We start from the raw sequence: 95,799 nt of genomic DNA, 5'->3' as shown, positions 1-95,799 counted from the left end.
ATGAGCATGAACACGGTATCAACAACGATGACCCTGTAGGCCCCGTTTACACAGGGGAGAAATTCAACAGCCTGCTAAGGCGTCTTGCCGGCGGCCACCAGCTCGGCCAGAAGCTCAGCGAAAGGCCGGATGTCCCGGCCGACGCTCGCCGCCTCGAGCGCGGCCATGTAACGGGACCGTTGCGCCAGCGGAATGATGGCCCATGGATACCCGCCCGATGCCAGCATCGCATTCATGAGGAAGCGGCCCATGCGTCCATTGCCGTCGAAGTACGGATGGATGTTCACGAAGAAGAAGTGGCCGAGCACGACCCGCACCGAAGCTTCCGGCTCCTCGCGCAGGAGATCGAAGAAGGCGGGCATCAACGCCCGCACGGCTTCGCTGCGCGGCGGCACATGCATGGACTGGCGAATGAACACGGGCCCGCTGCGATAGCCCGCGAGATCCGCAGGCTTCAGGATGCCTGCCGCGACGCTGGGGCCGAACATCTCCCTGTACCAGGTGCCGTGGTCGGCTCGCGCGGCCTCCCCTGCGTTCAGCCCTTGCAGAATCCGGCCCAGCGTTTCCTTGATCTTCTGGAAGGCCTGCCAGTAGCCACGGGCCGCCAGTGCGTCCCGATGCGCGCGGTCTGCCGCGGTATCGGGGTTCCAGCTGCCGGAACGCACGCGCTCGATCAGTTCGGCGCTGACCCGGTAGCCCTCGATGGAGAGGGAGTTGTAGGCGTCGGCCACGTAGACGTCTTCCACCTGGCGCAGATACGCCGCGGCGTCGACGGGCAGGCCGGGCGCACGCGGAAAGCGCTCCAGCACGGGCCCGCGCATTTCTGCCCAGGACATGCGCAGCCGGTTGACGGAGGGAGATGTTTCCCGCTGTCCGATCGCGACCGACGGGCGGTCGTTGAAGGGATCGGTTTCGTTGACGGTGTAGCCAGCCGTGCGCATCGTCGCGGTGATCGTCTCCGCAATCGGGTCGCGGCCGATGTTGCGGAAGGCGCCGGCGAGCCGTCCGGCGATGCTGCTGTGTCCCCCGTCGAGCAGGCGCGCCAGAACGTCGGAGGCATCGGCAATCATGGCGAGTGCTGCCCGCATCTCGACCGCGTGCGCCGCGAAGTGCCCGGGCGCGCAGGCCACCAGCGCCGTGGGCAGGCGCATGAGACGCAGGCCGTCCACCACCTCGATGTCTCGGGCAGCGGGAACTTCGAGGCGCAGGTCGAAGATCGACGTGTCGTGCAGCAGCCCGGTCGGCTTGTTGCCGCCGCGTGTCGCGCGCACGAGGAGCTGACGCGGCACGTCCCAGTTGCCGGTATGCAGCGCGACGGAATGCTCTGCGCCGAGGCACCAGTCCTCCCCGAACCGCTCCGTCAGGTAGGCTGCGCAGAAGGGCCAGAACGAGGCATACCAGTCGGTGCTCTCGCCGGCCGCGCCGTCAGGCCTGGCCGGGACATACCAGCCCTTCATCACTTCACGGATGAAGCCATTCCTGAGCAGGCGCTCCCGATGAACGCGCGTCAGGTCGGAGGCTCGAATGGCGACCGCCCGCGTGTCCTGTAGTGCCTTCAAGGCAGCGAGGGACTGGGCGAGCTTGTCTGCGGGCGTTGCCATTGTTAGGGAATTCTGCTTCGTGATAATTAGGTTTTATTGTTGCACGAATTCTAGGTTTTGATGTCAAGTAATTTTTAGGTTATTATGCTGCATTGCTCCCCTGGAGCAGCTTTGAAAACGCGCACAACTGTGTGCACACAGACAAGAGAGTGATCAATGGCTCACGGCCCATTCACTGATGAAGTCAGGCGCAGACGGACGTTTGCCATCATTTCCCACCCCGACGCCGGCAAGACCACGCTGACCGAGAAGCTGCTGCTGTTCTCGGGCGCGATCCAGATCGCCGGTTCGGTGAAGGCGCGCAAGGCCTCGCGCCACGCCACCTCCGACTGGATGGAAATCGAGAAGCAGCGCGGCATCTCGGTGGCCTCGTCGGTCATGCAGATGCTGTACCGCGACCACGTGATCAACCTGCTCGACACGCCCGGCCACAAGGACTTCTCCGAAGACACCTACCGCGTGCTCACGGCCGTCGACTCCGCGCTCATGGTGATCGACGCGGCCAACGGCGTGGAGGCGCAGACGCGGCGGCTGATCGAGGTCTGCCGCCAGCGCGACACGCCGATCATCACTTTCGTCAACAAGATGGACCGCGAGGTGCGCGAGCCGCTCGACATCCTCGACGAGGTGGAGCGCGAGCTCGGCATGCCCTGCGTGCCGATGACCTGGCCCGTGGGCCAGGGCAAGAGCTTCCGCGGCATCATGAACCTGCGCACGCAGGCGATGACGGTGTTCGAATCGGGCAGCGAGCGGCTGCCGCACGACTTCGAAACCATCCCTTTGAGTGAACGCGACACGCTCACCAAGCGCTTCGGCGCCGATTTCGAGTCGGCGATGGAAAGCATGGAGCTCGCCACCGGCGCCTCCCCCACCTGGGACCGCGAGGCTTTCCTGGCAGGCAAGCAGACACCGGTGTTCTTCGGCTCCGGCGTCAACAACTTCGGCGTGATGGAAGTGCTCGAGGCGCTGGTCGACCTCGCGCCCTCGCCGCAGTCGCGCACCAGCACCACGCTGGTCAACCGGCAGCCGGTCGTCAAGGAGATCCAGCCCGAGGACCGCGACTTCGCGGGCGTGGTCTTCAAGGTGCAGGCCAACATGGACGCCAACCACCGCGACCGCATCGCCTTCGTGCGCATGGCCTCGGGCAAGTACACGCCGGGCATGAAGCTCAAGGTGCAGCGCACCGCCAAGGAGCTGCGGCCGACCAGCGTCGTCACCTTCATGAGCCAGCGCCGCGAGGCGGTGGAAGAAGCCTACGCGGGCGACATCGTCGGCTTCACCACGCACGGCGGCGTGCAGCTCGGCGACACCATCACCGACGGCGCGTCGCTCCAGTTCACCGGCCTGCCGTTCTTCGCGCCCGAGCTCTTCATGACCGTGATCCTGAAGAACCCGCTGCGCACCAAGCAGCTGCAGCAGGGCCTGGCCCAGCTCGGCGAGGAAGGCGCGATCCAGGTGTTCCGCCCCGAGATCGGCGGACCGATGCTGCTCGGCGCCGTGGGCCAGCTGCAGTTCGAAGTGGTGCAGCACCGCCTGAAGGCCGAGTACGACGCCGACGTGCGGCTCGAAGGCTGCCAGTACACCGGCGCGCGCTGGATCACGGCCGACGCGCCGCCCGAGCTGCGCGAGTTCGTCAACGCGTACCCGCAGCGCATGGCGAAGGACGCGGCCGACACGCTGGCCTTCCTGTGCACCTCGCCCTACGACGTGCGGCTGGCGCAGGAGCGCTTTCCGAAGATCCACTTCCATCCGCTGCGCGAGCATGCGGGGTTGGCGCTGCAGAACGCCGGGTAGCCTGCTCTTTGTTCAGCTGCCGGTGGAAGCGTAGCGGCGCAGGCCCACGCGCCACGCGCCGAACGCCGCCGCAAGGAACACGAAGCCCGCGAGCGGCGAGACCCAGCCCAGCCACGGCGGCGCGCCGAGCGGATCGGGCTTGCCGAGGATCGCGAGCACCGGGTAGTAGGCGACGCAGGCCAGCGGCACGATGAAGGTCAGCACGCGGCGGAACCACTGCGCATAGAGCGCCAACGGATATTGCGCCGCCTGCACACCGCCATAGGTCAGCACGTTGGCGAGCTCCAGGCTTTCGACGGTCCAGAACGACAGCGTGCCCTGCAGCACGAGGATGCCGAGGAACAGCGCCACGCCGCCGGCCAGCGCAAACAGCGCCACCGCCACCGCATCGGGCGTCCAGCCGATGCCCGTCTGCGCGGTGCCGAGACCCAGCACCAGCACGCCCTGCAGCAGGCGTCCCAGGCGGCTGATGCGGAAGTCGTGGCCCATCAGTTGCAGCACCAGCGGCCGCGGGCGCAGCAGCAGCCGGTCGAAGGCGCCGGTGCGCAAGAACTCGGTGCCCAGCACGTCGAAGCCGCGCCCCAGCGCATCGGCCACGGCGAACATGCAGTTGACCAAGCCGTAGAACACGGCGACTTCGCCGAGGGTCCAGCCCTGCACGTCGCCGAAGCGGTGGAACAGCGCCCAGACCGCGACCACCTCGATGCCGGTCGCGAGGAACTGCCCCAGCGTCAGCATCAGCGCCGACGCCGGATAGCGGGCCTGCCCGGCGAGCGAGGCGCGCACGAGGCGCAGGAAGAGCGCGGTCGATCCCATCGCTTCAACGCCCCTCAGCCGCCCTGCACTTCAAGGCTGCGCATCGTGCGGTGCATCGCCCGGTGGCCGATCGCGACCACCGCCGCGATCCAGAAGCACTGCAGGCCGAGCGCGGCCAACGCCTGCGGCCCTTGCACCATACCGAAATACAGCCGCGCGGGAATGTCGACGATGCCCGCAAAGGGCTGCAGCAGCAATGCCAGCTGCCACGCATCGGGCAGCAGCGCCAGCGGCAGCAGGTTGCCCGAGAACACGATGACCACCGGTGCCGCCAGCGCATTGATGCCGCGTTCGTTGAGCGCCGCCGCTGCCGCGATGTTGAGCAGCATCACCATCGACGTCGACAGCAGCAGCGCCAGCACCGCCGACGCGAGGAACGCGGCCGCGGCGGCCAGGCTCGCGGGCGGCTGCCAGGCCCAGTTGTCAAACCCGGCCAGAGGCAGCGCGACGGCCGCGAAGGCGGCCATCAGCGCCACGCGCGGCAGCACGCGCGCGGCGATCCAGCCAGCGCTGCGCGCGAACCACAGCGCCTAGGCATCGACCGGGCGCAACCGGTCATAGGCCACGGCGCCGGTGCGCACCGCCTGCGCCACTTCGGGGTCGCCGAGCCACGGCAGCAGCGCGAGCAGGCCCTGCGCGAGCCAGGTGTAGGTCACGGCCTGGGCCAGCGACATCGGCGAGCCTGCGACTGCCGCGCCGCCATAGAACGCAGCGAGCACCATCACCTTGATGCCGCCCCACCAGCACTGCGTGGCAAAGCCCGCGAGCGCGGCGGTGCGGTACTGCAGCATCTGCAGGAAGCGCGACGCAAAAGCGGCCGCGTAGGGACGCGCGCGGGTCCGGAGGTTCACGCTTCGGCCGCTCCGTGCATGGCATAGAAGCGCGCGATCACGGCCTCGATCGGCAGGCCCTCGAGGCGGATGTCTTCCACGGCATGCGCGGCCGCGATGCGCGAAATCAGCGCGGGCGCGGCGGTCTTGGCCGGATCGAAGTCGAGCACCAGCGTCTGGCCGTCGCGCGAATGCACCCGCGCGCCGTCCACTTGCGCGGGCAGTTCCGCACCTGGCGCGAAATCGACCACCAGGCGCCGCTCGGCCAGTACCTGCGCGCGCAGCGCCTCCACCGGGCTGTCGGCCAGCACGCGGCCATGGCCGATCACGATCACGCGCCGCGCCAGCGCCTCGATGTCGTGCATGTCGTGCATGTCGTGCGTGGTCAGGAGCACCGTGGTGCCGCGCTCGCGGTTGGCGCGGCGCACGAAGTCGCGCACCGCGAGCTTCGAGGGCGCGTCGAGGCCGATGGTGGGCTCGTCGAGGAACAGGATCTCGGGCTCGTGCAGCAGCGCCGCCGCGATCTCCGCGCGCATGCGCTGGCCGAGCGACAGCTGCCGCACCGGCTGGTCGAGCACGCGCTCGAGCTGCAGCAGTGCAACCAGTTCGTCGCGCGTGCGGCGGTAGCGCGCGGCGTCCACGCGGTAGATGTCGCGCAGCAGGTCGAAGCCGTCGCCCACGGGCAGGTCCCACCAGAGTTGGGTGCGCTGGCCGAACACCACGCCGATGCGCGCCACGTGGCGTTCGCGGTCGGCAAAAGGATCGCGCCCGTCGACCGTCACGCTGCCCCCGTCGGGCCGGAGGATGCCGGCGAGGATCTTGATGGTGGTCGACTTGCCCGCGCCGTTCGGTCCGATGAAGCCCAGCAGCTCTCCGCGCTCCAGCGAGAACGACACGCCCGAGAGCGCCTCGACCGTGCGGTACCGGCGCTGCACCAGCCCGCGCAACGCGCCCATCACGCCCGGGTCGCGCTCGGAGATGCGGTAGGTCTTGCGGAGTCGGTCGACGGCGATGTGGGACATGGAAGCAGGCGGCGCACCGCCCGATGGCGCTGCGGGGGCGGGATGCTACACCACGAAAGCGCCGTAGGATCACGGCTCCCCACCGATTCACCGCCATGCAACCGTCGCCTCCCCTGCCCCCTTCGCCCCATCACCTGCTGTCGCTCAGGCAGTGGCCGACCGCCGCGCGCGCCAACCTGATGGGCGTGTTCACCGACATCGACGACACGCTGACAACCGACGGTGCGATCACGCCCGACGCGCTGCAGGCGCTTGCCGACCTCAAGGCCGCCGGGCTGCACGTGGTGGCCATCACCGGCCGCCCCGTGGGCTGGAGCGAGCCCTTCGTCTCGGCCTGGCCCGTGGATTCGATCGTGGCCGAGAACGGCGCGGTGGCGCTGCTGCCGCTTCCGGGCGGCAAGCTGCAGAAGCGCTACCAGCAGGACGCGGCGACCCGCGCCGCCAACTTCGCGCGCATGCAGGCCGTGCTCGCACGCATCGAGCGCGAGATCCCCGGCGCCCGGCGCGCCACCGACTCGGCCGGCCGCGAGACCGACATCGCCATCGACCACAGCGAGTTCGTGCAGCTCGGCGACGACACCATCGCGCAGGTGGTCGCCCTGATGCGCAGCGAAGGGATGCACGCCACCGTGAGCAGCATCCACGTCAATGGCTGGTACGGCGACAACGACAAGCTCGAGGGCGCCCGCTGGATCACGCGCGAGCTCTGGGGCCGCACGCTCGACGACGAGATCGACCGCTGGGCCTACGTGGGCGATTCGACGAACGACCAGCTGATGTTCCGCAGCTTCGCGCACAGCATCGGCGTGGCGAACGTGGCGCGCTTCGTGCCGCAGCTGGAGCACCTGCCGCGCTATGTGACGCAGGGCGAGAGGGGGGCGGGGTTTGCGGAGGCGGTGCGGGCGGTGCTGGCCGCGCGCAACCAGCCGCCCGTTTCCTCTTCCAATTGATCTTCGGTTTCAACCCGTCAGCAGTGCGATGTACCGCTGATAGCTGAATCTGCGGTTCGTCTTTTGGCCGGTCAGCTCCGCCACGATGCCCAGATCTTCGAGCGTCTTCACGGCCGCAGTGGCCGTCGGAAAAGTGGTATCGAGCTTCTGGCGCACCCGCTCGATGGTGAAGCGCGGCATCAGGGGCAACAGCTCGAACAGACGGTACCCTCTCAGTCGCCGTCCGCAGGACCCCGTCTGCGCATGGATGAAAGCGTTCTTGAACGGCGGACCGGGGCACTAAAGCATTCTTTAATTGATCGGTCAGCCAGTAAAACGCCCCGCCGGAGCCGGCGCGACACCGAGGAAAAAGTCCTCAGGAATTTTCCCCAGCCTCAGTCTTCCACCAACGCCAGCACCCGCAGCGGACTCCCCGACCCGCCCTGGATCTTCAGCGGTGCCGACACGATCAGCGCGCCGGTCGGCGGCAGCTGGTCGAGGTTCCGGAGACATTGCAGCCCGTACTTGTTGGCGCCGTGCATCAGCGTGTGGCACGGATACGCGATCGGCCAGCCATAGGACTGGCCCGCATCGGTGTTGATGGTCTCGACGCCGAAGCCGTGCACCCGTCGCTCGCCGATCAGCCATTCGACAGCCTGCTGCGTGGGCCCCGGCGTGTGCGCGCCGTCCTCGCGCATATTGACGAAGGCCGCCGGGTCGCCGACGCGGCGGGACCAATCGGTGCGAAGAAGCACCCATGCGCCTTCGGGGATGTGGCCATGCCGCGATTCCCAGGCCTGCAGGAACGGGACATCGAGCAGCCAGTCGTCGTTCTGCGCCACCTCGGCGCTGGCGTCGATCACCACCGCGGGCGCGATGAAGGCGCCCGGCTCGATGGTGTCGACCGTGTTGTGCGGATGGTCCTTGCCGGTGATCCAGTGCGCGGGCGCATCAAAGTGGGTGCCGGTGTGCTCGCCGCACGAAAAGTTGTTCCAGTACCAGCCCGGTCCCGCCTCGTCGTAATGGGAGATACGCTCCATCTTGAAGCCTGCCACCTGGCCGAACTGCGGCGGCAGCTGCAGCGCGGGGAAATCCTCGCTCAGGGTGTGCGTGAGGTCGATGGTGCGGACCGAACGGTTGCCCATGGCCTGGGCGAGTTGCGTGAGAAGGCTCATCGAAGGATCCTTGGCAAGAACAGTGAACAAGAACAACAAATGGATCGCCTGACCGCCGCTTCAGGCGGAATCCGGCGCGCCTCGGCGCCGCCGCGCAGTCACCTCGAGCTCGACCTTCGCCTGCGCCACCGCGAGCGGGCAGCACACGGTGGTGTTGGCGGGACGGTTCGCGCCGAGCCGGCGGCGCAGCACCTGGCTGACGGCCACCACGTCGCCGCGGTCGGGCACGTAGACGCGCACGCGCAGCACGTCGCCGAGATCGGACTGCGCCTCGGCCAGCGCCGCTTCGATGGTGTCGAGTGCCAACTCGCATTGCGCTTCGGCCGAGTCCGGAAATTCGCCGCTCGCGAAGTCCTGCCCGATGGTGCCGGACACCATGATCCAGTCGCCGTCGACCACGGCGCGCGAATAGCCGGCGAGTTCCTCGTACGGCGATCCGCTCTGGATGAAACGGCGGCCGGTGCCGGGTTCGTCGATGCTTTTCATACCGGCTTGAATCCGGTCTCGCGGATCACGCGGCCCCAGTGCGCCGTGGCATCGACCACCCATTGCTGCACCTCGCGCGCGGGCGCGGCCATTACTTCGTTGCCCATGCGGGCCAGCTTCTCCTGCAGATCAGGCTGCGCGAGCACCGCCTTCACCGCGCCGTCGAACTGCAGCACGAATTCCTGCGGCAGCCCCTTCGGACCGAAGAAGGCCAGCCAGGGATTCTTGTCGACCCCCTTGAAGCCGAGCTCCAGAAAAGTGGGGATGTCCGGCGCGGTACGGCTGCGCTCAGTGCCGGAGCTGGCGAGGATGCGCACCTTGCCCGCGCGGTGGTGTTCGATCAGCTCGGTCATGGACGCGATGCCGATCGGCACCTGGCCGGCCAGCAGATCCTGCACCATCGGTGCGCCGCCCTTGTAAGGCACGGGGTTCACCGCCACGCCGAAGGAGCGGCCGACGATCTGGCCGATGAACTGCGGCACGCTGCCGGCAGCGGGGATGCCGTAGTTGGCCTCCTTCGGGTTGGCCTTCATCCAGGCGCCGAGTTCGGGCAGCGTCTTGACGCCGATGCGCGAGCTCACAGCGATCACGTTGTAGTAGGTGGCCACGCCGGCCATCGCGGTGAAGTCGGCCCCGGGGTCGTAGCCCGCCGCGGCGATGGTGAGCGGCACGATCACCTGGGTGTGGTCGATCGACAGCATGATCGTGCCACCGTCGGGCGGTGCCGCCTTCAGCAGCTGCGCCGCGATCTGTCCGCCAGCGCCGGGCCGGTTTTCGACGATGAAGAGCTGCCCGTCCATGGCCTTGCCAAGGCGCTCGATCAGCGCACGCGCCACCACGTCGGTGGCGCCGCCAGGCGAGAAGCCCACGAGCACGCGGATCGGTCCGCCCGGGCGCTTCGCACGCGCCGGCAGCGGCGCCGACAACCAGGGCGCCAGCAGGGTGGCCGCGAGGGCCGGACCGAATGTTCGTCGTTGCATGATGTCTTCTCCAGGGTTGTCAAAGAGGAGCGGCGGGAGGTGGCAAAGCCTGCAGCGCCATCAATTGCGCTTCGATCAGCAAGACCTCCACCTCGTGGCAGCGCACCAGCCGCAGCCAGCGTGCATCGTCCATGCCAGGTGTGCGCTCCGCGTGCAGGCCGATGTGGCAGGCGGTTCCGTTGGAGGTGGGCTCGACCGTGGCGCGGATGCGCGGGACCAGCGTGGCCGCCGAATCGCCGACGTGGTAGGTCACGCCGAAGCCCTGCGCATCGGCCACGGGCCGGACCCACGCGGGCTGCCCATCGAACAGCGAATGGCCGCGCACCACGCCGTCGCCGACCGGCTCCGCCTGCCAGCAGCCCAGCGCCCAGCGGCCGAGCCGCAGCCCGTCGGCGAGGTACGCCTGCGCGCGCCCTGCCGTCACGCTGCACCGTACCGACGCGCAATGGGCCGTGGTCGTCATCGGGTCAGCTGCGCCAGCGCGCGCAGTGCGCCGACCACTTCGTCGGCCGTGTTGTAGAAGTGCGGCGCGATGCGCACCACGTCGTTGCGCGCCGAGACCACGTAGCCGGCCTTCAGCATCTGCGCTTCGAGCGCGGCCGAGTTGCCGGGCACGCGAATGGCCGTGTTGGCGCCCTTCACGGCCGGCAGCGCCGGGCTCGCGACCGACAGCCCGAGCTGCGCGGCTTCCTCGAGCGCCACGGCCGAGAGCCCGGCCAGATAGGACTCGATGGCCGGAATGCCGATCTCGTTGAGCAACGCCATGCTCGCGCGCGCCACGCTGGCGCACATCATGGGCGGCGTGCCGGTGTTGAAGCGCGCCGCGCCGTCGGCAAAGTCGAGCCCCGCGGGATCGAAGGCGAACGGGTCCACGCGGCCGAACCAGCCCGTGACCGTCGGCGTGAGCTGCCGCGCGAGTGCGGGCCGCACGTAGAGAAAAGCGATGCCGGGAATGCCGAGCAGGTACTTCTGCGCACCGGCGGCGAGCACGTCGACGTCTTGCGCGCGGACATCGATGTCGATAGCTCCCGCCGACTGGTACGCATCCACGAACTGGATGGCGCCGGCGGCGCGCGCGGCGCGGCCGGTGGCGGCGATGTCGACGATCTGCCCGTCGTAGTAGCAGGCCTGCGATACCGAGACCAGCGCGGTCCGCGCATCGATCGCCTCGACGATCCGGTCGGCGGCGCGAGCCTCGCCGGCCTGCGCCTGCACGAGGCGCACCTGCGCGCCGCGCGGCTGCTGCGCGAGCCACACGTGGCACAGCGACGGAAAGTCCAGCGTGGTGGTCACAACGGTGTCGCGCCCCGGTTCAAAACGCAGCGTCGAAGCAATGCTCGAGGCCGCATCCGAGACGCTGCCGAGCACCGCCACGTCGTTCGCGTCCGCGCCGATCATCCGCGCGAACTCGGCGCGCGCCAGCGCCACCTGCTCCATCCAGTAGCCCCAGTCCGCGCCGCGGCGGACCCAGACATCGAGATAGTCGTCGATCGCCTGGCGCACCGGCAGGCTCAAGGCGCTCTGCGAGCAACTGGAGAGCTGGGCCGTGTGCGCCAGGATGGGAAAGAGCTTTCGGTAGGACGAGAATGGATGTTTCATGAATCTGCCTTGCATGACGACAAGGCGTTGGAGCGATGAACAAGACTGCCGACCCCGCCGGGTTTCCCTCTGCGTGGATCGAACTGCCGCATTTCTGCTGGGACGCGCTGCTGGCCACCGACGACGCGCCGGTCGTGCGCTTCGGCAAGGGCGAGACGCTGTTCTTCCAGGGCGACGCCGTGCGCCACGTCTACGTGGTGGAAGAAGGCCGCGTGCGGCTGGTGCTGTTGTCGGCCGCGGGGCATGAGAAGCACATGGCGATCGTGGGAACGCACGGCATGGTGGGCGAATGCAGTGCCTTCCTGGACGGCAGGCATTCGGTGACGGCCGTGGCCTCGTCGGACGTGGTGGCGCGCCAGGTCGGGCGAGCGCAGTTGCTCCAATGCATGGAACGCGACGCTGCCTGCCTGCGCCAGGTGCTGTGGCTGGCCAACGTCAAGCTGCGCATACTCGCCAACCAGAACCTGCTGCTGAGCCAGGCCACTGCCGCGCAGCGCGTGATCCATCACCTGGTGCAGCTTGCCGACACCTACGGCGAGCCGTCGACGGTCGGCACGGTGATCGGCATCGCCTTCACCCACCAGGAAATGGCCAACATCACCGGCCTGAGCCGCGTCATGGTCTCGAACGTGCTGATCCAGCTTCAGGAGCAGGGTCTGACCGACAGAATCAATGCGCATTGCGTCATCCGTGACATCGAGGGGCTGCGACGGCGCGCCACCTGATGTGATGGCGTGCGCGCGTCGAACTGCGGGCGAGTCTAGGAAGACCGCGCAGTGCCGTATGTCAACGGGTTTACAAGCGGCGGAATTTCGGCATTCCGCGCGCCGCGTGGATCACTTCTCCTTCGCGAGCCCCAGCTTGTCGATCACCGCCTTCTCGCGCTTCACCGTGTCCCGCGCGAACTGGGTGTAGTCCGCCGAGCTCTTGTAGTCGGGCAGCATGTCGTAGCGGGCGAGCGCGGCCACGTAGCTCGGCTCTTCCATTGCCTGCTTGAAGGCATCGTGCAGCTTCTTCACCACCTCGGGCGGTGTGCCCTTGGGGGCGCCGATGCCGAACGGCGAGGTCTGCACGATGTTGTAGCCCAGCTCCTTCAGCGTGGGTGCATTCGGGAACTTGTCGAGGCGCTTCTCGCCCCAGGTGTTCAGCACGCGCAGCTTGCCCGACTCCACGTGCGGTGCAAAGCCCGTGCTGTCGGACACCGCCATGATCTGACCGCTGAGGATGGCGAACATCGCCTCGGAATTGCCTTTGTACGGCACGTGCTGCAGCTCGATGCCGGCCTGCTGCGCAAGGATCTCGGTCGTGAGGTGCGGGCTCGTGAGGTTGCCGGTGGAACCGTAGGTGAGCTTGCCGGGGTTGGCCTTGGCGTAGGCGACGAAATCGGCCCAGGTCTTGAGCGGACTGTCGGTCGGCACCACGATGCCGAAGGCATAGCCGGTGACGTTGAGCACGTAGCTGATGTCCTGGAGCGGGTCCCAGTTGATCTTGGTGGTGTAGCCAATGCGGAACACGCCGAGCGGGATCTGCGCCAGGGTGTAGCCGTCGGGCTGCGCGATCTGCAGCGTCTGCGCCGGCAGGGTGCCACCAGCGCCGGGCTTGTTCTCGATGAGGACCGGCTGACCGAGGATCTTGCTCGCGTTGTCGGCGAGCTGGCGCATCGTGACGTCGGTCGGACCGCCGGCCGAGAAGGCGATGATCAGCTTGATGGGCTTGGCGGGAAAGTTCTGCGCCAGCGCTGACAAAGGCGAGGCGATCCCGCAAAGCGCGAGCGCTGCGGCACACAGAAGAGACGTTCGGCGAGACATGGCTTCCTCCTGAAGTATGAGAAAGCGCATTGGGCTCGCCTGCCACTGCCGCGGCAATCAGGGCTCGCCCTTGCCCTGTCGCGCATGCAACTCCAAAACGTTAGCAAGAAGGCTCCACGGCCTTCTTGCCCGTCTTCTTACTTCTGCTTCGCCAGCCCCAGCTTGTCGATCACCGCCTTCTCGCGCACGACCGTGTCCTGCGCGAACTTGGTGTACGTGGCCGAGCTCATGTAGTTGGGCAGCATGTCGTAGCGGTCCAGCGACGCGACGTAGCTTGGCTCTTCCATCGCCTGCTTGAACGCATCATGCAGCTTCTTCACCACCTCGGGCGGTGTGCCCTTGGGGGCGCCGATGCCGAACGGCGAGTTCTGCACGATGTTGTAGCCCAGCTCCTTCAGCGTGGGCGCATCTGGGAACTTGGCCAGGCGCTTCTCGCCCCAGGTGTTGAGCACGCGCAGCTTGCCGGCCTCGACCTGCGGCGCGAAGCCGGTGCTGTCGGCGGCGGCCATGAGCTGGCCGCTGAGCACGGCGAGCATCAGGTCGGCGCTGCCCTTGTAGGGCACGTGCTGCAGTTCGATGCCGGCCTGCTGCGCAAGGATCTCGGTCGTGAGGTGCGGGCTCGTGAGGTTGCCGGTGGAGCCGTAGGTGAGCTTGCCGGGGTTGGCCTTGGCGTAGGCGACGAAGTCAGCCCACTTCTTGAACGGACTGTCGGTCGGCACCACGATGCCGAAGGCATAGCCGGTGACGTTGAGCACGTAGCTGATGTCCTTGAGCGGGTCCCAGGTCAGCTTGGTGGTGTAGCCGAGGCGGAACACGCCGAGCGGGATCTGCGCGACGGTGTAGCCGTCGGGCTGCGCGGTCTGCAGCGCCTGCGCGGGCAGGGTGCCGCCGGCGCCGGGCTTGTTGTCGATGATGACGGGCTGGCCGAGGATCTTGCTGGCGTTCTCGGCGAGCTGGCGCATCGTGATGTCGGTGGGGCCACCGGCGGGGAAAGCGATCACCAGCTTGATCGGCTTGGCGGGAAAAGCCTGCGCCAGCGCCGACAGCGGCGAAAGGATTCCGCAAGCGGCGAGCGTTGCGGCACAACAGAGAAGGGAGCGGCGGGACATGGCAGATTCCTGAAGAAGAAACGGATGAAAATAAAACGAAAGCGCGCATTGGGCCCTGCGCCGGGGCCGGAGGCAATCGGGGCAACCCGATGACTGTCGCGTGCGCGGCAGGGGGCCTATTTTCTCGCGGCCTGCGCGAAGCCCTGCAGCACGTTGACCGCATTCACGCCGACCTCGTCCACCGCATAGCCGCCTTCGAAGACGAAGACCGTCGGCAGGCCGGCGCGCGCGAGGTCTTCGCCCATGCGCAGGTAGTCGTCGCTTCGAAGGCGAAAGCCCGCGACGGGATCGCCTTCGAAGGTGTCGACGCCGAGCGAGACCACGAGCGCGCCGGCCTTCACTGCGGCGATCCGTTCGAGCGCGGATTTGAGCGCCGCACGCCAGCCCGCGAAGTCGGTGCCTCGCGGCAGCGGCAGGTTGTGGTTGAAGCCCTCGCCCGCACCGGCGCCGCGCTCGTCGGCATGGCCCAGGTAGTACGGGTAGTCGGTCAGCGGGTCACCGTGCAGGCTGGCGAAATGCACGTCGCCGCGTTCGTAGAAGATGGCCTGCGTGCCGTTGCCATGGTGGTAGTCGACGTCGAGCACGGCCACGCGCTCCACGCCCGCATCGCGCAGCGCCTGCGCCGCAACCGCGGCATTGTTGAGAAAGCAGTAGCCGCCGAAGAAGTCGGCGCCCGCATGGTGACCCGGCGGCCGCGTGAGCGCGAAGGACGCGCCCGCGCCGGCGCCCACCCGCTGCGCCGCGGTCCAGGCGCAGGCGACGCCGTGGCGCGCGGCGGCCCAGCTTCCGGCCATGAGCGGCGTGCCCGCGTCGAAGGCGAACAGGCCCATGCGCGCCGGAAAGCTCTTTGGCAGCACGTCGGTGCGCATGCCACGCGTGGGCCAGTACGAAGGCAGCGCATCGCGCGCGGCGTTCGACGGATCGAGCGCCACCCACTCGTCCCACGCATGGGCGATGAAGTCGAGGTAGCGCGGCGCATGCACGCGGGCCAGCAGCGCTTCGTCGAAGGCATCGTCGGGCGCCGCGAGCGGGCCGAGGCCGCGGCGCAGCAGCTCGTCCTTCACATGGTCGACGCGCGCGGGCACCTCGAAGCAGGGCACCAGTTCGCCGCGGAACATCTCCACCTTGCCCTGGTGCAGCGCATGGCGGTCGTTGTAGATGGTGAGCATCCCGCCATCATGCCGGAGCGCGCTGAGCGCGCTCAGCGCGCCAGCACCGGCGCCAGCGCCACGCCGGTGTGCGTGCCGAGCCGCACAACCTCTTCGGGCGGCGCCGCCGCCACGATGCGGCCGCCGGCGTTGCCGCCTTCGGGGCCGAGGTCGATGATCCAGTCGGCCTCGGCGATCAGGTCGAGGTCGTGCTCGATCACGACCACGCTGTGGCCGCCGTTCACCAGCCGGTGCAGCACATGGATCAGCCGTTCGACGTCGGCCATGTGCAGCCCCACCGTCGGCTCGTCGAGCACGTACAGCGTGTGCGGCGCCTTCTGGCCGCGCCGGGTCACGTCGTCGCGCACCTTGCTGAGCTCGGTCACGAGCTTGATGCGCTGCGCCTCGCCGCCCGACAGCGTGGGCGACGGCTGGCCGAGCGTGAGATACCCCAGGCCGACATCCTTCAGCAATTGCAGCGGATGGGCGATGTTGGGCATGGCGGCGAAGAACGCCACCGCCTCGTCCACTTCCATCTGCAGCACCTCGCCGATGCTCTTGCCGCGCCAGCTCACGGCCAGCGTCTCGGGGTTGAAGCGCGCGCCGTGGCAGACCTCGCAGGGCACCTTCACGTCGGGCAGAAAGCTCATCTCGATGGTGCGCACGCCGGCACCGTCGCAGCCGGGGCAGCGGCCTTCGCCGGTGTTGAAGCTGAAGCGCGCCGGGCCGTAGCCGCGCGCCTTGGCTTCCAGCGTGTCGGCGAAGAGCTTTCGAATGGTGTCCCAGAAGCCGATGTAGGTGGCGGGGCAGCTGCGCGGCGTCTTGCCGATCGGGGTCTGGTCGACCTCGAGCACGCGGTCGACGGTCTCGTAGCCCTCGACCTTGCGGCAGCCGGACCAGGCCGCGCGCTTGCCCGCGGCATCGGCGTCGCGACCGGCCTTGGTCATGCGCTGGATCACGATGCCCTGCACGCTGGCCAGCAGCACATCGCGCGCGAGCGTCGACTTGCCCGAGCCGCTGACGCCGGTCACCACCACGAGGCGGTGTAGCGGCAGCGTGGCCGTCACGTCCTGCAGGTTGTGCAGGTCGGCGCCGTGCACGGTGAGCCAGTTGCCGCTGTCCTCGGCCTTCGGATCGGGCGAGGGAATCAGGCGCCGGGCCTGCAGCGGATGCTTGATGGCATCGCGCAGGTAGCGGCCGGTCTGCGACTCGGGCGCGGCCTGCACGTCGGCCACCGAGCCTTCGGCCACGAGGCGGCCGCCGCGCTTGCCGGCACTCGGGCCGATGTCGATGATGTGGTCGGCGCGCCGGATGGTGTCTTCGTCGTGCTCCACCACCACCAGCGTGTTGCCCTTTTCGCCGAGCTTGTGCAGCGCGTTCAGCAGGATCTGGTTGTCGCGCGCATGCAGGCCGATGGTCGGCTCGTCGAGCACGTAGCACACGCCCTGCAGGTTGCTGCCGAGCTGCGCCGCCAGGCGGATGCGCTGCGCTTCGCCGCCCGAGAGCGTGGGCGCGCCGCGGTCGAGCGTGAGGTAGCCGAGGCCCACCTCCTCGAGGAACTCGAGCCGGCTCTTGATCTCTGGCACCAGGTCGCGGGCGATCTCGGCTTCGCGCCCCGTGAGCGCCAGGCCCTCGAACCACTGCCGCACCTCGGTCACGCTCATGCGTGCGAGCTCGGTGATGCCGATGCCGCCCGAGCCGTCGCCCTGCGAGACGCCGAAGCTCACCGCGCGCGCGGTGGCATTGAGGCGCGTGCCTTCGCAGGTCGGGCAGGCGGTGTCGGCCAAGTCCTCCACCTCGGGTTCGGCAAAGGTCTGCTCGCGGCCCTTGCTGTCGTCGCCGAGCACCGAGTCGTCGAAGACCTTGCGCTGGTCCTTGCTGAGCTTGACGCCGGTGCCCACGCAGTCGGGGCACCAGCCGTGCTTGCTGTTGTAGCTGAACAGGCGCGGGTCGAGTTCGGCATAGCTGGCGCTGCAGACCGGGCACGCGCGCAGCGTCGAGAACACATGGACGCGGCCTATGCCCGCGGCCGGCGCGCCGGCCATCATGGCGGCCCTGAGGCCGTCGAGTTCGCTCAGCACATGCACCACGCCCTTGCCGTGCTCGAGCGCCCGGGCCAGTGCCTCGCGCAGCTCGGTCTCCTGCGACGGCAGCACGTCGAGGCTGGCCACCGGCAGCTCGATGCTGTGCTCCTTGAAACGGTCGATGCGCGGAAAGCCGGTGGTGGGCAGGAACTCGCCGTCTACGCGCAGGTGCGTGAACCCGCGCGGGCGCGCCCAGTCGGCCAGCTCGGTGTAGACACCCTTGCGGTTGCTCACCAGCGGCGCGAGCAGGCCGATGTGCTGGCCCTTGAAGTTGCGCATCAGCTGCGCGGCGATGCTGTCGGGCGTTTGCGGCTGCACCGCCGCGCCGTCGCGCGTGCAGTGCTGCACGCCGAGCTTCACGTAGAGCAGGCGCAGGAAATGCCAGACCTCGGTGGTGGTGCCCACCGTGCTCTTGCGGCCGCCGCGAGACAGGCGCTGCTCGATCGCTACCGTCGGCGGAATGCCGTAGACCGCGTCGACCTCGGGCCGGCCCGCGGGCTGCACGATGCTGCGCGCATACGCATTGAGCGATTCGAGGTAGCGGCGCTGCCCTTCGTTGAACAGGATGTCGAAGGCCAGCGTGGACTTGCCCGAGCCGCTGACGCCGGTCACCACGCTGAACTTGCCGCGCGGGATCTGGACGCTGAGGTTCTTCAGGTTGTGCTCGCGCGCATTGACGATCTCGATCGCCTTGCCGCCGGGCGCCGCCTTGGCATTGGCGACGTAGCGCCGCGCGGCGCGCTCGGCCACCTTGTAGGCCTCGGGCCCGACCGCGAGCTCGTAGTCGGCCAGCGCCGCGCCGGTGAGCGAGGCGCGGTTCTCGCGCAGCTGCTCGGGTGTGCCCTCGGCCACCACCCGGCCGCCGCCCTCCCCGCCTTCGGGGCCGAGGTCGATGCACCAGTCGCTGGCGCGGATCACGTCGAGGTTGTGCTCGATCACGATCAGCGAATGGCCCGCGTCGAGCAGCTTGCGCAGCGCGCGCATCAGCCGCGCGATGTCGTCGAAGTGCAGGCCCGTGGTCGGCTCGTCGAACAGGAACAGCGTGCCCCGGCGCGCGACCGATTGCCTGCTGGCCGTCGCGCTCTTGGCGGCGTCGGCCAGGAAGCCCGCGAGCTTGAGGCGCTGCGCCTCGCCGCCGCTCAGCGTGGGCACCGGCTGGCCGAGCTTGACGTAGTCGAGCCCCACGTCGGAGATCGGCTGCAGCACGCGCACCACGTCGCGGTCGGCCTCGAACACCGCGGCCGCCTCGGCCACGGTGAGCTCGAGCACGTCGGCCACGCTGTAGCTCCTGCCCTTGCGCTCGACCTTGACCTCGAGGATCTCGGGCCGGTAGCGCCGGCCGTCGCAGTCGGGGCAGCGCAGGTACACGTCCGACAGGAACTGCATCTCCACATGCTCGAAGCCCGAGCCGCCGCAGGTCGGGCAACGTCCGTCGCCCGAGTTGAAGCTGAACTTGCTCGCGGTGTAGCCGCGCTGGCGCGAGAGTGCGGCGGTGGCGAAGATCTCGCGGATCGCGTCCCAGGCGCCGACGTAGCTTGCCGGGTTGGAGCGCGCGGTCTTGCCGATCGGCGACTGGTCGACGAAGACCACGTCGCCGAGGTGATCGGCGCCGAGCATCCGGTCGTGCGCACCCGGCGTCTCGGTGGCCTTGCCGAAGTGGCGCATCAGCGCCGGCGCGAGCACGTCCTGCACCAGCGTCGACTTGCCCGAGCCGCTGACGCCGGTCACGCACACCAGGCGCGCGAGCGGAAACTCCACGGTGATGTTCTGCAGGTTGTGCTCGCGCACGCCCTCGAGGATGAGCCGGTGCGTGTTCTCGCTCACCAGCCGCTTGAAGCCCATGCCGATCTTCTTGCGCCCGCCGAGATACTGGCCAGTGAGCGTGTCGGCATCGCGCAGTTGGTCGGTGCTGCCGTCGAACACGATCTGCCCGCCGCGGATGCCGGGCCCGGGCCCCATGTCGATCACGCGGTCGGCCGCGAGCATCACGGCCGGGTCGTGCTCGACCACTACCAGCGTGTTGCCGGCATCGCGCAGACGCAGCATCGCTTCGGTGATGCGGTTCATGTCGCGCGGGTGCAGGCCGATGCTGGGCTCGTCGAGCACGAACAGCGTGTTGACCAGCGAGGTACCGAGCGCGGTCGTCAGGTTGATGCGCTGCACCTCGCCGCCGCTCAGCGTGCGGCTCTGGCGGTCGAGCGTGAGGTAGCCGATGCCCACGTCGTGCAGGTAGCGCAGCCGGGTGGTGATTTCCTCGAACAGCAGCTTCAGCGCCTGCGCCTCGCCTTCGCTCGCGGGTGTGCCGTTGCCGTGGTGCTCGACCCGGTCGAAGAACCGCCGCAGCCGCTCGATCGGCAGCAGCATCAGGTCGTGCAGGCAGAGGCCGGGCAGCGCCTCGAGCTGCGCGCGCGTCCACTTCACGCCCTGCGGCATGAAGCGCTTCTCGGGTGGCAGCACCGCGTCGGCGTCTTCGTTGCTGCCGATGCGCCAGAGCAGGCTCTCGAGCTTGAGCCGCGCGCCGCTGCACACCGGGCACGGCGTGTAGCTGCGGTACTTCGACAAGAGCACGCGGATGTGCATCTTGTACGCCTTGCTTTCCAGGTAGCCGAAGAAGCGGCGCACGCCGTACCACTGCTTGTTCCAGTTGCCCTGCTTGAAGTTGGGCGTGCCCTCGATCACCCAGTGCTTCTGCTCGTCGGTGAGCTTGTACCAGGGCGTGTCGCGTGGAACGCCGGCCGCCTCGGCGTGGCGCATGAGGTCGTCCTGCGCCTCTTTCCAGGCCGGCGTCTGGATGGTCTTGATGGCACCGGCGCGCAGCGTGAGCTTGTCGTTCGGGATCACCAGTCCCAGGTCGACGCCGATCACGCGGCCGAAGCCGCGGCAGGTCTCGCAGGCGCCCACGGCCGAGTTGAACGAGAACATCGACGGGATCGGGTCGGTGTAGCGGACGTCGCTCTCGGGGCAATGCAGGCCGGTCGAGAACTTCCAGACTTCGGCGGGCACGTTCTCGTCCGCTGCCAGCGCGTGCACGGTGACGCGCCCGCTGCCGCGCTTGAGCGCCACCTCGATCGCCTCGACCACGCGCGCGCGCTCGGCGCTCGACACGCGAAAGCGGTCGGCCACCACATCGAGCACCTTGCGCGGCCCCGTGGGCGTGGCCACCTCGCGCTCCGACTGCACGCGCGTGAAGCCGCTGGCCGAGAGCCACTGCGTGACTTCCTCGGCCGACGTGCCCGCGGGCAGCTCGACCGGAAAGGTGACCAGGATGCGCGGATCGCCCGCCGCCGCCGCGCGCTCGGCGATCCGGGCGTAAATGCTGTCGGGGGAATCGTGGCGCACCGGCAGCGCGGTCTCGCGATCGAAGAGCTGCGCCGCCCGTGCGTAGAGCAGCTTCAGGTGGTCGTTGAGCTCGGTCATCGTGCCGACCGTCGAGCGCGAGGAGCGCACCGGGTTGGTCTGGTCGATGGCAATGGCGGGCGGCACGCCTTCCACCTTGTCGACCGCCGGCTTGTCCATGCGGTCCAAGAACTGGCGCGCGTAGGCCGAGAAGGTCTCCACGTAGCGCCGCTGGCCTTCGGCATAGAGGGTGTCGAAAACGAGGCTCGACTTGCCCGAGCCGCTGGGCCCGGTGACGACCGTCATCTCGCCGGTGCGGATGTCGAGGTCGAGGTTCTGGAGATTGTGCTGGCGCGCGCCGCGAATCCGGATGGAGCCCTGTGTCATGAGTGCCTTGGGGGGTGGGGCAAACATTCTAGGGAGCCAACCATGACGCTCATGCGCCCCGCGCCAGATGCTCCGCGCCCGCGCAGGGGTTTGTACGGATGCATGTTGTGACAATTTATTAACAAATAGGACTTTTGCTTACGTCTAAGCCAGGCATCCGAAAGTGACTTCATGAACAAGCTGCACCTGCTCTGCGCCGCCCTGATGGCCGGGGCCGCCACCGCCGTCCCGGCGCAGATCCTGATCGGCCAGACCGCGGGCCTGACCGGCTCGGTCGCCGCCAGCGTGAACGAGACGATCGGCGGTGCCCAACTGGTGATCGACGCGGCCAATGCCGCGGGCGGCATCCACGGCGAGAAGATCGAGGTGATCCGCATGGACGATGCCTTCGACGTCAAGCGCGCCGGCGAGAACGCCCGCGTGCTGATCGAAGAGAAAAAGGTGGTCGCGCTGTTCCTGAGCCGCGGCACGCCGCATTCGCAGGCCATCGTGCCCTGGCTCGACCGGCACGAGGTGGCGCTGATCGCGCCCTCCACCGGCGCGATGGTGCTGCACAAGCCCGTGCAGAAGCATGTGTTCAACGTGCGTTCCACCTACCAGCGCGAGGCGGAGAAGGCGGTGCAGCACCTGCTGACCACTGGCATCTCGCGCATCGCCGTGGTCCATGTCACTGATTCGTTCGGTCTCGATGCGCTCGAGGGCGCGATGGCCGGCTTTGCCAAGGGCCAATCCAAGCCCACGGTGACGCTGCCGGCCGACCGCGACAAGCCCGACTACCCGGCGATCATTGCGGCCGTGAAGGGCGCCAATGCCCAGGCGGTGCTGTGGATCGGATCGGGCACGGTGGTGGTCGAAGGCATCAAGGCACTGCGCGCGGCCGGTTCCGCCGCGCAGGTGGTGACGCTGTCGAACAATGCGTCCTCGGGTTTCGTCAAGCAGCTCGGCGAAGCGAGCAAGGGCGTGATCGTGACGCAGGTCTTCCCGAACGAGCGCTCGATCAGCTACCCGATGGTCAAGGAAGCCCTGTCGCTGGCGCGCACCAAGGGGCAGGCCGAGCTGTCGCCGGCCGCGCTCGAGGGCTTTGCCGCCGGCAAGGTGCTGGTCGAGGCGCTGCGCCGCGCCGGGCCCAAGCCCACGCGCGCGAAGGTGCTGGCGGCACTCGACGGCCTGCGTGCCTACGATCTCGGCGGGCTGGAGGTGAGCTATTCGCCCCAGGACCATTCGGGGATCGACTTCGCCGATCTTTCGATCATCAGCGACGGCCGCTTCAAGCGCTGAGCCGGGCGCGCCCCGCGCCGCTCGCCTGCCGACCTATTTCTGGCCCGCGGGCGCAGGCTCGTGCATGACGTCGCCGCCGTGCTTCTCGCCGGACATGTCGATCTTGTCGCCGGCCTGCGAGATCACGTAAAGGGCGATGGCGGCAAAGATGACGAAGCCGATGGCGATCTTCCACATGGGTGCTGTCTCCTGGTGATGTCTGGGGTTCAAGAAAAGGGCCTCGTGCCGGACCGGCATGAAGCCCCTTTGTTGAACGGAAGGCCTACGCCTTCCTGAGAATTCCCGAAGCCCGCCGGCGCATGCGCCGCAAGCAGCTCAGCCAAGTGCACCCGCGGAACTGGCTTTGCCAGGCCGCTGGGTGCGCCCCCCAGTGGGGGGGAGGCGCCGAAGGCGCTTCGGGGGGCGTCTCAATCATTGGCGTAGATGTCGACGTCCTTCGTTTCGCGGATGAACAGCGTGCCGATGACGAGCGTCATGGCCGCGATGATGATCGGGTACCAGAGGCCGTTGTACATGTTGCCGGTGGTCGCCACGATCGCGAACGCGGTAGTCGGCAGCAGGCCGCCGAACCAGCCGTTGCCGATGTGGTACGGCAGGCTCATCGAGGTGTAGCGGATGCGCGTGGGGAACAGCTCGACCAGCATGGCGGCGATCGGGCCGTACACCATGGTGACCAGCAGCACCAACCAGAACAGCAGCGCGATGACCACGGCCTTGTTCATCTTGACGGGGTCGGCCTTGGCCGGGTAGCCCGCGACCTTCAGGTCGTCGGCCACGGCCTTCTTGAAGGCGGCGATCTCCTTGGCGGAGCCCTCGTCGAACTTCAGGTTGACCACGTTGCCCACGGGCGCCTCGATGGTCTTGTCGCCGATCTTGACGATGGCCTTGGAGCCCGGCGCGCCCTCGACGTTGTCGTAGCTCACCGAGTTCTGCACCAGGTAGCGCTTGGCTATGTCGCACGAGCTGCGGAAGTCGATCTCGCGTGCCACCGGGTTGCCCTGGAACGAGCAGGACTTCGGATCGGCCGTGACCGTGACGCCAGCCGTCGCCTGGGCGCGGGCCAGGTCGGGGTTGGCGTACTCGGTGATCATCTTGAAGACAGGGAAGTAGGTCACCACGGCCAGCAGGCAGCCCGCCATGATGATCGGCTTGCGGCCGATCTTGTCCGACAGGATGCCGAACAGCACGAAGAACGGCGTGCCCAGCAGCAGCGAGGCGGCGATCATCAGGTTGGCGGTGGTGGGGTCGACCTTGAGCTGCTGCGTGAGGAAGAACAGCGCATAGAACTGGCCCGTGTACCAGACCACGGCCTGGCCGGCGGTCAGGCCGACGAGCGCCAGGATCACGATCTTGAGGTTCTTCCATTCGCCGAAGGATTCAGCCAGCGGCGCCTTCGAGGTCTTGCCTTCGGCCTTCATCTTCTGGAAAGCCGGCGATTCGCTCAGCGACAGCCGGATCCACACCGAGATGCCGAGCAGTGCGATCGACACCAGGAACGGAATGCGCCAGCCCCAATCGCCGAACGCCTGTTCGCCGAGCCAGGTGCGCACGCCCAGGATCACCAGCAGGCTCAGGAACAGCCCGAGCGTGGCGGTGGTCTGGATCCACGAGGTGTAGGCGCCGCGCTTGCCGTGCGGGGAGTGCTCGGCCACGTAGGTGGCCGCACCGCCGTACTCGCCGCCGAGCGCCAGGCCCTGCAGCATGCGCAGCGCGATGAGGATCACGGGTGCGGCGACGCCGATGGTCGCGTAGCTGGGCAGCAGGCCGACGATGAAGGTCGACAGGCCCATGATCAGGATCGTGACCAGGAAGGTGTACTTGCGCCCGATCATGTCGCCGAGGCGGCCGAACACGATGGCGCCGAACGGACGCACCAGGAAGCCGGCGGCAAAGGCCAGCAGCGCGAAGATGAAGGCCGCACCCGCATCCAGGCCGCTAAAGAACTGCTTGGCGATGATCGCGGCGAGCGAGCCATAGAGATAGAAGTCGTACCACTCGAACACCGTGCCCAGGGAGGAAGCGAAGATGACCTTCTTTTCCTCCGCGGACATGGGCCGGGGGGCCGGATGCGGCACCCCCTTCGAATCCAGTGTCGTTGCCATTTGCGTCGTCTCCTGTGTAATGCGTACGTTCGACCCCGGCATCCGGGACCGTGACGCATTCTTGGAGCCGCGACTGACCCGAGCCTTTCGCGAAACTGAATCGACGCTTACGAATTAGGGTGAAACCCGCGGGGCACGTTTCAGCTTGTAAGAAATCGTCGTTTTGTCAGCCTTTGCTGCTGCGCAACATGGACGGGCGCTGGGCGGCGCCGTCCCATTGCGCGCCAGCAAACCACGGATCGCCCGCAAGGTAGCCGCGCAGCATCGAGAGGCCGTCGAAGCCCCAGAACAACCGGCCGTCGACCACGCAGGCCGGCGTGCCGAACACCCCGGCCTGGATCGCCTCGTCGGTGTTGCGCTTGAGCAGCGCCTTGTTCTCGTCGCCGTTGGCGTCGCGCAGCGGCGTGCCGAGTTGCGCCGCCGCCGCGGCCAGGCGCGCGGGATCGGCGGCTTCCTCGCCACCGCGCCATACATGGCGAAACAGCGTCTCCGCGGCGAGGCGGCTGATGCTGCCGTCGCTCGACGTCGCCAGCGCGAGCCGCAGGTGCGCGAGTGGGTTGTACGGGTGCGAGGCCGGCATCTCGATCTGGATGCCGTTGGCATGGCCGAGCCAGAGCACATGGCGGTAGGTCCAGGCGCGCTTGGCCGGGATCTCGGCCGGGCCGAGCTGGCCGTGGTGCTTGAGGATCGCACCGAGCAGCACGGGCTTGTAGGCCACGCTGTAGCTCAAGCCTTCGAGCGCCTGCGGCAGGTGCTCGAACGCGAGGTGCGCGTAGGGCGAGATGAAGTCGAGATAGAAGTCGATGTGCTTCATGTGTCGTTGTCTCCAGATGGGTCCGGCATGCGCCAGATGCCGGCGCGTGCCCGCCACTCTATCGCGCGCCACACGCCGCGCCGGCCATCGTCGTCCATGCGGCTCCAGCCGGCGATCTCGGGGATGGTGCGCAGGCACCCTTCGCACAAGCCGCTCAGGCGGTCCATGCGGCAGACCGAGGTGCACGGCGACGGCGTGGCGTCCGCCGACTGCTGCACGGCGGCCGCACGTTCGGCCAGTGTTCGCGCCGCGTCGAGGTTCACGTCACACGACGTCTGCCACGGGCGCGCCGTCGGTGAGCTTCTCGAGGTCGTGCGGCCGCAGCTGGAACACCGCATGCGGATGGCCGGCCGCGGCCCAGATCTCGTCGAAGCGGAACAGCTCGCGGTCGATCAGCACCACCGGCTTCGTTGCATGCGCCACCGGCGACACGCCGCCGATCGTGAAGCCCGTGCGCGCCTTCACGAACTCGGCGTCGGCGCGGCCGGTCTTGCCGACCATCGCATCGACCTTCTTCTCGTCCACGCGCTTGTCGCCCGAGGTGATGACCAGCACCGCCGCGTCGTCGCTCTTGCGCCGGAAGATGATGCTCTTGGCGATCTGTCCGACCGCGATGCCGAGCGCATCGGCCGCCTGCTGCGCGGTGCGGCAGGCGTCGTCGAGCATGCGCGGCGCGTGTGGATGGCCCGCGTCCTGTAGGGCGCGCGCCACGCGCTGGACGGAATCGGGAAGGGAGTGGAGTTCAGCGCCGCACATCGTGGTTCAACGGAAATGAAGAAATACGGCGCCGATTGTCGGCCATGCGGCGGTGCCGCGCTGGCGCGCTGCGGGGCCTACCCGGCCAGCACGCGCTCGAAGGCGTTCACGGCCCGTGCGATCGCCGCATCGTCGATGTGGCGGTGCGTCACGCAGCGCAGCGCGCGCGGCCCCCACGGCCGCACCTGCAGGCCGGCAGTGCCCAATGCCGCCACCCAGTCGCCGCTGCTGCGGCCGGTGGCCGAGACATCGACCAGCACGATGTTGGTCATCGGCCGCGAAATCTCCAGCGCCGATCCGAGGGCGCGCAGTGCTTCGCTCAGGCGCTGCGCACGCGCGTGGTCTTCGCCGAGCCGCTGGCCCATGGTCTGCAGCGCTTCCAGGCCGAAGGCCGCCAGCACGCCGATCTGCCGCTGCGTGCCGCCGAGCATGCGCCGCAGCGTGCGCGCCCGGTCGACCAGTGCGCGGCTGCCCACCAGCACCGCGCCGGCCGGTGCACTCAATCCCTTCGACAGGCACAGCGAAACGCTGTCGACATGCTGTGCCAGGTGCGCCACCGGCGCCTGCAGCGCCACTGCGGCGTTGTACAGGCGGGCGCCGTCGAGGTGCACCGCCGCCCCGTGGCGCTGCGCCAGCGCATGCACCTGCGCCATGTGCGCGAGCGGCAGCACCGCGCCGCCGGCGTTGTTGTGCGAGGTTTCCATGGCCACCAGCGACGTGCGCAGCCGATGGCCGCCGGCCGAGAGGTTCTCTTCCAGCTGGTTCGCGTCCATGGCGCCGTCGCTGCCGGGAATGCCGACATAGAAAGCGCCCGTCAACGTGGCGCTGCCGCGCTCGGCCGTGATCATGTGGGCGCTGGCCTCCGTCACCACCTGGCCATGGCGCGGCACCTGCGCCAGCACCGCGAGCAGGTTGCCCATGGTGCAGGTGGGGACGAACAGGCCGGCCTCCTTGCCGAGCTCGACGGCGGCAAAGGCCTCGAGCTCGACGGCCGTGGGGTCGCCGTCGAGGCCGTCGTCGCCGAGCGCCGTGCTGCGCGCCCGTTCGAACATGGCATCGGTCGGCCGGGTGACGGTGTCGCTGCGCAGATCGACGGCGTCAGCGGCTTCGGAAAGGATTGTCTGGGTGCTCATCGGATGACGGTCTTGCGTTGTTCCAGCAGTCGAACGATCTGCGAAGCGGTGCCGCAGATCACCATGTAGACGACTGCGACGAACAGGTACATCTCGACCAGCCGGCCGTCGCGCTGGCCGACCTTCGCGGCGGCACCGAGAAAGTCCGTCAGCGACAGCACATAGACCAGCGAGGTGTCCTGGAAAAGGATGATCAGCCGCGTCACCAGCGCCGGCATCATGTTGCGCACGGCCTGGGGCAGCACGATGTGGCGCAGGCTCTGCCAGTGCGTGAGCCCGAGTGCCTGCGCCGCGGCGGACTGGCCGCGCGCGATCGACTGGATGCCGGCGCGCATGATCTCGCAGAAGTAGGCGGCCTCGAACAGCGTGAAGGTGATCACCGCCGACTTGAACGCCCCCACCGCCACCGGCCGCGAGGCGCCGGTGATCCACGCGCCCAGGTAGGGCATGAGGAAATAGAACCAGAAGATCACCAGCAGCAGCGGCACCGAGCGCAGCGTGTTGACGTAGATGCCCGCCGGCCAGGAGATCAGCCGGCGCGGCGACAGCCGCGCGATCGCCAGCACCGTGCCGAGCGCCAGCCCCATCACGGCGGAGAGCCCGGCCAGGGTGAGCGAGAAGCGCATGCCCTCGGCGAAGAGGTAGGGGGCCGCGTCGAGAATGACCGACCAGTCGAAGGAATAGGCCATGCGTGTTCAGCCCTTGCGGTCGCCCGCGCCGATCAGCCCCGGCACCGCAAGCCGGCGCTCCATGCTGCGCATGCCGAGCACCACCACGCCGTTGATGACCAGGTAGCCCGCTGTCGCGGCGCTGAAGGCCTCGAAGATGTGGAAGGTGTATTCCTGCATCGAGCGCGCCTGGCCGGTGAGCTCCAGCAGGCCGATCGTCAAGGCCACCGACGAATACTTGATGATGCCGGTGAACTCAGAGGTCAACGGCGGGATCACGATGCGCATGGCCTGCGGCACGATGACGTGGCGGTAGAGCTGGAACTCGGTCAGCCCCATCGCGGTGGCGGCGTTGAACTGCCCGCGCGGCAGCGACTGGATGCCCGAGCGCACCTGCTCGGCCACGCGCGCCGACCCGTAGAAGGTCAGGCAGGCCAGGGCGGGCAGAAACTGGCCCCAGGGTTGCGGCATCTGTTTCATCGCGTCGCCCCACGCCTTCGGCAGCAGTTCGGGCAGCACGAAGTACCAGAGGAACATCTGCACCAGCAAAGGCACGCTGCGGAACGCCTCGACGTAGATCGTCACGCCGAACCGCCAGCCGCGCCCGCTGGTCGTGCGCATCACGCCCAGCAGGCTGCCGCCCAGCAGCGCCAGCACCCAGGCCACCAGCGCCAGGGCCAGCGTCCAGCCCACGCCGACCAGCAGCATCTCCCAGTAGGGGTTCACCCCGTCCAGCGACAGCTCCTGGAAGACCGCCCAGCTCCAGTCGTAGTTCATGCGCGTGCGCCGTGCCCAGCGGGAGCGTTACTCGTAGGCCTTCGGGTCGCCCGAATCGGTGGGCTTGGCCAGCGCCCGCTTGAGCGCGTCGCTCATCGGAAACTGCAGGTTGATCTGCTTGGGCGGGATCGGTGCATTGAAGTACTTGTCGTACAGCTTGGCGACAGTGCCGTCCTTGATCAGCGCCACCACGGCGTCGTCGACCACCTTCTTGAAAGCAGGGTCGTCCTTCGGCTCCACGATCCCGTAGGGCGCGAGTTCGAGGCCGCGGGTGCCGACCACGAAGTCGGCAGGGTTGCGCGCCGAGGCCACCGCGCCGTAGGCCAGGCCGTCGTCGCTGATGGAGCCGGCGGCGCGCCCGGTTTCCACCATCAGGAAGCCTTCGGCCGTGTTCTTGGCGGGCGCCACCGTGATGCCCAGGTTCTCGCGCGCATTGATCTGCGAGATCAGCTTGAAGGTCTGGCCGCCCGCCTGCGCGGCAATGGTCTTGCCGCGGAACGAGGCCGGGTTGTTCACGTCCACGCCCGCATCCTTGCGCGCCACCAGCACCACCTGCGCCACGAAAGTGGTCGGTGCGAACGAGACCATCTTGTGGCGCTCGGGCTTGTTGGTGGTGTTGCCGCACTCCAGGTCGATCGTGCCGTTGGCCAGGAGCGGCAGGCGGGTGGCCGAGGTGGTCGGGTTGTAGCGCACCTGCAGCGTCTCGAGCTTGAGCGACTTCTGCACCGCGCGCGCCACGTTCTCGCAGATCTCGACCATGTAGCCGACCGGCTTCTGGTCGCCGTCGAGGTAGGCAAAGGGCACCGAGGTTTCGGGATGCCCCAGCACGATGGCGCCGGTTTCGCGGATCTTCTCGAGGCGGCCGGCCTGAGCCTGGGCGGCGACGACCAGCAAGGTGACGCCGAGAACGATCGATGGACCGAATTTCATGTCTTCTACCCCTTCGGTTTGGTATGGCGGGCGGACCGCTTCCGGCGGCTCGCCCGAGGCTGCTGCCCCCGCGAACTGTTCGCTGTAGGCGGCGTGTAACGAAAGTATGCTCGGTCTGCGCCATGGCGGCCAATGCCGCTTCACCAGTCTTCCATACAGATCTGATATGACTAATCGCATGGCCTTGCGCCACATCGAAGCCTTCAACAGCGTGATCCGCCTGGGCACCATGACCGGTGCCGCGGTGGCGCTGCACACCTCGCAGCCGCAGATCAGCCGGCTGATCGGCCAGCTGGAGGCGATCGTCCAGTTCAAGCTGTTCGAGCGCAGTGGCAGCCGGCTGAAGCCGACGCTGGAGGGCCTGCGCTTTCACAACGAGGTGCGCAAGACCTTCGACGGGCTGACCAGCCTGGAAACGGCGGCCACCCACATCCGCGCATTCGGCACGCAGCGCCTCAGCGTCGCCGCCATGCCGCGGCTGGCCGGTGGGCCGATGGCCCGCGCCGTGGCCAGCTTCAAGCTGGCCCATCCGCGGGTGCTGGTGGCCATTCACTCAGGCGATGCGCAGGCGGTGCACCGCTGGGTTCATTCGGGCTTCTGCGATGCCGGTCTCGCCATGCTGTACGACGAAGAGGCCGATGCGCAGGACCTGCAGGTCGAGGTGCTGCACCGCGCGAACTTCGTGGTGGTGCTGCCGCCCGATCATCCGCTGACGCAGCTTCGGGTGGTGCACGCGCGCGACCTCGACGGCCACGCGCTCGTCGCCGCGGCCCAGGGCAGCAGCCTGCGCCAGCGCTGCGACCAGCTGCTGGCCGAGGCCGGCGCCAGCTGCACCATCACGGCCGAAGCCAATCTCGGTTCGACGGTTTGCGCGCTGGTGGCGGCGGGCATCGGCATCGGGCTGATCAACCCGCTGGCCGCGCAGGACGAATTGCGCGAGGCGCGGCTGCAGGTGCGGCCGTTCCTGCCGGAGACCTCGATGTCGGTGGCGCTGCTGTACCCGACGCAAATGGAGCAGCACCGGCTGGTGCAGACCTTCGCCGACTCGGCGCGCGGCGCCTTGCGGCGTGAGTTCGCGAGCCTCCCGGGCACGGCGGCGGCCGCGCCCGACGGCAGCGCCTGAAGCGGAGGCGCGCGCCCCCCCGCCTATCCCGCGCGTTTGGTGCGGATCGCCTTCGACGCGCGCGAGTTCGGCTCGCGCCCGAGCGCCTCGCTGATGTACACGCCCGCGTCGATCAGCCGGTCGAGGTCGATGCCGGTCTCGATGCCCATGCCGTGCAGCATGTAGACCACGTCCTCGGTCGCGACGTTGCCGGTCGCGCCCTTGGCGTAGGGGCAGCCGCCCAGCCCGGCGGAGGACGACTGGAAGTTCCAGACCCCCATCTCCAGCGAGGCCAGCGTGTTGACCAGCGCCTGGCCGTAGGTGTCGTGGAAATGGCCCGATATCTGGTCGACGCCGAAATGCGCCAGCGTCGCCTCGATCGCGGCCTGCACCTTGCGCGGCGTGCCCACGCCGATGGTGTCGGCCACGTCCACGCGCTGCACGCCGATGTCCTTCATCAGCCCGGCCAGCATGCCCACGCGTTCGGGTGCGATGTCGCCCTCGTACGGGCAGCCCACGGTGCACGACATGGCGCCGCGCACGCCGATGCCCTTCGCGCGCGCCGCGGCCACCACGGGCGCGAAGCGTTCGATGCTCTCGGCGATCGAGCAGTTGATGTTCTTCTGGCTGAAGGCCTCGCTCGCGGCGCCGAACACCACGATCTCGTCGGGCCACTCTTCGCGCGGCGCGGCGATGGCGGCCTCGAAGCCCTTCATGTTGGGCGTGAGCACCGAGTAGCGCACGCCGGGCTTGCGCCGGATGCCATGCATCACCTCGGCGTTGTCGGCCATCTGCGGCACCCACTTGGGCGACACGAAGCTGGTGACCTCGATCTCCGTCAGGCCGGCCTCCTGCAGGCGGTGCACGAGGGCGATCTTGACTTCGGCGGCGACGGGCTGCTTCTCGTTCTGCAATCCGTCGCGCGGGCCGACATCGACGAGCTGGACCTTGGCGGGGAGTTTCATGGCGTGTCTCTGAAGAAGAAAAAACCGTTCGGCGATTGTCGGCCACCTGCACCGCACGTGCGGCGCGAGGGGTTGCAATGCGCGCCAGCGGGGTTGCAGATCGCGCCAGTCGGGCCGCGGCGCTTCAGTACGACTTGGGCAGCCCCAGCGCCTTTTCCGCAATGAAGTTCAGGATCATCTGCGGGCTCACGGGCGCGATGCGCGGGATGTAGCTCTCGCGCAGCAGCCGCTCGACGTGGTATTCCTTCGCGTAGCCCATGCCGCCGAGCGTGAGCACCGCGTTCTGGCAGGCGTCGTGCGCGGCTTCGGCCGCCAGGTACTTGGCGGCGTTGGCCTCGATGCCGCAGGGCGCGCCGGCGTCGTACAGCGTGGCGGCCTTGAGCATCATCAGGTCGGCCGCCTCGAGGTTGGCCCAGGCCCGCGCGAGCGGATGCGCCACGCCCTGGTTCTGCCCGATGGGCCGCCCGAACACCACGCGCTCCTGCGCGTACTGCGAAGCGATGCGCAGCGCGGCGCGGCCGATGCCGATGGCTTCGGCGGCGATCAGGATGCGCTCGGGGTTGAGCCCGTGCAGGATGTACTCGAAGCCGCGCCCTTCCTCGCCGATGCGGTCTTCCTCCGGCACCTCGAGCCCGTCGATGAAGAGCATGTTCGAGTCGACCGCCGCCCGGCCGAGCTTGTGGATCTCGCGCACCTCGACCTTGCTGCGGTCCAGCGCCGTGTAGAAGAGCGTGAGCCCCTGCGTGGGCTTCTTCACCTGGTCGAGCGGCGTGGTGCGCGTAAGGATCAGCATGCGGTCGGCCACCTGCGCGGTCGAGATCCAGATCTTGCGCCCGTGCAGCAGGTAGCCGCCGCCGGGCTGGCGCACGGCCTGCGTCTTGAGGTGCGTGGTGTCGAGCCCCGCATCGGGTTCGGTCACCGCGAAGCAGGCCTTTTCGGTGCCCGCGATGAGCGGCGGCAGGAAGCGCTGGCGCTGCGCGTCGCTGCCGAACACCACCACCGGGTTGAGCCCGAAAATGTTCATGTGCACCGCGGAGGCGCCCGACATGCCCGCGCCCGAGGCGCTGATGGCGCGCATCATCAGCGCGGCCTCGGTGATGCCGAGCCCCGCGCCGCCCTGGGCCTCGGGCATTGCGATGCCGAGCCAGCCGCTCTGGGCCACGGCGCGGTGGAATTCGTGCGGGAACGCGGCGCGTTCGTCGTGGTCGCGCCAATACTCGATCGGAAAGTCTTCGCACAGCCGTTCGATGGCCGCGACCAGCGAGCGCTGGTCTTCGTTCAGGGAAAAATTCATTTGCCTTCTTTCTCGGGTGGATCGGGCTGCAGCGTGATGCCGCGCGCGCGCATCGCATCGATGGCCGCTTCGTCGTAGCCGGCTTCACGCAGCAGCTCGACGCTGTGCTCGCCAATGCGCGGCGCGGGGCGGTGCAGCGAGGCGGGCGTGGCGCTGTAGCGCCCCACCGGCGCCATGGTGCGGATGCGGCCTTCGGTGGGATGGTCGACCTCGGGAAAGAAGCCGACCGCGCGCAGGTGCGGATCGCCGAGCAGGCTCTCGGTGCTGTGCAGCCGTGCGACGGGAATGTCGGCCGCTTCGAGCAGCGCGAACCATTCGTCGCTGCTGCGCGTGGCCATGACCTCGGCCACGAAGGCATAGACCTCGGCGATGTGCGCCGCGCGCGCGGTGTGGGTGCCGAACATCGGCGAGTGGCGCAGCTCGGGCCGGCCGATCACGTCGAAGAAGGCCTGCCAGTGCTTGTCGTTGTAGATCAGCACGCTCAGGTGGCCGTCGGCCGTGGCGTAGGGCTTACGGTGGGGCGCGAGCAGACGCGCATAGCCCGTCGGGCCGAGCGGCGGCTCGAAGCTCTGGCCGCCGAGGTGGTCGCCCATCACGAACTGCGAGAGCGCCTCGAACATCGGGACTTCCACCGCCTGGCCCTGGCCGGTGCGTTGCGCATGCAGCACCGCGGCCAGCAGCGCGATGGCGGCCTGCAGCCCGACCGCGCGGTCGGCGAGGGTGACCGGCGCATAGCGCGGCGCGCCGCCGCTTTGCTGCGCGAACAGCGAGGCCACGCCAGCCGCGCCCTGGATCAGGTCGTCGTAGGCGGGCTTGCCGGCATAGGGGCCCTGCTCGCCGTAGCCGAAGGCGCCGAGATAGACGATCTTCGGATTGGCCGCCGCGACCGCCTCGTAGCCCAGACCGAGCCGCGCCATCGCCTGCGGCCGCGTGTTGTAGATCAGCGCATCGCAGCCCGCCGCCAGCCGCAGGCAGGCCTCGCGGCCTTCGGGCTGCTTGAGGTCGAGCACGATCGAGCGCTTGTTGCGGTTCAGGTGCAGCGCCATGGCGCCCATGCCCGCATGGCGCATCGGCCCGACGGCGCGCAGGTTGTCGCCCGAGGGCGGTTCGACCTTCACGATGTCGGCACCGAGATCGCCGAGCGTCTGGGTGGCGTAGGGGCCCATCACCACGGCCGTGAGGTCGAGGATGCGGATGCCCTGGAGGGGGCCGGTGATGTTCATGTCTTGGCTCCTTCCCCCTCTGGGGGAAGGTTGGGATGGGGGCGGCAGGGCGCGCGATGGATGCGCCGCTTGCCCCCACCCCTGCCCTCCCCCGGAGGGGGAGGGAGAAATACGATGGCGTGCTCATTCGGGTTGAATGCCCGCGGCCTCGATCAGCTTCTTCCACTTGGTCAGTTCGGACACTGTGAAGGCGCCCAGCGCTTCCGGCGTGCTGCCGAACGCATCGAAGCCCAGCTTGCTCACGCGCTCGCGAAACACCGGGCCGTTCGCCATCTCCGCGAGCGCCTTGTTGAGCTTCAGCACGATGTCCTTCGGCGTGCCCGCGGGCGCGAAGACGCCGTTCCACGAGGTGATGTCGAAGCCCTTGAGCTCGGGCGTGTCGGCCAGCGGCGGCAGCTCGGGAAAGAGCTGGGTGCGCTCCTGCGTGGTGACCGCGATCGCGCGCATCCGGCCGGCCTTGACCGTCGCGAGCCCCGCGGCGAGGTCGACCACCATCATCGACACCTGCCCGCCGATCAAGTCGGCGATGGCGGGCGGCGTGCTCTTGTAAGGCACGTGGAGCATCGGCACGCCGCTCATGCGCGACAGCGTGGCGCCGCTCACGATGCCCGTGCTGTTGCCGCTCGCATAGGTCAGCTTGCCGGGGTTCGCGCGGCCCCAGGCCAGCAGCTCGGCCACGCTCTTCACGGGCAGGTCGTTGTTGACCACCAGCATGAAAGGCAGGTTGCCCATGCGGCTCACGGGCGCGAAGTCCTTCACCGGGTCGTAGGGCAGCGACTTCATGAGGCTCGGGTTGGCCGAGTGCGTGGTGTTGGTGGTCATGAACAGCGTGTAGCCGTCGGGCGGCGCCTTCGCCACGAACTCGGCCGCGATCACGCCGCTGGCGCCCGCCTTGTTGTCGACGATGACCGAGCCCTTGAGCGCCTCGCCGAGCATCTGCGCGGTGATGCGCGCCACCGCATCGGTGCCGCTGCCGGCCGCGAACGGCACGATGAGCTTGATCGGCTGCTTGGGGTAGCCCTCTTGCGCAAAGGCCCACGGCGCGGCGCCTGCCAGGCCCGCCGCGGCGCCGATGGAAATGAAACGGCGGCGGCTGGCCACCGCGACCGTTCGTTGGGATTCTGTCGCGTTCTTCTTCGTCGTCTGCATGGGGTTGTCTCCGGTTGGGGTTGTCAGGGCCGGATCACGCGCTCCGGCGATTCTTCGTAGGGCGGGCTGTAGATCACCAGCACGCGCACGGGCTCGTCGCTCACCACCGTGAAGGTGTGCATCGCATCGGCCGGAAAGAAGCAGCAGTCGCCCGGCTGCAGTTCCTGCCGCTGCCCGCCGACCTCGGCGACGGCCCGGCCTTCGAGCATGTAGCAGACCTGCTCGATGCCGGGGTGCGCATGCGGCAGCGCGCCCTTGCCGTTCTGGATGTGGCCGACCAGCACCTCGAGCTGCTTCGCGCCCACGGTCTCGGGGCCGATCAGGCGCTTGTTGAGCGTGCCGACGTGGTTGGCGGGGTGGTAGCCGGCAATCTCTTGTTCTCGCACGAAGTAGCGGGGCGTGGGCTTGTCGGTCATCGGGGGCTTTCGGTCGGGTTCGGGGTCTGCGTCTGGGGTTCGAGCGACAGGCAGGCCGCGCGCAGCATCGCGGCGATCTCCTCGAGGCGCGGCTCGACGCGGTAGCGCGGGCCGGCGATCGAGATCGCATACGCCTCGCCGCCCAGGCGCAGTGGCCATGCGAGGCCGGCGAGGTCGGGGATGCTTTCGCCCAGGTTGCCGTACCAGCCGCGCGCAGCGCCGCGCACGAGCTCCTGCTCGATGGCCTCGGGCGTGGTCAGCGTGGCCTCGGTGAGCGGCGCGAGCGGGCTGGCCGCGAGCAGTGTGCGGCGCGCCTCGGGCGCCAGCGTGGACAGCAGCGCGCGCCCCATCGAACTGGCATAGGCAGGCCGGGTTTCGCCCGACTCGGCGGTGTAGCGGATGCGCTGCGGCGCGCTCAGCACCTCGAGGTAGATCACGGTGCCGGGCTCGCGGAACTTGCCGAGCAGCACGGTCTCGCGCGCACTGTCGCGCAGCTCCTCGAGCGTGGCGCGCACGCGGTCGAGCACGGGATCGTGCGCCGCGATCACCTGTGCCATCGCGAGCAGCCGGCCGGTCGGGTAATAGCCCTGGCGGCGGCCGGTCTCGTACATGTAGCCCTGCGCCTCGAGCGTGCGGATCAGGCCGAGGCAGCTCGACACCGGCATCTCGAGCAGACGCGCCATTTCCGAGAGCGCGAGCGGCTGCTTCTCGCGCGCGAAGAGCTCGACGATCTCGATCACGCGGAAGGCAGTCTTCACAGTCATGAAAATATTTTCACATACATGAAGAAAAATGCACCCTGGGGATTCCCCTGCCTTCGGCGCCACCCGCGGCCCCGGCCTCGGCCGGGTGAAGGTCAGTACCCGCGCGTCGGGTCGACCACGCCCGTGATGGACTGGCCTTGTTCCATCGCGCGGATCTTCCCGGCGATCTGGGTGATCGATTCCTCGCGCAGCGTGCGCGCCGAGCCGTGCGGCGTCACGGTGATCTTCGGATGGCGCCAGAACGCATGGTCGGCGGGCAGCGGCTCGACCTGGAACACGTCGAGCGTCGCGCCCGCGAGTTTGCCGCTGTCGAGCAGCGGGATCAGGTCGTCCTCGACCAGGTGGGCGCCGCGCGCGATGCTGATCAGGTAGCCCTCGGGCCGGAGCCGGCCGAGCGTGTCGCGGTTGAGGATGCCGCGCGTGGCATCGGTCAGCGGCAGCAGGTTGACCAGCACGCGCGTGGACGCGAGGAATTCGTCGAACTGCGCCTCGCCGCTGAACACCTTCACGCCGTCGATCGCCTTGGGCGAGCGGCTCCAGCCCAGCACCGGAAACTCGAAGTGCGCCACCGCCTTCGCCACGCGCTCGCCGAGCACGCCCAGGCCCATGATGCCGACCGGAAAGTCGCGCCGCAGCTTCGGCTTGCGGTAGCTCCAGCGGCCTTCGCGCGCATCGGCCTCGTAGACGTCGAACTCGCGAAAGTGGCGGATCAGCGTGTGGCAGACGTACTCGGCCATCTGCACCGACATGCCCGCGTCGTCGAGCCGCACGATGCGCGTGTGGGCGGGCACCTCGAGCTTGAGCAGCGCATCGACGCCGGCGCCGATGTTGAACAGGCCGCGCAATTGCGGCTGCTCGTCGAGCAGTTGCTGCGGCGGGGCCCAGACCACGGCATGGTCGGCCTGCGGCGCGCCGGGCTTCCAGGCTTCGATCTGCGCGCCGGGCAGTTCGGCTCGCAGGCCTTCGATCCAGGGTTCGGGGCGGTTGTCGGTGAGGGAGACGATGATTTTCATGGAACGGATCTTAGTGAGGGCGCTGACGCGACGTGGGCGGTTGGCTATGCTCGGCGCAACATCCACCAGGAGACCCCATGATCAAAGTCAGCGTGATGTATCCCTACACCGAAGGCGCACGGTTCGACCATGCCTACTACCGCGACAAGCACATGCCTCTGTTGAAAGAGCGCATGGGCGATGCGTGCCTCTCGTACACCATCGACAAGGGTCTCGGCGGCGGCGCGCCGGGCTCGCCGCCGGCCTACGTCGGCATGTGCCACGTGTTCTGCGAGTCGGCCGAGGCGTTCCAGGCGGCGTTCGGCCCGCACGCCAAGGAAATCCGGGCCGACATCCAGAACTACACCGACATCACACCGGTGATGCAGGTCAGCGAAGTCGTGGTGGGCTGAGTCAGTTCGAGCGCGCGCGGCGGCTGCGGCGGCGCCACAGCACGCGCGCGAGCCACGCCACCGGCAGCACCACGATCACCAGCCATGGCAGCGCCGCCGCCACGAAGGTGATCAGCGCGCCGACGCTTTCGGCCAGCACCGCACCCGCGTTGCGCAGCGCCTCCCTCATCGGGCTGTAGCCGTCGCCGCCGCCCGCTACCAGCACGCGCTTCGGCGTGAACTGGATCTGGATGTGCTGCTTGCTGGTCTGCTGCGCCAGCACCTTGCGCTGCGTGGCGGTGGCGTCGAGTTCGGCCTGCGTGTTCGACAGCGTGCGCTGGATCGCCAGCAGGTCGGCCATGGTGCGCTTGGTGACGGTATCGCCCAGCATCGCGCGCAGGCTGTCGCGAAACTCGGTGCGGTTCTTGATGCGGGCCTCGACGTCGATCACCTCGACGGTCTTGTCCTCGCTGGTCGTGGTGTGCGAGACCACGCTCGCGACGCCCGCCAGCCCGCCGAGCAGCTTGTCGACCTCGGCCGGCGCAACACGCACTTCGAGCATGGCGCTGCCGGGCTGCCGCGGCGTTTCGCGCAGCAGCGAGGCCGAGAGCAGCTCGCACTGCAGCGTGCCGCAGAGATCGCGCATCTTTTCAAAGGCCGCCGCGAGCTGGTCGGGCGGCACCTCGACGACGAGCTCCTGCCGCACCGCGAGGAAGCGCTGCAGCGGCGCATCCTGCTGCACGTCCTGCCGCATGTTCGACGACGCGCTGGATTCCGCGGCCGGCTGCATGCGCTGTGCCTTCATCGCCATGCCGCCGGCCGGGGCCGGGGCCATGGCCGGCGGTGCGACCGGCTCGCTGCTGTGGTTGTTGGCGTCCCTGTCGCGGCCGCAGCCGGCCAGCGACAGCGCGGCGGCCAGTGCAAGCAGCAGGCCGCCCGCGCGCAGGCGGTCGGCAAGAAGGCGGGGGGAGCCCGAAGGCAGGCGAGAAGCGGTCATGGCGTTCCTTGAGTGATGACGACCTCGGCTGTTACGCGCCGGCGCCTGCAGCGGGGTTAATTTTTTTCTTCAGGGCGCCGCGGTCGCCATCCGCAGCAGTTCGTCGCCCTCGCCCACCTGCTCGCCCGGCGCGAACAGCAGCTCTTCGACCGTGCCGTCGGCCGGCGCGGCGATGGTGTGCTCCATCTTCATGGCTTCCATCACTGCCAGCGGCTGGCCGCGGCTGACCTTGTCGCCGGCCTTCACCGCGAACGACACGACCTTGCCCGGCATCGGCGCGGTGAGCCGGCCGCCTTCGGCCTGTGTGTCACCGGCATGCGCGAGGCGATCGACGGCAGTGATCTTCGTGGCGCCCTTCGCTGCGAAGACATGCGCCGTCGCGTCGTCGAGGTAGACGTTCACCGTCTGCCGGTTGCCCGCGAAGTCGAGTTCGAACTCGCCCGAAGGAAAACGCCCGACGGTCAGCGGGCCCGCGACACCGCCGACTTCGAGCCAGAGGCTGCCGTCGTGCCGGAACGTGAGCAAGGCGGTCTGCGCCTCGCCGCGGAACTCGACATCGAAGCGGCGCGTGTAGGCGCCCAGTGCACGCCAGCCGTCGCGGCGCGCAAACGGGTCGGACGCGCCGGCCGCGGCGCCCTCGGCCACCAGCGTGCGCGTGATCGCCGCGGCAGCCGCGAGCGGCAGGCCCAGCGGCTCACGGTCGAACAGCACGGCGCGCTCGCGCTCGATCAGCGCCGTGTCGAGATTTGCCTTGGCGAACGAGTCGGTCGCGAGCACGCCGCGCAGGAACTGCACGTTGGTCGCGACGCCGACGATGTGCACCTGCGCCAGCGCCGCATCGAGCCGCGCGAGCGCCTCGCCGCGCGTGGCGCCGTGCACGATCAGCTTGGCGATCATCGAGTCGTAGTAGGGCGAGATCTCGCCGCCCTCGCGCACGCCGTCGTCGATGCGCACGCGGCTGCGTTGGAACGCCGTGGCCTGTGGCTTGCGGTAGACGCGCAGCGTGCCGGTCGCGGGCAGGAAGTTGTTGTCGGGGTTCTCGGCGCAGATGCGGGCCTCGATCGCGTGGCCGTGGATCTGCAACTCGGCTTGCTGCGCCGGCAGCAGCTCGCCCGACGCCACGCGCAATTGCCATTCGACGAGGTCGAGCCCGGTGATGGCTTCGGTGACGGGATGTTCCACCTGCAAGCGGGTGTTCATCTCCATGAAGAAAAAATTCATCTCACCGCCGTCCCGCTGCTCCACGATGAACTCCACCGTGCCCGCGCCGACGTAGTTCACCGCGCGCGCCGCAGCCACGGCCGCCTCGCCCATCTGCTTGCGCATCGCCTCGGTCATGCCAGGCGCGGGCGCTTCCTCGAGCACCTTCTGGTGGCGCCGCTGCACCGAGCAGTCGCGCTCGAACAGGTAGACGTAGTTGCCGTGCGCATCGCCGAACACCTGGATCTCGATGTGGCGCGGGCGCTGCACGTATTTCTCGATCAGCACCGCATCGTCGCCGAAGCTGTTGATCGCCTCGCGCTTGCACGAGGCGAGCGCGGCCTCGAAGTCGGCCGCCTTGTCGACCGCGCGCATGCCCTTGCCGCCGCCGCCCGCGCTGGCCTTGATGAGCACCGGATAGCCGATGCGGTCGGCCTCGCGCTGCAGCAGCGCCGGGTCCTGGTCATGGCCGTGGTAGCCGGGCACCAGCGGCACGCCGGCCTTTTCCATCAGCTGCTTCGACTCGGCCTTGAGCCCCATCGCCTTGATGGCCGAAGGCGGCGGGCCGATGAAGACCAGTCCCGCGTCGGCGCAGGCCTGGGCGAACTCCTCGTTCTCGCTCAGAAAGCCGTAGCCCGGATGCACCGCCTCGGCGCCCGTGGCCTTGGCGGCTTCGAGGATCTTCTGCCAGCGCAGGTAGCTGTCCTTGGGCGCGCTGCCGCCGAGGTGCACCGACTCGTCGCAGGCGCGCACATGGTTCGCGTGCGCATCGGCGTCGGAATACACGGCGACGGTGCGGATGGCCATGCGGCGCGCGGTGGCAGCCACCCGGCAGGCGATCTCGCCACGGTTAGCGATGAGGATTTTCTTGAACATTCGAGGCGTCTCCCGGAGGATTCTTTTTCAGTTGAAACGCGGGCACGACGCCCGGATCGGATCGGCCGCTGAAGATGCGGGCCACGCGGCTGAACAGCGCCCGGAGGAAGCGCCAGCTTTTGCGGATGAGCCACACGCTCGCGACCAGCACCAGCACGAACAGCACGAGGAACACGAACGGGTGCGCCACCGCCAGCCACAGCCCCGCGGGCACCATCGTGTCTTCGACCAGCGAGGCGCCCACGTTCGAGAACGGCTCGGGCGAGGTGTTGATCGCGGCGCGCGTGGTGGCCTTGGCCGCATGCGCGGTCGCAGCGAAGCCGCCGCCGAGCAGTGCCGCGACGATCGCCATCACGCCATGGTCGGCGCCGAACACGCTGGCCGCGAGCGCTGCGCCGGCCGGGATGCGGATCGCGGTGTGCACCATGTCCCAAAGCGAATCGAGCCCCGGGATCTTGTCGGCGAAGAACTCGATGAAGACCATGAAGCCGCTCGCCGCGATGACGACCGGATGCGCGAGCATTTGCAGCCCGCCCGGCAGCGGCACCCAGCCGAAATAGCCGACGAGGCCCGTCAGCAGCACCACGAGGTAGAGGCGCACGCCGCTGGCCCAGCCGATGGCGGCGGCCAGTGCGAGCAGCTGGGGCATGTCGAGCGCGGTCATGCGTGCGCGCTCAGCGGCCCAGCCACGAAGGCTTGCGTTTCTGCAGGAAGGCCTGCACGCCCTCGCGGCCTTCGTCGCTGGCGCGGATGTCGGCGATGCCCTCGACCGTCTTCGCGACCAGCGCGTCGTCGATCTGGCGGCCGTCCACGTCGGCGATCAGCTGCTTGCAGGCACGCACCGCAGCGGGGCTCGCGCCGGTGAGCGCCTTCAGCAGTTCGTCGACCTTGGCATCGAGCGCCTCGACCGCGACCACCTCGTGCACGAAGCCGATGCGGTGCGCCTCGGCGGCGCTGAAGCGCTCGGCCGTGAGGAAGTAGCGCTGCGAAGCCCGCGTGCCCATCGCGCGCAGCACGTACGGGCTGATGGTCGCGGGCACGAGGCCGATCTTCACTTCGCTGAGGCAGTACCAGGCGCTGTCGACGCTCACGGCCATGTCGCACGCGGCCACCAGGCCCATGCCGCCGGCATACACGTCGCCCTGTACCCGCGCGATGGTGGGCTTGGGGCATTCGGCGATGGTGCGCAGCATGGCGGCGAGCTTGCCAGCGTCGGCAATGTTCTCGTCGCGCGTGTAGTCGGCCATGCGGCGCATCCAGTGCAGGTTGGCGCCCGCGCAGAACGCCGGGCCGTTGGCGCCGAGCACGATGGCCCTGACCTGCGGCGCGGCGCCGGCTTCGGTGAAGGCCTGCGCGAGCTCGGCGATCACCGTGTCGTCGAAGGCATTGCGCGCGTCGGGCTGGTCGAGCCAGATGCGCGCGACCGGGCCATCGCCGGATTCGAGCTTGAGCTTGGTGAAGGTGGTCATGTCACATCCGGAAGATGCCGAAGCGGGGTTCGGGAATGGGCGCATGGCGCGCAGCGGCCAGACCGAGCGCGAGCACGCGGCGCGTGTCGGCCGGATCGATGATGCCGTCGTCCCAGAGCCGTGCACTCGCGTAGTAGGGGTGGCCCTGGTCTTCGTACTGCTGGCGGATCGGCGCCTTGAAGGCTTCTTCCTCTTCCTTGCTCCAGCTGCCGCCCTTCAGTTCGATGCCGTCGCGCTTGACCGTGGCCAGCACGCTCGCGGCCTGCTCGCCGCCCATCACGCTGATGCGCGCGTTGGGCCACATCCAGAGGAAGCGCGGGCTGTAGGCCCGGCCGCACATGCCGTAGTTGCCGGCACCGAAGCTGCCGCCGATGATGATGGTGAACTTGGGCACGTTGGCGGTGGCCACGGCGGTCACCATCTTGGCGCCGTGCCGTGCGATGCCTTCGTTCTCGTACTTGCGCCCGACCATGAAGCCCGTGATGTTCTGCAGGAACACCAGCGGGATCTTGCGGTGGCAGCACAGCTCGATGAAGTGCGCACCCTTCTGCGCCGATTCGCTGAACAGGATGCCGTTGTTCGCGACGATGCCGACCGGCATGCCTTCGATCTCGGCAAAGCCGCAGACCAGCGTGGCGCCGAATCGGGCCTTGAACTCGTGGAACTCGCTGCCGTCGACGATGCGCGCAATGATCTCGCGCACGTCGAAGGGCTTGCGCGTGTCGGTGGGGATCACGCCGTAGAGTTCCTCGCGCGGGAACAGGGGTGCGCGCACCTCGTCGGCCGCCGGGGCGGCGCGTTGTTCTTCGCCCCGCTGCGCATTGAGGTTCGCCACCGCCGAGCGCGCCAGCGCGAGCGCATGCAGGTCGTTCTGCGCCAGGTGGTCGACCACGCCCGACAGGCGGGTGTGCACGTCGCCGCCGCCGAGGTCTTCGGCCGTGACGACCTCGCCCGTGGCCGCCTTCACGAGCGGCGGGCCGCCGAGAAAGATGGTGCCCTGGTTCTTGACGATGATCGACTCGTCGCTCATGGCCGGCACATAGGCGCCGCCGGCCGTGCACGAGCCCATGACGACCGCGATCTGCGGGATGCCCTGGGCGCTCATATTGGCCTGGTTGTAGAAGATGCGGCCGAAGTGGTCGCGGTCGGGAAACACCTCGTCCTGGTTCGGCAGGTTGGCGCCGCCCGAGTCGACGAGGTAGATGCACGGCAGGCGGTTCTGCTCGGCGATCTCCTGTGCGCGCAGGTGCTTCTTGACCGTCATCGGGTAGTAGGTGCCGCCCTTCACGGTGGCGTCGTTGCACACCACCATGCAGTCGACACCGTTGACGCGGCCGATGCCCGCGATCAGGCCGGCGCCGGGCGCGTCGCCCTTGTACATGCCGTGCGCGGCGAGCGGCGAGATCTCGAGGAACGGCGTGCCCGGGTCGAGCAGCTCGGCCACGCGGTCGCGCGGCAGCAGCTTGCCGCGTGCGGTGTGCTTGGCGCGCGCGGCCTCGCCGCCGCCCTGCTCTACCTTGGCGAACTGCGCGCGAAGGTCGTCGACCAGCGCTCGCATGGCGGCGGCATTGGCCTGGAAGTCCGCGGAGCGGGCGTTGAGTTTGGTTTCGATCTTGCTCATTGGGCCCCTTTGTTCGGCACTGTCGTGTCCTCACTTCCCCCCAAGGGGGAGCGAGCTTGCTTGAAGCGGTTCTGCGCGGCGCTCATGCTGTCTTTTCTTGTTCGAGGCCGAGCTGTTCGGCCATCGCTTCGCGGATCTTGAATTTCTGGATCTTGCCGGTCACGGTCATCGGGAACGCTTCGACGAAGCGGATGTACTTCGGCACCTTGTAGTGCGCGATCTGGCCCTTGCAGAAGTCGCGCACCTCGGCCTCTTCGAGCATCTGGCCGGGCTTGGGAATGATCCAGGCGCAGAGCTCCTCGCCGTACTTGCGATCGGGCAGGCCGACCACCTGCACGTCCTGGACCTTCGGATGGCGGTAGAGAAACTCTTCGATCTCGCGCGGATAGATGTTCTCGCCGCCGCGGATCACCATGTCCTTGATGCGCCCGACGATGTTGACGTAGCCCTCGGCGTCCATGGTGGCGAGGTCGCCGGTGTGCATCCAGCGCTCGGCGTCGATGGCCTCGCGCGTCTTGGGCTCGTCGTCCCAGTAGCCATGCATCACGAGGTAGCCGCGCGTGCACAGCTCGCCCGACTGCCCGGGCGCGACGATGGCGCCGGTCTCGGGATCGACGATCTTCACCTCGACGTGCGGCTGCACCGTGCCGACGGTGGACACGCGCCGGTCGAGCGGCGTGTCGGTGCTGCTCTGGCAGCTCACGGGGCTGGTCTCGGTCATGCCGTAGGCGATGGTGATCTCGCCGAGGTGCATCTCGTTGACCACGCGCTTCATCACCTCGATCGGGCACGGCGAGCCGGCCATGATGCCGGTGCGCAGCGTGGACAGGTCGAACTCCTTGAAGCGCGGATGGTCGAGTTCGGCGATGAACATCGTGGGCACGCCGTGCAGCCCGGTGCACTTCTCGGCCTCCACGGTCTCGAGCACGGTGAGCGGATCGAAGCCGTCGTTCGGGTACACGATGGCCGCGCCATGCGTGAGGCAGGCCAGGTTGCCGAGCACCATGCCGAAGCAGTGGTACAGCGGCACCGGAATGCACAACCGGTCGGCCGGCGTGAGCTTCATGCATTCGCCGATGAAGAAGCCGTTGTTGAGGATGTTGCGGTGCGTCAGCGTCGCGCCCTTGGGAAAGCCCGTCGTGCCGCTGGTGAACTGGATGTTGATCGGGTCGGTCGCCTTCAGCGTCTTCTGGACCTGCTGCACCTTCGCATCGGCCGCATCGCCGCTCGCGAGCAGCGCGCTGAAGCGCTGCATGCCGGACTCGTCGGGTGCATCCTTGCCGTCGATCCAGAAGGTGTGCGCAAGCTGCGGCAGGCGTTCGGGTCCGAGTTCGCGCAGCATCGCCAGGTAGTCGCTGGTCTTGAAGCGGGCCATGGTCACCAGCGCCTTGCAGCCGACCTTGTTGAGTGCGTATTCGAGCTCGGCGGTGCGGTAGGCCGGGTTGATGTTGACGAGGACAAGGCCGACCTTGGCGGTGGCGATCTGCATCAGCACCCACGGCGCATTGTTGTGCGACCAGATGCCGACGCGGTCGCCGGGTGCCAGGCCGAGTTTCAGCAGCGCGCTCGCGAGGCGGTTGGCTTCGGCCTGCAGTTCGCGGTAGGTGAAGCGCAGGCCTTCATGGCGACTGACCAGGGCTTCGCGTTCGGGTTGCTTCTCGACCATGCCGTCGAAGAAATCGCCGAGGGTCTGTTCGATCAGCGGGACGTCGGTGGCGCCCTTGCCGTAGCTTTCGTTCAACGCAGCAGTCATGCTCATGTTCTTGTCTCCTTGTCTTGCTCCTTCCCCTTCCGGGGGAAGGTTGGGATGGGGGCTCGCAGCCAGCTTTTCAGCGCAATGCTTCATCGAACGCCGCTCGCCCCCACCCCTGCCCTCCCCCGGAAGGGAGGGAGAAAAACCCGTTCAGGCGGTTTCCGAGAACAGCTCGCGTCCGATCAGCATGCGCCGGATCTCGCTCGTGCCCGCGCCGATCTCGTACAGCTTGGCATCGCGCCAGAGCCGCTCGACCGGAAAGTCCTTCGTGTAGCCCACGCCGCCCAGCGCCTGGATTGCCTCGCCGGCCATCCAGGTCGCCTTCTCGGCCGAATAGAGGATCGCGCCGGCCGCGTCCTTGCGGAAGGTGCGGGCGTGGTCATTGCGGTCGCAGGCCTTGCCCACCGCGTAGACGTAGGCGCGCGTGGCCTGCCAGGTCGAGTACATGTCGGCCAGCTTGCCCTGCATGAGCTGGAACTCGCCGATGCTCTGGCCGAACTGCTTGCGCTCGTGCACGAAGGGCAGCACCGCGTCCATGCAGGCGGCCATGATCCCGAGCGGGCCGCCCGAGAGCACCGCGCGCTCGTAGTCGAGGCCGCTCATCAGCACCTTGGCACCCTGGCCTTCGCCGCCGAGCACGTTCTCCTCGGGCACTTCGCAGTTGTCGAAGAACAGCGGATAGGTGTTGGAGCCGCGCATGCCGAGCTTGTCGAGCTTGGTGCCGGCCGAGAAGCCCTTGAAGCCCTTCTCGACGATGAAGGCCGTCATGCCGCGCGCGCCCATCTCGGGCTCGGTCTTGGCGTAGATGACCAGCGTGTCGGCGTCGCCGCCGTTGGTGATCCACATCTTGCCGCCGTTGAGCACGTAGTGGCCGTCCTTCTTCTCGGCCTTGAGCTTCATGCTGACCACGTCGGAGCCGGCGTTCGGCTCGCTCATGGCCAGTGCGCCCACATGCTCGCCGCTCACCAGCTTGGGCAGGTATTTCTTCTTTTGCGCGTCGCTGCCGTTGCGGTGGATCTGGTTCACGCACAGGTTGGAGTGCGCGCCGTACGAAAGCCCCACCGACGCCGAGGCGCGCGAGACCTCTTCCATCGCGACGATGTGCGCGAGGTAGCCGAGCTCGGTGCCGCCGAACTCTTCCTTCACCGTCATGCCGTGCAGGCCGAGGTCGCCGAGCTTCTTCCAGAGGTCGTGCGGGAACAGGTTGTCGCTGTCGATGTCGGCCGCGCGCGGCGCGATTTCATGGGCCGCGAAGTCCTGGATGGCGCTGCGCAGCGAGTCGATGGTCTCGCCCAGGTCGAAGTTCAGGCCGGGATCGTGCATGTGTCTTGTCTCCTCTGAGGGGTCGGCGCGCAGGCGGTCCCACGCGGATTGGCGCTTGGAACCACGCAGCTTACGCCTGGCCGCGCCGCAATTGGCGCCACAATGGTTGCAAAATGCGCCACGCCGCGCCTGCCATCCGATGTCGTCTCCTGCCTTTCTCAGACCCGCCCGCGCCGTCACGCCAATGGCCTTCGTGCGAGCCATCGTGCGCGGCTACCAGCGCTATGGCATCGATCCGTCCGAGGCGCTGCGCGCGGCACAGATCACGCCGCGCGAACTGGCCCGGCCCGACGCCCGGGTCACGGCCGCGCAGTTCGAGGTGCTGTCGGATCACGCCATGCAGGAACTCGACGACGAAGCGCTCGGCTGGTTCTCGCGCCGGCTGCCCTGGGGCAGTTACGGCATGCTGTGCCGCGCCTCGCTGACCGCGCCCGACCTGGGCGTGGCGATCAAGCGCTGGTGCCGCCACCACCACCTGCTGACCGACGACATCGGCCTGTCGCTCGAGATGGCGGGCGGTGTCGCCACGCTGCGCGTGGCCGAACGCCGCGCGCTCGACGACGCATTCCGCGAGTTCTGCCTGGTGACGAGCCTGCGCTTCATGCACGGCTACATGTGCTGGGCCATCGACTCGCGCATCTCGCTGCGCCAGGCCAGCTTTCCGTTCGCGGCGCCGGCACACCGCGATGCCTATGCGTCGATGTTCACGCCCGACACGCGCTTCGACGCGGCCTGCGCGAGCATCGCGTTCGACGAGCGCTACCTCGCCCTGCCCTTGCAGCGCGACGAGCGCGCGTTGCGCACCATGCTCAAGCGGGCGCTACCCCTCACGATCCTGCAGTACCGGCGCGACCGGCTGCTGGGCCAGCGCGTGCGCGAACTGCTGCGCTCGCACGCCGGCGAAGCCACCACCGCCGAGGGGCTGTCCGCATGGCTCAATGTGTCGAGCCGCACGCTGCACCGGCAGTTGCACGAGGAAGGAACCTCGCTCCAGGCGCTGAAGAACGAGGTGCGCCACGAGATGGCCGTGGACCTGCTGCGCCGCACGGCGCGCCCCATCAAGCAGGTGGCGCTGGCGGTGGGCTTTCGCAACGAGAAGAGCTTCGCGCGCGCCTTCCTGCAATGGACCGGGCAGGCGCCGAGCGATTTCCGCCAGCAGGTGAAGAAGTAGAAGTAGCGCTCAGGCGGCCGCAGGTGCGTCGATGCGCGCCAGCGCCGCGGCGATGGAAGCGCTGTCCTCGGGGCGCACGAGCTTGGCGACTTCCTTGCCGTCGCGCATGAACACCAGCGTGGGCCAGAGGCGCACGCCGAACGAGCGGCCGAGCGGCCGCCCGCTGCCGTCCTCGACCTTGATGCGGCGGATGTGCGGGTACTGGGCAAAGGCCTCGGCGATGTTCGGCTGCGCGGCCTTGCAGATGCCGCACCAGTTGGTGCCGAACTCGACCACGGCGGGGCCTTCGAGGGCATCGATCTCGGCGCGCTCGGGCTGCGCCGTCTGGTATTCGGAAGTCATCGGGGTCTGGCTCCTTGTGAACGTGCTCGTTGCCATTGCAGCAGAAAGCGCGCGGGCCTGTTCGCCGCAGGGGTTTCAGGCCTGCTGCATGCCGTGCGCGGCGAGCAATGCGGGCAGTTCGCGCATGTCGCTGAACACCTGCAGCGCACCGACGCTGCGCAGTGCCTCGGGTCCGCTGTGGCCTGATTCGCCGGTGCTGTAGCCGAACACCGTGGCGCCTGCGGCCACGCCGGCGGCGGCGCCCGTCACGGTGTCTTCGACCACCGCGCAGCGCTTCGGATCGACGCCCAGCGCTGCCGCTGCTGCGAGGTACACGTCGGGATGCGGCTTGGAGCGCGGCATCTCGTGGCCGCTGAAGATGCGGCCCTCGAAGAACTCGATCAGGCCCGTCTTGGCCAGCTGCAGCTCGACCTTGTGGCGATCCGCGCCCGAGGCGCAGGCGATGCGCCCGTCTAGCGTGGCGTGGATCTTGCGGATCGCGTCGAGCGCATGGGGAATGGCCTCGAGGTCGCGTTCGAGCGCTTCGTTGCGGCGGCCGCGGAAGGTCTTGAGCCAGTCCTCGGTGATCCGCACGCCGGTCTTCGATTCGATGAGCGCGGCCTCGTCCTTCACGGCCTTGCCGGTGAAGGCGTTCATCGCCTCTTCGGTGCTGAGATGCCAGCCGAGCTCGCCGAGCATTTCGGCGAGCACGCGGTTGGTGATGGGCTCGGAGTCGACGAGTACACCGTCGCAGTCGAAGAGGACTGCGGCGAAGGGGAAGGTGGGCATTGCGGGGCTTGGTTCAGGCGGAGTGGGAATGGTAGCAATCCCGCGGGGCTCTACCTCTTTTCCCTCTCCCCCCGGGAGAGGGTCAGGGTGAGGGCTGGCGGCTTTGCCAGAAGCGCGCCGTATCCACCACCGCCGCCCTCACCCCAGCCCTCTCCCGGAGGGAGAGGGAGCAAGACCAATCAGGACGACACAGCCCGAATCGGTATGTACATCTCCCCACCCCCCGCCACGAACTCCCGCGACTTCTCGGCCATGCCGGCCGAAGCCGCTTCCGCCTCGGCCACCCCCTTCTTCGCCGCGTACTCCCGCACCTCCTGCGTGATCTTCATCGAGCAGAACTTCGGCCCGCACATCGAACAGAAGTGCGCCACCTTGCTCGAATCCTTCGGCAGCGTCTCGTCGTGGAATTCACGCGCGGTGTCGGGGTCGAGCCCGAGGTTGAACTGGTCCTGCCAACGGAACTCGAAGCGCGCCTTGCTCAGAGCATCGTCGCGCGAGCGCGCGCCGGGATGCCCCTTCGCCACGTCGGCCGCGTGCGCGGCGATCTTGTACGCAATGATCCCCTGCTTCACGTCGTCGCGGTCCGGCAGGCCGAGGTGCTCCTTCGGCGTCACGTAGCAGAGCATCGCGGTGCCGGCCCAGCCGATCATCGCGGCGCCGATCGCGCTCGAGATGTGGTCGTAGCCTGGCGCGATGTCGATCGTCAGCGGCCCGAGCGTGTAGAACGGCGCCTCGTGGCAGTGCTTGAGCTGCTCGTCCATGTTGGCCTGGATCATGTGCATCGGCACATGGCCCGGCCCTTCGATCATGGTCTGCACGTCGTGCTTCCAGGCGATCTGCGTGAGCTCTCCGAGCGTGCGCAGTTCGGCGAACTGCGCCTCGTCATTGGCGTCGGCACCCGAGCCGGGGCGCAGGCCGTCGCCGAGCGAGAAGCTCACGTCGTAGGCCTTCATGATGTCGCAGATGTCTTCGAAGTGCGTGTAGAGGAAGCTCTCCTTGTGGTGCGCGATGCACCACTTGGCCATGATCGAGCCACCGCGCGAGACGATGCCGGTCATGCGGTCGGCCGTCAGGTGGATGAACGCCAGGCGCAGGCCGGCGTGGATGGTGAAGTAGTCCACGCCCTGCTCGGCCTGCTCGATCAGCGTGTCGCGGTAGATCTCCCAGGTCAGGTCCTCGGCCACGCCACCGACCTTCTCGAGCGCCTGGTAGATCGGCACGGTGCCGATCGGCACGGGGCTGTTGCGCACGATCCAGTCGCGCGTGGTGTGGATGTTCCTGCCGGTCGACAGGTCCATCACGTTGTCGGCGCCCCAGCGGATGGCCCAGACGAGCTTTTCCACCTCTTCCTCGATGCTCGAGGTGACGGCCGAGTTGCCGATGTTGGCGTTGATCTTGACCTTGAAGTTGCGGCCGATGGCCATCGGCTCGACTTCGGGGTGGTTGATGTTCGCGGGAATGATCGCGCGGCCGCGCGCCACTTCGTCGCGCACGAACTCGGGCGTGATGATGCGCGGAATCTGCGCACCCATCGGGTTGCCGGCCACGCGCCTCGCACGCTCCTCGTTGGCGAGGTACTCGGCCATCCACTCGCGCTTGCCGTTCTCGCGCAGCGCCACGTACTCCATCTCGGGCGTGACGATGCCACGGCGCGCATAGTGCATCTGCGTCACGTTGGCGCCCGACTTGGCGCGGCGCGGCGTGCGCTGCAATGCCGAGGCGCCGGCGCGCAGTTCGGCCAGGCGCTGGGCATCGCGGTCTTCGTTCTTGGCGCCGTCGTCGAGCGCATGGTGCATGCGGCCTTCGTAGCTTTCGGTGTCGTTGCGTTCGGCGACCCATGCGCCGCGCACGTCGGGCAGGCCGCGGCGCACGTCGATCTCGACCTTCGGGTCGGTGTACGGACCCGAGGTGTCGTAGAGCGAGACCGTCTCGCCGTTGGTGAGCTGAACGTCACGCACAGGCACGGCGAGGTCGGGCCGGCTGCCGGGAATGACGCACTTGTGCGATGCGGGGAACGGCTCGCGCGTCAGCGACAGCAGCGAGGTGAACTTATCGGGGGCATTCATCGATCGGGCACTCCTTGTGGAAAGACAGGGTGCTCCGCAATCGCTCGGTGGCCTTCGGCAGATGCCCGCCACAAGATGGTGTGGCGGACCGAAGTCAGGGAGTGCAGCTCTTCTTACGCCGGTATGACCCGGATCAAGTTCGCGGGTCGGCAGCTTGCCATCTCAGCACGCCACATGCGTGCACCCCGGAGCGGTGCCTATTGTGCGGGCCGCCGCACGGGGCGTCAACCGGCAGGCTGCTGCAGGTCGCCGTCGAGGTAGTACCAGCGCTCGCCCTCGCGCACGAAGCGGCTGCGCTCGTGCAGGCGCGTGGCGGCACCGCTGGAAGCGCTGCGCTGGCGCGCGACGAATTCGACTTCGGCATGGTCGGCGTCGAGCACCGAGCGCGAACGCACATCGAGCCCCAGCCATTTGACGCCCGGCTCGAAGTCGATCGACGCCGGCCGCTTCGTCGGATGCCAGGTGGCGAGCAGGTAGGGGGCGCGCTCCAGCACGAAGGCGGTATAGCGCGAGCGCATCAGCGACTCGGCGTCGGGCGCGGGCGTGTGCTCGAAGTCGTCGACGTAGCGGCCGCAGCACATCGTGTAGCCGATGGGCTTGTCGCGGCGGTCGGTGCGGCCGCAGGGGCAGGGTCCGGAGGTGGGATCGGTGGCGCTCATGGAGACCGCTATTGGAACATTTCCGCGCGGCGCCCCCCGCGGCGCGCCGGATGGGTGCATCCACCGTTGGCGCGGCGCTTGCTACAAGCTAGGCTTCCGGCACGAGGAGATGATGCGATGTACCTCACGGCCTCCGAGCACAAAGCGCTGCGCGGCGTCTTCACGCTGTTGGCAGAAGACCGCGGCGAGCGCGAGATCCGCGAGCGCCTTGGCTGGGCGCTGCTCGACCTGCTGCGGGCCGACCAGTTCGCCTCGTACGTCTGGCACGCCGAGCACGGCAGCTTCGGCGAGCGCGTGGCCCTCAACATGGACCCGGCCAACCTCGACCGCTATGCCGAATGGCACCAGCACCACGACCCGATCACCTTCGTGCTGCAGTCGCGGCGGCGAGCGACGCGCGTGACCGAAGTGATGCCGCAGCGCGCGCTGATGCGCACGCCGTTCTTCGGCGACTTCCTCGCGCGCGACGGCCTGCACTGGGGCATGAACCTTCATGCGTTCGAAGGCGCGCATGCGTTGGGCGACCTGCGCATCTGGCGCCGCAAGGGCCGCAGCGACTTCGGCGACCACGAGAAGGCACTGCTCGACCTGGTGGAGCCGGCATTCGCCGGCGCGCTCAGGCGCGCGCAGCAGCATCGCGCGCCGGCCGCATCGCTGCTGAGTGCGCGCGAGCAGCAGGTGGCCGACGCGGTGCGGCAGGGCCTGACCGACAAGGAGATCGCGCGGCGCATGGGCGTGGGCGTGCCGACGGTGCGGACCTACCTGCGCCGCACCTTCGACAAGCTCGGCATCGAACGGCGCTCGGCGCTGGCGGCACGCATGGGCGCGGAAGCACCGGCCACGCGCTGAATGAGCCGCCCCCTGCCGCGCTACTTCGGCGCGGCGATGCGCCCGAGCACGGCTTCCACCGCGAGCCCCAGCGCCAGCAACCGGCGATCGCTGCCGGCGGGGCCGTCGAACTCCAGCCCGATCGGCAACCCGCTCGCCGCGCCGATCCCCGATGGCAGTTGCAGGCCCGGAATGCCGGCATTGCTCCCCGGGTCGGTGTTCTGGATCAGCGCGCCGAAGTTCTCGGGACTGCTCGACTCCGGCCCGGCCGCGAGCGCCACGCGCGGCACGGTGGCGAACACCAGCGCATCGAGGCGGTGCGTCGCGAAGGTGTCGCGATAGAGCTTCTGCAGCGCCGGCCGCGCGACCTTCATGGCGTTGTCGTAGGCCGGCTTCGCATCGACCAGGCCATTCGGCGCAGGCAGCTTGCGTGGCACGACGAAGGTCTCGAAGGTGCCCTTGACGTCGGCGCTCGCAATGCCGGCGACCAGCTGCGCCATGTCGACGCCGGTGCGGTACTTCGCGAGGTAGCCCACCATGTCGTCGTGCGCCTCGTAGAGCGCCAGCGGAAAGCCGATGGCGCCGTTGAGTTCCATGAGCTTCGGCATCTCCACCTCGACCAGCGTTGCGCCGGCTTCGCGCAGCCTGGCGAGCGCGGCGTCGGTGGCCGCGCGCGTGTCAGCGTCGAGGTTCTCGTGGAAGGCAGGCACCACGCCGAGCCGCACGCGCTTCAGGTCGGCCGGGCGAATCGCCCCGCCTCCGGCGATCACGCGGTCGAGCAGCGCGAGGTCGGCCACCGACGCGGCCATCGGCCCTGCGGTGTCCCGGGTGTGCGAAATGGGCGCGATGCCCTGCTGTGGATAGCGCCCGATGCTCGGCCGCAATGCGGCGCAGCCGTTGAACGCGCACGGGATGCGCACCGAGCCGCCGGTGTCGGTGCCCAGTGCGGCCGTCACGATGCGCGCGCCCAGCGCCGCGCCATTGCCGGACGACGAACCGCCCGCGATGCGGCTTGCGTCGTAGGCATTGCGCACGCCCACCTCGGGCCCGCTCTGGAACGCCGGATTCCATCCCGTCACGCCGAAGGCCAGCTCGTGCATGCTCGTCTTGCCGAGGATCACGGCGCCGGCCGCGCGCAGCTTCGCGACCACCGGCGCATCGGCAGCGGGCACGAAGCCCTTCAGCGCCGGCGTGCCGGCCGTGGCGGGCAGGCCCTGCACCTGGATGTTGTCCTTGATGACCACGGGCAGCCCGGCCAGCGCCTTGCACGCAGCGCCGCTACGCTGGCGCTGGCGTTGCTGCGCATCGGCGGCGCGCGCAGCCTTCAGCGCGCCCGCTTCGTCGAGCGTGACGAAGGCATTCAGCTCCGGCCGGGCCTTGGCCCGCGCGATCGAGGCCGTCACCAGTTGCTCGCTGGAGAGCGTGCCGGCGCAAAGCTGCCGGACCGCTTCGCTGGCGGTGAGCACGGCGATGTCGCCGGCGGCAGGCTGCGCGGCTGCGGCGGCGGCGCTGCACAGCAGAAGGGAAAGGGAAACGGTTTTCTTGGACGACTTGGGCACGACAGAACCTCCGATGACGAGGCCGCCATGCTGCACCGGCGCCGCGATGCTGTCTGTCGTCGAAACCGATGACAGAAAGCGCGGCGGGCGCTCAGGCCAGCGCGCGCTGGATCAGGAGCTTCTGGATGTCCGACGTGCCTTCGTAGATCTGGCACACCCGCACGTCGCGGTAGATGCGCTCGAGCGGAAAGTCGTTCACATAGCCGTAGCCGCCGAGCGTCTGGATGGCGGCACTGCAGACACGCTCGGCCATCTCGCTCGCGAACAGCTTGGCCATCGCGGCTTCCTTGAGGCAGGGCCGGCCTGCATCGCGCAGGCTCGCGGCATGCCAGATGAGCTGCCGCGCCGCCTCGAGCTGCGTGGCGCAGTCCGCAAGGCGGAAGCCCACGGCCTGCTGGTCGAAGATCGCGCCGCCGAAGGCCTGGCGTTCCTTCGCATAGGCGAGTGCGACCTCGAACGCGCTGCGCGCCATGCCCACACTCTGCGCCGCGATGCCGATGCGTCCGCCCTCGAGCGCGCCAAGCGCGATCTTGTAGCCCTCGCCCTCTTGCCCGATCAGGTTCTCGGCCGGGATGCGGCAGCCGTCGAAGTTGATCTGCGCGGTGTCGCTGCTGTGCTGGCCGAGCTTGTCCTCGAGCCGCGCCACGTTGTAGCCCGGCGCATCGGTCGGCACGATGAACGCGCTCATGCCACGCTTGCCCGCGGCCTTGTCGGTGACCGCGATCACGATCGCCACCTGGCCGTTCTTGCCGCTGGTGATGAACTGCTTGACGCCATCGATGACCCAGCCGTCGGCGTCTTTGCGCGCGGTGGTGCGCAGGCTCGATGCGTCGCTGCCGGCCTGCGGCTCGGTGAGGCAGAACGCGCCGAGCATCTGTCCTTGCGCCAGCGGCTCCAGCCACTGCTTCTTCTGCTGTGCATTGCCGTAACGCAGCATGATGGCGTTGACCGGGCAGTTGGTCACGCTGATGGCGGTGCTGGTGCCGCCGTCGCCGGCGGCGATTTCCTCGAGCACGAGCGCGAGCGTCAGGTAGTCGAGGCCGGCGCCGCCGTGCTCCTCGGGCACGCAGATGCCGTAGGCGCCCAGCGCCGCGAGGCCCTGGTGCGCTTCCTTCGAAAAGATGTGCTCGCGGTCCCAGCGCGGGGCGTGGGGCCAGAGTTCGGCTTGCGAGAACGCGCGCACCGCGTCGCGGATGGCTTCCTGGTCGGCACTGAGCAGCATGGCTGTGTCTCCTGTGTTTTTTTTCTTGGCGCGGGCCTGCAGCGGCTACTTGCCGGCGCCCAGGTCCATGATCAGCCGCGCGGCCATGTACAGGCGGCGCGGGATGGCGCTGGTGTCGACGTACTCGGCCTTGTCGCTGTGGTAGCCGAAGCCCGGCAGGCCCAGGCTTTCAATCACCGGCTTGCCCGAGAGCGCCGCATAGGCCGCATCGGTGCCGCCGCCGGTGCGTTCGGCAATGTCGAGCGTGCCGCCCGCCTCCTTGTAGAAGGCGATGGCCTTGTCGACCAGTTTGCGGCCGCCTTCGCCGGCATTGAAGGCCGGACGGCCGCGCGTGATGAGCACCTTGACGTCCGCTTCGGGCAGTTTCTTCTGCTGCGCACGCTCCTGGAGCGTCTTCATCGCGGCGTCGAAGTCCTCGTTGCGCGCGTAGCGCACGTCGGCATTCAGCGTGGCGCTTGCCGGGATGATGTTCGACACGTTGCCGGCCTTGGCGATGGTCCAGTTGAAGCGCAGGTTCTTCGACTTGTCGTCGATGTCCATCGTGCGCAGCACGAGATCGGAGGCCTCGACCAGCGCGTTCACGCCGAGCTCGGGCGCCGCGCCCGCATGCGAGGCCTTGCCGGTGATGTTGACCTGCACGTAGGCGATGCCCGAGGTGCCGAGGGAGAGCTTCTCGTCACCGGCGCTCGTGGGTTCGAACGACAGCACGTAGTCGGCCTGCTTCGCTTCTTCCTGGATCAGGTCGCGCGAACCGAAGGAGCCCTTTTCCTCGTCGGTGTTGAACAGCACGGTAATGGTGCCGAAGTCGCGCACGCCGTAGTCCTTGATCAGCAGCTTGAGCGTGTGCAGGATCACGGCGTTGCCGCCCTTGTCGTCGGCGATGCCGGGACCGTAGGCCTTGTCGCCCTCGATCTTGAACGGGGCCTTCGCGAGCGTGCCCTTCGGATAGACCGTGTCCATGTGCGACATCAGCAACAGGTTCTTGCCGCCGCGCCCCTTGAGCTTGCCGACGATGTTGTCGCCCACGACGAGCCCCGCCGACTTGTGCCGTGTGACCGTGAAGCCGAGGTTCTTGAGTTCGCCCTCGAGGTACTGGCCGGCGGCCGCGAGGCCTTCGGCATCGCCGGTGCCGGTCTCGAGGTTGACGAGTTTTTCCAGCGTCTTGATCAGCGCGGGCTGCTCGTCGGTGGCGGCCTGAAACAGCACGTTGTCGCGCTTCTGGGCCCAGGCGGCGCTCGCCACGAAGGCGGTGGCCAGCACGACGGCCATGGCGGTACGGTGAAAGGAAGGGCGCATGAAGACTCCTGCTCTACGCATTGTTGGTTGTTGGTCTGGGGGCGCCCGGGGGGCGTCCGCTCATAGCAATTCGAGTGCCACCGCCGTGCCTTCGCCTCCGCCGATGCACAGCGTCGCCACGCCGCGCTTCTTGCCGCGCGCCTTGAGCGCATGCAGCAGCGTGACCATGATGCGTGCGCCGCTCGCGCCGATCGGGTGGCCGAGCGCGCAGGCGCCGCCATGCACATTGACGATCTCGTGCGAAACGTCGAGTTCGTGCATCAGCGCCATCGGCACCACCGCGAAGGCCTCGTTGACTTCCCACAGGTCGACGTCGCGCACGCTCCAGCCGGTCTTCTTGAACAGCTTGGCGACAGCGCCGACCGGTGCGGTCGAGAACCACTCGGGCTGCTGCGCATGCGTCGCATGGCCCACGATGCGGGCGATCGGCGTTGCGCCGATCTTCCTGGCGTGCGATTCGGTCATCATGACCAGCGCCGCGGCGCCGTCGTTGATCGACGAGCTCGAGGCGGCGGTGATGGTGCCGTTCTCTTTCTTGAACGCGGGCTTGAGCGTGGAGATCTTGTCGAGCTTGACCTTGCCCGGGCCCTCGTCGATCGAGACCACGGTATCGCCGCCGCGGCCCTTCACGGTGACGGGCACGATCTCGTCCTTGAACGCGCCGGATTCGGTGGCGGCCTTGGCCCGCTGCACGCTGGCGATCGCGAAGGCGTCCTGCTGCTCGCGCGTGAACTTGTACTTGGCCGCGCAGTCTTCGCCGAAGGTGCCCATGGAACGGCCCGGCTGATAGGCGTCCTCGAGGCCGTCGAGCATCATGTGGTCGAAGATGCGGTCGTGGCCCATGCGGTAGCCGCCGCGGCCCTTGAGCATGAGATACGGCGCGTTGGTCATGCTTTCCATGCCGCCCGCCACCATCACCTCGTGGGTGCCCGCAAGCAGCAGGTCGTGCGCGAGCATGGCCGCCTTCATGGCCGAGCCGCACATCTTGCTGAGCGTGACCGCGCCGGCGCTGTCGGGCAGGCCGCCCTTGTAGGCCGCCTGGCGGGCCGGCGCCTGGCCCTGGCCCGCCATCAGGCAGTTGCCGAACAGCACTTCGCCGACGCTGTCGGGCGCAATGCCGGCGCGCTCCACGGCGGCCTTGATAGCAGCGCCGCCGAGGTCGTGCGCCGCGAGCGACGCGAAGTCGCCCTGGAAGCTGCCCATGGGGGTGCGTGCAGCACCGACGATGACGATGGATTCGGACATTTCAGATCTCCTTGTGGATGGATGTTCAGAAGTGGGTCGCATGCCCCTCGTGCGGGAAACGCTGCGATTCCTCGTACGGGAAGACGTCGAGCATCTGCCCGGCCTCGATGCGCTGCTTGTGGTGCTGCCAGAAGGCGGCGTCGAGCAGGTCGGCATGGTGCGCCATGAAGGCCTCGCGCACGGCGTCGTTGCCGAGCAGGAACGGGCCGAAGGTCTCGGGGAACACGTCCTTCGGGCCCACCGAATACCAGACCTCGCCGCTCATCTCGTCCTCCTCGTTGCGCGGCGCGGGCACCTTGCGGAATTTGCAGTCGGTGATGTATTCGATCTCGTCGTAGTCGTAGAAGACGACCTTGCCGCCACGCGTGACGCCGAAGTTCTTCCACAGCATGTCACCGGGAAAGATGTTGGCGGCGACCATGTCCTTGATGGCATTGCCGTACTCGACGACCGCATGCTCGAGCTGCTCCCTGGCGCGCCGTGCGTGCGCCGGGGTTTCGGGGTCGGCCAGCGTGTCGAAGGCCTCCTGCAGGTAGATGTTGAGCGGGATCATGCGGCGCTCGATGTAGACGTGCTTGAGCACCAGCTCCATCTCCCCGTTGCCGTCGCGGTCGGCGATCTCGAGCTGGCTGGGTGCGAATTTCTTGATCTCCTCGATGAGTTCGGGCTCGAAGCGGTCGAGCGGAAAGCCCACGTCGCTGTATTCGAGCGTGTCGGCCATGCGCCCGACGCGGTCGTGCTGCTTCACGAGCAGGTACTTGCCCTTGATCTGCTCGCGCGTGGTGTCCTTCTGCGGCGGATAGAAGTCTTTGATGACCTTGAACACGAACGGGAAGGAAGGCAGGTCGAACACCAGCATGACCATGCCCTTGATGCCGGGCGCGATGCGGAAGCGGTCGCTCGAATAGTTCAGGTGCGAGAGAAAGTCGCGGTAAAAGAGCGTCTTGCCCTGCTTGGCGAGGCCGAGCGCGTTGTAGATCTCGGCGCGCGGCTTGCGCGGCATCAGCGAACGCAGGAACTGCACGCAGGCCGAGGGCACTTCCATGTCGACCATGAAGTACGCGCGCGCAAAGCTGAAGAGCATCTGCAGGTCGTCTTCGCCGAACAGCACCGCGTCCACGTAGAAATGGTCTCGGCTGTCGTGCAGGATCGGCAGCGAGAACGGCAGCTCGGTGAAGCCGTTCATGATCTTGCCAACCACGTAGGCACCCTTGTTGCGGTAGAACAGGCCCGAGAGCACCTGCAGCTGAAAGTTGGCGCGCAGCTTCACCTGGTCGAAGCGCCCCATCATGGCATTGGCCACGCGCTCGGCGTCGCGCCGCTTGTCGGCGAAGCTGCCCTGCAGCGCATAGTCGTCGATCATCTGTTCGATGGTGTCGGCCAGCGTCTCGTCGCTCGGGTAGTAGGGCCGGTATGTGGGCGCGCCGCGCGGCTCGATGTATTCGGTGCTGATCGCCGGGCGCACGAAGATGAAATCGTTCTGGAAGTAGGCGCGGTGCAGGATCTTCGTTGTCACCGAGTTGAAGAAGCTCTCGGCCAGCTCGGGCTGGTGGTGGTCCACGAGCAGGCCGATGAAGTGCAGCTTGACCTGGTGCCACACCTCCATGGGCTGCTCGCCGGCCTTGAACTCCTTCTCGAGGCGGGCCACCGCCTCGTTCACCCGCAGGTCGTAGAACTCGATGCGCTCGCGCTGCGCGCGCTGCTGGCCATGCCAATCGGCCGTTTCGAACCGGTGCTTGGCGCGCGCCGACTCGGCGCGAAACAGCGTGTAGTGGCGGTTGAAGCCGTCGATCATCGCCTTGGCGATATCGTAGGCCAGCGGGGAATCGAGACGCTGCGGGAACATGCGTTCAGCCGGCGCTTGTGGGTGTCGCGTTCTGGCCGGCTTCGTCGGCGGCCGCCACGGCGGCACGCGGCAGCGGCGTGGCTTCGGACGGCGTGCTCCACTTGAAGCGGATGCGCTGCACCGCGGCCTTGTACACCGCGTCGAGCGGCTTGGCGCCGTCCACGCTCAGGCCCAGGTCCTGCAGCAGGCCGTCGTGCACGCCGAAGGTCCAGCCATGGATCGTGACCTGCTGATCGCGGCTCCAGGCGTCGACCATGACCGTGCTCACCGCCACGTTGACCACCTGCTCGGCCACGTTGAGTTCGCACAGCGCATCGGCGCGCACGTCCTCGGGCAGGCTGTCGAGCATCACGTTGTGCCGGTCGCGCACGTCCTGGATGTGGCGGATCCAGTTGTCGGCCAGGCCGATGCGCTTGCCGCTGAGAGCGGCCGCCACGCCGGCGCAGCCGTAGTGGCCCACCACCATGATGTGCTTGACCTTCAGGTGCTCCACGGCGAACTGGATCGCCGACAGCGCATTGAGGTCGGAGTGCACCACGATGTTCGCGACGTTGCGGTGCACGAACACCTCGCCGGGTTCGAGGCCGGTGATCTGGTTGGCGGGCACGCGGCTGTCGGAGCAGCCGATCCACATGTAGCGCGGCGTCTGCTGCTTCACCAGGCCGGTGAAAAAGCCGGGCCGGTCGCGTTCCATCTGTGCGGACCAGGCACGGTTGTGGGCGAAGAGGTCGTCGAGTGTTTCGGTCATGGCGGTGATTGTCGATGAGTCGTGGTTCGGTCGAAGGTCGATGCCGGCATCTCAGGCCGGCCTGGCGGCTTTCTGCGCGCGGGCCAGCGCCGCGCGGCCTTTTTTCTCCTGCTCGCGCACTTCGGCCAGATTGGCCTGCAGCTCGACGAGCTGCGCCTCGAGCTGCGCGCGGTGCGCGCCGAGCACGCCAAGGAACTTCTGCAGCTGCGCCACGGTGTCGCGCGGGCTGTCGTACATGTCGAGGATGTCCTTGGCCTCGGTCAGGCTCAGGCCGAGGCGCTTCGCGCGCAGCGTGAGCGTGAGCCGCGCCCGGTCGCGCGCGCTGTAGATGCGCTGCATGCCCGAGCGCTCCGGCGTGAGCAGCCCCATGTCCTCGTAGAAGCGGATGGCGCGCGTCGTGAGGTCGAACTCCTTCGCGAGCTGGCTGATGGTGAAGGTCTGCGCGGACATGTGGCGAAAGGTAAGGGCGGAATACGTCCGGAAGGGCGTTGCGGTGGCGACAGCAGGTTTGTGCCGCCGTCCCTACAATGGTGCCCTCAACCTATGACGTTTACGTAAACGTCAATCTTACATGAACCTCCTCGAACGCGAACTCCACTACCCCCTGGGCGACACCCTGCCCGTCCCCGGCGAAGCATTGGAAGTCGCACCGGGCGTGCGATGGATCCGCATGCGGCTGCCCTTCGCGCTCGACCACATCAACCTCTGGCTGCTGCGCGACAGCATCGGCGGCGTCGAGGGCTGGACGGTGGTCGACTGCTGCATCGCGCACGACGAATCCCGCGCCCAATGGGAACAAGTCTTCGAGACCCAGTTGCAGGGCCTGCCGATCCTGCGCGTGATCGTCACCCACATGCATCCGGACCACATCGGCCTGGCCGAATGGCTCTGCACGCGCTGGAACGCGCCGTTGTGGATCAGTTCGACCGACTACCACGTGGCACGTGTGCTCACCACCAGCGGCGACACGCTCGCGGGCGGCGAGGCGGCGGCGCGCTTCTTCGCCTCGCACGGCCTCAGCGACCCGGAGGCGATGGCCAAGATCCGCGCGCGCACCAGCTACTACGCGAACATGGTGCCTGCGGTGCCCGACTGCTTCGTGCGCATGATGGACGGCGACACCGTCATGATCGACGGCCATGCATGGCGCTGCATCAGCGGCTACGGCCACGCGCCCGAGCACATTGCGCTCTACTGCGACGAACTGAAGCTGCTGCTCGGCGGCGACATGATGCTGCCGCGCATCTCGACCAACGTGAGCGTGCACGCCAGCGAACCCGATGCCAACTCGCTGCGGCTGTTTTTGGACAGCATCGACAAGTTCAAGGCGCTGCCGGCCGACACGCTCGGCCTGCCGTCGCACGGCAAGCCCTTCACGGGCATCCACCGCCGCGTCGACCAACTGCAGGAACACCACCGCGACCGCCTGGCCGAGCTGCTCGAGGCCTGCATCGCAGGGCCGCTGACGGCCGCCGAGGGCCTGCCGATCCTGTTCAAGCGCGCGCTCGACCTGCACCAGATGACCTTCGCGATGGGCGAGACGGTCGCGCACCTGCACCTGCTGTGGTTCGCAGGCCAGGTGCGCCGCGAGCTGGGCGAGGACGGCGTCTACCGCTTCAGGGCGGCCTGACGAAGCAGAAGAAGCCGCCGCCGTGCGCGCCGCAGCCGGGGCCGCATAGACTTGGCGGCCATGAACATGCCGCACACGCTCGCCGCGCTGCGCGCCGGCCGGCTGGCGGGCGCGCGGCGGCTCGATCTCTCGTGCGGGCTGACCGAGTTTCCGCGCGAGATCTTCGCGCTCGCCGATTCGCTCGAAATACTGAACCTGTCGGGCAATGCGCTCGAGGCACTGCCTGACGACCTGAGCCGGCTGCACCGGCTGCGCGTGCTGTTCTGCTCCGACAACCGCTTCACCGAACTGCCCGCCTCGCTCGGGCAATGCCGCTCGCTCGAGATGGTCGGCTTCAAGGCCAACCGCATCCGCAGCGTGCCCGCGGCGGCGCTCGAACTGCCGCTGCTGCGCTGGCTGATCCTCACCGACAACCAGATCGATTCGCTGCCTGATGCGCTCGGGCGCTGCGCACGGTTGCAGAAGCTCATGCTCGCGGGCAACCGCCTGCAGGCGCTGCCGGCATCGCTCGCGGCCTGCGGGCAGCTCGAGCTGCTGCGCATTGCGGCCAACCGCTTCGAGCAGTTGCCCGCCTGGCTGGCATCGATGCCCCGGCTCGCATGGCTCGCGGCGGCCGGCAATCCCTTCGATGCCGCCGCGGAAGACGCGGCCATCGCCGCGCCTTCGGTGCCGAGCGTGCCGTGGCACGAGCTGGCGCTCGGCAAGAAGATCGGCCAGGGCGCCTCGGGCGTGATCCATGAAGCCGTGCTGCGCGGCGTGCAGCCGGTGGCGGTCAAGCTGTTCAAGGGGGCGGTCACGAGCGACGGCTGGCCGCACAGCGAGATGGCGGCCAGCGTCGCGGCGGGCGAGCATCCCACGCTGGTCGCGGCGCAGGGCCGCATCGGCGGGCATCCCAAAGGGTGCGACGGCCTGGTGATGGCGCTCGTCGATCCGGCGTTCGCCACGCTCGCGAGCCCGCCGAGCTTCGACTCGTGCACCCGCGACGTGTACGCCGAGGACGCGCGCTGGCCTTCGGCGGTGGCGCTCCGCATCGCACGCGACATCGCCTCTGCGATGCGGCACCTGCATGCGCGCGGCATCGTCCACGGGGACCTCTACGCGCACAACATCCTGTGGCGGCCGGAGGGCGGCGCGCGGCTCGGCGATTTTGGCGCTGCCTGGATGCCCGGCACGCTCGGTGCGGTCCAGGCACGTGCCTTCCAGGCCGCCGAGATGCGCGCCTTCGGCTGCCTGCTCGAAGAGCTGCTGGCACGCTGCACCGATGCGCCCGCGCCCGCCGTGGCCGCGCTCGCGGCGCGCTGCCTGCAGCCCGATGCGGCCGCACGCCCGACGTTCGACGAGGCGCTGCCGCTCATCGAGCGCGCGCTGTCCTCACCATGACGCGCCGCCCGCCACCGCAACTGCCGCTGCCCATGCGCGACGGCGTCGGCCCGAGCTGCGTCGGCCTGCCGCAAGGCCCGTGGCCGACCATCGCCGAGTTCCTGGTCGAGCGCTTCACCGCGATCACGCGCGAGGCCTGGCTCGAACGCATGGCCGCCAACGACGTGGTCGACGAGTACGGCGTGCCCGTGACCGCGTCGCGCCGCTACGAGGCGCCGCTCAGGGTCTATTACTACCGCACGCTCGACGACGAGGCGCGCATCCCGTTCGAGGAGCAAATCGTCTACCGCGATGCCGACCTGCTGGTGGTCGACAAGCCGCCCTTCGTGCCCGTCATTCCCACCGGCAAGTACCTGCACGAGAGCCTGCTGGTGCGGCTGAAGCGCAAGCTCGGCATCGACGACCTGGTGCCGATGCACCGCATCGATCGCGGCACGGCCGGGCTGGTGCTGTTCTCGGTGCGCCGCGAAACGCGCGGCGCCTACCAGGTGCTGTTCCCGGAGCGCCGCATCGACAAGCACTACGAGGCGGTCGTCCCCTGGCAGCCCGGGGTGTCGGCGGTGCCGGCCATCTACCGCAGCCGGCTCGTCGACGACGAAGCGCACTTCATGCGCGTCAGGGAGGAACAAGGCGGCGAGCCCAATTCCGAGACGCACATCGAGGTCGCGCAGCAGGCGGGAGGCCACGCGCTGCTCCGGCTCTCGCCGGTCACAGGGCGGCGCCACCAGTTGCGCGTGCACTGCATGGCGCTCGGCATGCCGATCGTCAACGACCCGATCTACCCCACGCTGCTGCCGCAGGGTGCCGACGATTTCGACCGACCGCTGCAGCTGCTCGCCAAGTCGGTGGCGTTCGAAGACCCGCTGAGCGGCGAAGCGCGCACTTTCACCAGCCCCCGAAGCCTGGCGCTGCCGCCAAGGTGACGGCGCGCGGGCGCGCGGCGCACTAAGCTTCCCTCCGGCATCTTTCAAGACTCCGGAGACACCTACATGGACACCACCCGACTCTTCTCGCTCGAGGGCCGCAGCGCCCTCATCACCGGCGGCTCGCGCGGCATCGGCCGCATGATCGCCGAAGGCTTTCTGGCCCAGGGCGCGCGCGTGTACATCTCGGCGCGCAAGGCCGATGCCTGCGACGCCGCCGCCAAGGAGCTCTCGGCCTTCGGCCACTGCGTGTCGCTGCCGGCCGACGTGTCGACGCAGGAGGGCATGAAGGCGCTGGTCGAGGCCTATGCCGGCCACGAAAAGACGCTCGACATCCTCGTCAACAACGCCGGCGCCGCCTGGGGCGCGCCCTACGACGAATTTCCAGAGAGCGGCTGGGACAAGGTGGTCGACCTCAACATGAAGACGCCCTTCTTCCTCACGCAGATGCTCACGCCGATGCTGCGCGCCGGCGCCACCGACCACCTGGCGAAGGTGATCAACATTGCTTCGATCGACGGGATCGCGGTCAATCCGCTCGAAACCTATTCCTACGCGGCCAGCAAGGCCGGCGTGATCCAGCTGACGCGCCGCATGGCCACGCGGCTCGCGCGCGACCGCATCGTGGTGAGCGCCATCGCACCGGGCGCCTTCGCCTCCAGCATGAACAAGGATGCACGCGACAACGCCGAAGAGGTGGGCAAGCGCATTCCCGCCGGCCGCATCGGCACCCCCGAGGACATGGCCGGCGCGGCCATCTTCCTGGCCTCGCGCGCGGGCGACTACGTGCTGGGCTCGACGCTGGTGCTCGACGGTGGCGTGATCCACACGCGCGGAACCGACTAGGCACAACGGGCTGCCCCGCAGCGCCGCGTCGCGGGATCAACGCCAGCGGGGAACGGCTTCGTCCTTGAGCTGCGCGCGCAGAACACCGTAGTCCGGCACCACGCTCTCCACCGTTTCCCAGAAGCGGTGCGAGTGGTCCATCACGCGCAGGTGGGCGAGCTCGTGCGCCACCACATAGTCGATCACCGGCAGGCGGAAATGGATCAGCCGCCAGTTGAGCCGAATCGAACCGTCGGCACTCGCGCTGCCCCAGCGCGTGGCGGCGTTCGAGAGCGACAGCTTCTGCCACTGCACGCCGAGCCGCGGCGCGAAATGGTCGAGGCGCTCGATGAAGAGGCGTCGCGCGCTGCGCATGAGCCAGGCCTGGGCGGCATCGCGGATCTGCGACGGCGCTGCGTTCTGCGCCACCGCAAGGCGCAGGACGCGCGCTCCCGTGCCCTCGGCGCCGGGCTCGTCGAGCGTGCCGCCGACGCTCGAGAAGCCGTGCTTCGGGTCGAGCCGGATCACGACCGGCTCGCCCATGAACGGAAATTCGGCGCCGTCCTTCCACTCGATGCGCGTGGCCTCGACGCGCGCCTGGCGCTGCTGCGTCTCGCGCAGCTTGCGCAGGATCCAGTCGGCTTTCTCCTGCACGGCGGCATCGACGTCGCGCAGCGTGACCCAGCGCGGGGCGCGCACCGACAGTCCCTCGGCACCGACGAGAAAACCGATGGTCTTGCGCTTGCCGCGTTTGAACTCGTAGCCCACGCGCGCCGAGCCCAGGACCACTTCGCGCGTGGCCTGCGGATGGACGAAGCTCGCGAGCGCCAACGTGTCGCGCAGCGGAATCGCGGGCACTGCGGGCGCGGCGCCGGCATGCGGCGCAGCCTCGTCGGTCGCGGAAGGCGCGGGCGCAGGCGACACGGCCGGCGGCGCTTTCTTCTTGCGCGGCGTGCGCGGACGGTGCTCGGGCGGTGCAGGCGCGGCGAACTCGCTGCCGAGCTTCTCGAACAGGTCCATGGTGAACTGCAGCAGTGCCTGCATCGTCCGGCTCTTTCCTGCCTGCGCCGCCTGCGCTCTCTTCAGCGCCCGTGCGCCTGCTGCGCCTCGACGGGCGGGCTGCTGTCGCGATAGGCCTCGGGATCGAGCCGGTGCATCTCGGCTTCGATCCAGGCCTCGACCTCGCGCATCAGTTCGTCGGGCTTGCGTCCAACGCTGGAAATGGCCGGGCCGATCGACACGTCCACCACGCCGGGGCGCTTGATGAAGGCCTTGCGCGGCCAGACCTTGGCCGAGGTGACCGCGATCGGAATGACCGGCACGCCTGTTTCGCAGGCGAGCCGGGTGCCGCCATTCTTGTAGGTGCCTTTTTGCCCGCGCGGAATGCGCGTGCCCTCGGGGAACATGATGATCCAGATGCCCTGCGCGAGCAGCTTGCGGCCCTGGTTCACCACCTTGTTGAAGGCCTGGGCGCGCTGACTGCGATCGATGTGGATCATGTCGAGCCGGGCCATGGCCCAGCCGAAGAAGGGCACGTAGATCAGCTCCTTCTTGAACACGTAGGCCAGCGGGTGCGGCATCAGCGTGGGCATGAGGAAGGTCTCGAAGGTGGACTGGTGCTTGACCAGCAGGATCGCGCCTGCGAGCTGGTCGGTGGGCAGGTTCTCCATGCCGCTCACGCGGGTGCGGATGCCCAGCAGCACGCGCGCACCGTCGATTGCCCAGCCGAGCCAGCGCGCAGCCATCCAGTAGAGCGGGATGCCGCGCTTCCAGAGCGAGCTGACGCACATGATGATGCCCCAGGGCACCACGGTGACGAGCATCCAGAGGGCATGGACCACGGAACGGAGAAAAGCCATCAGACAGCCACCTGCAGTGCGGCCTGCGCTTCGCGCGCAAGCAGAAAGTCGACAAAGGCGGCCAGGTCGTTGTGGACCATGGTGTTCGCCGGGTATTCGGAAGGCAGCGGATCGACGCCGCGGCAGGCGGCGCCCATGCCGGTGAGCAGCAGGTGCGGTTCGCATCCGGCCGCAGCGCCGGCCTGCAGGTCGCGCAGGCTGTCGCCCGCGGTCGGCACGCCCTTGAGATCGAAGCCGAAGCGGTCGGCGATCTGGCGGAACAGCCCGGGCGCCGGCTTGCGGCAGGCGCAGCCCTCGTCGGGGCTGTGCGGGCAATAGAAGACCGCCTCGACCCGCCCGCCCACGGCCGCGAGCATCTTGTGCATCTTGGCGTGCATGGCATTGAGCGAGGCCATGTCGAACAGGCCGCGCCCGAGCCCCGACTGGTTGGATGCGATCACCACGTGCCATCCCGCATGGTTGAGCCGGGCCACGGCTTCGAGCGCGCCGGGCAGCGGCGTCCACTCGACGTCGCTCTTCACGAAGTCTTCACGGTGCACGTTGATCGTGCCGTTGCGATCGAGGATGACGAGTTTCATGGGGTTGTCCCTTCAGACTCCTGGTGACGCCGCGCGAACGCCAAACCTCATGCCGCCAGCCGCTCGAGCTGCGCCACGCGGTTCATCGCCACGTGCAGCGACATCAGCAGGCCGAGCCGGTTGAGCCGCAGGTCGGCCTGCTCGGCGTTGACCATCACGCCGTCGAAGAAGGCATCGACCGGCTCGCGAAGGGCTGCCAGGGTCTGCAGCGATCCGGTGTAGTCGCCAGCGTCGAACTGCGCATTGGCGGCCGGCACGACCTCGGCCATGGCGGCGTGCAGCGCCCGCTCGGCGGGTTCCTGCAGCAGCAGTTCGCTCACGTGCGCATCGGCCTCGGGCGCCTTCTTGAGAATGTTGCCGATGCGCTTGTTGGCGGCGGCCAGCGCGGCGGCGGCCGGCAGCGCGGCAAAGGCGCGCACGGCCGCGAGCAGGCGCGGCACTTCGCCCAGGCGCTGCGGGCGGGGCGCGAGCACGGCGTCGACCTCCTGCGCGCTGGCGCCCTGTTCGCGCAGGCTGCCGGCGAGCCGGTCGAGCACGAAGTCCTGCAGCTCGGCGGTGGCGCGCTGGCGCTCGAAGCCCTCGATTCCGTCGAACTGCGCAGAGGCCTCGGCCAGCAGCGCGTCGAGGTCGAGCGGCAGGTACTTCTCGATCAACATGCGGATCACGCCGAGCGCATGGCGGCGCAGCGCGAACGGGTCGCGGTCGCCGGTGGGCAGGTTGCCGATGCCGAACATGCCGACCAGGGTCTCGAGCTTGTCGGCCAGTGCGACCACGAGGCCGACGGGATTGCGCGGCAGCTCGTCGCCCGCGAAACGCGGCTTGTAGTGGTCTTCGATGGCGTCGGCCACCGCGGCATCGAGGCCGTCGTGCAGCGCGTAGTAGCGGCCCATGATGCCCTGCAGCTCGGGAAACTCGCCGACCATGTCGGTCACGAGATCGGCCTTGGCGAGCTGCGCGGCCTGGGTGGCGTGGGCCGCGAGCGTGGCGTCGCCGAGCTTGCCGGCCAGCGCCTGGGCGATGCCGCGTGCAATGCGCATGACGCGCTCGACGCGCTCGCCCTGGGTGCCGAGCTTGTTGTGGTAGACCACCTTGGCCAGCGATTCCACGCGCGAAGCCAGCGACTTCTTGCGGTCCTGGTCGAAGAAGAACTTCGCGTCGGCCAGCCGCGGCCGCACCACGCGCTCGTTGCCGCCGACGACCGCGCTGGCGTCGTCGGGGCTGATGTTGCTGACGACCAGGAACTGGTGGGTGAGCCGGTTCTGCGCGTCGAGCAGCGGAAAGTACTTCTGGTTGGCCTTCATCGTGAGGATGAGGCATTCCTGCGGCACTTCCAGGAATTCGCGCTCGAAGCTGCAGACCAGGACGTTGGGGCGCTCGACCAGCGCGGTCACTTCGTCGAGCAGCGCGTCGTCGTGAATCGGCACGGTGCCGCCGCCCACGCGCACCGCCGCGGCCGCGAGCTGGCGCGCGATCTCGGCGCGGCGCGTCTCGAAGCCCGCGATGACGGCGCCTTCTTCCTGCAACTGCAGCGCATAGTTGTTGGCATCGCGCAGCACCACCGGGTCGACAGCCGCCTCGAAGCGGTGCCCGCGGGTCTCGCGGCCGGCCTTCAGGCCGAGCGCCTCGACTGGCACGATGGCGTCGCCATGCAGCGCCACGAGGCCGTGCGCGGGCCGCACGAAGCTCACGCTGCTCCAGCCCGGCAGTTCGCATCCGCTTTCGAGCTGGTAGCTCATGACCTTGGGGATCGGCAGCTTGGCGATGGCTTCGGCCAGCGCCTTCTGCAGGCCTTCGGCGAGCGTCGCGCCCTTGGCGGTGCTTTCGTAGAACAGGGCCTCGGCCTTGCCGTCCATCGCGCGCTTCAGGCCCGCAACGGCCGACGCATCGGCACCGAGCGCGCCCAGGCGCTTCAGCAGCGCGGGCGTCGGCTGGCCCGAGGCATCGAGCCCCACCGACACCGGCATGAGCTTCTGCGACACGGCCCGGTCGGCGGCCCGATCGGCCACGAGCGTGAGGTGCGCCGCCAGGCGGCGCGGCGAGGCATAGGCGGTGAGCACCGAGCCGGCTTCGGCCAGGCCTTGCGCCAGCAGCTGGTCGCGCAGCACGCCGGCAAAGGCCTCGCCGAGCTTCTTCAACGCCTTGGGCGGCAGTTCTTCGACGAACAGTTCAACCAGCAGGGAATTCTTGTTGTTCATGGGGATGGTCATCGCTCAGGCTGCCTTTTTGGGTGCGATCTGCGCGACCCATTCGCGCGGCGCCATCGGGAAGCCCAGCCGCTCGCGGCTCTCGTAATAGCTCTGCGCCACGCTGCGCGCGAGGTTGCGGATGCGGCCGATGTAGGCGGCGCGTTCGGTCACGCTGATCGCGCCGCGCGCGTCGAGCAGGTTGAAGCTGTGCGCGGCCTTGAGCACCTGCTCGTAGGCCGGCAGCGCGAGCTGTTCGGCCATGAGGTGCCTGGCCTGCTTCTCGTGTGCGGCGAAGGCGGTGAAGAGGAACTCGGCGTCGCTGTGCTCGAAGTTGTAGGTCGACTGCTCGACCTCGTTCTGCTTGTAGACGTCGCCATAGCTCAGGCCTTCGGTCCAGGTCAGGTTGTAGACGTTGTCCACGCCCTGCAGGTACATGGCCAGGCGCTCGAGGCCGTAGGTGATCTCGCCGGTGATCGGCTTGCAGTCGATGCCGCCGACCTGCTGGAAATAGGTGAACTGCGTCACTTCCATGCCGTTGAGCCAGACCTCCCAGCCCAGGCCCCAGGCGCCGAGCGTGGGATTCTCCCAGTCGTCCTCGACGAAGCGGATGTCGTTCTTCTTGAGGTCGAAGCCCAGCGCTTCGAGCGAGCCGAGGTAGAGCTCGAGGATGTTGGACGGCGCGGGCTTGAGCACGACCTGGTACTGGTAGTAGTGCTGCAGCCGGTTCGGGTTCTCGCCGTAGCGGCCGTCCTTGGGGCGGCGGCTGGGCTGCACGTAGGCGGCCTTCCAGGGTTCGGGGCCGAGCGCGCGCAGGAAGGTGGCGGTGTGCGAGGTGCCCGCGCCCACTTCCATGTCGTACGGTTGCAGCAGCGCACAGCCCTTGTCGGCCCAGTACGACTGCAATTTGAGAATGATTTGCTGGAAGGTCAACATGAAGCAGGCCGGCGTGACCGGACATTGGACGGTAGCGCGGTGAAGAAGCACCGCGAAAGCAGGCGATTTTACGGTCGGAGGGCAACTCTCCCACAGCCGTCCGGCATGGTTGCTGCCGCGCCGGGCGCGCAGCGTGTGCGACAAACGAGGGCCGGCCGCGCGCCACCGCTTCACAGACAGACATGCAACCGCCCCACATCGGCCCAGAATCCCCCCTGTTCATCGTCCTCAACACCAGCTCCGGCAGCGAGGACGCCGCCGAGGCCCGCCGCACTATCGAAGAAGGCTGCGCCGCGGCCGGTCGCCGCCACCGCATCTTCGAGATCGACGGGCGCGTGACGGTCCAGGCGCTGGCGCGCGAGGCGGTCGAGCGGGCGCGCGCGGCGGGCGGGATCGTGGTGGCGGCGGGCGGCGACGGCACGATCAATGCGGTGGCCCAGGCCACGCTCGGCAGCGGGCTGGCCTTCGGCGTGCTGCCGCAGGGCACCTTCAACTACTTCAGCCGCGCCCATGGCATTCCGCGCGACACCGCCGAGGCGCTGCAGGTGCTGCTGACCCAGCGGCCCCGGCCCGCGCAGGTGGGGCTGGTCAACGACCGCGCCTTCCTCGTGAATGCCAGCATGGGCCTGTATGCCGAGCTGCTCGAGGACCGCGAGAGTTACAAGGTGCGCTATGGCCGCAAGCGCTGGGTCGCCTTCTTCGCCGGGCTGCTCACGGTGATGCGCGGCCGCCGCCACTGGAACCTGCGCATGGCCTGGCGCGGGCAGGAACGGTCGATCCGCACACCGACACTGTTCGTCGGCAACAACCCGCTGCAACTGCTGCAGGTCGGCATCGAACATGCCGACGCCCCCGAGAACGGCCAGCTGGCCGCCGTCACGCTGAAGCCCCTGGGCATGCTCGCGATGCCGGGTCTGCTGGTGCGCGGCGCGCTGGGCCGCTTGGGCAGCGCCGACGAGGTGCTGAGCTTTCCGTTCGAATCGTTGACGGTGAATGCCGGCCGCTCGCGCGGCCCGCGGCGCGTGAAGGTGGCGACGGACGGCGAGATCGCCTGGGCCGAGATGCCGCTCCTTTTCCGTGTCTCGCCCGAGCCGCTGTGGCTGGTACGGCCCGAGGTGGCACCGGAACTGGAGGCCGCCAAGCAATGAGCGGCCTGCTGCAGATTTCCGATCCGCATTTCGGCACCGAGCAGCCCGAGGTGCTGTCCGCGCTGGAACGCTTCGCGCGCGAACTCGCGCCGCAGGTGGTGGTGCTCTCGGGCGACATCACGCAGAGGGCCACGCGGCGCCAGTTCGCGGCGGCGCGCACCTTCGTCGACCGGATCGCGGCACCGGCGGTGGTGGCGATTCCGGGCAACCACGACATTCCGCTGTTCCAGCTGGGCGCACGCCTGCTTTCGCCCTACGGCCGGTATGCCGAGGCCTTCGGCGCCGAGCTGGAGCCGGTGTTCGAGTCCGCCGACTGGCTGGTCATCGCGGTCAACACCACGCGTTGGTACCGGCACGAGGACGGCGAAGTGTCGCCCGCGCAGGTCGAGCGGGTGGCGGATCGGCTGGCGCGTGCGCGCCCCACGCAGCTGCGCGTGGTGGTCACGCACCAGCCGGTGCTGGTGACACGGCCCGAAGACCTGCGCAACCGGGTGCACGGGCATGAAGCAGCCATTGCGCGCTGGTGCGCGGCCGGCATGGACCTGATCCTCGGCGGCCATATCCACTTGCCTTTCGTGCGTCCGCTCGCCGCGGCCTGCACCGCCTGCCCGCCCACGGCGTGGGCAGTCCAGGCCGGCACGGCCGTGTCGTCGCGCGTGCGCGGCGGGCACCCCAACTCGGTGAATGTGGTGCGCACGACGGATGCAGACGGCAGCCGCATCTGCCAGGCCGAGCGCTGGGACCATTCGGCGATCGAAAAGGCGTTCGTCTGCGCCAAGACATGGCAGCTGCCGCTGGCGGAGGGTTTCAAGGGACCGGGCTAAAGTCAGGCGCATGCCCATGGATGCCCCCGCTCTCGTTCTTCTTGCGCACCAGTTCGGCGAGCATGCCCTGGCCTGGTTTGCGGCCGCCTTCGTCGTCTCGGTGCTCGGTACGGGCGCGGTCTGCGCGAGCCTGCAGCGGCGCCGCGCCCGCACCGCAGCGGACGGCGAACCCGACGAGCCGCGGCTCGCGGGTGCGCTGGCCGTCGGCTTCGGCGGCATCCTCGCGGCGGCGAGCCTGGTGGCCTACATCGCCTCGAAGCTCGGCGACGGGCGACTGCTGGGACTGGCCGACCAGGCGCTCGCCGATGCTATCGCGGCGCACGTGCCCTGGGGAGCGCTGGTAGTTTTCAGCTGGCTCACGCACCTCGGCGACTTCGAACTGCTGGCGCCGGTCTGCATCGCTGTGGCCTGGCTGCTGTGGCGCCATGCGCACCGCGGGCTCGCGCTCGGGTGGGTGATGGCGCTCGGCGGCATCGTGCTGCTGAACCCGGCGCTCAAGCGCATCTTCGAGCGCGCGCGGCCGCTGCACGACCACGGCCTCACGGTCGAGACCAGCTTCAGCTTCCCGAGCGGCCACGCCGCCGGCGCGATCGTGAGCTACGGCATGCTGATGTACTTGGCGTTGCGCCTGCTGCCGCCGCGCTGGCATGTGCCCGCGGCCATGGCCGGCACGGCCGCCATCGTCACCATCGGCTCCAGCCGCGTGTTTCTGCAGGTGCACTTCGCGAGCGATGTGCTTGCCGGGCTGGCGACCGGCCTGGCCTGGCTCCTCGTGTGCGTGGGCAGCCTCGAATTCGCGCGGCACCGCAGGCGCCGGCGCCTCCGCTGAGCTGCACCGCTTCGTGCCTCAATACTCCCAGAAGATGCGCTGCAGTTCCTTGGTGTCACTCGTTCTAGTGAGCGCCACCATTGCAAGGACGCGCGCCTTCTGGGGGCGCAAGTCGTGCGCCACCACCCAGTCGTACTTGTCGTCGGGCTGCTCGGCATTGCGCAGCACGAAGCCGTCGGCCACGCGCGAGGCACGGATCACGACCACGCCATCGGCGCGCGCCTTCTGCAGGTTCGGCACCACGCGCGCTGCCACCGAGCCGTTGCCCGTGCCGCCATGGACGATCGCCTTCACGCCGGCCTTGGCATAGGCATCGACGGCGATCGGCGAGACCCCTTCGTAGCCCAGCGCGATTTCCACCGGCGGCAGCGCATCGATGCTGTCGATGTTGAACTCCGAAGTCGTGGTGTGGCGTTTCACGGGCGCGCGGAACCAGTAGTTGCGGCCTTCGACCACCATGCCGAGCGGGCCCCACTGGCTCGAGAACGCACTGGTCTTGATGTTGACGTTCTTGCTCACGTCGCGGCCGCTGTCGATGTTGTCGGCCATGGTGACGAGCACGCCCTTGCCGGCCGCGTCCTTGCTGCCGGCCACGCTGACGGCGTCGTACAGGTTGAGTGCGCCGTCGGCCGAGAGCGCGGTGCCGGGGCGCATGGAGCCGACCACCACGATCGGCTTGCTGGTGTGCACGGTGAGCGTCAGGAAGTACGCGGTCTCCTCGAGCGTGTCGGTGCCGTGGGTGATGACGATGCCGTCCACGTCGGCCTGCTTCGAAAGCGCCGACACGCGCTTGGCGAGCGTCAGCAGGTGGTCGTTGGTCATGCTCTCCGACGCGACCTGGAACACCTGCTCGCCGCGCACGTTGGCGATCTTCGTCAGCTCGGGCAGGCCGGCGATCAGCTTGTCGACGCCCACCTTGGCGGCCGCATAGGTGGCGCTGTTGACGGCCGAGGCACCGGCCCCTGCGATGGTGCCACCGGTGGCCAGGATCACCACATTGGGAAGCGCCTGCTGCGCCTGGGCGATGGCGCTGGCGGCAAGCAATGCGGCACCGGCCGCGAAGGCCCGAAGGCGGGATGAAAGGTACATGCACAACTCCTTGCGTTAACAATTCTGCGAAGCGGCGAGAAGATACATGAACCATGGCGGTATGCCGCCCCCGGGCCATGCCGCCATGGCATGCGGCCATGCGCGTGGGATTACCATCGGGCCGGCGCACTGCCGCCACCCGCCCATGAACGCCGATTCCGCCGCCCTCCCCCCCGCCCCTGCCCTGGAGATGCCCGCGCCCGAGGGTCCGCTGTCGCGGGCGCGGCCCGGGCGCGAGCGCATCATGGCGGCGATCCGGGCAGCGGCCATCGCCGAATTCAGCCTCAACGGCCTGAAGGGCACGTCGACCCAGGCCATCGCCGCGCGCGCCGGCCTCACCAAGCCGCAGCTGCACTACTACATCGCCGGCAAGGAGGAGCTCTACGAAGAGCTGCTGATGCAGGTGCTGCATGCCTGGAAGGTGGTGTTCTCGTTCGAGGACGCGAGCGACCCGGCCACGGTGCTCGGCGACTACATCCGCAAGAAGCTCGACCATGCCTTCGACAACCCCGAGATCTCGCGCATCTTCACGCGCGAAGTGCTCGACGGCGGCCGCAACCTCGACCGCTACTGGCCGAACGCGCGCGCCTGGACGCAGAAGAAGGTCGACATCATCAACGGCTGGATCGCGCGCGGGCAGATGCGCCCGCTCGACGCGCGGCTGCTCTTGATGCACATCTGGGCCATGACCCAGAGCTATGCCGACTACGCGATACAGACGCGCGTGATGCTCGGCCTGCCGCCCGACGCGCCCATCGAGCGCGAGCCGATCGCGCGCGAGCTCGTCGGCTTCGTGTTGAGCGGCTGCGGTATCGAAGCCTAGTTTTCCGCTGAATCGGCGCCTCTGCGCCCCAAGCCGGTGCCTCCGCGCTGGCACGTCGCTTGCATAACCTGACCACTTGCTCTGATTAAGCGGTCAAACACCATGCGCGTGCTCGTCGTCTACTGCCATCCGGTTGAAACCAGCTTCCACGCTGCACTGCACCAGGAGGTGCTCAGGAATCTGCGTGCGGCCGGGCACGAGGTGGACGACTGCGACCTTTACGCTGAGGGCTTCGACCCGGTGCTTTCGCGCGCGGAGCGCCTGGGCTACCACGACGTGCCGCAAAACCGGTTGCCGCTGGCATCCCATGTCGCCCGGCTGCAATGGGCCGAGGGCATCGTCTTCTGCTTCCCGACCTGGTGCTTCGGGCTGCCGGCCATGCTCAAGGGCTACTTCGACAGGCTGTTCATGCCAGGCGTGGCTTTCGACATCAGCGATCCGGCCAACGTGAAGCCGATGCTGACGCACATCAAGCGCATCAGCGCCGTGGTGACCTACGGCCGGCCGCGCTGGGTCGCCTGGTACATGGGCGACCCGCCGCGCAAGATCGTCACCCGCTACATGCTGCGGCTGACCGGCCGGCGCGCAACGGTGGACTACCACGCCCACTACCACATGAACGTGGCGACCGAGCCTCAATTGAAGCGCTTCATGGCGCGCGTGGGCCGGGCGATGGGGCGCTTCGCATGACCGCGTCGCCCGCTCTGCTCGACAACGTGCGGCTGCCGCGCTGGCTGCTGCCGGCCGACTGGCCGGGGCGCGAGAGCGTGCCCGTGCTCGCACGCATCGCGCTCGAGGCCGGCCGCGTGCAGTCGGTGCGCCCTGCCACCGATGCGGCCCGCTCTGCCGCAGGGTGGAACCTCGACGGCGCGCTCGCACTGCCGGGCTTCGTGGACGCCCACACGCACCTCGACAAGGCCTTCACGCTGCCGCGCATGCAGCAGGTGCAGCCGGGGTTGCTTGGCGCCATCGATGCAATGCTGGCCGATCGCGCCCACTGGACGCCTGCCGATGTGCGCGAGCGAGCGGCCCGCGCGCTGCAATGGGCCTGGGAATGCGGCACCACGCAGGTGCGCACGCACGTCGACTGGTGGGAGCCCGATGCGTTGCCGATGGCCTGGTCGGTGTTGGCCGAGCTTGCACAGGAATGGCGCGGCCGCGTGCGGCTGGAGCAGGTCGGCCTGATCAAGCTGCCGCTGTTCGAGGATGCCGCGCAGGCGCTGCGGCTCGCGCAGCAGGTGAAGGCCACCGGGCCGCATGCGCTGCTCGGCGGCTTCGTGCACTCCACCAACTGGAGCAACACCGCGCTGCGCAACCTGCTGCTGTCGGCCCAGGCCTGCGAGCTCGACGTGGACCTGCACGTGGACGAGGAACTCAACGCGCAGGCGGTCGGCCTCGAGACGACGGCCCGCATCCTGCGCGAAATCGGCTATGGCGGCCGCGTGGTCTGCGGCCATGTCTGCGCACTGGCGGTGCAGCCGGAAGCGCAGGCGCTCGCCACGCTCGACGCGGTGGCGCGCGCCCCGATCACCGTGGTCTCGCTGCCCGCCACGAACCTGCTGCTGCAGGACGCAGTGACCGGCCGCACGCCGCGCCTGCGCGGCATCACGCTGGTGAAGGAGGCGCGCGAGCGCGGCATCCCGGTGCTGTTCGCGAGCGACAACGTGCAGGACCCCTTCTGCCGGCTCGGCAGCTTCGATCCGGTCGAGGCGCTGGGCACGGCCGCACTCGTGGCACAGCTCGACGACCCTTTCGACACCTGGTCCGAGGCGCTGTGCCGCGCGGACTGGCTGCGGCGCGAGCCGGCCACAGTGCCCACGCTGGTCGGCGCCAGCAGCGACCTGGTGCTGTTCACGCAAGCCGACCGCCACGGCTGGCCCTCGCGCAGCGCTCAGCGCGTGGTGCTGCGCGACGGCCAGGTGACGCAAGGCGACCCGACCCCGTTTCTTCCCACGTAGAGAACCCACAAGGCGCCCATGCTCCACGGCTACATTCCACCCCACCGCTTCCTGCCTTACCTCAGCTGGACCGAGATCGCGGCCCTGCCGGACCGCGAGAACACCGTCATCGTGCTGCCCTGCGGCGCAATCGAACAGCACGGCCCGCACCTGCCGTGCTCGGTCGACAGCGTGATCTGCTCGGGCGTGATGGGCAAGGCGCTCGAGAAGCTGCCCGCGGAGGTGCGCGCCTTCGCGCTGCCGACCATCACCTACGGCAAGTCGGAAGAGCACCTGCACTTTCCGGGCACCATGACGCTGACCGGCACCACGCTGCTGTCGACCGTGATCGAGATCGGCGAATCGGTGTACCGCTCGGGCTTTCGCAAGCTGCTGTTCGCCAATGGGCACGGCGGCCAGCCGCAGGTGCTCGAGATGGCGGCGCGCGAGCTGCGGCTGCGCCATGGCGACTTCGTGGTGCTGCCGCACGGCGTCTCGCGGCTGCCGAGCGCGGCCAGCCAGCAGGTGAGCGAGCAGGAGAAGAAGCTCGCGATGCACGCAGGCCATTCGGAGACCGCATTGATGCTCGCGCTCGCACCCGACACGGTGCACATGGCGCGCGCCGTGGCCAACTTTCCGCCTCCGTTCCCGATCAAGCTGCTGTCGCCCGACGGCCGGCCGGCCTGCGCCTGGACCGCGCGCGACTTCGGCCCGAGCGGCGTGATCGGCGACCCGACCACCGCCACCCGCGAACAGGGCGAGCAGATCCTCGAGACGCTCTCCGACAGCTGGGTGCAGGCGCTGACCGAACTGCATGCGCTGCGCTGGCTGGTGCGCGAGGAAGCCACCTGGGAGCGCGGTCACCAGCAGGGCTTCGTCCAGCAGCACTTCACGCCGGCCTGAGCCTGCTTCTTGCATCCGGCATTTCCGTAGCTCTCTCTCTTCCCAACCTCACGCACTCTCGAAAGGTCGACTCCCATGCGCTCCTTCGCACGCTCCCTGGCCGGCGCCGCCGCCATCGTCTTCCTCGCTGCAGCCGCTCCCGCGCACGCCGAAGACAAGTTCACCTACATGACCAACTGGTACGCGCAGGCCGAGCACGGCGGCTTCTACCAGGCGGTGGCCGAAGGCATCTACAAGAAGCACGGGCTCGACGTGACCATCCGGATGGGTGGCCCGCAAGTCAACATCACGCAAATGATGGCCGCGGGCCAGGCCGACTGCATCATGGGCTCGAGCGACATCCAGATGATGCAGGTGCGCGAAGGCGGCGTGCCGGTGGTCAACGTGGCGGCCTTCTTCCAGAAGGATCCGCAGGTGCTGATCGCGCACGACGACGTGAAGAAGTTCGAGGACCTGAAAGGCAAGACGCTCCTGATCGGCGCCCAGGCCAACCGCGGCTACTGGCCCTGGCTCAAGGCCCGCTTCGGCCTCAAGGACGAGCAGACGCGTCCCTACACCTTCAACATCCAGCCCTTCGTGGCCGACAAGAACACCGCGCAGCAGGGCTACCTGACTTCGGAGCCGTATGCGATCCAGAAGGCCGGGGTGAAGAGCACCGTGCTGATGTTCAGCGACCACGGCTTCCCCGCCTATGCAACCACGGTCTCGTGCATGGAGAAGACAGTGAAGGAGCGCAGCAAGCAGGTGGCGGCCTTCATCAAGGCCTCGGCCGAAGGCTGGAAGAGCTACCTCGCCAATCCCGCACCCGCCAACGCGCTGATCAAGAAGGACAACCCCAACATGACCGACGACCAGCTCGCCTACAGCGTGGCCAAGCTCAAGGAGATGGGCATGATCACCGGCGGCGATGCGGGCCAACTCGGCATCGGCGTGATCACCGATGCACGCGCCAAGGCGAGCTACGACTTCCTCGTGAGCGCCAAGCTGCTCGATCCTGCAAAGGTCGAACTCGCCAAGACCTACACGACCGAGTTCGTGAAGGACGCCAAGGTCCTGCCTTGAAGCCGACGCTGCCGGAGGCCCGCGCATGAACCGCATCGAACCCCACACGCTTGCGCCGCCGGCTGGCCTCGCGCCCACCGTGCCGGCGGTCGAAGTGCTCTCGGCCGAGAAGACCTACCCCAACGGCACGCAGGCGCTGCTGCCGGTGGACCTGTCGATCGCCGAAGGCGAGTTCGTCACGCTGCTCGGCCCTTCGGGCTGCGGCAAGAGCACGCTGCTCAAGATGGTGGCGGGCATGCTCGAGCCAAGCGACGGGCGGCTGCTGGTGTGGCGCAAGCCCGTGGCGGAAATCCACAGCTGCCCGCGCAAGCTGTCGTTCGTGTTCCAGTCGGCCACACTGATGCCGTGGGCCAGCGTGAAGACCAACGTGCGGCTGCCGCTCGACCTGGCCGGCGTGCCGCGCAGGGAGGCTGAGGCACGGGTGATGGACTCGCTCGCGCTGGTGGGCCTCGAGAAGTTCGCCGACGCGCTGCCGCGTGCGTTGTCGGGCGGCATGCAGATGCGCGTGTCGATCGCGCGCGGGCTCGTCACCGAGCCCGACCTGCTGCTGATGGACGAGCCCTTCGGCGCGCTCGACGAAATCACGCGCCACAAGCTCGACGCCGACCTGCTCGATCTCTGGCGCAAGAAGAAGCTCACGGTGGTCTTCGTGACGCATTCGATCCACGAGGCGGTGTTTCTCTCGACCCGGGTGGTGATGATGGCTGCGCGGCCCGGCCGGGTGGTGGAGCAGTTCGTGATCGACGAGCCTTATCCGCGCAGCCCCGACTTCATGGTGACGCCCGAGTTCGCGCGCCATGCCCGGCGCCTGCAAGAGAGCCTGCTGCGCGCGAGCCGCGCCGACGAGGAGCACGCACGATGACGACGACCGCCCGAAAGAACCCGCCGCTGCTGGCCCAGCCGCGCGTGCAGCGCGTTGTCTATCCCCTTCTCATCGGCGTGGTGCTGGTCGCGCTGTGGCAATGGATGGTGGTGGCCATGGAGCTGCCGCCCTACCTGGTGCCCTCGCCGATCCTGATGGTGCAGACGCTCGTCACCGACTGGGCGCCGCTCGGCAGTGCGCTCTGGGTCACGCTGAAGATCACGCTGCTGTCGTTCGCGCTCGCCACGGTGGCGGGTGTGCTGGTGTCGTTCCTGTTCGTGCAGAGCAAGCGCATCGAGACCGCCCTGTTTCCGTATGCCGTGCTGCTGCAGGTGACACCGATCGTCGCGGTGGCGCCGCTGATCATCATCTGGGTGAAGAACCCTGTAGCGGCAATGACCGTGTGCGCGGCGCTCGTGGCGCTGTTCCCGATCATCAGCAACACCACGCTCGGGCTGCGCAGCATCGACCCCGACCTGCAGAGCTACTTCAAGCTCAACCGCGCGACGCGCTGGCAGCAGTTGGTGCGGCTGCGCATTCCGAGCGCGCTGCCGTATTTCTTCGGCGGGCTGCGCATCTCGAGCGGCCTGGCGCTGATCGGCGCGGTGGTGGCCGAGTTCGTGGCCGGCACCGGCGGCGCGGGCGCCGGACTGGCCTACCAGATCCTGCAGGCCGGCTTTCAACTGAACATCCCGCGCATGTTCGCGGCCCTGCTCCTGATCTCACTGACCGGCGTCGCGCTCTTCGTGCTGATGGCCTGGCTCACCAAGCTCGCGCTCGGATCGTGGCACGCGAGCGAACTTTCTCAGGACTGACCTTGACCATGAACGCTTCCATCTCCGCCATCGAACAACTTCTGTTCGAGCTGCCGAACCTCGACTGGATCACCGACGAAAGCCGCGTGGCACGCCTGTCGCAGGACTTCTCCTGGTTCAGCCCGGTGCTGAACCGCCAGCTCAAGGACAAGCGCGCCGACGCCGTCGTGCGGCCGCGCACCGAGGACGAGATCCGCGCCGTGGTCGGTGCCTGCGCACGGCGCGGCATACCGATCACGATCCGCGGCAGCGGCACCGGAAACTACGGCCAGACCACACCGCTCGCGGGCGGCGTGGTGCTCGACATGACCGGCTACAACGCGTTCCTCTGGGTGCAGCCCGGCGTGGCCCGCGCGCAGGCCGGCATCCGCCTGGGCGAACTCGAGAAGCAGACCCGGCCCTCGGGGCAGGAGATGCGCAGCGTGCCTTCGACCTACCGCAGCGCTACGCTCGGCGGCCTGTTCGGCGGCGGATTTGGCGGTGTGGGCTCGATCAACTACGGGCCGATCGGCGCGCCCGGCAATGTGCTCGGCATCCGCGCCATGACCATCGAGCCCGAGCCGCAGGTGGTCGAGCTGCGCGGCGCCGAGGCGATGCGCATGCACCATCTCTGGGGCACCAACGGGCTGGTGCTTGAAATCGAGATCGCGCTCGCACCCGCGCATCCGTGGCTCGAGACGCTCGTGACCTTCGACAGCTTTGCCGACGCGCTGCACTTCGCCGACAAGCTCGCGAACGCGCCGGGCATCGTCAAGCGCGAGATCGCCTTCTTCGCCGCACCGATCGCGGACCACCTGGCGCAGCTCGCAGCGCACCTGCCCAAGGGCTGCCACACGGTACTGTCGCTGGTGGCCGAGTCGTGCGAGGCCGCGATGCTGCAGCTGGCCGAGGTGCACGGCGGCAACGTGAGCTACCGCAGGACGGCCGCCGAGGTGCAGAAGAGCAACCGCACGCTGGCGGAGTTCACCTGGAACCACACCACGCTGCATGCGCTGAAGGTCGACCCCACGCTGACCTACCTGCAGAGCGGCTTCGTGCCGGGGCAGCATGTGGCGCAGGTCACCGAGATGGAGCAGCTGCTTGGCGGCGAGGTCATGATGCACATCGAGTTCATCCGCAACGTGGCGGGGCTCATGACCTGCAGCGGTCTCCAGCTGGTGCGCTTCAGCACCGAGGAGCGGCTTGCCGAGATCATCGAGATCCACCGCGCGCACAAGGTGCACATCAACAACCCGCATGTGAACATCGTCGAGGACGGCAAGGCGGGCGGCCCGCTACCGCCCGAGGTCATCGCAATGAAGCAGCGCTTCGATCCGCTGGGGCTCCTGAACCCCGGCAAGCTGCGCGACTGGCCGGTGAAGAAAGCCGAGCCGCTCGCGGCCTGAGCCGCACGTCGGCTTCGCGTTGCTTCAGTTCTTGCGGCGCAGCGCGAAGGCGATCGCCACGACGGCGAAGGCAAGGCCCCACAGCGGCCAGAGCCCGAACGGCGCCACCCAGCGTGCGAACGGCGTGAGGCCGGTACGGCCTTCGACCGTCGCCTCGAGCACGCCGCGCGTGAGCCGCGGCAGCGCATGCGTGACGCGGCCTTCGGCGTCGACGACGACCGTGGCGCCGGTGTTGGTGGCGCGCACCATCGGGCGCGCGAACTCAAGCGCGCGCATGCGCGAGATCGCCAGATGCTGGTCGATGGCCACGGTGTTGCCGAACCAGGCGATGTTGCTCACGTTGAGCAGGATCGTGGGCGCGCTCGCCTCGTTCTTGAAGTTGGCGCCGATCTCGTCGCCGAACAAATCTTCGTAGCAGATGTTCGGCGCGATGCGCTGGCCCTGCCAGGCGAACGGCGCCTGCGCGAGGCCGCCGCGGGCGAAGTCGCCGAGCGGTATGTTCATCATGTCGATGAACCAGCGGAAGCCCGGTGGGATGAACTCGCCGAACGGCACGAGGTGGTGCTTGCCGTAGCTGTAGGGCTCGGCCACACCAGGCCGAAACCCGAGCACGGCATTGCGGTAGGTGCCCTGCCCGCCGAGCGGCAGGCCGACGATCGCGGCCTGTTCGCCCTGGCTGTAGCGCGCCTGGATGGCGTCGAGGTAGCCGGCGGGCAACTGCTGCGGCAGCAGCGGCAGTGCCGTCTCGGGCGTGACGACCAGCGAGGCCGTCGCATCGCGCAGCTGCTCGCCATACCAGCGCAGCGCGAGGTCGATGCCGCCGCCGGGGATGAACTTTTCGTCCTGGGGGATGTTGCCCTGCAGCAGCGCGACCTGCAGTGTTCCGCTCGATGCCTTGGCGCCCTGCGCGGTCACGAGGTGCGGCGCGGCGAGCGCCGCCGCGGCGACGAGCACGGCGCCCCACACCGCCCTGGTGCGCGCGGGCCGCAGCAGGCCCGCGAGCGCGGCCACGAATGCCGCGACCGCGCCGATGCCGTAGACACCGATCCACGGCGCCCAGGCGGCCAGCGGCCCGTCGACATGAGCATAGCCGCCAGCGCCCCACGGAAAGCCGGTGAACCAGCTGCCGCGCACGAGTTCGGCCAGGGTCCAGAGCGCCGCGAAGACCAGCGCGCCGGCCAGGGCGCGGCGCGGGCCGCGCACCACGAACCAGGCGCAGGCCACCGCGTAGTAGAGCCCGAGCGCCGCCGCGAGCGACAGCACCGCGATGGCCGCCAGCGGTGCCGGCAGCCCGCCATAGGTGTGCATCGAGATGAAAAGCCACCAGAAGGTGCCGGTGAGCCAGGCGGTGGCGAAGAGCCAGCCATGCAGGCCCGCGCGGCGCCAGCCCGCACCCTCGGCGCGGAGCCACCCGAGCAGGCCCACGAGCACGGCGAGCGAGACGAGCTGCAGCCACCAAAGCGGACGGCCGTTGCCGGGCCAGGCGATGGCCGCGGCCTGTGCGAGGCCCGCGAAAGCAAAGCCGAAGACGCGCAGCAGGCCGACGGCGGGCCGCATCAATCGGAAGCGTCGGCGCCGCGGGCCGGCGACACCTTGAACCAGCGCACCGCGCCGCCCTTGGTGTGCAGCACGACGAAGTCGAAGCCGCCGATCGCGTGGTGCTCGCCGCGCTTGGGCACGCGGCCCATCTCGTGTGCGATCAGGCCGCCGATGGTGTCGAAGTCTTCGCCGAGCTGCTCTTCGTCGAAGACGATGCCGAAGGCCTCGCCCACGCGTTCGATAGGCGTGTCGCCCGAGACGCGATAGGTGTGGTCGGCCAGGCCGAAGATGTCGCCTTCGTCCTCGGCAATGTCGAACTCGTCCTCGATCTCGCCGACGATCTGCTCGAGCACGTCTTCGATGGTGATGAGGCCGGCCACGCGGCCGAACTCGTCGATCACGATCGCAAGGTGGTTGCGGTTGCCGCGGAACTCGCGCAGCAGGTCATTCAGGCCCTTGCTCTCGGGCACGAAGGTGGCGGGGCGCAGCAGCGCGCGGATGTTCAGGCCCGGCGCGCGCTGGAGCTTGAGCAGGTCCTTCGCGAGCAGGATGCCGATGATGTTTTCCTTCTCGCCTTCGTACACCGGAAAGCGCGAGTGCGCGGTGTCGATGACGAGGTGCAGCAACGCGTCGTAGGGTGCGTCGATGTTCACCAGATCCATGCGCGGCGCGGCCACCATCACGTCGCCCGCGGTCATGTCGGCCATGCGCAGCACGCCTTCGAGCATCACGCGCGACTCGGCGCCGATCACCTCGTTGTCCTCGGCGTCCGCGAGAGTCTCGATCAACTCGTCGCGCGAGTCGGGTCCGGGGTGGATGAATTCGGCCAGTTTCTGGAGGAATCCGCGCTTGTCTTCCCGTTCGACGGGAGCGCGTTCAGGGTGAGGTTCGGCCACTGCGGGAGGCGTAGTTGAAGAGGCACAAGGATACCGGATTGCGTGTGACAGGCTCTACCCCCGTCAAATCCCTGGCGCCAAGGGAGGATGCAGCCGCTTGCGGCGCAGCCCGGCTGACCAGCCTACTGGGCCGACTTGCCGCGCGCATCGCGGATGCCGCTGCGCACTTCCTGCAGGCTCGCGAGAAAGGCCCAGAACTGTTTGGCGCGGCTCTTGAGGTGGTAGTCGACCGCGGCGAAGTGCTCGAGCGCGATTTCGCTCATGCGGCTGTCGAGGGTGGCGCCGGGCAGTTGCAAATGTGCCTCGGACTCCGAACCGCTGCGCACCACGGTCGCACCGGCGTTGCGGGCGATCTTCAGCATCGCGGCGTTTTCGCTCAGTGCATGGATGAAGAGCATCCCGACGCCTTCGTTGCGTGCAACGACCACGGCGCGCTCGAACAGGCGGGCGCCGTAGCCGCGGCCGCGCGCATGCGCCGCCACCGAGACGCCGAACTCGGCACAGTCGCTGTGCTGGCCCGCAGGCGCGAACGCGAGGTGCGCCATGGCGATCAGGTCGAGCCGGCGGTTGTAGATGCCGAAGAGTTCGTCGCGGTCGAAATCGAGCCCGTCGACGTACCGCTGCACTTGGGGGTCACCTGCGGCATAGCCGAAGCGCAGGTAGCGATCGTGCGGCGAAAGCGCCAGCAGGTGGCGCGCGATGCGGTCGCGCTCGCGCGGGCCGATCGAGCGGATCGGCACCATGACGGGGGCGGGCGCGGGTGTCGCGCGCGGTTGCGCCTCAACCATCGGCGCCTTCAGGAATGAGCCGAGGCCGAGAGACGCCTGCAGAAGGGTCTTGGCGGTAAGCATGCTTCGAATATAAGGGTTTTCCCTTAACTTCCAAGTCCACAGGGGTACTTTCCGGCTTCATTTGTGAACCAATTGTGGATCGCCCATGGCATTGGCGCCACCGATCCGTGGCTAGACGGGTACAGCCGTGGTCGCCTTTACACGATCGAGCACGAAGCTGGTCTTGCAGTCCTCGACGCTGGGATGCTTGAGCAGGGTGTCCATGATGAAACGGCTGTAGTGGCCCATGTCGGCCACCACCACGCGCAGCAGATAGTCCATCTCGCCCGTGAGCGCCGCGCATTCGACCACCTCGGGCCAGGTCTGGACGCTGGCGCGGAACAGGTCCATGGGATTGCGCTTGTGGCTTTCGGTGTGCTTTTCGAGCCTGACGTTCAGGTAGGCCGTGAGCCCGAGGCCCACGACTTCGGGGCGCACGAGTGCGACGTAGCGGTCGATCACCCCGCTTTCTTCGAGACGCTTGACTCGCCGCAGCACGGCGCTCGGCGAGAGGCTGACCTGCTCCGCGATCTGGTCGTAGGTGGCGCGGCCGTCTGCCTGGAGCGTGCGCAGAATCAGCCGATCGATCTTGTCCAGTGCTTCCATGGACGCATTTTTGCAGGTTTCCTGCGCTGCGGCTTGCTTCAGCGCCCGACAACGCTGAAATCATGAACGCCTTCCGGCCTACATTGTGAGGACTGGCCTTTCGTTGCCACCTTTTCATTTCAGCCCCACATTCCCTTTCGGAGACTGCCCATGAGCCACACCGACGCCCCCGCCTTCACCCCCTGGGAGAACCCCATGGGCACCGACGGTTTCGAATTCATCGAGTACGCGGCGCCGGACCCGGTCGCCATGGGCCAGGTGTTCGAGCGCATGGGCTTCACCGCCGTGGCCAAGCACCGTCACAAGAACGTGCTGCTGTACCGCCAGGGCGGGATCAATTTCATCGTCAATGCCGAACCCGATTCGTTCGCGCAGCGCTTCGCGCGCGAGCACGGCCCGAGCGTCTGCGCCATCGCCTTCCGCGTTCAGGACGCCAAGCAGGCCTATGAGCGCGCCATCTCGCTCGGTGCCTGGGGCTTTGCCGACAAGGCCGGCCCGGGCGAGCTGAACATTCCTGCGATCAAGGGCATCGGCGACAGTCTGATCTATCTCGTCGACCGCTGGCCCGGCAAGAACGGGGCGAAGCCCGGCGACATCGGCAACATCGGCTTCTACGACGTGGACTTCGAGCCGCTGCCCGGCGTGTCCTCGCAGGAAGCGCTCGCGCCCATGGGCAACGGCCTGACCTACATCGACCACCTGACGCACAACGTCTACCGCGGCCGCATGAACACCTGGGCGGCGTTCTACGAGAAGCTCTTCAACTTCCGAGAGGTCAAGTACTTCGACATCGAGGGCCAGGTCACTGGTGTGAAGAGCAAAGCCATGACCAGCCCCTGCGGCAAGATCCGCATCCCGATCAACGAAGAAGGCAAGGAACAGGCCGGCCAGATCCAGGAGTACCTGGACATGTACCGCGGCGAAGGCATCCAGCACATCGCGATGGGCTCGGACAACCTCTACGAGACGGTCGATGCGCTGCGCGCAAAGGGCGTGACGCTGCTCGACACCATCGACACCTACTACGAGTTGGTGGACAAGCGGATCCCGGACCACGGCGAGGACGTGGCCGAGCTGCACAAGCGCAAGATCCTGATCGACGGCAAGAAGGATGCGCTGCTGCTGCAGATCTTCAGCGAGAACCAGCTCGGGCCGATCTTCTTCGAGTTCATCCAGCGCAAGGGCGACGACGGCTTCGGCAACGGCAACTTCAAGGCACTGTTCGAGAGCATCGAGCTCGACCAGATGCGTCGGGGCGTGCTGACCGCCACAAAGTAGGCGGCCGCGATGAACCGCTGGCCCACCTAACCCGAGAAGAGCACTTCCATGGAAATTCCTGCCACTGCTGCTGTCGTGGCGCCGGCCGTCTACGGCGCTTCGGACCGCCCGCCTCGCGGCGACTATTCGCGCGGCGGCGCCGTTCATGCCGACTACACCTGCCCGCAGGACTGGGCCAGCTACACGGCGGCGGATCACGACACCTACAAGCGCCTCTACGAGCGCCAAGCGGCGCAGCTGCCGGGCCTTGCCTGCGATGCGTTCATCCAGGCGCTGCCCCTGCTGGGCGTGAAAGACCGGATCCCGCGCTTCGAGGAGATCAACGAGCGCCTGCACAAGGCCACGGGCTGGGAGATCGTCGCAGTGCCGGGGCTGATCCCGGAGCTGCCATTCTTCACCCTGCTGGCCAACCGCAAGTTTCCGGTGACCGACTGGATCCGCAAGCCCGAGGAGTTCAACTACATCGTCGAGCCCGACGTGTTCCACGACCTCTTCGGCCATGTGCCGATGCTGTTCGACCCGGTGTTCGCCGACTACGTGCAGCGCTATGGCCAGGGCGGCATCAAGGCGCACGAACTCGGTGCAGGCGAGAAGCTGGCGCGGCTGTACTGGTATACGGTCGAATTCGGCCTGATCCGCCAGACCGACGGGCTGCGCGCCTATGGGGCCGGCATCCTGAGCTCGGTCGGGGAACTGCAGCACGCGGTGCGCAGCAGCGAGCCGCATCGGCTGCCGCTTGACCTGATGCGCACCATGCGCACGCAATACAAGATCGACACCTACCAGAGCAACTACTTCGTCATCGAGAGCTTCGCGCAGCTCTTCGAGCTCACGGCGCCGGACTTCACGCCGCTCTACCGCGCGCTCGAAGTCGAGCCGGACGTTCCCGCCGGGGTGCTGCTGCCGGGCGAAACCGGCAAGGCCTAATCCCGGCGGCTCTGGTTTCTTTCTTCTTCGCTCGCTATCGCTCAGGCGACAGCGGGCGCAAGACTCCTAGGACAAGCCCGCTGGCGTGCGGGCCTACGCGGCTCTCACAATTCGCGCAAAGGAGCTCGCATGCAGACATCCGCGCAACGACAGAACTATCCGGCCGACGTGCCGCACGAGATCGATCCGGACACGTACCGGTCCCTGCCCCACATGTTCGACGAGGCCTTCGGCCGCTACGCCGATCGGCCGTTCTCGGTCTGCATGGAGCGCTGGATGTCGTATGGCGAGCTCGACACGCTGTCGAAGGCGTTGGGTGCGTGGCTGCAGTCGCTCGGGCTCGAGCCAGGCGCCCGCGTGGCGATCATGCTGCCCAACATTCCCCAGTTCGCCGTCACGATGTGCGGCGTGCTGCGCGCGGGCTACACCTGCGTGAACGTGAATCCGCTCTACACGGCGCGTGAACTCGAGCACCAGCTCAAGGACTCGGGCGCCACGGCGATCGTCATCCTCGAGAACTTCGCTGCGACACTCGAGCAGGTGATCGACCGCACGCCGATACGGCATGTGGCCATCACTTCGATGGGCGACCTGCTCGGCGGGCTGTACGGCACCTGGATCACAGTGGCGGTCCGGCATCTGGCGAAGATGGTTCCGCCTTTCAAGCTGCCCATCGGCGACGGGCGCACCGTGACGCCGTTTTCCGAAGCGATCACAGAAGGGCGCGGACGCACGCTCGGGCCCGACCAGACCACGCTCGACTCGATCGCATTCCTCCAGTACACCGGCGGAACCACGGGCCTTTCGAAGGGCGCGGTGCTGACCCACCGCAACATCGTTGCCGCCACCCTGCAGGCGGAGGCCTGGTTCACCCCCGCCCTGGCGCGCGCCGGCGACCTTGCCAAGGTCAACAGCATTGCGGCGCTGCCGCTCTATCACATCTTTGCGCTCACGCTGTGCCTGCTGGTGATCCGGCAGGGCTCGCACATGACGCTGATTCCGAACCCGCGCGACTTCGACAAATTCGTCGCGGTACTCAAGAAGCGGCCTTTCCACATGCTGCCCGCGGTGAACACGCTGTTCAACGCGCTGCTCATGCATCCGGAGTTCAAGTCGATCGATTTCTCGACCCTTTTCGTTTCGCAGGCCGGCGGCATGGCAGCGTCGGAAGGCACGGCCCGGCGCTGGTTCGAGGTAACCGGCTGCCCGATGATCGAAGGCTGGGGCATGAGCGAGACTTGCGCCATCGGCACCAACAACCCGGTGTCGAACACCACGTTCACCGGCACGATCGGCCTGCCGCTGCCGAGCATAGCGATCGCCATCAAGGACGACGAGGGCAACTCGCTGACTGCGGGCACGCCGGGCGAACTTTGCATCAGGGGACCGAACGTGATGCGGGGCTACTACAACCAGCCCGAGGAGACTGCCGCGGCGTTCACTGCGGACGGGTTCATGCGCACGGGCGACATCGCCGTCATGCAGGACGACGGCTACACCCGCATCGTCGACCGCAAGAAGGACATGATCCTGGTGAGCGGCTTCAACGTCTTTCCCAACGAGCTCGAGAACGTCATCTCTCTGTGTCCTGGCGTGATCGAGTGCGCGGCGATCGGCGTGCCCGACGAAAGGCAAGGCGAGGCGATCAAGGTCTTCGTGGTCCGCCGTGATCCCGCACTGACCGAAGAGGCCGTCATGCAGTACTGCCACAGCCAGCTGACCGGCTACAAGCGGCCCAAGCACATCGAATTCCGCGACGCGCTGCCGAAGACCAACGTCGGCAAGATCCTTCGACGCGAGCTTCGAACCAACACGCATGCCTGAATGAGCGACCACCCTGCCGCGGCCGGATTGCCGGCGAACCTCGTCGTTTTCGAGCGCGGCTGGCTGTCGTCGAACAACGTGCTATTCACCGGCCCGGACGAGACCACGCTGGTCGACACCGGCTATGTGGCGCATGCCGGGCAGACGCTCGCGTTGGTGGAAGGCGTACTCGGCGGCAGGCCGCTCGACCGCGTGCTCAATACCCATCTGCACAGCGACCACTGCGGCGGCAACGCCGCCCTGCAGCAACGCTATCTGGCGCTCCTCACGGACATCCCGCCCGGCGATGCTGGGTTGGTGTCGGCATGGGACGAAGAGGCCCTGAGCTTCAGGGCAACCGGCCAGCGCTGCGCACGTTTTGGATTCACCGGGCTGCTTCGGCCCGGGACCGAATGCGTGTTGGGCGGAACGCCCTGGCAGGTGCACGGTGCACCAGGCCACGATCCGCATTCGGTCATTCTGTTCGAGCCGCTTTCACGAACCTTGATTTCTGCCGACGCGCTCTGGGCCAACGGCTTCGGCGTCGCCTTTCCCGAGCTGGTCGGCGAACCGTCGTTCGACGATATGGCGGCCACGCTGGACAGCATCGAGCGCCTAGGCCCGCAGCAGGTCATTCCGGGCCATGGCGCAGTCTTCTCGGAGGTGGCGGGCGCGCTGGCCGCCGCGAGGCGGCGGCTCGAGGGCTTCCAGCGGGATCCTGTCAAACACGCGCGACACGCCATCAAGGTGCTGATGAAGTTCAAGCTGCTGGAACTCCAGTCAGTCGACAGGGCGGAGTGGGCCGGTTGGATCACCGGTACCCCTTATCTCGAAAGCATCCGATCGCGGTTTTTTGCCGCGATGGCATTGGATGCGCTGGCCGGCGAGATTCTGAAGGAATTGGCCGCATCGGGCGCCGCTGCAGTGGACGGCGAATACATCCGAAACGTCTGATACAGACCAAGCGATGTTTGGTCAACAGAAAAGCGCCCGTCGGAGACAAGGCGCTTTATTAAACTGACAAAAGAAAAAGCCCAACCCTTTCGGGGCTGGGCTTTTCTTGGCTGTAAGAGCCTGACGATGACCTACTTTCACACGGGAACCCGCACTATCATCGGCGCTGACGCGTTTCACTGTCCTGTTCGGGATGGGAAGGAGTGGTACCACGTCGCTATGGTCATCAGGCATAACTTGTTGTCGTACTGATCACATGATCAATACAACGAATTCATAGAGTTTGGAATCAGCTTTGGCGAATTATTTTGAATGCGTCAACTTGGCATAACACCTTGATCTGACCGATCAAAGTTATAGGGTCAAGCCGCACGAGCAATTAGTATCAGTTAGCTTAACGCATTACTGCGCTTCCACACCTGACCTATCAACGTCCTGGTCTTGAACGACTCTTTAGGGGGCTCAAGGCCCCGGCAGATCTCATCTTGAAACGAGTTTCCCGCTTAGATGCTTTCAGCGGTTATCTCTTCCACACTTAGCTACTCGGCAATGCCACTGGCGTGACAACCGATACACCAGAGGTGTGTCCACTCCGGTCCTCTCGTACTAGGAGCAGGCTTCCTCAAATCTGCAGCGCCCACGGAAGATAGGGACCAAACTGTCTCACGACGTTTTAAACCCAGCTCACGTACCTCTTTAAATGGCGAACAGCCATACCCTTGGGACCGGCTACAGCCCCAGGATGAGATGAGCCGACATCGAGGTGCCAAACACCGCCGTCGATATGAACTCTTGGGCGGTATCAGCCTGTTATCCCCAGAGTACCTTTTATCCGTTGAGCGATGGCCCTTCCATACAGAACCACCGGATCACTATGTCCTGCTTTCGCATCTGCTCGACTTGTCAGTCTCGCAGTTAAGCACGCTTATGCCATTGCACTATCGTCACGATGTCCGACCGTAACTAGCGTACCTTCGAACTCCTCCGTTACGCTTTGGGAGGAGACCGCCCCAGTCAAACTGCCTACCATGCACTGTCCCCGATCCAGATAATGGACCTAGGTTAGAACCTCAAACACACCAGGGTGGTATTTCAACGTTGGCTCCACAAGATCTAGCGACCCTGCTTCAAAGCCTCCCACCTATCCTACACAGATCTGTTCAAAGTCCAATACAAAGCTACAGTAAAGGTTCATGGGGTCTTTCCGTCTTTCCGCGGGGAGATTGCATCATCACAAACATTTCAACTTCGCTGAGTCTCAGGAGGAGACAGTGTGGCCATCGTTACGCCATTCGTGCAGGTCGGAACTTACCCGACAAGGAATTTCGCTACCTTAGGACCGTTATAGTTACGGCCGCCGTTTACTGGGACTTCAATCAAGAGCTTGCACCCCATCATTTAATCTTCCAGCACCGGGCAGGCGTCACACCCTATACGTCCACTTTCGTGTTTGCAGAGTGCTGTGTTTTTAATAAACAGTCGCAGCCACCGATTTTTTGCAACCCATTCATGCTTCGTTGTTCACTACACACTAATAGGGCACACCTTCTTCCGAAGTTACGGTGTCAATTTGCCGAGTTCCTTCTCCTGAGTTCTCTCAAGCGCCTTAGAATACTCATCTCGCGCACCAGTGTCGGTTTGCGGTACGGTCGTTGTTAGCTGAAGCTTAGTGGCTTTTCCTGGAACCTCGTTCAGTCACTTCACGGACAAGTCCGCTCGATCGTTGGCCTCGGTATATGTGCACCGGATTTGCCTAATGCACGCCTACATCCAACTAAACCAGAATAATCCAATAACTGGATGACCTATTAAGATCCGTCCCCACATCGCACTAACAATCGGTACAGGAATATTGACCTGTTTCCCATCAGCTACGCATCTCTGCCTCGCCTTAGGGGCCGACTCACTCTACGCCGATGAACGTTGCGTAGAAAACCTTGCGCTTACGGCGAGGGGGCTTTTCACCCCCTTTAACGCTACTCATGTCAGCATTCGCACTTCTGATACCTCCAGCACGCTTTACAACGCACCTTCACAGGCTTACAGAACGCTCTCCTACCACTTGCAATAAATTGCAAATCCGCAGCTTCGGTAACTGGCTTAGCCCCGTTACATCTTCCGCGCAGGACGACTCGATCAGTGAGCTATTACGCTTTCTTTAAATGATGGCTGCTTCTAAGCCAACATCCTGACTGTTTTAGCCTTCCCACTTCGTTTCCCACTTAGCCAATTTTAGGGACCTTAGCTGGCGGTCTGGGTTGTTTCCCTCTTGAGTCCGGACGTTAGCACCCGGTGCTCTGTCTCCCAAGCTGTACTCATCGGTATTCGGAGTTTGCCTTGGTTTGGTAAGTCGCCATGACCCCCTAGCCAAAACAGTGCTCTACCCCCGATGGTAATACTTGAGGCACTACCTAAATAGTTTTCGGAGAGAACCAGCTATTTCCAAGTTTGTTTAGCCTTTCACCCCTATCCACAGCTCATCCGCTAGTTTTGCAACACTAGTCGGTTCGGACCTCCAGTACCTGTTACGGCACCTTCATCCTGGCCATGGATAGATCACTTGGTTTCGGGTCTACACCCAGCGACTGATCGCCCTATTCGGACTCGATTTCTCTACGGCTTCCCTATTCGGTTAACCTTGCCACTGAATGTAAGTCGCTGACCCATTATACAAAAGGTACGCAGTCACCCCTTACGAGGCTCCTACTTTTTGTAAGCACGCGGTTTCAGGATCTATTTCACTCCCCTCCCGGGGTTCTTTTCGCCTTTCCCTCACGGTACTAGTTCACTATCGGTCAATGATGAGTATTTAGCCTTGGAGGATGGTCCCCCCATATTCAGACAGGATTTCTCGTGTCCCGCCCTACTTGTCGTTAGCTCAGTACCACACAGGTCATTTCACGTACGGGGCTATCACCCGCTATGGCCAGTCTTTCCAAACTGTTCCGTTATGTCTTGTGCTATCACTAACAGGCTCTTCCGATTTCGCTCGCCACTACTTTCGGAATCTCGGTTGATGTCTTTTCCTCGAGCTACTGAGATGTTTCAGTTCACCCGGTTCGCCTCGCATGACTATGTATTCATCATGCGATACCTTTGCAGGTGGGTTTCCCCATTCGGAAATCTCCGGATCAAAGCTAATTTGCCAGCTCCCCGAAGCTTATCGCAGGCTATCACGTCCTTCGTCGCCTATCATTGCCAAGGCATCCACCACGTGCTCTTATTCACTTGACCCTATAACTTTGATGTCTCTTGCGAAACTACAAAATCATTTCAAGGAATATGTCAGGTCTTTCACCTGACGCGTTATGCCGTACATTCAATTCGATTTGATTCGAAATTGAAGTTTCTTTTGACGCAATCAAAAATTCTATGTTGCTGATGGCACGGTCTGCACTAAACCTTTACGAATGTGCAGTTTCCATCAGCAACGCTGATTCGACTCTATGAATTTTTAAAGAACAGCCGATTGATCAAGAGATCTCGATCAACAACAAAGAAGCCTCATGCTCGCGCACAAAGCTGCTTTGGTGTTGAATTTAAGTATCGATTTATTGGTGGAGGATGACGGGATCGAACCGACGACCCCCTGCTTGCAAAGCAGGTGCTCTCCCAGCTGAGCTAATCCCCCAAACTCTCACACGAGAAATCAGAAGATTTGGTGGGTCTAGTTGGGCTCGAACCAACGACCCCCGCCTTATCAAGACGGTGCTCTAACCAGCTGAGCTACAGACCCAATCGAGAATCAATGAAGATTTCGACTTCTTCCAACAACCGATAAGTGTGGGCGTTTAAATTAAATTGCTTGTTTCCAGAAAGGAGGTGATCCAGCCGCACCTTCCGATACGGCTACCTTGTTACGACTTCACCCCAGTCACGAACCCTGCCGTGGTAATCGCCCTCCTTGCGGTTAGGCTAACTACTTCTGGCAGAACCCGCTCCCATGGTGTGACGGGCGGTGTGTACAAGACCCGGGAACGTATTCACCGTGACATTCTGATCCACGATTACTAGCGATTCCGACTTCACGCAGTCGAGTTGCAGACTGCGATCCGGACTACGACTGGTTTTATGGGATTAGCTCCCCCTCGCGGGTTGGCAACCCTTTGTACCAGCCATTGTATGAC

84 protein-coding genes, 2 tRNA genes, 3 rRNA genes, 1 pseudogene and 1 riboswitch (1 of these 91 running past the window's edge) are annotated in these 95,799 nt (G+C 67.5%); of the genes and pseudogenes, 27 read left to right on the top strand and 63 right to left on the bottom strand.

Annotation, left to right across the window (positions count from 1 at the left end):
• Window positions 1–74 precede the first annotated feature (74 nt).
• Window positions 75–1,601 (bottom strand): Fic family protein, encoded by a 1,527-nt coding sequence (locus AC3A6R_RS22530; RefSeq protein ID WP_487862392.1) that lies wholly within the window; start codon window positions 1,599–1,601, stop codon window positions 75–77.
• A 156-nt stretch (window positions 1,602–1,757) separates the two neighbouring features.
• Here AC3A6R_RS22530 and AC3A6R_RS22525 point away from each other — a divergent pair, with 156 nt between their 5' ends.
• Complete coding sequence (locus AC3A6R_RS22525; protein ID WP_487862391.1) at window positions 1,758–3,395, top strand: peptide chain release factor 3; 1,638 nt, start codon at window positions 1,758–1,760, stop codon at window positions 3,393–3,395.
• 12 nt (window positions 3,396–3,407) lie between these two features.
• Here the strand turns inward: AC3A6R_RS22525 and AC3A6R_RS22520 are convergent, their stop codons facing one another.
• From AC3A6R_RS22520 to AC3A6R_RS22510, 3 genes and pseudogenes are all read right to left on the bottom strand, one after another.
• Window positions 3,408–4,211, bottom strand: coding sequence for an ABC transporter permease (locus AC3A6R_RS22520; RefSeq protein ID WP_487862390.1), 804 nt, complete (start codon window positions 4,209–4,211; stop codon window positions 3,408–3,410).
• A gap of 14 nt (window positions 4,212–4,225) precedes the next feature.
• Window positions 4,226–5,002, bottom strand: a pseudogene (locus AC3A6R_RS22515) (ABC transporter permease).
• Between the two features lie 56 nt (window positions 5,003–5,058).
• A complete protein-coding gene (locus tag AC3A6R_RS22510; RefSeq protein WP_487865631.1) occupies window positions 5,059–6,063 on the bottom strand; it encodes an ABC transporter ATP-binding protein in 1,005 nt (334 codons plus the stop codon).
• Between the two features lie 95 nt (window positions 6,064–6,158).
• On the opposite strand from AC3A6R_RS22510, the gene AC3A6R_RS22505 reads away from it, so the two are divergent.
• A complete protein-coding gene (locus tag AC3A6R_RS22505; RefSeq protein ID WP_487862388.1) occupies window positions 6,159–7,013 on the top strand; it encodes an HAD-IIB family hydrolase in 855 nt (284 codons plus the stop codon).
• A gap of 9 nt (window positions 7,014–7,022) precedes the next feature.
• On the opposite strand, the gene AC3A6R_RS22500 is transcribed toward AC3A6R_RS22505, so the two are convergent.
• The 6 genes from AC3A6R_RS22500 to AC3A6R_RS22475 all read right to left on the bottom strand — a co-directional run bounded on the left by AC3A6R_RS22500 (window position 7,023) and on the right by AC3A6R_RS22475 (window position 11,232).
• Window positions 7,023–7,193, bottom strand: a complete 171-nt coding sequence (locus AC3A6R_RS22500; protein ID WP_487862387.1) for a hypothetical protein — start codon at window positions 7,191–7,193, stop codon at window positions 7,023–7,025.
• A 194-nt stretch (window positions 7,194–7,387) separates the two neighbouring features.
• Window positions 7,388–8,167, bottom strand: coding sequence for a cyclase family protein (locus tag AC3A6R_RS22495; RefSeq protein ID WP_487865630.1), 780 nt, complete (start codon window positions 8,165–8,167; stop codon window positions 7,388–7,390).
• 60 nt (window positions 8,168–8,227) lie between these two features.
• A complete protein-coding gene (locus AC3A6R_RS22490; RefSeq protein ID WP_487862385.1) occupies window positions 8,228–8,653 on the bottom strand; it encodes a RidA family protein in 426 nt (141 codons plus the stop codon).
• Window positions 8,650–9,633 carry a Bug family tripartite tricarboxylate transporter substrate binding protein gene (locus AC3A6R_RS22485; protein ID WP_487865629.1) on the bottom strand — a complete coding sequence of 328 codons (984 nt, stop codon included), beginning with the start codon at window positions 9,631–9,633 and terminating at the stop codon, window positions 8,650–8,652. The genes AC3A6R_RS22490 and AC3A6R_RS22485 overlap by 4 nt, the downstream gene beginning before the upstream one ends.
• A 19-nt stretch (window positions 9,634–9,652) precedes the next feature.
• Window positions 9,653–10,096 carry a hypothetical protein gene (locus tag AC3A6R_RS22480; protein ID WP_487862383.1) on the bottom strand — a complete coding sequence of 148 codons (444 nt, stop codon included), beginning with the start codon at window positions 10,094–10,096 and terminating at the stop codon, window positions 9,653–9,655.
• Window positions 10,093–11,232, bottom strand: a complete 1,140-nt coding sequence (locus tag AC3A6R_RS22475; protein WP_487862382.1) for an aminotransferase class V-fold PLP-dependent enzyme — start codon at window positions 11,230–11,232, stop codon at window positions 10,093–10,095. Before AC3A6R_RS22475 ends, AC3A6R_RS22480 begins: the two co-directional genes overlap by 4 nt.
• Window positions 11,233–11,267: 35 nt before the next feature.
• Here AC3A6R_RS22475 and AC3A6R_RS22470 point away from each other — a divergent pair, with 35 nt between their 5' ends.
• Entirely contained in the window at window positions 11,268–11,957 is a 690-nt protein-coding gene (locus AC3A6R_RS22470; RefSeq protein WP_487862381.1) for a Crp/Fnr family transcriptional regulator, read from the top strand.
• A gap of 111 nt (window positions 11,958–12,068) precedes the next feature.
• On the opposite strand, the gene AC3A6R_RS22465 is transcribed toward AC3A6R_RS22470, so the two are convergent.
• From AC3A6R_RS22465 to uvrA, 4 genes are all read right to left on the bottom strand, one after another.
• Window positions 12,069–13,040, bottom strand: a complete 972-nt coding sequence (locus AC3A6R_RS22465) for a tripartite tricarboxylate transporter substrate binding protein (protein WP_487862380.1) — start codon at window positions 13,038–13,040, stop codon at window positions 12,069–12,071.
• A gap of 137 nt (window positions 13,041–13,177) precedes the next feature.
• A complete protein-coding gene (locus tag AC3A6R_RS22460; protein ID WP_487862379.1) occupies window positions 13,178–14,149 on the bottom strand; it encodes a Bug family tripartite tricarboxylate transporter substrate binding protein in 972 nt (323 codons plus the stop codon).
• A 116-nt stretch (window positions 14,150–14,265) separates the two neighbouring features.
• Window positions 14,266–15,318: a histone deacetylase family protein gene (locus AC3A6R_RS22455; protein ID WP_487865628.1), complete on the bottom strand. Its 1,053-nt coding sequence runs from the start codon at window positions 15,316–15,318 to the stop codon at window positions 14,266–14,268.
• Window positions 15,319–15,350: 32 nt separating this feature from the next.
• Entirely contained in the window at window positions 15,351–21,104 is a 5,754-nt protein-coding gene (gene uvrA, locus AC3A6R_RS22450; RefSeq protein WP_487865627.1) for an excinuclease ABC subunit UvrA, read from the bottom strand.
• Between the two features lie 171 nt (window positions 21,105–21,275).
• On the opposite strand from uvrA, the gene AC3A6R_RS22445 reads away from it, so the two are divergent.
• Window positions 21,276–22,382, top strand: a complete 1,107-nt coding sequence (locus AC3A6R_RS22445; protein WP_487862376.1) for an ABC transporter substrate-binding protein — start codon at window positions 21,276–21,278, stop codon at window positions 22,380–22,382.
• 33 nt (window positions 22,383–22,415) lie between these two features.
• On the opposite strand, the gene AC3A6R_RS22440 is transcribed toward AC3A6R_RS22445, so the two are convergent.
• From AC3A6R_RS22440 to AC3A6R_RS22400, 9 genes are all read right to left on the bottom strand, one after another.
• A complete protein-coding gene (locus tag AC3A6R_RS22440) occupies window positions 22,416–22,559 on the bottom strand; it encodes a hypothetical protein (RefSeq protein WP_487862375.1) in 144 nt (47 codons plus the stop codon).
• Between the two features lie 230 nt (window positions 22,560–22,789).
• Window positions 22,790–24,484, bottom strand: a complete 1,695-nt coding sequence (locus tag AC3A6R_RS22435) for an MFS transporter (protein ID WP_487862374.1) — start codon at window positions 24,482–24,484, stop codon at window positions 22,790–22,792.
• Window positions 24,485–24,650: 166 nt separating this feature from the next.
• The gene (locus AC3A6R_RS22430) at window positions 24,651–25,298 is read right to left on the bottom strand and encodes a 2-hydroxychromene-2-carboxylate isomerase (RefSeq protein ID WP_487865626.1); all 648 of its coding nucleotides are present in this window, start codon (window positions 25,296–25,298) and stop codon (window positions 24,651–24,653) included.
• The gene (locus AC3A6R_RS22425) at window positions 25,295–25,561 is read right to left on the bottom strand and encodes a DUF1289 domain-containing protein (protein ID WP_487862372.1); all 267 of its coding nucleotides are present in this window, start codon (window positions 25,559–25,561) and stop codon (window positions 25,295–25,297) included. Before AC3A6R_RS22425 ends, AC3A6R_RS22430 begins: the two co-directional genes overlap by 4 nt.
• Before the next feature lies 1 nt (window position 25,562).
• Window positions 25,563–26,054, bottom strand: coding sequence for a YbaK/EbsC family protein (locus tag AC3A6R_RS22420; protein ID WP_487865625.1), 492 nt, complete (start codon window positions 26,052–26,054; stop codon window positions 25,563–25,565).
• 77 nt (window positions 26,055–26,131) lie between these two features.
• Window positions 26,132–27,187 carry a threonine aldolase family protein gene (locus tag AC3A6R_RS22415; protein WP_487865624.1) on the bottom strand — a complete coding sequence of 352 codons (1,056 nt, stop codon included), beginning with the start codon at window positions 27,185–27,187 and terminating at the stop codon, window positions 26,132–26,134.
• Complete coding sequence (locus AC3A6R_RS22410; RefSeq protein ID WP_487862369.1) at window positions 27,184–27,876, bottom strand: amino acid ABC transporter permease; 693 nt, start codon at window positions 27,874–27,876, stop codon at window positions 27,184–27,186. The genes AC3A6R_RS22415 and AC3A6R_RS22410 overlap by 4 nt, the downstream gene beginning before the upstream one ends.
• Before the next feature lie 6 nt (window positions 27,877–27,882).
• Window positions 27,883–28,632, bottom strand: a complete 750-nt coding sequence (locus AC3A6R_RS22405; RefSeq protein WP_487865623.1) for an amino acid ABC transporter permease — start codon at window positions 28,630–28,632, stop codon at window positions 27,883–27,885.
• A 27-nt stretch (window positions 28,633–28,659) separates the two neighbouring features.
• Window positions 28,660–29,562 carry an amino acid ABC transporter substrate-binding protein gene (locus AC3A6R_RS22400; protein WP_487862367.1) on the bottom strand — a complete coding sequence of 301 codons (903 nt, stop codon included), beginning with the start codon at window positions 29,560–29,562 and terminating at the stop codon, window positions 28,660–28,662.
• Between the two features lie 166 nt (window positions 29,563–29,728).
• Here AC3A6R_RS22400 and AC3A6R_RS22395 point away from each other — a divergent pair, with 166 nt between their 5' ends.
• On the top strand, window positions 29,729–30,685 hold the full coding sequence (locus tag AC3A6R_RS22395) for a LysR family transcriptional regulator (protein WP_487865622.1): 957 nt from the start codon (window positions 29,729–29,731) through the stop codon (window positions 30,683–30,685).
• A 23-nt stretch (window positions 30,686–30,708) separates the two neighbouring features.
• Here AC3A6R_RS22395 and AC3A6R_RS22390 read toward each other — a convergent pair whose 3' ends face one another.
• The 7 genes from AC3A6R_RS22390 to AC3A6R_RS22360 form a co-directional block, all read right to left on the bottom strand.
• Window positions 30,709–31,629 (bottom strand): hydroxymethylglutaryl-CoA lyase, encoded by a 921-nt coding sequence (locus tag AC3A6R_RS22390; RefSeq protein WP_487862365.1) that lies wholly within the window; start codon window positions 31,627–31,629, stop codon window positions 30,709–30,711.
• Between the two features lie 124 nt (window positions 31,630–31,753).
• The gene (locus AC3A6R_RS22385) at window positions 31,754–32,923 is read right to left on the bottom strand and encodes an acyl-CoA dehydrogenase family protein (protein WP_487865621.1); all 1,170 of its coding nucleotides are present in this window, start codon (window positions 32,921–32,923) and stop codon (window positions 31,754–31,756) included.
• Window positions 32,920–34,146: a CaiB/BaiF CoA transferase family protein gene (locus AC3A6R_RS22380; protein WP_487865620.1), complete on the bottom strand. Its 1,227-nt coding sequence runs from the start codon at window positions 34,144–34,146 to the stop codon at window positions 32,920–32,922. Before AC3A6R_RS22380 ends, AC3A6R_RS22385 begins: the two co-directional genes overlap by 4 nt.
• Before the next feature lie 123 nt (window positions 34,147–34,269).
• Window positions 34,270–35,295: a Bug family tripartite tricarboxylate transporter substrate binding protein gene (locus tag AC3A6R_RS22375; RefSeq protein WP_487862362.1), complete on the bottom strand. Its 1,026-nt coding sequence runs from the start codon at window positions 35,293–35,295 to the stop codon at window positions 34,270–34,272.
• Between the two features lie 23 nt (window positions 35,296–35,318).
• The gene (locus AC3A6R_RS22370; protein WP_487862361.1) at window positions 35,319–35,711 is read right to left on the bottom strand and encodes a cupin domain-containing protein; all 393 of its coding nucleotides are present in this window, start codon (window positions 35,709–35,711) and stop codon (window positions 35,319–35,321) included.
• A complete protein-coding gene (locus tag AC3A6R_RS22365) occupies window positions 35,708–36,475 on the bottom strand; it encodes an IclR family transcriptional regulator (protein ID WP_487865619.1) in 768 nt (255 codons plus the stop codon). The genes AC3A6R_RS22370 and AC3A6R_RS22365 overlap by 4 nt, the downstream gene beginning before the upstream one ends.
• Before the next feature lie 92 nt (window positions 36,476–36,567).
• Complete coding sequence (locus AC3A6R_RS22360; protein ID WP_487862359.1) at window positions 36,568–37,488, bottom strand: 2-hydroxyacid dehydrogenase; 921 nt, start codon at window positions 37,486–37,488, stop codon at window positions 36,568–36,570.
• Between the two features lie 77 nt (window positions 37,489–37,565).
• On the opposite strand from AC3A6R_RS22360, the gene AC3A6R_RS22355 reads away from it, so the two are divergent.
• Entirely contained in the window at window positions 37,566–37,880 is a 315-nt protein-coding gene (locus AC3A6R_RS22355; protein ID WP_487862358.1) for an EthD family reductase, read from the top strand.
• A gap of 1 nt (window position 37,881) precedes the next feature.
• Here the strand turns inward: AC3A6R_RS22355 and AC3A6R_RS22350 are convergent, their stop codons facing one another.
• The 7 genes from AC3A6R_RS22350 to AC3A6R_RS22320 form a co-directional block, all read right to left on the bottom strand.
• The gene (locus AC3A6R_RS22350) at window positions 37,882–38,856 is read right to left on the bottom strand and encodes a DUF4349 domain-containing protein (protein ID WP_487865618.1); all 975 of its coding nucleotides are present in this window, start codon (window positions 38,854–38,856) and stop codon (window positions 37,882–37,884) included.
• A gap of 69 nt (window positions 38,857–38,925) precedes the next feature.
• On the bottom strand, window positions 38,926–40,932 hold the full coding sequence (locus AC3A6R_RS22345) for an acetyl/propionyl/methylcrotonyl-CoA carboxylase subunit alpha (RefSeq protein ID WP_487865617.1): 2,007 nt from the start codon (window positions 40,930–40,932) through the stop codon (window positions 38,926–38,928).
• Complete coding sequence (locus tag AC3A6R_RS22340) at window positions 40,907–41,596, bottom strand: DUF4126 domain-containing protein (RefSeq protein ID WP_487865616.1); 690 nt, start codon at window positions 41,594–41,596, stop codon at window positions 40,907–40,909. Before AC3A6R_RS22340 ends, AC3A6R_RS22345 begins: the two co-directional genes overlap by 26 nt.
• Window positions 41,597–41,606: 10 nt before the next feature.
• A complete protein-coding gene (locus AC3A6R_RS22335; RefSeq protein WP_487865615.1) occupies window positions 41,607–42,401 on the bottom strand; it encodes an enoyl-CoA hydratase/isomerase family protein in 795 nt (264 codons plus the stop codon).
• Window position 42,402: 1 nt separating this feature from the next.
• On the bottom strand, window positions 42,403–44,022 hold the full coding sequence (locus tag AC3A6R_RS22330) for a carboxyl transferase domain-containing protein (protein ID WP_487862353.1): 1,620 nt from the start codon (window positions 44,020–44,022) through the stop codon (window positions 42,403–42,405).
• Between the two features lie 82 nt (window positions 44,023–44,104).
• Window positions 44,105–45,781, bottom strand: coding sequence for an AMP-binding protein (locus AC3A6R_RS22325; RefSeq protein ID WP_487865614.1), 1,677 nt, complete (start codon window positions 45,779–45,781; stop codon window positions 44,105–44,107).
• Between the two features lie 144 nt (window positions 45,782–45,925).
• Complete coding sequence (locus tag AC3A6R_RS22320; protein WP_487865613.1) at window positions 45,926–47,098, bottom strand: isovaleryl-CoA dehydrogenase; 1,173 nt, start codon at window positions 47,096–47,098, stop codon at window positions 45,926–45,928.
• A 139-nt stretch (window positions 47,099–47,237) separates the two neighbouring features.
• On the opposite strand from AC3A6R_RS22320, the gene AC3A6R_RS22315 reads away from it, so the two are divergent.
• Window positions 47,238–48,269, top strand: coding sequence for an AraC family transcriptional regulator (locus tag AC3A6R_RS22315; RefSeq protein WP_487865612.1), 1,032 nt, complete (start codon window positions 47,238–47,240; stop codon window positions 48,267–48,269).
• A 9-nt stretch (window positions 48,270–48,278) separates the two neighbouring features.
• On the opposite strand, the gene AC3A6R_RS22310 is transcribed toward AC3A6R_RS22315, so the two are convergent.
• The 4 genes from AC3A6R_RS22310 to AC3A6R_RS22295 form a co-directional block, all read right to left on the bottom strand.
• Entirely contained in the window at window positions 48,279–48,611 is a 333-nt protein-coding gene (locus tag AC3A6R_RS22310; RefSeq protein ID WP_487862349.1) for a thioredoxin family protein, read from the bottom strand.
• A 75-nt stretch (window positions 48,612–48,686) separates the two neighbouring features.
• Window positions 48,687–49,379, bottom strand: coding sequence for an HAD family hydrolase (locus AC3A6R_RS22305; protein WP_487862348.1), 693 nt, complete (start codon window positions 49,377–49,379; stop codon window positions 48,687–48,689).
• 179 nt (window positions 49,380–49,558) lie between these two features.
• On the bottom strand, window positions 49,559–51,445 hold the full coding sequence (gene thiC / locus AC3A6R_RS22300) for a phosphomethylpyrimidine synthase ThiC (RefSeq protein WP_487865611.1): 1,887 nt from the start codon (window positions 51,443–51,445) through the stop codon (window positions 49,559–49,561).
• Window positions 51,446–51,538: 93 nt separating this feature from the next.
• Window positions 51,539–51,643: riboswitch (TPP riboswitch) on the bottom strand.
• Between the two features lie 26 nt (window positions 51,644–51,669).
• Window positions 51,670–52,104: a YchJ family protein gene (locus AC3A6R_RS22295; protein WP_487862346.1), complete on the bottom strand. Its 435-nt coding sequence runs from the start codon at window positions 52,102–52,104 to the stop codon at window positions 51,670–51,672.
• A gap of 117 nt (window positions 52,105–52,221) precedes the next feature.
• On the opposite strand from AC3A6R_RS22295, the gene AC3A6R_RS22290 reads away from it, so the two are divergent.
• Window positions 52,222–52,953, top strand: a complete 732-nt coding sequence (locus tag AC3A6R_RS22290) for a helix-turn-helix transcriptional regulator (RefSeq protein ID WP_487862345.1) — start codon at window positions 52,222–52,224, stop codon at window positions 52,951–52,953.
• Window positions 52,954–52,973: 20 nt separating this feature from the next.
• Here the strand turns inward: AC3A6R_RS22290 and iaaH are convergent, their stop codons facing one another.
• From iaaH to AC3A6R_RS22255, 7 genes are all read right to left on the bottom strand, one after another.
• Window positions 52,974–54,491, bottom strand: coding sequence for an indoleacetamide hydrolase (gene iaaH, locus AC3A6R_RS22285; protein ID WP_487865610.1), 1,518 nt, complete (start codon window positions 54,489–54,491; stop codon window positions 52,974–52,976).
• Between the two features lie 91 nt (window positions 54,492–54,582).
• Window positions 54,583–55,713, bottom strand: a complete 1,131-nt coding sequence (locus AC3A6R_RS22280) for an acyl-CoA dehydrogenase family protein (RefSeq protein ID WP_487865609.1) — start codon at window positions 55,711–55,713, stop codon at window positions 54,583–54,585.
• A 45-nt stretch (window positions 55,714–55,758) separates the two neighbouring features.
• On the bottom strand, window positions 55,759–57,009 hold the full coding sequence (locus AC3A6R_RS22275) for a glutamate carboxypeptidase (RefSeq protein ID WP_487862342.1): 1,251 nt from the start codon (window positions 57,007–57,009) through the stop codon (window positions 55,759–55,761).
• A 60-nt stretch (window positions 57,010–57,069) separates the two neighbouring features.
• Window positions 57,070–58,254: an acetyl-CoA C-acyltransferase gene (locus AC3A6R_RS22270; RefSeq protein WP_487865608.1), complete on the bottom strand. Its 1,185-nt coding sequence runs from the start codon at window positions 58,252–58,254 to the stop codon at window positions 57,070–57,072.
• Window positions 58,255–58,279: 25 nt separating this feature from the next.
• A complete protein-coding gene (aceK, locus tag AC3A6R_RS22265) occupies window positions 58,280–60,100 on the bottom strand; it encodes a bifunctional isocitrate dehydrogenase kinase/phosphatase (RefSeq protein ID WP_487865607.1) in 1,821 nt (606 codons plus the stop codon).
• A 4-nt stretch (window positions 60,101–60,104) separates the two neighbouring features.
• Window positions 60,105–60,848, bottom strand: coding sequence for a carbonate dehydratase (gene can / locus AC3A6R_RS22260; RefSeq protein WP_487862339.1), 744 nt, complete (start codon window positions 60,846–60,848; stop codon window positions 60,105–60,107).
• Window positions 60,849–60,899: 51 nt separating this feature from the next.
• Entirely contained in the window at window positions 60,900–61,298 is a 399-nt protein-coding gene (locus AC3A6R_RS22255) for a MerR family transcriptional regulator (RefSeq protein WP_487862338.1), read from the bottom strand.
• Between the two features lie 121 nt (window positions 61,299–61,419).
• Between AC3A6R_RS22255 and AC3A6R_RS22250 the strand changes: the two genes are divergently transcribed.
• From AC3A6R_RS22250 to AC3A6R_RS22235, 4 genes are all read left to right on the top strand, one after another.
• Window positions 61,420–62,478 carry an MBL fold metallo-hydrolase gene (locus AC3A6R_RS22250; protein WP_487865606.1) on the top strand — a complete coding sequence of 353 codons (1,059 nt, stop codon included), beginning with the start codon at window positions 61,420–61,422 and terminating at the stop codon, window positions 62,476–62,478.
• A gap of 66 nt (window positions 62,479–62,544) precedes the next feature.
• Window positions 62,545–63,858 carry a leucine-rich repeat-containing protein kinase family protein gene (locus AC3A6R_RS22245; RefSeq protein WP_487865634.1) on the top strand — a complete coding sequence of 438 codons (1,314 nt, stop codon included), beginning with the start codon at window positions 62,545–62,547 and terminating at the stop codon, window positions 63,856–63,858.
• On the top strand, window positions 63,855–64,781 hold the full coding sequence (locus tag AC3A6R_RS22240; protein ID WP_487865605.1) for a pseudouridine synthase: 927 nt from the start codon (window positions 63,855–63,857) through the stop codon (window positions 64,779–64,781). Before AC3A6R_RS22245 ends, AC3A6R_RS22240 begins: the two co-directional genes overlap by 4 nt.
• A 66-nt stretch (window positions 64,782–64,847) precedes the next feature.
• Window positions 64,848–65,627, top strand: a complete 780-nt coding sequence (locus tag AC3A6R_RS22235; RefSeq protein WP_487862335.1) for an SDR family oxidoreductase — start codon at window positions 64,848–64,850, stop codon at window positions 65,625–65,627.
• 36 nt (window positions 65,628–65,663) lie between these two features.
• Here the strand turns inward: AC3A6R_RS22235 and AC3A6R_RS22230 are convergent, their stop codons facing one another.
• Genes AC3A6R_RS22230 through glyQ form a run of 5 tightly spaced genes read right to left on the bottom strand, consistent with a single transcriptional unit; the run spans window position 65,664 to window position 71,162 of the window.
• Window positions 65,664–66,650 carry a M48 family metallopeptidase gene (locus tag AC3A6R_RS22230; protein ID WP_487865604.1) on the bottom strand — a complete coding sequence of 329 codons (987 nt, stop codon included), beginning with the start codon at window positions 66,648–66,650 and terminating at the stop codon, window positions 65,664–65,666.
• Between the two features lie 38 nt (window positions 66,651–66,688).
• Window positions 66,689–67,465 carry a lysophospholipid acyltransferase family protein gene (locus AC3A6R_RS22225; protein ID WP_487862333.1) on the bottom strand — a complete coding sequence of 259 codons (777 nt, stop codon included), beginning with the start codon at window positions 67,463–67,465 and terminating at the stop codon, window positions 66,689–66,691.
• Window positions 67,465–68,043 (bottom strand): D-glycero-beta-D-manno-heptose 1,7-bisphosphate 7-phosphatase, encoded by a 579-nt coding sequence (gene gmhB / locus AC3A6R_RS22220; protein ID WP_487862332.1) that lies wholly within the window; start codon window positions 68,041–68,043, stop codon window positions 67,465–67,467. The genes AC3A6R_RS22225 and gmhB overlap by 1 nt, the downstream gene beginning before the upstream one ends.
• 47 nt (window positions 68,044–68,090) lie before the next feature.
• The gene (glyS, locus tag AC3A6R_RS22215; protein WP_487865603.1) at window positions 68,091–70,238 is read right to left on the bottom strand and encodes a glycine--tRNA ligase subunit beta; all 2,148 of its coding nucleotides are present in this window, start codon (window positions 70,236–70,238) and stop codon (window positions 68,091–68,093) included.
• 15 nt (window positions 70,239–70,253) lie between these two features.
• Window positions 70,254–71,162: a glycine--tRNA ligase subunit alpha gene (gene glyQ / locus AC3A6R_RS22210; protein ID WP_487865602.1), complete on the bottom strand. Its 909-nt coding sequence runs from the start codon at window positions 71,160–71,162 to the stop codon at window positions 70,254–70,256.
• Between the two features lie 182 nt (window positions 71,163–71,344).
• Between glyQ and AC3A6R_RS22205 the strand changes: the two genes are divergently transcribed.
• Genes AC3A6R_RS22205 through AC3A6R_RS22195 form a run of 3 tightly spaced genes read left to right on the top strand, consistent with a single transcriptional unit; the run spans window position 71,345 to window position 73,963 of the window.
• Window positions 71,345–72,310, top strand: coding sequence for a diacylglycerol/lipid kinase family protein (locus AC3A6R_RS22205; protein WP_487862329.1), 966 nt, complete (start codon window positions 71,345–71,347; stop codon window positions 72,308–72,310).
• On the top strand, window positions 72,307–73,134 hold the full coding sequence (locus tag AC3A6R_RS22200) for a metallophosphoesterase family protein (RefSeq protein ID WP_487865601.1): 828 nt from the start codon (window positions 72,307–72,309) through the stop codon (window positions 73,132–73,134). The genes AC3A6R_RS22205 and AC3A6R_RS22200 overlap by 4 nt, the downstream gene beginning before the upstream one ends.
• A gap of 16 nt (window positions 73,135–73,150) precedes the next feature.
• Complete coding sequence (locus AC3A6R_RS22195; RefSeq protein ID WP_487865600.1) at window positions 73,151–73,963, top strand: phosphatase PAP2 family protein; 813 nt, start codon at window positions 73,151–73,153, stop codon at window positions 73,961–73,963.
• Between the two features lie 18 nt (window positions 73,964–73,981).
• On the opposite strand, the gene AC3A6R_RS22190 is transcribed toward AC3A6R_RS22195, so the two are convergent.
• Window positions 73,982–75,052 carry a type II asparaginase gene (locus AC3A6R_RS22190; protein ID WP_487862326.1) on the bottom strand — a complete coding sequence of 357 codons (1,071 nt, stop codon included), beginning with the start codon at window positions 75,050–75,052 and terminating at the stop codon, window positions 73,982–73,984.
• Between the two features lie 145 nt (window positions 75,053–75,197).
• Here AC3A6R_RS22190 and AC3A6R_RS22185 point away from each other — a divergent pair, with 145 nt between their 5' ends.
• From AC3A6R_RS22185 to AC3A6R_RS22150, 8 genes are all read left to right on the top strand, one after another.
• A complete protein-coding gene (locus tag AC3A6R_RS22185; RefSeq protein ID WP_487862325.1) occupies window positions 75,198–75,875 on the top strand; it encodes a TetR family transcriptional regulator C-terminal domain-containing protein in 678 nt (225 codons plus the stop codon).
• Window positions 75,876–75,977: 102 nt separating this feature from the next.
• Window positions 75,978–76,565, top strand: coding sequence for an NAD(P)H-dependent oxidoreductase (locus tag AC3A6R_RS22180; protein ID WP_487862324.1), 588 nt, complete (start codon window positions 75,978–75,980; stop codon window positions 76,563–76,565).
• Window positions 76,562–77,833: an amidohydrolase family protein gene (locus AC3A6R_RS22175; RefSeq protein WP_487865599.1), complete on the top strand. Its 1,272-nt coding sequence runs from the start codon at window positions 76,562–76,564 to the stop codon at window positions 77,831–77,833. The genes AC3A6R_RS22180 and AC3A6R_RS22175 overlap by 4 nt, the downstream gene beginning before the upstream one ends.
• An 18-nt stretch (window positions 77,834–77,851) precedes the next feature.
• A complete protein-coding gene (locus AC3A6R_RS22170) occupies window positions 77,852–78,715 on the top strand; it encodes a creatininase family protein (protein ID WP_487865598.1) in 864 nt (287 codons plus the stop codon).
• Between the two features lie 75 nt (window positions 78,716–78,790).
• Window positions 78,791–79,777 (top strand): ABC transporter substrate-binding protein, encoded by a 987-nt coding sequence (locus AC3A6R_RS22165; RefSeq protein WP_487865597.1) that lies wholly within the window; start codon window positions 78,791–78,793, stop codon window positions 79,775–79,777.
• Window positions 79,778–79,802: 25 nt separating this feature from the next.
• Entirely contained in the window at window positions 79,803–80,639 is an 837-nt protein-coding gene (locus AC3A6R_RS22160; protein WP_487865596.1) for an ABC transporter ATP-binding protein, read from the top strand.
• On the top strand, window positions 80,636–81,454 hold the full coding sequence (locus AC3A6R_RS22155; RefSeq protein WP_487865595.1) for an ABC transporter permease: 819 nt from the start codon (window positions 80,636–80,638) through the stop codon (window positions 81,452–81,454). Before AC3A6R_RS22160 ends, AC3A6R_RS22155 begins: the two co-directional genes overlap by 4 nt.
• 8 nt (window positions 81,455–81,462) lie before the next feature.
• Window positions 81,463–82,839, top strand: coding sequence for an FAD-binding oxidoreductase (locus AC3A6R_RS22150; protein ID WP_487865594.1), 1,377 nt, complete (start codon window positions 81,463–81,465; stop codon window positions 82,837–82,839).
• 24 nt (window positions 82,840–82,863) lie between these two features.
• Here AC3A6R_RS22150 and lnt read toward each other — a convergent pair whose 3' ends face one another.
• From lnt to AC3A6R_RS22130, 4 genes are all read right to left on the bottom strand, one after another.
• The gene (lnt, locus tag AC3A6R_RS22145) at window positions 82,864–84,396 is read right to left on the bottom strand and encodes an apolipoprotein N-acyltransferase (protein ID WP_487865593.1); all 1,533 of its coding nucleotides are present in this window, start codon (window positions 84,394–84,396) and stop codon (window positions 82,864–82,866) included.
• Window positions 84,396–85,274: a CorC family transporter gene (locus AC3A6R_RS22140; RefSeq protein ID WP_487862316.1), complete on the bottom strand. Its 879-nt coding sequence runs from the start codon at window positions 85,272–85,274 to the stop codon at window positions 84,396–84,398. Before AC3A6R_RS22140 ends, lnt begins: the two co-directional genes overlap by 1 nt.
• Before the next feature lie 122 nt (window positions 85,275–85,396).
• Window positions 85,397–86,125 carry a GNAT family N-acetyltransferase gene (locus tag AC3A6R_RS22135; RefSeq protein ID WP_487865592.1) on the bottom strand — a complete coding sequence of 243 codons (729 nt, stop codon included), beginning with the start codon at window positions 86,123–86,125 and terminating at the stop codon, window positions 85,397–85,399.
• Between the two features lie 111 nt (window positions 86,126–86,236).
• Window positions 86,237–86,710 carry an Lrp/AsnC family transcriptional regulator gene (locus tag AC3A6R_RS22130; protein WP_487862314.1) on the bottom strand — a complete coding sequence of 158 codons (474 nt, stop codon included), beginning with the start codon at window positions 86,708–86,710 and terminating at the stop codon, window positions 86,237–86,239.
• A 150-nt stretch (window positions 86,711–86,860) separates the two neighbouring features.
• On the opposite strand from AC3A6R_RS22130, the gene hppD reads away from it, so the two are divergent.
• The 4 genes from hppD to AC3A6R_RS22110 all read left to right on the top strand — a co-directional run bounded on the left by hppD (window position 86,861) and on the right by AC3A6R_RS22110 (window position 91,672).
• A complete protein-coding gene (gene hppD, locus AC3A6R_RS22125) occupies window positions 86,861–87,988 on the top strand; it encodes a 4-hydroxyphenylpyruvate dioxygenase (RefSeq protein ID WP_487865591.1) in 1,128 nt (375 codons plus the stop codon).
• 48 nt (window positions 87,989–88,036) lie between these two features.
• Window positions 88,037–88,915, top strand: coding sequence for a phenylalanine 4-monooxygenase (gene phhA / locus AC3A6R_RS22120; RefSeq protein ID WP_487862312.1), 879 nt, complete (start codon window positions 88,037–88,039; stop codon window positions 88,913–88,915).
• A 129-nt stretch (window positions 88,916–89,044) separates the two neighbouring features.
• Window positions 89,045–90,739, top strand: a complete 1,695-nt coding sequence (locus AC3A6R_RS22115; RefSeq protein WP_487865590.1) for an AMP-binding protein — start codon at window positions 89,045–89,047, stop codon at window positions 90,737–90,739.
• Window positions 90,740–91,672 carry an MBL fold metallo-hydrolase gene (locus AC3A6R_RS22110; protein WP_487865589.1) on the top strand — a complete coding sequence of 311 codons (933 nt, stop codon included), beginning with the start codon at window positions 90,740–90,742 and terminating at the stop codon, window positions 91,670–91,672. It abuts the gene before it with no gap.
• 118 nt (window positions 91,673–91,790) lie between these two features.
• On the opposite strand, the gene rrf is transcribed toward AC3A6R_RS22110, so the two are convergent.
• The 5 genes from rrf to AC3A6R_RS22085 all read right to left on the bottom strand — a co-directional run.
• Window positions 91,791–91,903 (bottom strand): 5S ribosomal RNA (gene rrf, locus AC3A6R_RS22105).
• Window positions 91,904–92,030: 127 nt separating this feature from the next.
• Window positions 92,031–94,906 (bottom strand): 23S ribosomal RNA (locus AC3A6R_RS22100).
• A 321-nt stretch (window positions 94,907–95,227) separates the two neighbouring features.
• Window positions 95,228–95,303, bottom strand: a tRNA-Ala gene (locus AC3A6R_RS22095).
• Window positions 95,304–95,331: 28 nt separating this feature from the next.
• Window positions 95,332–95,408 (bottom strand) — tRNA-Ile (locus tag AC3A6R_RS22090).
• A gap of 79 nt (window positions 95,409–95,487) precedes the next feature.
• Window positions 95,488–95,799, bottom strand: a 16S ribosomal RNA gene (locus AC3A6R_RS22085) (it continues 1,223 nt past the right edge of the window).
• Together the 16S, 23S and 5S rRNA genes with 2 tRNA genes alongside form the textbook arrangement of a ribosomal RNA operon.

It is taken from the genome of Variovorax sp. Soil_C_19, from assembly GCF_057657255.1.
This window is presented reverse-complemented; position numbering and strand designations above follow the sequence as displayed.

What these genes read in the sequence shown, in the direction of transcription:
- AC3A6R_RS22445 (WP_487862376.1), top strand. Translation starts at nt 21,276, where the DNA reads ATGAACAAGCTGCACCTGCTCTGCGCCGCCCTGATGGCCGGGGCCGCC.
- AC3A6R_RS22355 (WP_487862358.1), top strand. Translation starts at nt 37,566, where the DNA reads ATGATCAAAGTCAGCGTGATGTATCCCTACACCGAAGGCGCACGGTTC.
- AC3A6R_RS22340 (WP_487865616.1), bottom strand. Translation starts at nt 41,596, where the DNA reads ATGACCGCGCTCGACATGCCCCAGCTGCTCGCACTGGCCGCCGCCATC.
- AC3A6R_RS22330 (WP_487862353.1), bottom strand. Translation starts at nt 44,022, where the DNA reads ATGAGCAAGATCGAAACCAAACTCAACGCCCGCTCCGCGGACTTCCAG.
- gmhB (WP_487862332.1), bottom strand. Translation starts at nt 68,043, where the DNA reads ATGAAACTCGTCATCCTCGATCGCAACGGCACGATCAACGTGCACCGT.
- AC3A6R_RS22430 (WP_487865626.1), bottom strand. Translation starts at nt 25,298, where the DNA reads ATGAAGCACATCGACTTCTATCTCGACTTCATCTCGCCCTACGCGCAC.
- uvrA (WP_487865627.1), bottom strand. Translation starts at nt 21,104, where the DNA reads ATGACACAGGGCTCCATCCGGATTCGCGGCGCGCGCCAGCACAATCTC.
- AC3A6R_RS22460 (WP_487862379.1), bottom strand. Translation starts at nt 14,149, where the DNA reads ATGTCCCGCCGCTCCCTTCTCTGTTGTGCCGCAACGCTCGCCGCTTGC.
- AC3A6R_RS22200 (WP_487865601.1), top strand. Translation starts at nt 72,307, where the DNA reads ATGAGCGGCCTGCTGCAGATTTCCGATCCGCATTTCGGCACCGAGCAG.
- AC3A6R_RS22135 (WP_487865592.1), bottom strand. Translation starts at nt 86,125, where the DNA reads ATGCTTACCGCCAAGACCCTTCTGCAGGCGTCTCTCGGCCTCGGCTCA.
- AC3A6R_RS22185 (WP_487862325.1), top strand. Translation starts at nt 75,198, where the DNA reads ATGAACGCCGATTCCGCCGCCCTCCCCCCCGCCCCTGCCCTGGAGATG.
- AC3A6R_RS22270 (WP_487865608.1), bottom strand. Translation starts at nt 58,254, where the DNA reads ATGTCCGAATCCATCGTCATCGTCGGTGCTGCACGCACCCCCATGGGC.
- AC3A6R_RS22310 (WP_487862349.1), bottom strand. Translation starts at nt 48,611, where the DNA reads ATGACTTCCGAATACCAGACGGCGCAGCCCGAGCGCGCCGAGATCGAT.
- glyQ (WP_487865602.1), bottom strand. Translation starts at nt 71,162, where the DNA reads ATGTTGACCTTCCAGCAAATCATTCTCAAATTGCAGTCGTACTGGGCC.
- AC3A6R_RS22295 (WP_487862346.1), bottom strand. Translation starts at nt 52,104, where the DNA reads ATGAGCGCCACCGATCCCACCTCCGGACCCTGCCCCTGCGGCCGCACC.
- AC3A6R_RS22420 (WP_487865625.1), bottom strand. Translation starts at nt 26,054, where the DNA reads ATGTGCGGCGCTGAACTCCACTCCCTTCCCGATTCCGTCCAGCGCGTG.
- AC3A6R_RS22245 (WP_487865634.1), top strand. Translation starts at nt 62,545, where the DNA reads ATGCCGCACACGCTCGCCGCGCTGCGCGCCGGCCGGCTGGCGGGCGCG.
- AC3A6R_RS22130 (WP_487862314.1), bottom strand. Translation starts at nt 86,710, where the DNA reads ATGGAAGCACTGGACAAGATCGATCGGCTGATTCTGCGCACGCTCCAG.
- AC3A6R_RS22455 (WP_487865628.1), bottom strand. Translation starts at nt 15,318, where the DNA reads ATGCTCACCATCTACAACGACCGCCATGCGCTGCACCAGGGCAAGGTG.
- AC3A6R_RS22405 (WP_487865623.1), bottom strand. Translation starts at nt 28,632, where the DNA reads ATGAACTACGACTGGAGCTGGGCGGTCTTCCAGGAGCTGTCGCTGGAC.
- AC3A6R_RS22160 (WP_487865596.1), top strand. Translation starts at nt 79,803, where the DNA reads ATGAACCGCATCGAACCCCACACGCTTGCGCCGCCGGCTGGCCTCGCG.
- AC3A6R_RS22360 (WP_487862359.1), bottom strand. Translation starts at nt 37,488, where the DNA reads ATGAAAATCATCGTCTCCCTCACCGACAACCGCCCCGAACCCTGGATC.
- AC3A6R_RS22115 (WP_487865590.1), top strand. Translation starts at nt 89,045, where the DNA reads ATGCAGACATCCGCGCAACGACAGAACTATCCGGCCGACGTGCCGCAC.
- AC3A6R_RS22470 (WP_487862381.1), top strand. Translation starts at nt 11,268, where the DNA reads ATGAACAAGACTGCCGACCCCGCCGGGTTTCCCTCTGCGTGGATCGAA.
- AC3A6R_RS22250 (WP_487865606.1), top strand. Translation starts at nt 61,420, where the DNA reads ATGAACCTCCTCGAACGCGAACTCCACTACCCCCTGGGCGACACCCTG.
- AC3A6R_RS22480 (WP_487862383.1), bottom strand. Translation starts at nt 10,096, where the DNA reads ATGACGACCACGGCCCATTGCGCGTCGGTACGGTGCAGCGTGACGGCA.
- AC3A6R_RS22485 (WP_487865629.1), bottom strand. Translation starts at nt 9,633, where the DNA reads ATGCAACGACGAACATTCGGTCCGGCCCTCGCGGCCACCCTGCTGGCG.
- AC3A6R_RS22385 (WP_487865621.1), bottom strand. Translation starts at nt 32,923, where the DNA reads ATGAATTTTTCCCTGAACGAAGACCAGCGCTCGCTGGTCGCGGCCATC.
- AC3A6R_RS22510 (WP_487865631.1), bottom strand. Translation starts at nt 6,063, where the DNA reads ATGTCCCACATCGCCGTCGACCGACTCCGCAAGACCTACCGCATCTCC.
- AC3A6R_RS22500 (WP_487862387.1), bottom strand. Translation starts at nt 7,193, where the DNA reads ATGCCGCGCTTCACCATCGAGCGGGTGCGCCAGAAGCTCGATACCACT.
- AC3A6R_RS22335 (WP_487865615.1), bottom strand. Translation starts at nt 42,401, where the DNA reads ATGACCACCTTCACCAAGCTCAAGCTCGAATCCGGCGATGGCCCGGTC.
- AC3A6R_RS22230 (WP_487865604.1), bottom strand. Translation starts at nt 66,650, where the DNA reads ATGCAGGCACTGCTGCAGTTCACCATGGACCTGTTCGAGAAGCTCGGC.
- AC3A6R_RS22465 (WP_487862380.1), bottom strand. Translation starts at nt 13,040, where the DNA reads ATGTCTCGCCGAACGTCTCTTCTGTGTGCCGCAGCGCTCGCGCTTTGC.
- AC3A6R_RS22350 (WP_487865618.1), bottom strand. Translation starts at nt 38,856, where the DNA reads ATGACCGCTTCTCGCCTGCCTTCGGGCTCCCCCCGCCTTCTTGCCGAC.
- glyS (WP_487865603.1), bottom strand. Translation starts at nt 70,238, where the DNA reads ATGAACAACAAGAATTCCCTGCTGGTTGAACTGTTCGTCGAAGAACTG.
- AC3A6R_RS22505 (WP_487862388.1), top strand. Translation starts at nt 6,159, where the DNA reads ATGCAACCGTCGCCTCCCCTGCCCCCTTCGCCCCATCACCTGCTGTCG.
- phhA (WP_487862312.1), top strand. Translation starts at nt 88,037, where the DNA reads ATGGAAATTCCTGCCACTGCTGCTGTCGTGGCGCCGGCCGTCTACGGC.
- AC3A6R_RS22475 (WP_487862382.1), bottom strand. Translation starts at nt 11,232, where the DNA reads ATGAAACATCCATTCTCGTCCTACCGAAAGCTCTTTCCCATCCTGGCG.
- AC3A6R_RS22415 (WP_487865624.1), bottom strand. Translation starts at nt 27,187, where the DNA reads ATGAGCACCCAGACAATCCTTTCCGAAGCCGCTGACGCCGTCGATCTG.
- AC3A6R_RS22235 (WP_487862335.1), top strand. Translation starts at nt 64,848, where the DNA reads ATGGACACCACCCGACTCTTCTCGCTCGAGGGCCGCAGCGCCCTCATC.
- AC3A6R_RS22170 (WP_487865598.1), top strand. Translation starts at nt 77,852, where the DNA reads ATGCTCCACGGCTACATTCCACCCCACCGCTTCCTGCCTTACCTCAGC.
- hppD (WP_487865591.1), top strand. Translation starts at nt 86,861, where the DNA reads ATGAGCCACACCGACGCCCCCGCCTTCACCCCCTGGGAGAACCCCATG.
- AC3A6R_RS22155 (WP_487865595.1), top strand. Translation starts at nt 80,636, where the DNA reads ATGACGACGACCGCCCGAAAGAACCCGCCGCTGCTGGCCCAGCCGCGC.
- AC3A6R_RS22290 (WP_487862345.1), top strand. Translation starts at nt 52,222, where the DNA reads ATGTACCTCACGGCCTCCGAGCACAAAGCGCTGCGCGGCGTCTTCACG.
- AC3A6R_RS22410 (WP_487862369.1), bottom strand. Translation starts at nt 27,876, where the DNA reads ATGGCCTATTCCTTCGACTGGTCGGTCATTCTCGACGCGGCCCCCTAC.
- AC3A6R_RS22435 (WP_487862374.1), bottom strand. Translation starts at nt 24,484, where the DNA reads ATGGCAACGACACTGGATTCGAAGGGGGTGCCGCATCCGGCCCCCCGG.
- AC3A6R_RS22255 (WP_487862338.1), bottom strand. Translation starts at nt 61,298, where the DNA reads ATGTCCGCGCAGACCTTCACCATCAGCCAGCTCGCGAAGGAGTTCGAC.
- AC3A6R_RS22365 (WP_487865619.1), bottom strand. Translation starts at nt 36,475, where the DNA reads ATGACTGTGAAGACTGCCTTCCGCGTGATCGAGATCGTCGAGCTCTTC.
- AC3A6R_RS22380 (WP_487865620.1), bottom strand. Translation starts at nt 34,146, where the DNA reads ATGAACATCACCGGCCCCCTCCAGGGCATCCGCATCCTCGACCTCACG.
- AC3A6R_RS22205 (WP_487862329.1), top strand. Translation starts at nt 71,345, where the DNA reads ATGCAACCGCCCCACATCGGCCCAGAATCCCCCCTGTTCATCGTCCTC.
- AC3A6R_RS22490 (WP_487862385.1), bottom strand. Translation starts at nt 8,653, where the DNA reads ATGAAAAGCATCGACGAACCCGGCACCGGCCGCCGTTTCATCCAGAGC.
- AC3A6R_RS22320 (WP_487865613.1), bottom strand. Translation starts at nt 47,098, where the DNA reads ATGCACGATCCCGGCCTGAACTTCGACCTGGGCGAGACCATCGACTCG.
- AC3A6R_RS22110 (WP_487865589.1), top strand. Translation starts at nt 90,740, where the DNA reads ATGAGCGACCACCCTGCCGCGGCCGGATTGCCGGCGAACCTCGTCGTT.
- aceK (WP_487865607.1), bottom strand. Translation starts at nt 60,100, where the DNA reads ATGTTCCCGCAGCGTCTCGATTCCCCGCTGGCCTACGATATCGCCAAG.
- AC3A6R_RS22520 (WP_487862390.1), bottom strand. Translation starts at nt 4,211, where the DNA reads ATGGGATCGACCGCGCTCTTCCTGCGCCTCGTGCGCGCCTCGCTCGCC.
- can (WP_487862339.1), bottom strand. Translation starts at nt 60,848, where the DNA reads ATGACCGAAACACTCGACGACCTCTTCGCCCACAACCGTGCCTGGTCC.
- lnt (WP_487865593.1), bottom strand. Translation starts at nt 84,396, where the DNA reads ATGCGGCCCGCCGTCGGCCTGCTGCGCGTCTTCGGCTTTGCTTTCGCG.
- AC3A6R_RS22195 (WP_487865600.1), top strand. Translation starts at nt 73,151, where the DNA reads ATGGATGCCCCCGCTCTCGTTCTTCTTGCGCACCAGTTCGGCGAGCAT.
- AC3A6R_RS22240 (WP_487865605.1), top strand. Translation starts at nt 63,855, where the DNA reads ATGACGCGCCGCCCGCCACCGCAACTGCCGCTGCCCATGCGCGACGGC.
- AC3A6R_RS22395 (WP_487865622.1), top strand. Translation starts at nt 29,729, where the DNA reads ATGACTAATCGCATGGCCTTGCGCCACATCGAAGCCTTCAACAGCGTG.
- AC3A6R_RS22375 (WP_487862362.1), bottom strand. Translation starts at nt 35,295, where the DNA reads ATGCAGACGACGAAGAAGAACGCGACAGAATCCCAACGAACGGTCGCG.
- AC3A6R_RS22175 (WP_487865599.1), top strand. Translation starts at nt 76,562, where the DNA reads ATGACCGCGTCGCCCGCTCTGCTCGACAACGTGCGGCTGCCGCGCTGG.
- AC3A6R_RS22370 (WP_487862361.1), bottom strand. Translation starts at nt 35,711, where the DNA reads ATGACCGACAAGCCCACGCCCCGCTACTTCGTGCGAGAACAAGAGATT.
- AC3A6R_RS22280 (WP_487865609.1), bottom strand. Translation starts at nt 55,713, where the DNA reads ATGCTGCTCAGTGCCGACCAGGAAGCCATCCGCGACGCGGTGCGCGCG.
- AC3A6R_RS22325 (WP_487865614.1), bottom strand. Translation starts at nt 45,781, where the DNA reads ATGAGCATGACTGCTGCGTTGAACGAAAGCTACGGCAAGGGCGCCACC.
- AC3A6R_RS22530 (WP_487862392.1), bottom strand. Translation starts at nt 1,601, where the DNA reads ATGGCAACGCCCGCAGACAAGCTCGCCCAGTCCCTCGCTGCCTTGAAG.
- AC3A6R_RS22305 (WP_487862348.1), bottom strand. Translation starts at nt 49,379, where the DNA reads ATGCCCACCTTCCCCTTCGCCGCAGTCCTCTTCGACTGCGACGGTGTA.
- AC3A6R_RS22440 (WP_487862375.1), bottom strand. Translation starts at nt 22,559, where the DNA reads ATGTGGAAGATCGCCATCGGCTTCGTCATCTTTGCCGCCATCGCCCTT.
- AC3A6R_RS22525 (WP_487862391.1), top strand. Translation starts at nt 1,758, where the DNA reads ATGGCTCACGGCCCATTCACTGATGAAGTCAGGCGCAGACGGACGTTT.
- AC3A6R_RS22225 (WP_487862333.1), bottom strand. Translation starts at nt 67,465, where the DNA reads ATGGCTTTTCTCCGTTCCGTGGTCCATGCCCTCTGGATGCTCGTCACC.
- thiC (WP_487865611.1), bottom strand. Translation starts at nt 51,445, where the DNA reads ATGAATGCCCCCGATAAGTTCACCTCGCTGCTGTCGCTGACGCGCGAG.
- AC3A6R_RS22165 (WP_487865597.1), top strand. Translation starts at nt 78,791, where the DNA reads ATGCGCTCCTTCGCACGCTCCCTGGCCGGCGCCGCCGCCATCGTCTTC.
- AC3A6R_RS22400 (WP_487862367.1), bottom strand. Translation starts at nt 29,562, where the DNA reads ATGAAATTCGGTCCATCGATCGTTCTCGGCGTCACCTTGCTGGTCGTC.
- AC3A6R_RS22315 (WP_487865612.1), top strand. Translation starts at nt 47,238, where the DNA reads ATGTCGTCTCCTGCCTTTCTCAGACCCGCCCGCGCCGTCACGCCAATG.
- AC3A6R_RS22390 (WP_487862365.1), bottom strand. Translation starts at nt 31,629, where the DNA reads ATGAAACTCCCCGCCAAGGTCCAGCTCGTCGATGTCGGCCCGCGCGAC.
- AC3A6R_RS22190 (WP_487862326.1), bottom strand. Translation starts at nt 75,052, where the DNA reads ATGTACCTTTCATCCCGCCTTCGGGCCTTCGCGGCCGGTGCCGCATTG.
- AC3A6R_RS22345 (WP_487865617.1), bottom strand. Translation starts at nt 40,932, where the DNA reads ATGTTCAAGAAAATCCTCATCGCTAACCGTGGCGAGATCGCCTGCCGG.
- AC3A6R_RS22150 (WP_487865594.1), top strand. Translation starts at nt 81,463, where the DNA reads ATGAACGCTTCCATCTCCGCCATCGAACAACTTCTGTTCGAGCTGCCG.
- AC3A6R_RS22275 (WP_487862342.1), bottom strand. Translation starts at nt 57,009, where the DNA reads ATGCGCCCTTCCTTTCACCGTACCGCCATGGCCGTCGTGCTGGCCACC.
- AC3A6R_RS22180 (WP_487862324.1), top strand. Translation starts at nt 75,978, where the DNA reads ATGCGCGTGCTCGTCGTCTACTGCCATCCGGTTGAAACCAGCTTCCAC.
- AC3A6R_RS22495 (WP_487865630.1), bottom strand. Translation starts at nt 8,167, where the DNA reads ATGAGCCTTCTCACGCAACTCGCCCAGGCCATGGGCAACCGTTCGGTC.